At 71.2% G+C, this 112870-nt stretch carries 110 protein-coding genes and 2 pseudogenes (1 of these 112 cut by a window edge); 75 read left to right on the forward strand and 37 right to left on the reverse strand.

The window, feature by feature from the left end; all coding sequences use genetic code 11:
- Positions 1 to 160: 160 nt before the first annotated feature.
- The gene (locus FHR82_RS41400; RefSeq protein ID WP_184816169.1) at positions 161 to 1126 is read right to left on the reverse strand and encodes a helix-turn-helix transcriptional regulator; all 966 of its coding nucleotides are present in this window, start codon (positions 1124 to 1126) and stop codon (positions 161 to 163) included.
- Positions 1127 to 1189: 63 nt separating this feature from the next.
- On the opposite strand from FHR82_RS41400, the pseudogene FHR82_RS47845 reads away from it, so the two are divergent.
- Positions 1190 to 1870 (forward strand): annotated as a pseudogene (locus FHR82_RS47845) (epoxide hydrolase family protein); the annotation flags it as partial.
- Between the two features lie 504 nt (positions 1871 to 2374).
- On the opposite strand, the gene FHR82_RS41410 reads toward FHR82_RS47845, so the two are convergent.
- Complete coding sequence (locus FHR82_RS41410; RefSeq protein ID WP_184816170.1) at positions 2375 to 2998, reverse strand: alpha-ketoglutarate-dependent dioxygenase AlkB; 624 nt, start codon at positions 2996 to 2998, stop codon at positions 2375 to 2377.
- A 109-nt stretch (positions 2999 to 3107) separates the two neighbouring features.
- On the opposite strand from FHR82_RS41410, the gene FHR82_RS41415 reads away from it, so the two are divergent.
- Together FHR82_RS41415 and FHR82_RS41420 are read left to right on the forward strand one after the other, a co-directional pair.
- Positions 3108 to 3656 (forward strand): type 1 glutamine amidotransferase domain-containing protein, encoded by a 549-nt coding sequence (locus FHR82_RS41415; RefSeq protein WP_184816171.1) that lies wholly within the window; start codon positions 3108 to 3110, stop codon positions 3654 to 3656.
- Positions 3656 to 4627, forward strand: coding sequence for a TIGR03557 family F420-dependent LLM class oxidoreductase (locus FHR82_RS41420; RefSeq protein WP_184816172.1), 972 nt, complete (start codon positions 3656 to 3658; stop codon positions 4625 to 4627). The genes FHR82_RS41415 and FHR82_RS41420 overlap by 1 nt, the downstream gene beginning before the upstream one ends.
- Here the strand turns inward: FHR82_RS41420 and FHR82_RS41425 are convergent.
- The gene (locus FHR82_RS41425) at positions 4624 to 5805 is read right to left on the reverse strand and encodes an L-talarate/galactarate dehydratase (protein ID WP_184816173.1); all 1182 of its coding nucleotides are present in this window, start codon (positions 5803 to 5805) and stop codon (positions 4624 to 4626) included. The two genes, FHR82_RS41420 and FHR82_RS41425, sit on opposite strands and share 4 nt — an antisense overlap.
- Positions 5806 to 5823: 18 nt before the next feature.
- On the opposite strand from FHR82_RS41425, the gene FHR82_RS41430 reads away from it, so the two are divergent.
- Together FHR82_RS41430 and FHR82_RS41435 are read left to right on the forward strand one after the other, a co-directional pair.
- Positions 5824 to 6147 (forward strand): DMT family transporter, encoded by a 324-nt coding sequence (locus FHR82_RS41430; protein WP_184816174.1) that lies wholly within the window; start codon positions 5824 to 5826, stop codon positions 6145 to 6147.
- Between the two features lie 38 nt (positions 6148 to 6185).
- Entirely contained in the window at positions 6186 to 6683 is a 498-nt protein-coding gene (locus FHR82_RS41435; RefSeq protein WP_184816175.1) for a TetR/AcrR family transcriptional regulator, read from the forward strand.
- On the opposite strand, the gene FHR82_RS41440 is transcribed toward FHR82_RS41435, so the two are convergent.
- From FHR82_RS41440 to FHR82_RS41460, 6 genes are all read right to left on the reverse strand, one after another.
- A complete protein-coding gene (locus tag FHR82_RS41440; RefSeq protein WP_311771535.1) occupies positions 6673 to 7683 on the reverse strand; it encodes a methyltransferase in 1011 nt (336 codons plus the stop codon). The two genes, FHR82_RS41435 and FHR82_RS41440, sit on opposite strands and share 11 nt — an antisense overlap.
- 175 nt (positions 7684 to 7858) lie before the next feature.
- Complete coding sequence (locus FHR82_RS48305) at positions 7859 to 7978, reverse strand: MFS transporter small subunit (protein WP_446471863.1); 120 nt, start codon at positions 7976 to 7978, stop codon at positions 7859 to 7861.
- Between the two features lie 4 nt (positions 7979 to 7982).
- Positions 7983 to 9392 (reverse strand): OFA family MFS transporter, encoded by a 1410-nt coding sequence (locus FHR82_RS41445; RefSeq protein ID WP_184816176.1) that lies wholly within the window; start codon positions 9390 to 9392, stop codon positions 7983 to 7985.
- Positions 9393 to 9491: 99 nt separating this feature from the next.
- Positions 9492 to 10415 carry a LysR family transcriptional regulator gene (locus tag FHR82_RS41450; RefSeq protein ID WP_184816177.1) on the reverse strand — a complete coding sequence of 308 codons (924 nt, stop codon included), beginning with the start codon at positions 10413 to 10415 and terminating at the stop codon, positions 9492 to 9494.
- A 47-nt stretch (positions 10416 to 10462) separates the two neighbouring features.
- The gene (locus FHR82_RS41455; protein WP_184816178.1) at positions 10463 to 10627 is read right to left on the reverse strand and encodes a hypothetical protein; all 165 of its coding nucleotides are present in this window, start codon (positions 10625 to 10627) and stop codon (positions 10463 to 10465) included.
- Between the two features lie 49 nt (positions 10628 to 10676).
- Positions 10677 to 11435, reverse strand: coding sequence for an N-acetyltransferase (locus FHR82_RS41460; protein ID WP_184816179.1), 759 nt, complete (start codon positions 11433 to 11435; stop codon positions 10677 to 10679).
- A gap of 142 nt (positions 11436 to 11577) precedes the next feature.
- Here FHR82_RS41460 and FHR82_RS41465 point away from each other — a divergent pair, with 142 nt between their 5' ends.
- The gene (locus FHR82_RS41465) at positions 11578 to 12372 is read left to right on the forward strand and encodes a three-helix bundle dimerization domain-containing protein (RefSeq protein ID WP_311771536.1); all 795 of its coding nucleotides are present in this window, start codon (positions 11578 to 11580) and stop codon (positions 12370 to 12372) included.
- Here the strand turns inward: FHR82_RS41465 and FHR82_RS41470 are convergent.
- Positions 12355 to 12708, reverse strand: a complete 354-nt coding sequence (locus FHR82_RS41470; RefSeq protein ID WP_184816180.1) for a hypothetical protein — start codon at positions 12706 to 12708, stop codon at positions 12355 to 12357. The two genes, FHR82_RS41465 and FHR82_RS41470, sit on opposite strands and share 18 nt — an antisense overlap.
- 8 nt (positions 12709 to 12716) lie before the next feature.
- Entirely contained in the window at positions 12717 to 13220 is a 504-nt protein-coding gene (locus FHR82_RS41475) for a hypothetical protein (protein ID WP_184816181.1), read from the reverse strand.
- Positions 13221 to 13286: 66 nt separating this feature from the next.
- On the opposite strand from FHR82_RS41475, the gene FHR82_RS41480 reads away from it, so the two are divergent.
- Positions 13287 to 13736, forward strand: a complete 450-nt coding sequence (locus FHR82_RS41480; RefSeq protein ID WP_311771537.1) for a MarR family winged helix-turn-helix transcriptional regulator — start codon at positions 13287 to 13289, stop codon at positions 13734 to 13736.
- 19 nt (positions 13737 to 13755) lie between these two features.
- Here the strand turns inward: FHR82_RS41480 and FHR82_RS41485 are convergent, their stop codons facing one another.
- From FHR82_RS41485 to FHR82_RS41495, 3 genes are all read right to left on the reverse strand, one after another.
- Complete coding sequence (locus FHR82_RS41485; protein ID WP_184816183.1) at positions 13756 to 14973, reverse strand: M50 family metallopeptidase; 1218 nt, start codon at positions 14971 to 14973, stop codon at positions 13756 to 13758.
- A 117-nt stretch (positions 14974 to 15090) separates the two neighbouring features.
- Complete coding sequence (recQ, locus tag FHR82_RS41490; protein ID WP_184816184.1) at positions 15091 to 16908, reverse strand: DNA helicase RecQ; 1818 nt, start codon at positions 16906 to 16908, stop codon at positions 15091 to 15093.
- 215 nt (positions 16909 to 17123) lie between these two features.
- Entirely contained in the window at positions 17124 to 18242 is a 1119-nt protein-coding gene (locus FHR82_RS41495) for a winged helix DNA-binding domain-containing protein (protein WP_184816185.1), read from the reverse strand.
- A 52-nt stretch (positions 18243 to 18294) separates the two neighbouring features.
- Here FHR82_RS41495 and FHR82_RS41500 point away from each other — a divergent pair, with 52 nt between their 5' ends.
- The 7 genes from FHR82_RS41500 to FHR82_RS41530 all read left to right on the forward strand — a co-directional run bounded on the left by FHR82_RS41500 (position 18295) and on the right by FHR82_RS41530 (position 25930).
- Positions 18295 to 19239 (forward strand): helix-turn-helix transcriptional regulator, encoded by a 945-nt coding sequence (locus tag FHR82_RS41500; RefSeq protein ID WP_184816186.1) that lies wholly within the window; start codon positions 18295 to 18297, stop codon positions 19237 to 19239.
- 108 nt (positions 19240 to 19347) lie between these two features.
- Positions 19348 to 19776, forward strand: coding sequence for a YciI family protein (locus FHR82_RS41505; protein ID WP_184816187.1), 429 nt, complete (start codon positions 19348 to 19350; stop codon positions 19774 to 19776).
- A gap of 10 nt (positions 19777 to 19786) precedes the next feature.
- Entirely contained in the window at positions 19787 to 20173 is a 387-nt protein-coding gene (locus FHR82_RS41510) for a YciI family protein (protein WP_184816188.1), read from the forward strand.
- Between the two features lie 16 nt (positions 20174 to 20189).
- Positions 20190 to 21443 (forward strand): RNA polymerase sigma factor, encoded by a 1254-nt coding sequence (locus FHR82_RS41515; RefSeq protein WP_184816189.1) that lies wholly within the window; start codon positions 20190 to 20192, stop codon positions 21441 to 21443.
- Positions 21440 to 22465 carry a LacI family DNA-binding transcriptional regulator gene (locus tag FHR82_RS41520; RefSeq protein ID WP_225943865.1) on the forward strand — a complete coding sequence of 342 codons (1026 nt, stop codon included), beginning with the start codon at positions 21440 to 21442 and terminating at the stop codon, positions 22463 to 22465. Before FHR82_RS41515 ends, FHR82_RS41520 begins: the two co-directional genes overlap by 4 nt.
- A gap of 67 nt (positions 22466 to 22532) precedes the next feature.
- Positions 22533 to 24554 (forward strand): bifunctional aldolase/short-chain dehydrogenase, encoded by a 2022-nt coding sequence (locus FHR82_RS41525; protein ID WP_184816190.1) that lies wholly within the window; start codon positions 22533 to 22535, stop codon positions 24552 to 24554.
- 5 nt (positions 24555 to 24559) lie between these two features.
- The gene (locus FHR82_RS41530) at positions 24560 to 25930 is read left to right on the forward strand and encodes a rhamnulokinase (protein WP_184816191.1); all 1371 of its coding nucleotides are present in this window, start codon (positions 24560 to 24562) and stop codon (positions 25928 to 25930) included.
- Between the two features lie 97 nt (positions 25931 to 26027).
- Here FHR82_RS41530 and FHR82_RS41535 read toward each other — a convergent pair whose 3' ends face one another.
- From FHR82_RS41535 to FHR82_RS41545, 3 genes are all read right to left on the reverse strand, one after another.
- A complete protein-coding gene (locus FHR82_RS41535; RefSeq protein WP_184816192.1) occupies positions 26028 to 26837 on the reverse strand; it encodes a glycoside hydrolase family 16 protein in 810 nt (269 codons plus the stop codon).
- Between the two features lie 86 nt (positions 26838 to 26923).
- Positions 26924 to 29902 (reverse strand): AfsR/SARP family transcriptional regulator, encoded by a 2979-nt coding sequence (locus tag FHR82_RS41540; RefSeq protein ID WP_184816193.1) that lies wholly within the window; start codon positions 29900 to 29902, stop codon positions 26924 to 26926.
- A gap of 56 nt (positions 29903 to 29958) precedes the next feature.
- Positions 29959 to 30825, reverse strand: a complete 867-nt coding sequence (locus tag FHR82_RS41545) for an aldo/keto reductase (protein ID WP_184816194.1) — start codon at positions 30823 to 30825, stop codon at positions 29959 to 29961.
- Between the two features lie 107 nt (positions 30826 to 30932).
- On the opposite strand from FHR82_RS41545, the gene FHR82_RS41550 reads away from it, so the two are divergent.
- Together FHR82_RS41550 and FHR82_RS41555 are read left to right on the forward strand one after the other, a co-directional pair.
- Positions 30933 to 31805, forward strand: a complete 873-nt coding sequence (locus FHR82_RS41550; protein WP_184816195.1) for a LysR family transcriptional regulator — start codon at positions 30933 to 30935, stop codon at positions 31803 to 31805.
- Positions 31806 to 31857: 52 nt separating this feature from the next.
- Entirely contained in the window at positions 31858 to 32658 is an 801-nt protein-coding gene (locus FHR82_RS41555) for an SDR family oxidoreductase (protein ID WP_184816196.1), read from the forward strand.
- On the opposite strand, the gene FHR82_RS41560 is transcribed toward FHR82_RS41555, so the two are convergent.
- Entirely contained in the window at positions 32645 to 33514 is an 870-nt protein-coding gene (locus FHR82_RS41560; protein WP_184816197.1) for an NAD(P)-dependent oxidoreductase, read from the reverse strand. The genes FHR82_RS41555 and FHR82_RS41560 overlap by 14 nt on opposite strands.
- A 9-nt stretch (positions 33515 to 33523) precedes the next feature.
- On the reverse strand, positions 33524 to 33844 hold the full coding sequence (locus FHR82_RS41565; protein ID WP_221464960.1) for a putative quinol monooxygenase: 321 nt from the start codon (positions 33842 to 33844) through the stop codon (positions 33524 to 33526).
- Between the two features lie 127 nt (positions 33845 to 33971).
- On the opposite strand from FHR82_RS41565, the gene FHR82_RS41570 reads away from it, so the two are divergent.
- The 3 genes from FHR82_RS41570 to FHR82_RS41580 all read left to right on the forward strand — a co-directional run bounded on the left by FHR82_RS41570 (position 33972) and on the right by FHR82_RS41580 (position 36209).
- Positions 33972 to 34436 (forward strand): RNA polymerase sigma factor, encoded by a 465-nt coding sequence (locus tag FHR82_RS41570; RefSeq protein ID WP_311771538.1) that lies wholly within the window; start codon positions 33972 to 33974, stop codon positions 34434 to 34436.
- Entirely contained in the window at positions 34433 to 35020 is a 588-nt protein-coding gene (locus FHR82_RS41575) for a methylated-DNA--[protein]-cysteine S-methyltransferase (protein WP_184816200.1), read from the forward strand. The genes FHR82_RS41570 and FHR82_RS41575 overlap by 4 nt, the downstream gene beginning before the upstream one ends.
- Before the next feature lie 115 nt (positions 35021 to 35135).
- Positions 35136 to 36209: a zinc-binding dehydrogenase gene (locus FHR82_RS41580; protein ID WP_184816201.1), complete on the forward strand. Its 1074-nt coding sequence runs from the start codon at positions 35136 to 35138 to the stop codon at positions 36207 to 36209.
- Here the strand turns inward: FHR82_RS41580 and FHR82_RS41585 are convergent.
- On the reverse strand, positions 36199 to 36645 hold the full coding sequence (locus FHR82_RS41585; RefSeq protein WP_184816202.1) for a hypothetical protein: 447 nt from the start codon (positions 36643 to 36645) through the stop codon (positions 36199 to 36201). The genes FHR82_RS41580 and FHR82_RS41585 overlap by 11 nt on opposite strands.
- A 260-nt stretch (positions 36646 to 36905) precedes the next feature.
- Positions 36906 to 38099, reverse strand: a complete 1194-nt coding sequence (locus FHR82_RS41590) for a cytochrome P450 (RefSeq protein WP_184816203.1) — start codon at positions 38097 to 38099, stop codon at positions 36906 to 36908.
- Positions 38100 to 38198: 99 nt separating this feature from the next.
- Between FHR82_RS41590 and FHR82_RS41595 the strand changes: the two genes are divergently transcribed.
- The 21 genes from FHR82_RS41595 to FHR82_RS41690 all read left to right on the forward strand — a co-directional run bounded on the left by FHR82_RS41595 (position 38199) and on the right by FHR82_RS41690 (position 59076).
- Entirely contained in the window at positions 38199 to 38831 is a 633-nt protein-coding gene (locus tag FHR82_RS41595) for a TetR/AcrR family transcriptional regulator (protein ID WP_184816319.1), read from the forward strand.
- Between the two features lie 113 nt (positions 38832 to 38944).
- Positions 38945 to 39781, forward strand: coding sequence for a cytochrome c oxidase assembly protein (locus FHR82_RS41600; protein ID WP_184816204.1), 837 nt, complete (start codon positions 38945 to 38947; stop codon positions 39779 to 39781).
- Between the two features lie 537 nt (positions 39782 to 40318).
- Positions 40319 to 41695 carry a class I adenylate-forming enzyme family protein gene (locus tag FHR82_RS41605; protein ID WP_311771539.1) on the forward strand — a complete coding sequence of 459 codons (1377 nt, stop codon included), beginning with the start codon at positions 40319 to 40321 and terminating at the stop codon, positions 41693 to 41695.
- Positions 41696 to 41753: 58 nt separating this feature from the next.
- Positions 41754 to 42020: an acyl carrier protein gene (locus FHR82_RS41610; protein WP_184816206.1), complete on the forward strand. Its 267-nt coding sequence runs from the start codon at positions 41754 to 41756 to the stop codon at positions 42018 to 42020.
- Positions 42021 to 42077: 57 nt separating this feature from the next.
- Entirely contained in the window at positions 42078 to 42320 is a 243-nt protein-coding gene (locus FHR82_RS41615) for a hypothetical protein (protein ID WP_311771540.1), read from the forward strand.
- A complete protein-coding gene (locus FHR82_RS41620; protein WP_184816207.1) occupies positions 42317 to 43402 on the forward strand; it encodes a beta-ketoacyl-[acyl-carrier-protein] synthase family protein in 1086 nt (361 codons plus the stop codon). The genes FHR82_RS41615 and FHR82_RS41620 overlap by 4 nt, the downstream gene beginning before the upstream one ends.
- Positions 43399 to 43896, forward strand: coding sequence for a beta-ketoacyl synthase N-terminal-like domain-containing protein (locus FHR82_RS41625; protein WP_184816208.1), 498 nt, complete (start codon positions 43399 to 43401; stop codon positions 43894 to 43896). Before FHR82_RS41620 ends, FHR82_RS41625 begins: the two co-directional genes overlap by 4 nt.
- A gap of 2 nt (positions 43897 to 43898) precedes the next feature.
- A complete protein-coding gene (locus tag FHR82_RS41630; RefSeq protein WP_184816209.1) occupies positions 43899 to 45506 on the forward strand; it encodes a class I adenylate-forming enzyme family protein in 1608 nt (535 codons plus the stop codon).
- A complete protein-coding gene (locus FHR82_RS41635) occupies positions 45503 to 46765 on the forward strand; it encodes a beta-ketoacyl-[acyl-carrier-protein] synthase family protein (RefSeq protein WP_184816210.1) in 1263 nt (420 codons plus the stop codon). Before FHR82_RS41630 ends, FHR82_RS41635 begins: the two co-directional genes overlap by 4 nt.
- Positions 46766 to 46797: 32 nt before the next feature.
- Positions 46798 to 47862 (forward strand): 4-hydroxyphenylpyruvate dioxygenase, encoded by a 1065-nt coding sequence (gene hppD / locus FHR82_RS41640; protein ID WP_184816211.1) that lies wholly within the window; start codon positions 46798 to 46800, stop codon positions 47860 to 47862.
- A 10-nt stretch (positions 47863 to 47872) separates the two neighbouring features.
- The gene (locus tag FHR82_RS41645; RefSeq protein WP_184816212.1) at positions 47873 to 48796 is read left to right on the forward strand and encodes a phytanoyl-CoA dioxygenase family protein; all 924 of its coding nucleotides are present in this window, start codon (positions 47873 to 47875) and stop codon (positions 48794 to 48796) included.
- 12 nt (positions 48797 to 48808) lie between these two features.
- Positions 48809 to 49606: a DUF3050 domain-containing protein gene (locus FHR82_RS41650; protein ID WP_184816213.1), complete on the forward strand. Its 798-nt coding sequence runs from the start codon at positions 48809 to 48811 to the stop codon at positions 49604 to 49606.
- 8 nt (positions 49607 to 49614) lie between these two features.
- On the forward strand, positions 49615 to 50640 hold the full coding sequence (locus FHR82_RS41655; RefSeq protein ID WP_184816214.1) for a methyltransferase: 1026 nt from the start codon (positions 49615 to 49617) through the stop codon (positions 50638 to 50640).
- Positions 50641 to 50674: 34 nt separating this feature from the next.
- Positions 50675 to 51982: a cytochrome P450 gene (locus FHR82_RS41660; protein WP_184816215.1), complete on the forward strand. Its 1308-nt coding sequence runs from the start codon at positions 50675 to 50677 to the stop codon at positions 51980 to 51982.
- Positions 51979 to 53247: a 3-oxoacyl-[acyl-carrier-protein] synthase III C-terminal domain-containing protein gene (locus FHR82_RS41665; RefSeq protein WP_184816216.1), complete on the forward strand. Its 1269-nt coding sequence runs from the start codon at positions 51979 to 51981 to the stop codon at positions 53245 to 53247. The genes FHR82_RS41660 and FHR82_RS41665 overlap by 4 nt, the downstream gene beginning before the upstream one ends.
- 3 nt (positions 53248 to 53250) lie before the next feature.
- Positions 53251 to 54165 (forward strand): 2-hydroxy-acid oxidase, encoded by a 915-nt coding sequence (locus FHR82_RS41670; protein ID WP_184816217.1) that lies wholly within the window; start codon positions 53251 to 53253, stop codon positions 54163 to 54165.
- A gap of 133 nt (positions 54166 to 54298) precedes the next feature.
- Positions 54299 to 55543 carry an MFS transporter gene (locus FHR82_RS41675; RefSeq protein WP_184816218.1) on the forward strand — a complete coding sequence of 415 codons (1245 nt, stop codon included), beginning with the start codon at positions 54299 to 54301 and terminating at the stop codon, positions 55541 to 55543.
- The gene (locus tag FHR82_RS41680; protein ID WP_184816219.1) at positions 55533 to 56942 is read left to right on the forward strand and encodes a condensation domain-containing protein; all 1410 of its coding nucleotides are present in this window, start codon (positions 55533 to 55535) and stop codon (positions 56940 to 56942) included. Before FHR82_RS41675 ends, FHR82_RS41680 begins: the two co-directional genes overlap by 11 nt.
- A gap of 45 nt (positions 56943 to 56987) precedes the next feature.
- Positions 56988 to 57122, forward strand: a complete 135-nt coding sequence (locus FHR82_RS46980; protein WP_260418196.1) for a hypothetical protein — start codon at positions 56988 to 56990, stop codon at positions 57120 to 57122.
- Positions 57119 to 58102: a thiamine pyrophosphate-dependent dehydrogenase E1 component subunit alpha gene (locus FHR82_RS41685; protein ID WP_184816220.1), complete on the forward strand. Its 984-nt coding sequence runs from the start codon at positions 57119 to 57121 to the stop codon at positions 58100 to 58102. The genes FHR82_RS46980 and FHR82_RS41685 overlap by 4 nt, the downstream gene beginning before the upstream one ends.
- Positions 58102 to 59076, forward strand: a complete 975-nt coding sequence (locus FHR82_RS41690) for an alpha-ketoacid dehydrogenase subunit beta (RefSeq protein WP_184816221.1) — start codon at positions 58102 to 58104, stop codon at positions 59074 to 59076. The genes FHR82_RS41685 and FHR82_RS41690 overlap by 1 nt, the downstream gene beginning before the upstream one ends.
- Before the next feature lie 11 nt (positions 59077 to 59087).
- On the opposite strand, the gene FHR82_RS41695 is transcribed toward FHR82_RS41690, so the two are convergent.
- Positions 59088 to 59801, reverse strand: coding sequence for an SGNH/GDSL hydrolase family protein (locus FHR82_RS41695; protein WP_184816222.1), 714 nt, complete (start codon positions 59799 to 59801; stop codon positions 59088 to 59090).
- On the opposite strand from FHR82_RS41695, the gene FHR82_RS41700 reads away from it, so the two are divergent.
- The 5 genes from FHR82_RS41700 (at position 59802) to FHR82_RS41720 (ending at position 65814) form a co-directional block, all read left to right on the forward strand.
- Positions 59802 to 60404: a TIGR03086 family metal-binding protein gene (locus tag FHR82_RS41700; protein WP_184816223.1), complete on the forward strand. Its 603-nt coding sequence runs from the start codon at positions 59802 to 59804 to the stop codon at positions 60402 to 60404.
- A gap of 431 nt (positions 60405 to 60835) precedes the next feature.
- A complete protein-coding gene (locus FHR82_RS41705; protein WP_184816224.1) occupies positions 60836 to 62161 on the forward strand; it encodes an SGNH/GDSL hydrolase family protein in 1326 nt (441 codons plus the stop codon).
- Positions 62162 to 62343: 182 nt separating this feature from the next.
- Complete coding sequence (gene lipP1 / locus FHR82_RS41710) at positions 62344 to 63300, forward strand: LipP1 family hormone-sensitive lipase (RefSeq protein ID WP_184816225.1); 957 nt, start codon at positions 62344 to 62346, stop codon at positions 63298 to 63300.
- On the forward strand, positions 63290 to 64393 hold the full coding sequence (locus FHR82_RS41715; RefSeq protein WP_184816226.1) for an alpha-hydroxy acid oxidase: 1104 nt from the start codon (positions 63290 to 63292) through the stop codon (positions 64391 to 64393). Before lipP1 ends, FHR82_RS41715 begins: the two co-directional genes overlap by 11 nt.
- Positions 64393 to 65814, forward strand: coding sequence for an aminotransferase-like domain-containing protein (locus FHR82_RS41720; protein WP_184816227.1), 1422 nt, complete (start codon positions 64393 to 64395; stop codon positions 65812 to 65814). Before FHR82_RS41715 ends, FHR82_RS41720 begins: the two co-directional genes overlap by 1 nt.
- Before the next feature lie 165 nt (positions 65815 to 65979).
- Here the strand turns inward: FHR82_RS41720 and FHR82_RS41725 are convergent, their stop codons facing one another.
- Positions 65980 to 66135 carry a hypothetical protein gene (locus tag FHR82_RS41725; protein WP_184816228.1) on the reverse strand — a complete coding sequence of 52 codons (156 nt, stop codon included), beginning with the start codon at positions 66133 to 66135 and terminating at the stop codon, positions 65980 to 65982.
- A gap of 173 nt (positions 66136 to 66308) precedes the next feature.
- Positions 66309 to 67244 (reverse strand): 3-oxoacyl-[acyl-carrier-protein] synthase III C-terminal domain-containing protein, encoded by a 936-nt coding sequence (locus FHR82_RS41730; protein WP_184816229.1) that lies wholly within the window; start codon positions 67242 to 67244, stop codon positions 66309 to 66311.
- 29 nt (positions 67245 to 67273) lie between these two features.
- Here FHR82_RS41730 and FHR82_RS41735 point away from each other — a divergent pair, with 29 nt between their 5' ends.
- A complete protein-coding gene (locus FHR82_RS41735) occupies positions 67274 to 67705 on the forward strand; it encodes a PaaI family thioesterase (protein ID WP_184816230.1) in 432 nt (143 codons plus the stop codon).
- 23 nt (positions 67706 to 67728) lie between these two features.
- Here FHR82_RS41735 and FHR82_RS41740 read toward each other — a convergent pair whose 3' ends face one another.
- The gene (locus tag FHR82_RS41740; protein ID WP_184816231.1) at positions 67729 to 69021 is read right to left on the reverse strand and encodes an MFS transporter; all 1293 of its coding nucleotides are present in this window, start codon (positions 69019 to 69021) and stop codon (positions 67729 to 67731) included.
- Positions 69018 to 70571 (reverse strand): class I adenylate-forming enzyme family protein, encoded by a 1554-nt coding sequence (locus FHR82_RS41745; protein ID WP_184816232.1) that lies wholly within the window; start codon positions 70569 to 70571, stop codon positions 69018 to 69020. The genes FHR82_RS41740 and FHR82_RS41745 overlap by 4 nt, the downstream gene beginning before the upstream one ends.
- A gap of 231 nt (positions 70572 to 70802) precedes the next feature.
- Between FHR82_RS41745 and FHR82_RS41750 the strand changes: the two genes are divergently transcribed.
- Positions 70803 to 71633, forward strand: coding sequence for a hypothetical protein (locus FHR82_RS41750; RefSeq protein WP_184816233.1), 831 nt, complete (start codon positions 70803 to 70805; stop codon positions 71631 to 71633).
- On the opposite strand, the gene FHR82_RS41755 is transcribed toward FHR82_RS41750, so the two are convergent.
- A complete protein-coding gene (locus FHR82_RS41755; RefSeq protein WP_184816234.1) occupies positions 71634 to 72446 on the reverse strand; it encodes an SDR family NAD(P)-dependent oxidoreductase in 813 nt (270 codons plus the stop codon). It abuts the gene before it with no gap.
- A 111-nt stretch (positions 72447 to 72557) separates the two neighbouring features.
- Between FHR82_RS41755 and FHR82_RS41760 the strand changes: the two genes are divergently transcribed.
- Both FHR82_RS41760 and FHR82_RS41765 read left to right on the forward strand, forming a co-directional pair.
- Positions 72558 to 73211 carry a winged helix-turn-helix transcriptional regulator gene (locus tag FHR82_RS41760; RefSeq protein WP_184816235.1) on the forward strand — a complete coding sequence of 218 codons (654 nt, stop codon included), beginning with the start codon at positions 72558 to 72560 and terminating at the stop codon, positions 73209 to 73211.
- 47 nt (positions 73212 to 73258) lie between these two features.
- Entirely contained in the window at positions 73259 to 73420 is a 162-nt protein-coding gene (locus FHR82_RS41765; protein ID WP_184816236.1) for a hypothetical protein, read from the forward strand.
- Here the strand turns inward: FHR82_RS41765 and FHR82_RS41770 are convergent.
- The 3 genes from FHR82_RS41770 to FHR82_RS41780 form a co-directional block, all read right to left on the reverse strand.
- Entirely contained in the window at positions 73413 to 75569 is a 2157-nt protein-coding gene (locus FHR82_RS41770; protein WP_184816237.1) for a glycoside hydrolase family 3 N-terminal domain-containing protein, read from the reverse strand. The genes FHR82_RS41765 and FHR82_RS41770 overlap by 8 nt on opposite strands.
- A 74-nt stretch (positions 75570 to 75643) precedes the next feature.
- Positions 75644 to 76447, reverse strand: a complete 804-nt coding sequence (locus FHR82_RS41775; protein WP_184816238.1) for a glycoside hydrolase family 16 protein — start codon at positions 76445 to 76447, stop codon at positions 75644 to 75646.
- A gap of 35 nt (positions 76448 to 76482) precedes the next feature.
- A complete protein-coding gene (locus FHR82_RS41780) occupies positions 76483 to 78099 on the reverse strand; it encodes an extracellular solute-binding protein (protein ID WP_184816239.1) in 1617 nt (538 codons plus the stop codon).
- Between the two features lie 222 nt (positions 78100 to 78321).
- On the opposite strand from FHR82_RS41780, the gene FHR82_RS41785 reads away from it, so the two are divergent.
- The 19 genes from FHR82_RS41785 to FHR82_RS41875 all read left to right on the forward strand — a co-directional run bounded on the left by FHR82_RS41785 (position 78322) and on the right by FHR82_RS41875 (position 96339).
- Entirely contained in the window at positions 78322 to 79395 is a 1074-nt protein-coding gene (locus tag FHR82_RS41785) for a LacI family DNA-binding transcriptional regulator (protein WP_184816240.1), read from the forward strand.
- Positions 79395 to 80996: an FAD-dependent oxidoreductase gene (locus tag FHR82_RS41790; RefSeq protein ID WP_184816241.1), complete on the forward strand. Its 1602-nt coding sequence runs from the start codon at positions 79395 to 79397 to the stop codon at positions 80994 to 80996. Before FHR82_RS41785 ends, FHR82_RS41790 begins: the two co-directional genes overlap by 1 nt.
- A 13-nt stretch (positions 80997 to 81009) precedes the next feature.
- Positions 81010 to 81984, forward strand: coding sequence for an ABC transporter permease (locus FHR82_RS41795; protein ID WP_184816242.1), 975 nt, complete (start codon positions 81010 to 81012; stop codon positions 81982 to 81984).
- Positions 81981 to 82850 carry a carbohydrate ABC transporter permease gene (locus tag FHR82_RS41800; RefSeq protein WP_184816243.1) on the forward strand — a complete coding sequence of 290 codons (870 nt, stop codon included), beginning with the start codon at positions 81981 to 81983 and terminating at the stop codon, positions 82848 to 82850. Before FHR82_RS41795 ends, FHR82_RS41800 begins: the two co-directional genes overlap by 4 nt.
- Before the next feature lie 199 nt (positions 82851 to 83049).
- Positions 83050 to 83412, forward strand: coding sequence for a Zn-ribbon domain-containing OB-fold protein (locus tag FHR82_RS41805; protein WP_184816244.1), 363 nt, complete (start codon positions 83050 to 83052; stop codon positions 83410 to 83412).
- A complete protein-coding gene (locus tag FHR82_RS41810) occupies positions 83409 to 84539 on the forward strand; it encodes a thiolase family protein (RefSeq protein WP_184816245.1) in 1131 nt (376 codons plus the stop codon). The genes FHR82_RS41805 and FHR82_RS41810 overlap by 4 nt, the downstream gene beginning before the upstream one ends.
- Positions 84536 to 86011 carry an AMP-binding protein gene (locus FHR82_RS41815; RefSeq protein ID WP_184816246.1) on the forward strand — a complete coding sequence of 492 codons (1476 nt, stop codon included), beginning with the start codon at positions 84536 to 84538 and terminating at the stop codon, positions 86009 to 86011. Before FHR82_RS41810 ends, FHR82_RS41815 begins: the two co-directional genes overlap by 4 nt.
- Entirely contained in the window at positions 85995 to 87575 is a 1581-nt protein-coding gene (locus FHR82_RS41820; RefSeq protein WP_184816247.1) for an AMP-binding protein, read from the forward strand. The genes FHR82_RS41815 and FHR82_RS41820 overlap by 17 nt, the downstream gene beginning before the upstream one ends.
- Before the next feature lie 8 nt (positions 87576 to 87583).
- The gene (locus FHR82_RS41825) at positions 87584 to 88405 is read left to right on the forward strand and encodes an enoyl-CoA hydratase/isomerase family protein (protein WP_184816248.1); all 822 of its coding nucleotides are present in this window, start codon (positions 87584 to 87586) and stop codon (positions 88403 to 88405) included.
- Positions 88395 to 88853, forward strand: coding sequence for a MaoC family dehydratase (locus FHR82_RS41830; RefSeq protein WP_184816249.1), 459 nt, complete (start codon positions 88395 to 88397; stop codon positions 88851 to 88853). The genes FHR82_RS41825 and FHR82_RS41830 overlap by 11 nt, the downstream gene beginning before the upstream one ends.
- Positions 88850 to 89692 carry an HpcH/HpaI aldolase/citrate lyase family protein gene (locus tag FHR82_RS41835; protein WP_184816250.1) on the forward strand — a complete coding sequence of 281 codons (843 nt, stop codon included), beginning with the start codon at positions 88850 to 88852 and terminating at the stop codon, positions 89690 to 89692. The genes FHR82_RS41830 and FHR82_RS41835 overlap by 4 nt, the downstream gene beginning before the upstream one ends.
- Positions 89689 to 91083: an MmgE/PrpD family protein gene (locus tag FHR82_RS41840; protein WP_184816251.1), complete on the forward strand. Its 1395-nt coding sequence runs from the start codon at positions 89689 to 89691 to the stop codon at positions 91081 to 91083. The genes FHR82_RS41835 and FHR82_RS41840 overlap by 4 nt, the downstream gene beginning before the upstream one ends.
- Before the next feature lie 41 nt (positions 91084 to 91124).
- Positions 91125 to 91790, forward strand: a complete 666-nt coding sequence (locus FHR82_RS41845) for a GntR family transcriptional regulator (RefSeq protein ID WP_184816252.1) — start codon at positions 91125 to 91127, stop codon at positions 91788 to 91790.
- A gap of 10 nt (positions 91791 to 91800) precedes the next feature.
- Positions 91801 to 92238, forward strand: coding sequence for a GlcG/HbpS family heme-binding protein (locus FHR82_RS41850; protein ID WP_184816253.1), 438 nt, complete (start codon positions 91801 to 91803; stop codon positions 92236 to 92238).
- 131 nt (positions 92239 to 92369) lie between these two features.
- On the forward strand, positions 92370 to 93230 hold the full coding sequence (locus FHR82_RS41855; RefSeq protein ID WP_184816254.1) for an ABC transporter ATP-binding protein: 861 nt from the start codon (positions 92370 to 92372) through the stop codon (positions 93228 to 93230).
- A 13-nt stretch (positions 93231 to 93243) separates the two neighbouring features.
- Positions 93244 to 94275: an ABC transporter substrate-binding protein gene (locus FHR82_RS41860; RefSeq protein ID WP_184816255.1), complete on the forward strand. Its 1032-nt coding sequence runs from the start codon at positions 93244 to 93246 to the stop codon at positions 94273 to 94275.
- A gap of 6 nt (positions 94276 to 94281) precedes the next feature.
- On the forward strand, positions 94282 to 95088 hold the full coding sequence (locus FHR82_RS41865; protein WP_192772855.1) for an ABC transporter permease: 807 nt from the start codon (positions 94282 to 94284) through the stop codon (positions 95086 to 95088).
- Complete coding sequence (locus tag FHR82_RS41870) at positions 95073 to 95927, forward strand: ABC transporter permease (RefSeq protein WP_184816257.1); 855 nt, start codon at positions 95073 to 95075, stop codon at positions 95925 to 95927. Before FHR82_RS41865 ends, FHR82_RS41870 begins: the two co-directional genes overlap by 16 nt.
- A 13-nt stretch (positions 95928 to 95940) precedes the next feature.
- The gene (locus FHR82_RS41875) at positions 95941 to 96339 is read left to right on the forward strand and encodes a VOC family protein (protein ID WP_184816258.1); all 399 of its coding nucleotides are present in this window, start codon (positions 95941 to 95943) and stop codon (positions 96337 to 96339) included.
- Between the two features lie 30 nt (positions 96340 to 96369).
- On the opposite strand, the gene FHR82_RS41880 is transcribed toward FHR82_RS41875, so the two are convergent.
- Together FHR82_RS41880 and FHR82_RS41885 are read right to left on the reverse strand one after the other, a co-directional pair.
- Entirely contained in the window at positions 96370 to 97098 is a 729-nt protein-coding gene (locus FHR82_RS41880; RefSeq protein WP_184816259.1) for a YwqJ-related putative deaminase, read from the reverse strand.
- Positions 97099 to 97114: 16 nt separating this feature from the next.
- Entirely contained in the window at positions 97115 to 97810 is a 696-nt protein-coding gene (locus FHR82_RS41885; RefSeq protein ID WP_184816260.1) for a hypothetical protein, read from the reverse strand.
- A 352-nt stretch (positions 97811 to 98162) separates the two neighbouring features.
- Here FHR82_RS41885 and FHR82_RS41890 point away from each other — a divergent pair, with 352 nt between their 5' ends.
- The 3 genes from FHR82_RS41890 (at position 98163) to FHR82_RS41900 (ending at position 104031) form a co-directional block, all read left to right on the forward strand.
- A complete protein-coding gene (locus FHR82_RS41890) occupies positions 98163 to 99356 on the forward strand; it encodes a BBE domain-containing protein (RefSeq protein WP_184816261.1) in 1194 nt (397 codons plus the stop codon).
- A gap of 143 nt (positions 99357 to 99499) precedes the next feature.
- Complete coding sequence (locus tag FHR82_RS41895) at positions 99500 to 102319, forward strand: PQQ-dependent sugar dehydrogenase (protein WP_184816262.1); 2820 nt, start codon at positions 99500 to 99502, stop codon at positions 102317 to 102319.
- 65 nt (positions 102320 to 102384) lie between these two features.
- Entirely contained in the window at positions 102385 to 104031 is a 1647-nt protein-coding gene (locus FHR82_RS41900; protein ID WP_225944456.1) for a ThuA domain-containing protein, read from the forward strand.
- Between the two features lie 275 nt (positions 104032 to 104306).
- Here the strand turns inward: FHR82_RS41900 and FHR82_RS48185 are convergent, their stop codons facing one another.
- From FHR82_RS48185 to FHR82_RS41910, 3 genes and pseudogenes are all read right to left on the reverse strand, one after another.
- Positions 104307 to 105632 (reverse strand): helix-turn-helix transcriptional regulator, encoded by a 1326-nt coding sequence (locus FHR82_RS48185; protein ID WP_376706492.1) that lies wholly within the window; start codon positions 105630 to 105632, stop codon positions 104307 to 104309.
- 1026 nt (positions 105633 to 106658) lie between these two features.
- Positions 106659 to 107114, reverse strand: a pseudogene (locus tag FHR82_RS48195) (ATP-binding protein); the annotation flags it as partial.
- Complete coding sequence (locus FHR82_RS41910; protein WP_184816265.1) at positions 107111 to 107740, reverse strand: MBL fold metallo-hydrolase; 630 nt, start codon at positions 107738 to 107740, stop codon at positions 107111 to 107113. The pseudogene FHR82_RS48195 and the gene FHR82_RS41910, both read right to left, overlap by 4 nt.
- Before the next feature lie 196 nt (positions 107741 to 107936).
- Between FHR82_RS41910 and FHR82_RS41915 the strand changes: the two genes are divergently transcribed.
- From FHR82_RS41915 to FHR82_RS41930, 4 genes are all read left to right on the forward strand, one after another.
- Positions 107937 to 109079, forward strand: a complete 1143-nt coding sequence (locus FHR82_RS41915) for a serine hydrolase domain-containing protein (protein ID WP_184816266.1) — start codon at positions 107937 to 107939, stop codon at positions 109077 to 109079.
- Positions 109080 to 109317: 238 nt separating this feature from the next.
- Positions 109318 to 109719: a hypothetical protein gene (locus FHR82_RS41920; RefSeq protein ID WP_184816267.1), complete on the forward strand. Its 402-nt coding sequence runs from the start codon at positions 109318 to 109320 to the stop codon at positions 109717 to 109719.
- 66 nt (positions 109720 to 109785) lie between these two features.
- Positions 109786 to 110421 (forward strand): GntR family transcriptional regulator, encoded by a 636-nt coding sequence (locus FHR82_RS41925; protein WP_311771541.1) that lies wholly within the window; start codon positions 109786 to 109788, stop codon positions 110419 to 110421.
- Positions 110418 to 111410 carry a 1-aminocyclopropane-1-carboxylate deaminase gene (locus FHR82_RS41930; RefSeq protein ID WP_184816269.1) on the forward strand — a complete coding sequence of 331 codons (993 nt, stop codon included), beginning with the start codon at positions 110418 to 110420 and terminating at the stop codon, positions 111408 to 111410. Before FHR82_RS41925 ends, FHR82_RS41930 begins: the two co-directional genes overlap by 4 nt.
- A 39-nt stretch (positions 111411 to 111449) precedes the next feature.
- Here FHR82_RS41930 and FHR82_RS41935 read toward each other — a convergent pair whose 3' ends face one another.
- Together FHR82_RS41935 and FHR82_RS41940 are read right to left on the reverse strand one after the other, a co-directional pair.
- Entirely contained in the window at positions 111450 to 112814 is a 1365-nt protein-coding gene (locus FHR82_RS41935; RefSeq protein ID WP_221464974.1) for a UDP-N-acetylmuramoyl-tripeptide--D-alanyl-D-alanine ligase, read from the reverse strand.
- A 5-nt stretch (positions 112815 to 112819) separates the two neighbouring features.
- Positions 112820 to 112870, reverse strand: the final stretch of a protein-coding gene (locus FHR82_RS41940; protein ID WP_184816321.1) for a D-alanine--D-alanine ligase family protein. 918 nt of this gene lie beyond the right edge of the window; the window shows 51 of its 969 coding nt (coding positions 919-969); its start codon lies beyond the right edge, outside the window; the stop codon is at positions 112820 to 112822.

The raw sequence follows: 112870 nt of genomic DNA on the forward strand, positions 1-112870 counted from the left end.
CGATCTACCGGAGACCTCATCTATTTGATCAACGACACGCCGGAACAGGCCACACCCAGGCCATCAGCCGGTCACGACTTCGATACAGGCCCTAGCTGCGGGGCAGGGGCCGACCGCATCGCGGGCGACACGGCGGCCGTGGGCTTCGAGCCCGGGTTTGTCAGAGTGTCGTGGCTCGTTGGTAGCGTTCTGCCAGTTCCTTCAGGTGGGTTCTGAGTTCCGGTGGGTTCCTGACCTCGAAGTCGTAGCCCAGTAGTCCGATGTGGACTGCCAGGCTCGCCATGGTGTCGGAGCCCGTGTCCAGCAGGCACGTGTGGTCGTCGATCGCGGTCACCACGCCCACTGCCGGGTTGGTCCTTGCGACGACTTCTGTTGCCGGGGCGTGGACTTTCACTTGTGCTCGGTGGCGCCACGCTGCCGCCGAGACCCTGCCCGCCACGTAGGCCGCCAGGTCTTCTTGTGGTAGTGGCCTTGGGCGGAACTTCGGGCCCGCCGGTTGTCTGGGCGGGCCCATGCGGTCTGCTCGGAAGGTGCGCCAGTCGTCCTTGTCCAGGTCGTAGGCGACCAGGTACCAGCGGCGGCCCCAGTTCGCCAGGCGGTAGGGCTCCACCCGCCTTCTCGATGACTCCTCGCGGTGGGTTTCGTAGTCGAAGCGGATGGTCTCGTGGTCTCGGCAGGTCAGGGCCAGTGCCGCCAGCAACTCCGGGTCCGCGGTCGGGGTGTTGCCGTAGCGGGGGACCGCGACCGTCTGGCTGTGCAGTGCGTTGACCTGCCTGCGCAGGCGGTGAGGCAGTACCTGCTCCAGCTTCGCCAGTGCTCGCTGGGACGTTTCCTCCACGCCTTCGATGGCGCCGCTTGTCGCGGTGCGAAGACTCAGGGCCACCGCCACCGCTTCCTCGTCGTCCAGGAGCAGGGGCGGTAGTTCCGCGCCCGCGCCGAGGCGGTAGCCGCCCACGTTGCCCCGCGTGGCCAGGACCGGGTAACCCAGGGTTCGAAGTCGTTCCACGTCGTTGCGGATGGTGCGGGGGCTGACGTCCAGGCGGTCCGCCAGTTCCGTGCCTGTCCAGTCGCGTGGGGTCTGCAGCAGGGACAGCAGGCGGAGGAGTCGTGCCGAGGTTTCCAGCATGGATCTCAGTCTGCCACCGTATTAGGCACGGAGTTTGCCTAATGGGGTTCTAGCGTTCTGGTCATGACGAACAGCACCGAGATCCATCCCTTCCGCATCGACGTTCCGCGGGCCGACCTCGACGACCTTCGCGACCGCCTGGCTCGTACGCGCTGGACCGAGGAACTGCCCGACGCCGGGTCGGACTACGGGGTCGGGGCCGACTACGTGCGCAGGCTCGCGTCGCACTGGTTGAACAGCTACGACTGGCGTGCCTGGGAGGCCAAGCTGAACGCCCACCCGCAGTTCACGACCGAGATCGACGGGCAGAACATCCACTTCCTGCACGTCCGGTCGGCCGAGCCCGGGGCCTTCCCGCTGATCCTCACCCACGGGTGGCCCGGATCGATCGTCGAGTACCTCGACGTCATCGGGCCGCTCACCGACCCGCGTGCACACGGGCTCGACCCCGCGCTCACGTTCGACGTCGTGGTTCCCTCCGTGCCCGGGTTCGGGTTCTCCGGGCCGACCACGGAACGCGGCTGGAACCTCCAGCGCGTGGCCCGTGCGTGGGCCGAGTTGATGCGTCGGCTCGGGTACTCCCGCTACGGGGCCGTCGGGAACGACGGGGGCTCGATGGTCTCGCCCGAGGTCGGGCGGGTCGACGCCGTGCACGTGGCCGGGGTGCACGTGACCCAGATCTTCTCCTTCCCCAGCGGGGATCCCGCCGAGTTCGAGGGCATGACCGACGACGAGCAGGCCGCCATGGCCCACCTCCAGTGGTTCCACGAGAACCTCGGGGCGTTCGGCCAGCTGCAGGGCCAGCAGCCCCAGACCGTCGCGCACGCGCTCGCCGACTCGCCCGCCGGGCTGATCGGGTGGAACGGTCAGCTCTTCGGCGACGGGGTCGACATCGAGTTCGCGCTCACGAACATGGCGATCTACTGGTTCACCGGCACGTCCGCCTCATCGGCGCGGTTCTACTACGAGAACGCGCACGCGGACACACCGACCGAACCGACCACCGTGCCGCTCGGGCTCGCGTCGTTCGCGGGGACTTCAAGTCCATCCGGCGGTTCGTCGACCGTGACCACAAGAACGTGGTGTCGTGGCACGAGTACACCGTCGGTGGGCACTACGCGGCGCACCAGGCGCCGGACGTGCTCGTCGACGACCTCCGCGGGTTCTACGGCGGGCTGCTCGCCGAGGACACGGAACCCACCGGGTGAACCGCCAGGCACGTCCGGTTCCGGCCTGCGTGGCATGTCCTCAACGGACACCGCGTGGCCGGAACTGGATGCTGATCCTCGGGCCCACCGGTTTGGTCGTCTTCGGCACCGCGTGTTCCCACGTGCGCTGGCACGAGCCGCCCATGACGATCAGGTCGCCGAGGCCGAGTGCGTGGCGGAGGGTCGGGCCGCCTCCGCGCGGCCGGAGTAACAGTGCCCTCGGCGCGCCGACGGAGACGATCGCGACCATCGTGTCCTCGGAGTTGCCGCGGCCGATGCGATCTCCGTGCCAGGCAACGGAATCACGGCCGTCGCGGTAGTAGCACAGGCCCGCGGTGCGGAACGGTTCGCCGAGTTCGGCCGCGTAGTGGTGGCTCAGCGCGTCACGGGCCCTCGTCAGCACCGGGTCCGGCAGCGTGGCTTCCTCGTCGTAGAAGCAGAGCAGCCGCGGCACGTCGACGTGCCGGTCGTACATCCGGCGGCGCTCCGCCCGCCACGGCACACCGGCGGCCAACCGGTCGAACAAGGTGCCCGCTCCGGTCAGCCAGCCCGGGCGCACGTCCACCCACGCGCCGTTCGACAGGTCGGTGCGGCGGATGGGGGACAGGGACCGGAGACCGACCTCGTCGAGGTCGTCGAGCAGTGAACCTTGGAGCGCGGACATGGCGACCACCCTACACCCCTTTCGAACAGGTGAGCGAGATGGTTAGTCCCGTGGGTCCCGGGGTAGCCGCCAGACCGAGGCTGACACGGAGACGAAAGGGTGAGCGAGCATGCCTGCTATCGAAGGCAAGAGGGTCGCCTTCCTGGCCACCGACGGCGTCGAACAGGTCGAGCTGGACCGGCCGTGGAGGGCCGTCGCCGAGGCAGGCGGGCACCCCGAGCTGGTGTCCCTCGAAGCCGGTGACATCCAGGCCTTCAACCACCTGGACAAGGGCGACACCAAGCACGTCGACAAGGCGATCGACGACGCCAGTCCCGACGCCTACGACGCGCTCGTGCTGCCCGGTGGCGTGGCCAACGGCGACTTCGTCCGCGCGGACGAGCGGGCCGTGCGGTTCGTCCGGCAGTTCGCCGAGACGGGCAGGCCGATCGCGGTGATCTGCCACGGCGGCTGGGTCCTCGCCGAGGCGGACGTGGTGCGCGGCAGGACGATGACCTCGTGGCCGAGCCTGAAGACCGACCTGCGCAACGCGGGCGCCACCTGGGTGGACCAGGAGGTCGTCACCGACAACGGCCTGGTCTCCAGCCGCAATCCCGGCGACCTCGACGCGTTCTGCGCGAAGGCCGTCGAGGAGATCGCGGAAGGCGTGCACGTCTGATGCACCGCTTCGGCTACACGCTCATGACCGAGCAGGCCGGGCCTCGTGCGCTGGTGCGCCACGCGCACGAGGCCGAGCGGGCCGGGTTCGACTTCGAGGTCATGAGCGACCACTACTTTCCGTGGCTCACCGAGCAGGGACATGCCTCGAACGCGTGGGCGACCCTCGGCGCGGTGACCCAGTCGACGGAACGCGTCGAGCTGATGACCTACGTGACGTGCCCGATCATGCGGTACCACCCCGCCGTGGTCGCCCAGCAGGCGGCCACCGTGCAGTTGTTGTCCGGCAACAGGTTCACGCTCGGGCTCGGTGCCGGCGAGAACCTCAACGAGCACGTCGTCGGCCGCGGCTGGCCGCCGGTGAACGTCCGGCACGAGATGCTCGTCGAGGCCGTCGAGATCATCTCCGCGCTGTTCGACGGCGGCCACGTCAACTTCGCGGGTGACCACTTCCGGGTGGACTCGGCGAAACTGTGGGACCTGCCGGACATCCGGGTGCCGATCGCGGTCGCGGTCTCCGGTGACCAGTCCGTGCACCGGTTCGCGCCGCTCGCCGACGCGATGATCGCCGTGGAGCCGGAGGCCGGGCTGTGCGAGGAGTGGGACCGCACCGGCAAGCAGGGCACGCGGAAGATCGCGCAGCTGCCGGTCTGCTGGGACGCCGACCGGGACGCGGCGATCACCCGCGCGCACGAGCAGTTCCGCTGGTTCGCGGGCGGCTGGAAGGTCAACGCCGAACTGCCGGGGCCGGCCGGTTTCGCCGCCGCGACCCAGTTCGTCACGAAGGACGACGTCGCCGACAACATCCCGTGCGGCGACGACCCGGACGCCGTCGCGGCGGCCGTGAAACCGTTCCTGGACGCGGGTTTCACCGATGTCGCGCTGGTCGGCATCGGCGGTGACCACCAGGACGGGTTCCTCGCCGCCGCGAAGGAGCGGATCCTGCCCGCGCTGCGTGCCCTCTCGGGTTAGACCGACTCGGCGAACTCGATCCGGTCGGTCGTCCACACCCGTGAGCGCTCGCTCAGCGTGAGGCCGATGCCGGGCCGGTCGGGGACGGCCACCGCGCCGTTCTCGACGACGAGCTTCTCGTTGAACAGCGGCGCGAGCCGGTCGACGTGCGCCACCTGCGCGGTGCCCGGGTAGGCGGCCGCGAGGTGGACGTGCAGCTCCGTCGCGAACTGCGGGGCGAGCGTCAGGTGGTGCTGGTCCGCCAGCGCGGCCACCCGCAGGAACGGGGTGATGCCGCCGATCGTGGCCGCGTCCGGCTGCAGGACGCCTGCCGCCTCGCCGGTCATCAGCAGCCAGTGCTCGCCGACGCTGGTGGCCGCGGAACCCGCCGCGACCGGGGTGGCCAGCGCACCCGTGAGCGCCGCGTGGCCCTTCGTGTCGTGCTCGTCGAGCGGATCCGCCAGCCACAGCAAGGAGAACTCGTCGAGGCGGCGGCCGGTCCTGCCGGCCTGTCCACGGTCCCACCGGTGGTCCGCGCTCGCGATGAGCGGCACGTCGTCGCCCAGTGCCTCCCGGACCGCGCGCACCCGCTCGAGGTCGTGCGCCACGTCCCGCGCGCCGACCGCGACGGCGACGCCGCCGACGCCCTGCTCCAGCGCGCGCCTGGCGTTCTCGATGACGTGGTTGACCGGCACCGAAAGAGATCCACCGGACGTGGTGTGACACGACACCGCGTCACGGTGACTGCCCAGCAGCTTCGCCAGCGGCAGGTTCGCGCGCTTGGCCTTCAGGTCCCACAGGCCCACGTCGACGGCGCCGATCGCCTGCGCGGCGAGCCCGGTCCGGCCCGCGGACGCGCCCGCGGCGACCAGCTTCTCCCGTACCCGGCCGATGTCGTTGGGGTCCTCGCCGAGCAGCAGCGGCGCGATTTCCTTGGCGTGCGCGTAAAGCGCGGGCCCACCGGCCCGGGTGGCGTAGCTGAAGCCGAGGCCGGCATGGCCGTCGGTGGTGCCGAGCTCGGCGAAGAGGAACGCCACCTCGGTTACTGGCTGCCGCCGGCCGCCCACCGCCTTCTCGTCGCCGATCGGCGAGCTGAGCGGCAGATACACCAGCGACAACCGGACTCGGTCTATTCGGTCTCCTGTGCGCACCCGGCTAAGCCTATCGTGGTGTACATTCGTACTAGTACAGATGTACATCTACCGGGAGTAGTGCACATGCCGTATGTGTTCCTGCTGGTCGCGATCGCTTTCGAGGTGGTCGCGACCAGTCTGCTCAAGGCCACGGAGGGGTTCACGAGGCTGTGGCCGACGGTCGCCGTCCTGACCGGGTACGTCGCCGCGTTCGCCGCGCTGGCCTGGGCGGTCAAGCAGAACCTGCCGGTCGGCGTCGCGTACGCGATGTGGTCGGGCCTCGGCACGGCGGCCATCGTCGCGATCGGCGTGGTGTTCCTCGGCGAGCCCATCAGCGTGCAGAAAGTGGCGGGCGTGCTGCTGGTCATCGGTGGCGTCGCGGTGCTGAACCTGGGCGGTGCGCATTGACCGCCCGCCGCGACCCGGAGGGCAGGTGCCGCAAGATCGTGACCGCCACCGTGCGTGCGATCGCGGACGTCGGCATCGGCAACGTCACCCACCGCAAGATCGCCGCGCTGGCCGGTGTTCCGCTCGGCTCGACCACCTACTACTTCCCGACACTCGACGACCTGGTCGCCGCCGCGCTGCGCGAGGCCATCGAGTGCGCGCGCGCCGAGCTGGAGGCGTGGGCCGAGGAGCTGATGGCCAGCGACGACGTGGTCGGCACCTTCGTCGACGTGACCCGCCGCCACCTCGACGACCGGGAACCGGTGCTGCTCGAGTACGAGCTGTACCTCGCCGCCGCGCGCTCACCCGAGCTGCGGCCCGTCGCCCAGCTGTGGATCGACGGCCTGCGCGGCATCTGCGCCCGGTTCGCCGGCAAGGACCGGGGATTCGCGCTGGCCGCGCTCATCGACGGGCACATGATGCAGGCCTTGGTCACCGATGAACCGCTCGACGCCGACGCGTTCCGCGCAGGCGTCGAGCGGCTGGTCAACGGCTGAGCCGCCACAGGGACACGGTCTCGCCGCGGTTGTTCCGGTGCCGAGGCACCGTGTCCAGGCGGCCGGCGACCCGCAGTCCCGCCCGGTCGAACCGCTCGAGCAGGTCCGCGCGGGTGCGCAGCCCGTACCGCTCGGCGAGGTCGGAGAGGACCAGCCACCCCTCGCCGCCGGGTGCCAGGTGCGTGCCGAGTCCGTCGAGGAACCCGGCGAGCACACGCCCGCCGGGGTCGTACACGGCACCGTCGAGCGGCGACGCGGGTTGGGCAGGCAGCCACGGCGGGTTGCACACCACGAGCCCCGCCCGCTCCGGCGGGAACAGGTCGGCCTCGCGGATCTCGGCGGGCAGCCCGGCGAGGTTCTCCCGCGCGCACGCCACCGCCCGCGCCGAGACGTCGGTGGCGACGATCCGGCGCACACCGCGCCGCGCGAGCACCGCGGCGAGCACGCCGGTGCCCGTGCCGATGTCGAGCGCGAGGTCCGCACCGGGCAGGGGCGCGGCGGCCACGAGGTCGACGTACTCCTGCCGGGTCGGCACGAACACGCCCCAGTGCGGGTGGATGTACCGGTTCAGCGCGCGCACCCACACCCCGCGCCGCCGCCACTCGTGCGCGCTGGCCATGCCGAGCAGCTCACGCAGTGCCAGCAGGCGGTCGGTGACGGGGCCGCCCGCCGCGGCCGCCACCGCGTCCCGGACGTCAGGCGCGCCGGGCAGCGCCACCCGGCCGGTGGCGTCGAGCGGCACGACGACCATGCCGAGCACGCGGGTGCGGGTGCGCCGCTGTTGCCGGTAGCGGAAGAACGACACCTCCGGGTCGGCAGGCTGCCGGTCGAGGCGGCGCCGCATCCCGTCGAGCAACCGGCGCGCGGCGGGGAACGAGCCCTGCCAGAGGATGCCGACGCCCTGCGAGGCGTGGCGGAGTGCCTGGTCCACGGTCAGCGACCGGACCGGTTCGAGGTGCCGAGGGCAGGCGAGACCCAGAGCGGTGTACCACGGTTTCACGAAGACTCCTGGAACAGGAGCCGTCCTCGCACGGAGGCGAACCCGACAACCCGGAGAACCGGATCACCAGGACAACTCGGTCAACCGTCCGAGGACGGCCGGAGGAAGGGGCGGCCGTCACACGGACGGCGGCCACCAGTCCAGTCGCGCTGCTTCGTGAAACACGGTGGGAAGCCTAGCCGCCGAAGAGGGGCAGGATCGACTTGATGGTCTGGTACAGCGCGTAGACGATCGGGATGCCCACGACCAGCCAGGAGATCACCAGGCGCGGGGTCTGGTTCTGCGTCTCGGTCATCGCGTCATCCCTTCGCCTGCTGTTCGGCTTCCGCGAACGCGTCGGTGTGCCCGGACTCGTGGAACTTCGCCGCGACCGGGCGGACCAGCAGGTTCGCGACGAAGCCGACCGCGAGCACGCCGATCATGGTGAACAGGGCCGGACGGTAGTCGCTGTAGACGAGCTGGCCCGGTTTGCCTTGTGCGTCGAGGAAACCGTTGATGATGAGCGGGCCCGCGATGCCCGCGGCGGACCACGCGGTGAGCAGCCTGCCGTGGATGGCGCCGACCTGGTAGGTGCCGAACAGGTCCCGCAGGTACGCCGGGACGGTGGCGAAACCGCCGCCGTAGAAGGAGATGATGACACCGGCCAGCAGCACGAACACGGCGGTGGCGCTGTGCCCGGCGACGGCGAGCAGGAAGTACAGGACCATGCCGACGCCGAGGTACATGACGTACGTCGGCTTGCGGCCCAGGAAGTCCGAAGTGGACGACCACGCGAAGCGGCCAGCCATGTTGAAGATCGACAGCAGGCCGACGAACGCGGTCGCCGCGGTCGTGGCGACCGTCGACGTGCCGCTCTCGCGGAAGAAGTCCTGGATCATCGGGCTCGCCTGCTCGAGGATGCCGATGCCCGCGGTCACGTTGCAGAACAGCACCGTCCACAACAGCCAGAACTGCGGTGTCCTGATCGCGTTGGCCGCCGAGACGTGCGCGGAGGTGACGAGCGGCTTGGCCTTGAGCTTCGCCGGGTCGAAGCCCTCCGGCCGCCAGCCCGGTGCCGGGACGCGCACGTTGAAGACGCCGAACATCATCACGATGAAGTAGACGATGCCGAGCGTGAGGAACAGCAGCGCGACCGAGCTGCCCGACGCCACCGACTGCGAGTTCGACGGGTCGTAGTCGCTGTCGTACAACGACATCAGCTGCCGGGACAGGGGCGACGCGACGAGCGCCCCGCCGCCGAAGCCCATGATCGCCATGCCGGTCGCGAGGCCCGGCCGGTCCGGGAACCACTTGATCAGCGTGGACACCGGCGAGATGTAGCCGATGCCGAGGCCGATGCCGCCGATGAAGCCGTAGCCGAGGTACACGAGCCACAGCTGAGTGGTGGTGATGCCGAGCGAGCCGACGAGGAAGCCGGACGCCCAGAAGCACGCGGACGTGAACATCGCCGCTCGCGGGCCCACCCGCTCGACCCACGTGCCCATGACCGCCGCCGAGACGCCGAGCATCACGATGGCGATCGAGAAGATGATGCCGATGGCGGTCAGGCTCGTGTCGAAGTGCTGGACGAGCGCGTTCTTGTAGACGCTGGTCGCGTAGGCCTGGCCGATGCAGAGGTGGATCGCCAGCGCGGCGGGCGGGATCAGCCAGCGGCTGTAGCCCGGTTTCGCCACGGTGTGTTCGCGGTCGAGGAACGACAGGGCGGCCACGACCCACCTCCATGTGCTGCCTTGTTGATCGTGGCGCACCGTACTGACGAAAGTCGTTGAGAGTCAAAACAATTTGATTGATGGGGCGATAAACACCGTTTATCGGACGTACGTTGTGAGAAGTTGGTCCAGTTTCTCCTGGATGTCGACGCGGCTCGTGGCGTCCAGCAGGGCGCGGGCGAGCATCGGCTCGGGGTCGCGGTCGGCGAGGACGAGGCCGACCTGGTTCGTGGCGTGGGGCCGGTCCAGCGGCACCACCGTCAGACCGTCGGGCACCCCGAACAGGTACAGCCACGCGTGGGCGATGACGCTGGACCACCGCCCGGTGGCGACGTGCGCGTAGATCGCCGAGACCGTGTCGGTCTCCACGGACGGGCTGACCGTCACCCCCGCCTCGGCGAAGTTGCGGTCGAGGATCCGCCGGTTCTGCATGACCGACGACAGCAGGCACAGCGGCGTGTCGACCAGCTCGCCCCACCCGACCGAGTCCCGGCCGGCGAACGCGCCGTCGGACGGCGTGAGCAACAGGTAGCGCTCGCGGTAGAGCGGCCTGACCCGGACCGTGCCGAGCGGCTCACCGTCCACATAGGTCAGCCCGATGTCGAGGTCGAACTCGGCGAGCCGGTGCACGATCTCCCGCGAGGACAGCGACTCGATCGAGATCCGCACCCGGGGGTGGTCGGAGAACATGGGCGCGGTCAGCAGCGACGCCATCGTCTGCGCGGTGGGGATGGCGCCGATGCGCAGCACGCCGGACAGACCGCCGCGCATGCTGGCCAGTTCGTGGCGCAGCGCGTCCTGCTCGGCCAGGATGCGGTGCGCCCACAACAGCACCTGCTTGCCCTCGGGGGTGAACCCCTCGAACCGCTGGCCCCGCTGCACGATCTGGACGTCCAGCTCCGCCTCGAGCTTGCGGATGGCGGCCGACAGCGCGGGCTGCGACACGTGACAGGCCTCGGCCGCCCGCCCGAAGTGCCCTTCACGGGCGAGCGCGCTCAGGTACTCGAGCTGGCGCAGCAACATGGGCAGAGCCTAGCCGTGCACACCGGTCCCTCCCGGTCCCGGAGGACCTACCCGCTCGCACTGGCGGGCCATGGACGATGGCTGCCGGGGCCGGACGACCGCGTGGTGAAGCCGCCCGCCACCGCCAGCACCACGATGCCGGTCGTCGCGAGCTCGGCATTGCCGTGGAACGCGATCAGGACGCACAATGCCGTCCACACAAGGGTTCTCATACCACTGACGTTAGGTTCCCTGCCTCGGGAACCCTCCCGGGCGCGCGCGTCAGGTCAGGCGGTGGCGTACCCAGACGCCGGGTTCCACGTACACGGCGTGGTCGTGTTCCACGCTGCAGTGCACGGGGACGAGGGCACCGGGCACGAGCACGTCGCCGGTCCGGTCGAACGGCAGCCCGGTCCACTCGCGCCACTCGGCGAGTGTGCCGGGGATGACCATGGCCCGCCCGCACACGCCGACGATCTCGCCGCCTGCCCGCACGTGCACGCGCAGCCAGGGATCGGCGGGCAGGCCGTCGTCGCGGGCGCGGAAGGCGTAGGTGCTCATCGGGGTGTGCGGTTCGCCCGCCTTGCCGGTCGGCCGCACCGGGGCGACCAGCTCGTCGAACCCCAGCCTGCCGGCGTTGTTCCGCAGCGCGTCGAGCAGCACCGGTGCGAGGCCGTGACCGCGGCGGTCCCGGCGAATCGTGATCTCCAGCGCGGACACCAGGTTCGGCGCCCGCCCGGCCGCCAGGTCGAGCGCGCCCCAGCGGATCACGCCGTCCCAGCCGTCGGCCGGGAGTTCCTCGCGGCCCGGCGACCCGAACGCGAACGGCACCGAGAACGCCCTGGCCACGGCGACGTCCGGGGCCGAGGCCTCGTACGCGACCAGCGCGTGCCCGGGGTGGTCCCGCGGCGCGTGCGTGAAGTAGAAGTTCGCGACCGGATCGGCGCGCATGAAGGCGGGCCACTCGTCGTCGAGTTGCCAGAGCAGCTCGGTCAGGTCCGGTCGCTCGTCGATCGGCACGACGATGAGCTCGTTCGCCACGGCGCAACTGTAGACACCGGCGCGGGAGGGGCCGGCCGTCTCCGGCGTGCCGTGACGGACGTCATCCGGTGGGGGCGACAACGCGGGGTACCCCGGCGCTGAGGCATGCTGATCCGGTCGGGTCAGCCAGGAGGAGGTCGCGGTGCCGACTGCGGACACGCTGTGTGAACCGGAACCACCACTGGTGAGCCGGATCGAGGAGCGGCTGGGTCGCGCCGACGTGCCGAGAAGCGTGCTCGCCGAGTGTGTGCGGGACGCGTGGTCGGCCTTCGAGCACGCCAGGGTGCAGCTGTTCGTGCCGGTCCTGGTCGAACGCGCGGTGCGGGCCCGCATCGGGTGGCTCGCCGACGCCGGTGACGTGCCGCTCGCCGACGTGTCGCTGCGGACCTGGGCGTGGCTGACCGCCCGCCACCTGCTGGCCGGGGAGCTGCCCCGGCGCTGGGCGCACACGTGCGGTGTGGCGCGGCGGGCCCAGCAGATCGCGCCCGCGTTCCCGGCAGGCGAGGGGGACGTGCTCGTCGCGTCGGCCTGGCTGCACGACATCGGGTACGCCGCCGCGGTCGAGGTCACGGGGATGCACCAGGTGGACGGTGCCCGCTACCTCGTGGGGCGCGGCGTGCCGTTCCGGGTGGCCGCGCTGGTGGCCCACCACGCGGGTGCGGCGGCCGTGGCGGACCTGACCGGTCTGGCCGACGCGCTGGCCGTGTACGACGACGAGCCCACCGCGGTGCGGGACGCGCTGTGGTACTGCGACATGACGACCGGCCCCGACGGCAGGCCGATGACCTTCTCCGAACGCATGACCGAACTGCGCATCCGCCGGTCCGCGGACGATCCCGTGGTGCGTGCGCTGGCGGTCAACGAACGTGAGCGTGCCGCGGCGGTGCGCCGGACCGAGAACCTGCTCCGCCACGCCGGGCTAGTGCTCGCGAGCTGACCTCCGCCGGTCCACGACCGCGTCCACGAGGATGGCCACGCCGATGGCCGCCGCGACGAGCGCGAGCGGACTGGCCAGCGGTGCGGACAGCACGAGCGCCACGCCCGGGACGATCCGGTGCGACCGGGGCGCGATGACGCAGGCGAGAAGCGTGCCGACGGCCAGCAGCAGGACCGGGATCAGCACCAGCGAGAAGATCGCGACGTAGCCGTGCGGGTCGTCGTCCGCCACCACGTCATCGTTGCCGCTCAGCAGCAGCGTTGCCCGGATCACCGCCCACCCCGCGACGGCGAGCCCGGCGAGGAGCAGGCCGCGCCGGACCGCGTTCGTGCTCATCGTCCAGGTTAAACACGGACGGGGGTCGCCTGTTCGGTGTTCCGCAACATCTGGCGGGCGAGTCCCACCCACCAGACGAACGTCAACGCGATCATGGTCGGGTTCTTCACGAACAGCAACACGGCCAGGTAGGTCGGCCGCGCGTCGTCGGAGAGCAGCCCACCGACGACGCTCTCCGCGAACACGTCGAAGATCAGGAACGCCACCGAGACCAGCACGCCCTGGATCACGAGGCTCCGCCAGTGGTGGTGCGCGAAGGTCGACAGGCTGGCCCAGCGCCACGGGGTGTCGCGCATGGCCAGGCGCCAGATCACCGCGAGCAGCAGCAGTCGGGTGGCCATCACGACGACCTCCGAGACCAGGGCGAGCGGGCCGGGGATGCCCCAGTTCACGGCCACGAGCCGCTGCACGGACGCGACGAGCGAGAGTCCGGCGATCAGGGGGAGATGGCGCAGGTAGAACCGCCACGTCCAGCGGGGTACGTCGAGCGCCAGCGTCAGTTCGGTCCTCATCGGGGTCCCTCCTCGGACGAATTTATTTCAGCATACCGAAATATTCAGGATGCTAAAGTGATCTCCGTGACGCAAGGAGACTCGCTGGGGCGGGAGCTGAGCACCGCGGTCGTGGCGTTCCACGAGGCGGTGGGGGCCTACCTCGGGGTGAGTGCGGTGGACCAGCGGGCGCTGGGGGTCATCGGCGCGCGAGGGCCGCTGTCGGCGGGGGCGCTGGCGAAGGAGATCGGCCTGACCCCGGGCGCGGTGACGGGCATGGTGGACCGGTTGGAGCGGGCCGGTCTGGTGGAGCGCGCACCCGATCCCGCCGACCGCAGGCGCGTGGTCATCACCGTGGCGGCCAAGGGGCGGGGGGCCTTCGGCGAGGTGTTCGGCGGTCTGTCGACGGCGATGAACGCCATGGTGGGGCGGTACTCGGTGGCGGAGCAGCAGGTGATCGCGGACTGGGTCACCCGGACGATCGACATCCTGCGCGAGCAGACCCGGGAACTGAGCCGCCGTACGTCGAAGCGCTGAGGGGCGGCCTCCGCCCGGCCTACTGGGTGATTCTGATCGGGTTCACGATGTCGGCGGTGACCGTCAGCAGCAGGACGGCACCGCCGATCATCACCAGCACCATCGTGATGCCGGAGAGTCTGGTGTAGTCGACCGGCGCGGCCGCGGTCTTGCCGCGCCGGTCGCGCAGCCAGTTGCGGACGTGTTCGTACCACGTGACCGCGATGTGCCCGCCGTCCAGTGGCAGCAGTGGCAGCAGGTTGAACACGCCCATGAAGAAGTTCAGGCCCGCCAGCAGGAGCAGGAACACCTGCCACAGCCCGGCTTCCACCGCCTCACCGCCGATGCGGCTCGCGCCGACGACGCTGACCGGGGTCTCCGGGTCACGTTCGCCGCCGAAGATCGCTTCCACGACCGCCGGGATGCGTTGCGGGAACTCGACGAGCTTCTCGAAGGTCTGCGCGAACATGTCACCGGCGAACGTCGCGGTGCCGCCGAGTGCGGACCAGGCCGAGTAGTCGAACGACCGGGTCGCCGTGACGCCCGCGACGCCGACCTGTGCCACGGCCGCCTCGCCGTCGGACGTGGTGACCGGGCGGTCCACCCGGGGGACGTCGACGGTCAGCCGCAGTGTCTCGTCGCCGCGTCGCACCACGAACGGGGTCGGGCCGTCGGCGCGCTGGATCTCGTCGACCATCGCGCTCCACGTCGGCGTCGTGACCCCGCCGACCGACAGCACCTCGTCGCCCGGCCGCAGGCCCGCGGCCTGTGCGGGACCGCTCTCACCGGGGCCGCACGCCGGGTTCGCGAGCTGCTCGTTGGACGTCGCGTCGTGCACGCACGCGGAGACCTGGGAGACGACCGGTTTCTCGGCGAGGTTCGGCAGGCCGAACGTCACGGCCATCGTGTAGAGCACGATGAACCCGAGCAGGAAGTGGGTGAACGGCCCGGTCGCCATCACGACGGTCCGCTTCCAAGTCTTCTGCCGCCACATCGCGCGCGGCTCGTCCTGGGGGTCGACCTCGTCGAGCGCGGTCATGCCCGCGATCTCGCAGAACCCGCCGACGGGGATCGCCTTGAGCCCGTACTCGGTCTCACCGCGCCGGAACGACCAGAGCCGCGGCCCGAACCCGACGAAGTACCTGCGCACCTTCATGCCGAACGCCTTCGCGGTCAGCAGGTGGCCCGCCTCGTGCAGTGCGAGCGACACACCCACGCACAACGCGAAAAGCACCACGCCGATGATGTACGCGAGCACATCCGCCCCTCTCGCCTGCCGTTCCGGCGAGCCTACGCAGCACAGGTAAAGCGGCTGTTCAGGCCGCTGGCCGCGGCGTGACCGGGTGCGTCGCTCCTCGCTTTCGCCCTGCCCCGGTCACTCAGCCAGCGTGTCCAGCACCTGCTGTCCGAACTTGGCGAGTTTGTTCTCGCCGACGCCGTTGATCGTGCCCAGTTCGGCCAACGTCGTGGGGCCTTCCGACGCGATCTGGCGCAGCGTCGCGTCGTGGAAGATGACATAGGCCGGGACGCCCTGCTCCTTCGCTGTCGCGGCGCGCCAGGATCGGAGCTTGTCGAAGACCGGCTGCGTCTCCGGGGACAGTTCCTGTTGTGGCGCCTTGGGCCGGGACGTCTTGGCCGCGCGTTTCGGTTCCTGGCGCAGCCGTACTTCGCGTTTGCGGGCCAGTACCTCGCTGCTCGCGTCCGTGAGGACCAGCGTGCCGTGGTCGCCTTCCACCGTCAGCAGGCCCTGCGCCAGGAGCTGGCGGATCACGCCGCGCCACACCGGTTCCGCGTGTTCCGTGCCCACGCCGAACACGGTGAGGGAGTCGTGGCCGAACTGCTGGATCTTGGCCGTCTGACGGCCAAGCAGGATGTCGACGATGTGGCCGACACCGAACTTCTGGCGGCGTTCCCGGTCGAGGCGGAACACCGCGGACAGAACCTTCTGCGCCGCGATCGTGCCGTCCCACGCCTCCGGGGGGCTCAGGCACGTGTCGCAGTTGCCGCACGGGGAGGCTTCCTGGCCGAAGTAGTTCAGCAGCTGCACTCGCCGGCATTCGACGGTCTCGCACAGCGCGAGCATCGCGTCCAGGTGGGTGCCGAGCCGCCTGCGGTGGGCGTCGTCGCCCTCCGAGGTGGCGATCATCTTGCGTTGCTGCACCACGTCCTGCAGCCCGTACGCGAGCCACGCCGTCGACGGTTGGCCGTCGCGGCCCGCCCTGCCGGTCTCCTGGTAGTAGCCCTCCACCGACTTCGGCAGGTCCAGGTGGGCGACGAACCGGACGTCGGGCTTGTCGATGCCCATGCCGAACGCGATGGTCGCCACGACCACGAGGCCGTCCTCGCGCAGGAACCGGGCCTGGTTGCGCGCTCGCGTGCGCGCGTCGAGGCCCGCGTGGTACGGCAGCGCCTCGATCCCGTTGTCCGAGAGGAACTGCGCGGTGCGTTCCGTCGACGCCCGCGACAGGCAGTAGACGATGCCCGCGTCGCCCTTGTGCTCGGTGGTGAGCAGCTCGAGCAGCTGCTGTTCCGGGCGGTTCTTCGCCACGATCCGGTACTGGATGTTGGGGCGGTCGAAGCTCGACACGAAGTGCCGCGCGTCGTCCAGGTTCAGCCGGTGCGCGATCTCCTTGCGGGTCGCGCCCGTCGCGGTCGCCGTCAGCGCGATCCTCGGCACCGCCGGCCACCGCTCGTGCAGCCGCGACAGCTCGAGGTAGTCCGGGCGGAAGTCGTGACCCCACTGCGCGACGCAGTGGGCCTCGTCGATGGCGAACAGCGAGATCTTCCCGCGGTCCAGCAGCCGCAGCGTGGACTCGACCTTCAGCCGTTCTGGCGCCAGGTACAGCAGGTCCAGCTCGCCTGCCAGGAACGCCTCCTCGACCGCGTGCCGCTGCCCGAAGTCCTGCGTGGAGTTGAGGAAGCCCGCCCGCACGCCGAGCGCGGTGAGCGCGTCGACCTGGTCCTGCATCAACGCGATCAGCGGCGACACCACCACGCCGGTGCCGGGCCGGACCAGCGCCGGGATCTGGTAGCACAGCGACTTGCCGCCACCGGTCGGCATCAGCACGAGCGCGTCGCCACCGCTGACCACCTGCTCGATGATGTCCCGTTGGTTCCCCCGGAACGCGTCGTAGCCGAACACGCGGCGCAGCGTGTCCAGCGCGGGCTGGGTCGCGGTCTCGGGGAGAGTCACGCGGCGATTCTAGGGCCGCGCACCGACAAGGCCGGAGAGTTGTCCACAGGTCAGTGTCCTGAGTCGAAAGTTCGGCGCGCTTCTCGGCGGCCCAGCTTCCCGCTGGCGGCGTTGCCGGAAGGCCCAAGCACAACTACGGTACGAGAGACCTTCCGGCGCCTTGCCAGCGGAAACCTGGATCCCCCGATAAGCACACCAACTTCCGACTCAGGACACTAGGCGTGTCCACCCACGGTGACCTCGCCGATCGTCAGCACCGGCGTGGCGCCGAGGATCGTGCCGATGCGGTCGGCCTGCGTCTCCAGTTCGCGCCGACGGGCCGCCGTCAGCCGGATGAACGGCTCGACCGTCAGCGCGACCCGTTTCCCCGACCGCTTCTGGTGCCACCGCCCGCCTACCACCCCGTCGGCCAGCAGCACCTGGAAGTTGCCCTTGGCGCGGGTCGCGGCGAGGCCCGGGTTGAGGCGAACGCGGTCGTTGCCGACGGCGTAGGCGTAGGTGTCGAAATACGGCAGCAGCCGCAGCCCGCGCGGCGGTTCCTCGGGCACCGCCGTGTCATCCGCCGACACCCACGCGGTCTCGCCCGCCACCGCCACGGGCGACAAGTCAGCCGACCTGAAAACCTCGCGCGCCCACGCGTCGGGCGCGTTCAGCCAGTTCGCGAACCGTGCGGGCGTGGACGGACCGAAGGCGTGCAGGTACCGGCGGAGCAGCCACGCGACCGGATCGGCAGGCGGCTCGCCACCGGAAGCGGGCGGCGCGGTGTAGGTGGTCATGCGGCCGCGGTTCGGGCCGAAGCACACGAGGCCGCGGTTCCCGGCGAGCGGCAGCGCCTGGCGCCACCTCGGCCACTTGCCGCCGAACGCCTCCATCACCGGGTCCCCGGCCCAGGAGCCGGTCGCCGCGACCACCGCGTCCGACAGTTCGTCGATGGTCAGGGTGGTGTCGCGGACCGCGTCCTCGACGGCGGCGAGCACCTGTTCCGTCTGGTCGCGAGTCATGCGTATTGGTTCCGGCATGGCCGGGGTCGACGACGGCACCGAGGACAGCGCCGCGATCCACGCGGGCAACTCGGCGGCGGGCAGCAGGTGCACGGTGCCGCGCGGCCCGAACGTCTTCACGAGCGTCCGGTCCCGCCACAGCGCGGCCTGGACCGTCTCGCGCGTCGCGTCCGGCAGCCGCAGCGCGATCGACAGTTCCGCGGCGGACAGCACCTGGGAGTGCGTGCCCGCCACCGCCGACACGACCTCGGCTGGACCACCGGGGAGCGGCGCGGCGAGGCCGTGCCGGTCGAGCCGTCGTGCACACACCTGCGACCAGGTCATCGACATCATGGCCACACGCTAACGGCGAACTAGGTCAGGATCGGTCCCATATGCTCCGGTCATGAGCGCCGGTCGTCTCCTCGCCCTGCTGTCCCTCCTCCAGACACCGAGGGAGTGGCCGGGCAGCGAGCTCGCCCGCAGGCTGGCGGTCAGCCCGAGGACCGTGCGGCGCGACATCGAGCGGCTGCGCGACCTCGGGTACCCGGTCGAGGCGACGATGGGCGCCGAGGGCGGGTACCGCCTCGTGGCCGGCTCCGCGGTGCCGCCGCTCCTGCTCGACGACGAGGAGGCGGTGGCGATGGCGGTCGGCCTGCGCGCCGCCGCCGGGCAGGCGGTGCAGGGCATCGAGGAGGCGTCGGTCCGCGCGCTCACCAAGCTCGAGCGGGTGCTGCCGTCGCGGCTGCGGTACCGGGTCGGCGCGCTCACCTCCGCGACCGTCCCGCTCATCACCGGCGAACAGCAGCCCGTTGATCCAGGTCAACTGACCGGGATCGCGAGCGCGGCCACCAACCACGAGCGGCTGCGCTTCACCTACTCCGATCACGACGGCACGGAGACCAAGCGGCACGTCGAGCCGTACCGGCTGATCGCGGCGGGCCGGCGCTGGTACCTCGCCGCGTTCGACCTCGAGCGCGACGACTGGCGACTGTTCCGGGTCGACCGTATTGCGAACGCGCTGCCGACCCGCGCCCGCTACGAGCCGCGCGAGCTGCCGGAAGGCGACCCCGCGTCGTTCGCCACCAGTAAGCTCTACTCCCTCGCGCCCACCTACGAGGCGGTGGTCGTCGTCGACCTGCCAGCGGACCGCGTGCCCGCCCACCTCGGCACGGCGCAGCCGGTCGACGATCGCCGCAGCCGGGTGCGCGCGGGCGCGGACACCCTCGAGTGGCTGGCATATCGGTTCGCCACGGCGGGCTGCGAGTTCACCGTCGAGGAACCCCGCGAGCTGGTCGACTACCTGCGCGAACTGGGGAGTCGCGTGGCTCGGGCGACAAATCGAGAATGAGGTGTCGAAACCCGGTCCGGTCGTTCGACGTGAGGTCAGCGGCCAGGTTTCGGCGCGAGTTCGCCCCCCGCGCGAGACAGGAAAGGCGAGACAGGAAGGACTGAACGCATGCGCTTCATGGTCATCCGCAAGGCAGACGAGGAAACCGAGGCCGGTGTGGCGCCGAGCCAGGAGCTGCTCGACGCCATGGGCCGCTACAACGAAGAAATGATCAAGGCCGGCGTCATGTTGTCCGGCGACGGGCTCATGGCCTCCAGCAAGGGGGCCAAGGTGCGGTTCTCCACCACCGGGAAGACGACGGTGATCGACGGTCCTTTCGCCGAGGCGAAGGAGCTGGTCGCCGGATATTCGATCCTCGAGGTCGACTCGCTGGCGGAAGTCATCGAATGGGTGAAGAAGTGGCCGGTCGAGGACGGCCACGGCAACGCCGAGATCGAGATCCGCCAGATCGCCGAGATCGACGACTTCGGTGACTCGATGACCGACGAGAACGTCGAGCACACCCGGCGCCTCCGCGACCTGACCGACGGCAAGTAGAGGAGGACCTATGCGATTCCTTGTGATGGTGAAGGCGGACGAGGGTTTCGAGAAAGGTGCGGTCCCGTCCGCGGACGAGCTGGCGGCGATGGGGCGGTACAACGACGAGCTGATCAAGGCGGGTGTGCTGCTCGCCGGTGAGGGGCTGCTCGAGTCGGCGCGCGGTGCGCGGGTCAAGTTCACGAACGGCATCCCGACGGTGATCGACGGCCCGTTCGCCGAGGCGAAGGAGCTGGTGGCCGGGTTCTGGCTGCTCGACGTCAAGTCCAAGGAGGAGGCGATCGAGTGGGTGAAGCGGGTCCCGTGCGTCGGCGGCGCCGAGTCCGCCATCGAGATCCGCCAGGTCTACGAAGCCGAGGACCTCATCGCCGCGGTGAACACGAACCACGGGGAGTAGCTGCTTTGATAGGCGCATGCCGACGCTGGAGACCCAACGTGCGATAGACGCCGTGTGGCGCATCGAGTCGGCCCGGCTCATCGCCGGGCTCACCCGGATGGTGCACGACGTCGGCCTGGCCGAGGAGCTCGCGCAGGACGCGCTGGTCGCGGCGCTGGAGCAGTGGCCGGAGTCGGGTGTCCCGGACAACCCGGGCGCCTGGCTCATGGCCATCGCCAAACGGCGCGCCATCGACATGTTCCGCCGCCGCGAGACGCTGACACGCAAGGTCACCGAGATCGGCCGCGATCTGGAGACCGCCGAGCTGCCCACCGCGGAGCCGGACTTCGACGCGATCCACTCCAACATCTCCGACGACCTGCTGCGCCTGGTGTTCATCTCCTGCCACCCGGTCCTGTCCACCGAGGCCAGGGTGGCGCTCACGCTGCGCCTCCTGGGCGGCCTGACCACCGACGAGATCGCCCGCGCCTTCCTCACGCCGGAGGCGACGATCGCGCAGCGGATCGTGCGGGCCAAGAAGACCCTCGCCCAGAAGAAGATCCCGTTCGAGGTGCCTGCCGCGAGCGAGCTGGAGGAGCGGCTCGCGTCCGTGCTGGAGGTCGTCTACCTGGTCTTCAACGAGGGCTACGCGGCCACCGGCGGTGACGACTGGATGCGGCCCGGGCTGTGCGAGGACGCGATGCGGCTCGGCCGGATCCTCGCCGAGCTGGTGCCCAAGGAGCCGGAGGCGCACGGCCTGATCGCGTTGATGGAGATCCAGGCCTCCCGGGCCCGGGCGAGGACGACGTCGGACGGTACACCCGTACTGCTCAACGACCAGGACCGGTCGCGGTGGGACCAGCTCCTGATCCGGCGCGGCCTCACGGCACTGGAACGCGCGGCCGAGCTCGGGCAGCCCATGGGGCCGTACGTGCTGCAGGCGGAGATCGCCGCGTGCCATGCCAGGGCACGCACCCCGGAGGAGACCGACTGGGTGCGGATCGCCGCCCTGTACGCGCGCCTGGTGCAGCTCGTGCCCTCGCCGGTCGTCGAGCTGAACCGCGGCGTCGCGCTGTCGATGGCGTTCGGCCCGGAGGCCGGGCTCAAGGTCGTCGACGAGCTCGTCGACGAACCGTCGCTGAGGAACTACCACCTGCTGCCCAGCGTGCGCGGTGACCTGCTGGCCAAGCTCGGCCGGGCCGAGGAGGCACGCGCGGAGTTCGAGCGGGCCGCCGGGCTCACCCGCAACGAGCGGGAGCGGGCACTGCTGCTGAAGCGGGCGGCGGAATGACCGACAACACCCCTGGCATGAAGGACGTCGCCGCGGTCGCGGGCGTGTCCATCGGCACCGTGTCGAACGTGCTGAACCGCCCGCAACTGGTCAGCGAGGCGACGCGGCTGCGCGTGCAGGCCGCGATCGTCGAGCTGGGCTTCGTCCGCAACGAGACCGCGCGCCAGCTGCGGGCGGGGCACAGCAGGACCATCGCGTACGTGGTGATGGACGCGGCGAACCCGTTCTTCAACGACGTGGCGCGCGGTGTCGAGGAGGAGGCCCGCGCCGAGGGCATGGTCGTCTACCTGTGCAACTCCAACCAGGACGGCAGCCGCGAACGCGAGTACCTCGAGCGGCTGCGCGAGCAGCGGGTGCAGGGCGTGCTGATCACGCCGATCGACCCGGTCGGCGAGCGGCTCGCGGAGATGCCCGGCCGCGGCATGCCGGTCGTGCTGGTCGACTGCCAGTCCGCCGACGAGTCGCAGTGCTCGGTCGCGGTCGACGACGTGCTCGGCGGCGAGCTGGCCATGACCCACCTGCTCGAGACCGGGCACGAGCGGATCGCGTTCGTCGGCGGCCCCATGACCGTGCAGCAGGTCCGCGACCGCCACGAAGGCGCGCGACAGGCCACCCTGGCCGTGGACCGGCCGGTCGAGCTGGTGCGGATGGAGACCGAGGCGTTGACCGTCGCGGAGGGCAGGCGTGCGGGGGAGCGGCTCGTCGGGCTGCCTGCCGAGCGGCGGCCGACCGCCGCGTTCTGCGCCAACGACCTGCTCGCGCTCGGCCTGCTGCAGGTCATGACCCGGCAGGGGCTGTCGGTGCCGAAGGATCTCGCGGTCGTCGGCTACGACGACATCGAGTTCGCGGAGGCGGCCGCCGTGCCGCTCACCTCGGTGCGCCAGCCGAGGGAGCTGCTCGGCAGGACCGCGGCGCGGTTGCTCCTGGAGGAGGCGTCCGGCGAGGCGTCGCACAAGCACCAACAGGTCCGGTTCCGGCCGGAGCTGGTCGTGCGGGCGTCGACCCGGATCCACCGGCCTTGACACCCCCGGCACGGCTCCACCATGCTGATGGCCGCATTGAAACGTTTAACTCGAAGCCGAGGGCGGCATGACTGACCAGGTCGAGGCGTTGTTGCGACGGAGCAACCGGCTCGGATCCGATCCCCGCAACACCAACTACGCCGGCGGCAACACGTCCGCCAAGACCACCGCCGCTGATCCGGTCACCGGCACCTCCGTTGAGCTGTTGTACGTCAAGGGATCCGGCGGCGACCTCGGCACGCTGACCGCGGACGGCCTCGCGGTGCTGCGGCTCGACCGCCTCCGCGCGCTGACCGGTGTCTACCCGGGTGTCGAGCGCGAGGACGAGATGGTCGCCGCGTTCGACTTCTGCCTGCACGGCAAGGGCGGCGCGGCACCGTCGATCGACACCGCCATGCACGGCCTGGTCGAGCAGGCACACGTCGACCACCTGCACCCCGACGCCGGCATCGCGTTCGCGACCGCCGCCGACGGGCCCGAGCTGACCCGCCGGTGCTTCGGCGACCGCGTGGTCTGGGTGCCGTGGCGGCGGCCGGGATTCCAGCTGGGGCTGGACATCGCGGCCGTGCAGCGGGACAACCCGCGGGCCATCGGAGTGATCCTCGGCGGCCACGGCATCACCGCCTGGGGTACCACCACCGACGAGTGCGAGGCCAGCTCGCTGGAGATCATCGCCACGGCCCAGCGCTACCTCGACGAGCACGGCAGGCCCGACCCGTTCGGCGCCGTCGTGGTCGAGACGCTCGCCCCCGCCGACCGCGCGCTGCTGGCCGCACGCATCGCCCCGGCCGTCCGCGGTCTCGTGTCCACCGACCACCCGCAGGTCGGGCACTTCACCGACTCGGCGGGGGTGCTGGACTTCCTCGCCCGCGAACGCCTGGGTGAGCTCGCCGCGAAGGGCACCAGCTGCCCCGACCACTTCCTGCGCACCAAGGTCCGCCCGCTCGTACTCGACGTGCCGCCGACCACCCCGCTGGAGGCGCTCCTCGCGCGCCTGCGGGAACTGCACGAGGCCTACCGCGCCGACTACCGCGCCTACTACGAGCGCTACGCCGACGCGGACAGCCCGCCCATGCGCGGCGCCGACCCGGCCATCGTGCTGGTGCCCGGCGTCGGCATGTTCAGCTTCGGCGCGGACAAGCAGACCGCGCGCGTCGCGGGCGAGTTCTACGTCAACGCCATCAACGTGATGCGGGGCGCCGAGTCGGTCTCGGCCTACGAGCCGATCGAGGAACGCGAGAAGTTCCGCATCGAGTACTGGGCGCTGGAGGAGGCGAAGCTGCGCCGTCGTCCCAAGCCGAAGCCCCTCGCCACCCGCGTCGCGTTCGTCACCGGCGGCGGCTCGGGCATCGGCCGCGCCACCGCGCTGCGGCTCGCGGCCGAGGGCGCGTGCGTGGTCGTCGCCGACCGCGACCCGGACTCGGCGAAGCAGGTCGCCGAGGAGATCGGCGAGACCGGGCTCGCCGTGACCGTCGACGTGACCGACGAGAACGCGATCGCCGCCGCGTTCCGTACGGCTGTACTGGCGTTCGGCGGCGTCGACCTCGTGGTCAACAACGCGGGTCTGTCGGTGTCGAAACCGTTGCTGGAGACCACGGAGGAGGACTGGGACCGCCAGCACGACGTGATGGCGAAGGGCTCGTTCCTCGTCTCGCGTGAGGCCGCGCGGATCATGGTCGAGCAGGGCATCGGCGGCGACATCGTCTACATCTCCAGCAAGAACGCCGTGTTCGCCGGCCCCAACAACGTCGCGTACGGGGCGGCGAAGGCCGATCAGGCGCACCAGGTCCGGCTGCTCGCCGCCGAACTGGGCGAGTACGGGATCCGCGTCAACGGCATCAACCCGGACGGCGTGGTCCGCGGCTCCGGGATCTTCGCGGGCGGCTGGGGCGCGCAGCGCGCCGCCGTGTACGGGGTGCCGGAGGAGGAGCTGGGTGCGTTCTACGCCAAGCGAACGCTGCTGAAGCGGGAGGTGCTGCCGGAGCACGTGGCGGCGGCGGTCGTCGCGCTGTGCGCCGGTGACCTGTCGCTGACGACCGGGTCGCACGTCCCGGTGGACGCCGGGGTGGCCGCGGCCTTCCTGCGGTGACGGCGATGCGGAACGTCCGGGTCGCCGCGGCCGACCTCGGTGCGGCCAGCGGCCGGGTGATCGTCGGCGAGGCCGGCGCGGACTCGCTGGCGCTGCGGGAGGTGCACCGGTTCCCGAACCGTCCGGTGCGGGCGGGGCGCACCCTGCACTGGGACATCCTCGCGCTGTACCAGGGAGTTCTCGACGGGTTACGCGCGGCCGGGCCGGTCGACGGGATCGGCATCGACTCGTGGGCCGTCGACTACGGGCTCCTCGACGCGGACGGCGCCTTGCTCGGCAACCCGGTGCACTACCGCGACGAGCGGACCGCGGGCGCGAAGGGCAACCTGGAACGCCTCGGCGCGCGGGAGCTGTACGCGACGACGGGGCTGCAGTTCCTGCCGTTCAACACGATCCACCAGCTGGCCGCCGAGCCGCGGCTCGGGATCGCGCACCGGCTGCTGCTGATCCCGGATCTGCTCGCGTACTGGCTGACCGGGGAGCAGGGCGCGGAGGTCACCAACGCGTCGACGACGCAGCTCCTCGACGTGAAGACCCGCAGGTGGGCGACGGGCCTGATGGCGAACGCGGGCGTCGATCCCGCGCTGTTCCCCGAGTTGCGGGAGCCCGGGACGGTGATCGGGGACGCGGACGGCACGCCCGTGATCGCCGTCGGCTCCCACGACACGGCGTCCGCGGTGGTCGGCGTGCCCGCGGAACACGAGCGGTTCGCCTACATCTCGTGCGGCACGTGGTCGCTGGTCGGGGTGGAACTGGACACGCCGGTGCTCACGGAAGCCAGCAGGGAAGCCAACTTCACCAACGAGCTGGGCGTCGACGGCACCGTCCGCTACCTGCGCAACGTGATGGGGTTGTGGCTGCTGCAGGAATGCGTGCGCGAGTGGGGTGCGGACACCGGGGAGTTGTTGCGGGAGGCGGAGAAGCGGCCGAGGGCGGCCGTGATCGACCCCGACGACCCCGTGTTCCTGCCGCCCGGCGCCATGGCCGCGCGGATCGCCGACGCGTGCGAGCGGGCGGACCAGCCGGTGCCCGAGGACCGGCCCGCCATCGTGCGGTGCGTTGTGGACAGTCTGGCCGACGCGCACCGGCGGGCCGTCGAGGACGCGCAGGCGTTGTCCGGCAAGGCGGTCGACGTCGTGCACATGGTCGGCGGCGGCGCCAGGAACACGTTGCTGTGCCAGTTGACCGCGGACGCGTGCGGCCTGCCGGTGGTCGCGGGTCCGGTCGAGGCGACCGCCATCGGGAACGTGCTCGTGCAGGCGAGGGCGCTCGGCGCGCTGGCCGGTGACCTGACCCGGCTGCGCGCCCTGATCAGGGCCACGCAGCCGGTCACCCGCTATCAGCCAGTGCCACGCCCTCGCTCCGCTCGCGGGTGAGGCGGCCTGATCCGGTGTCTTCCCTCCTGCGCTGCTCGGGCGGCTCGCTTCGCTCGCGGCCCTCCGCTGCTCGTCAGTCCAGACACCGGCGGCCGCCTCACAGCGCGTAGACCCGCGCCCAGTCCACCTCGTAGACCGCGGGCTGCAGGTCGTCGCCGTAGAAGTTGTCCAGCTGGATGGTCTGGTGCATCGACGGCGCGCACTGGATGCAGTCACGCACGTCGTTGGCACCGCCCGAGAAGCTGAACCACTCCTCGCCGTCCACGAAGCCCTTCACGTGGTCCGGCGTCCACTCGACGGCGATGTTGTGCCACTGCGACAGGTCCACGCCGCACAGCTGCGCGTGTTCCTGCTGCACCGGCGCGTCCGCGTCGTGCGGGTAGTGGATGAACGCCTCCGCGCAGTCCTCGCCCGGGGCGCCGTTCTCCAGGTAGTCGTACTCGCCGTCCTCCGGCCACCGGTCCGAGTCCGGCCACAGGATCAGGAGCGGGTGGTACTGGCGGCCGTTGTTCTCTCCCACGGCCTGCGATCGGACGCGGGCCTCCCAGCGCCCGTACTGCTGCCCGAAGTGGGACGCGAGCCAGCCGGAGTCGCCTTTCGCCTCACCGGTCTGCCGCAGCACACCGCCGACGACGCGGGTGTTCCTGTCGCACCGCTGCCCGTTGCCGGCGTGGCCCGGCCAGCACTGGTCCACGCCACCGCCAGCGAGTGACCACTTCTCCTGGTCCGGCACCGCGGGCTCGGTCTCGGAGCCGTAGTCGAACTCGTCCGAGCCCGCCGCGATGGGCTCGCCCCAGCCGTACCGCCCGGCCGCCGAGTCCGGCTCGGCCGCGGAAGCGGGCAGTGCCACCAGCACTCCGGACAGCACCACGGCGGCCCCGAGCGCGAGGAGCAGGCGTTTCTGCATCGATTGGTCCTTTCCCCGACGTACACGTGCGGTGACCAGCGTCGTCGCCGCCGGCTGCGGGGATACGGGCGTGGCAGGTTCCTGCCTCACCCGCGCGGCAGGCGCAGGCAGTCCACCGGCAGGCCGAGGTCGGCGAGGATCCCGTCGCACTCCGCCCTCGCGGTCCGTGCCGCCTCGGGATCGCCTGCCGCTTCGTGGGCGCGAGCCAGTCTGGCCAGTAGCCGTGCGGCTTCCAGCGGTGCTCGCAGCTGCCGCCAGGTTCGCAGCGCCGCCCGCAGTGGTTCGACGGCTGCTTCCGGGTCGCCGCTCGCCATGGCCAGTTCGCCCAGTGTCCGGTACGCCTCGGCGGTGCCGTCGGCGTTGCCCAGTGTCGTGAACACCGGCAGCGCCCGGTCCAGTCGCTTGCGGGCCGCGGCGAAGCGGCCGAGGCGGACGTCGACGTCGGCGAGGGTCTGTTCGACGTAGGCCGCGTGCAGCTCGTCGTCGATCTCCTCGGTCAGCTGACCCGCCTCGGTGAGTGCCTGCTCGGCGTCGTCGAGGCGGTGCACGTCGATCAGGGTGTACGCGTAGATGATCAGGTTCATCGCCTGCAGGCGGTGGTTGCCCTGCGCGCGGCGGATGGCGAGGGCGTCCTCCACGAGCGGCAGCGCGCGGGCCGGCTCGCCGAGGTCGCGGTGCACCTCCGCGCGGTTGATCAGCAGTGACGGCAGCGCGGAGCCCGGCACGTCCGGGTCGCACTCGCGGATGGCCTCGTCGAGCATCTCCGCCGCCTCGCGCAGTCTGCCCAGCCTGCGGGCGGCGAGGCCGGCGTGCAGCAGTGCGCGCATGGTCCGGTTGTGGTCGCCGAGCTTCGTGGCGAGTGCCAGCGCCTCCGCCGCGAGCGCGGGCATCTCACCGCACCGCGCCCGCTGCGCGTACACCGCGAACAACGCCTGCAGGATCTTCAACAACAGGTCGTCGGGACCGGTCGTCCGCAGTGCGGACGCGGCGACCTCGAGGGCGTGCTCGCGTTCGTCGTCGTAGGCGCGCAGCGCGAGGAACCCCGACATGCGCAGCGCGAACAGTCCAGCCAGCTCCGCGTGGCCCTGCGCGCTGGCCTGTTCCAGCGCGCTCGTCAGGCTCGTGCGCTCCACCTCCAGCCACGCCCTCGGCTGGTCGCGGGTCGCGCGTACCGCGACCTGCGGGGCGGCGACGGCCTCCAGCCCGCTGGCGTAGATCGTGTGGTGGTCGGCGCGCTGGTCCGCCTCGGTGGCGAGCGCGAGCCACGACGACAGGACCTTCGACACCGCCTCCGCGCGTTCGTCCTCCGGGTCCTCGTCCTCCGCCCGCTCGGCGGCGAACGCGCGGATGAGGTCGTGCAGCTGGTAGCGGGACTGGCCGACCGCGTCGCGGCCGAGCGGTTCGAGGAGGTGCATCTCGACCAGCCGGTCCAGCATCCGTTCCACGCGTGCGGTCGACGGTTCACCGGTCAGCTCCTGCGCCACCCACGTCGGCCAGTCCGGCGTCAGCAGCAGTCCGAGCCTGCGCAGCAGCACCCGCAGCGGCTCGTCGAGCGCCTGGTAGCTCAGCTCGATGCTGGCCCGCACGTCGAGGTCGCCCACCGACAGCTCGTCGAGGCGGCCGACCTGGTCGGCGAGCCTGCTGCGGAACTCCTCGAGTGTCCACTCGGGATGGACGGCGAGGCGGGCCGCGGCAACGCACACCGCCAGCGGCAGCCGCCCGCACAGCTCGACGACGGCCTCCGCGGCCTCCGGCGCGCCGCCGACCCGCTGCTCACCGATCACCGCGGCCAGCAGCGCGACCGCGTCGTCCGGTGAGAGCACCGGCACCGACCACCGCGTCGCGCCCAGCAGAGCGCCGAGCCTGCGGCGGGAGGTCACCAGCACCTGGCAGCCCGGTGTGCCGGGCAGCAGCGGCCGGACCTGCTCCTCACCGGCGGCGTCGTCGAGCACGATCAGGACGTGGCGGCCCGCCAGGTGGCTGCGGTACAGCGCGACCCGTTCGTCCCGGTCGTCGGGCACCTCCGCGCCGCCGACGCCGAGCGTGCGCAGGAACCGGCCGACGACCGCGTGCGGGTCGGCGGGCGCGTGGTGCCCGCCGCGCAGGTCGGCGAACAGCTGTCCGTCGGGGAAGGCGTGGTCGGCGCGGCGCGCGGCGGCCAGCGCCAGCGACGTCTTGCCGACGCCGCCCGGCCCGACGAGCACCCGGACCTGGCCGGCCTGGTCCGTGCGGGCCAGGTCCGCGGCGATCTCGTCGATCAGGTCGTCGCGGCCGGTGAGGAGTGGCGAGCTGGCAGGCAGCTGGCGCGGCACGGTCACCGGCGCGGGCTGGGCGACCGGTGCGGGCGCCTCGCCGCGCAGGATCCGCTGTTCGAGGTCCCGCAGCGCGGGCCCCGGTTCGACACCGAGGTCGTCGGAGAACAGGCGGTAGAGCGCGCGGTACGCGGCGAGCGCGTCGGCGCGGCGGCCGGACGCGGCGAGCGCGGCCATGCGGATCTCGTGCAGCCGTTCCCGGTAGGGGTGGTCGGTGAGCACCGGCTCCAGCTCGCGGAGCACGTCGTCATAGCGGCCGAGCGCGACCTGCGCCTCCAGCCTGGCCTCGGCCGCGCTCACCCGTTCCTCGCCGAGCAGCGCCCGGGTGGTGGCGGCGAGTTCGTCGGCCACGTCGGCGAGCGCGGGCCCGCGCCACAGCGCGAGCGCGTCCGCGAACAGTCCCGCCGCGCGCTCGTGGTCGCCGCCGGAACCGGCGTTCCTGCCCTGCACGACCAGCTCGCGGAACCGGACGAGATCCAGCCCGTGCTCGCCGAGGTGCAGCTCGTAGCCGGTGGGGCGGGTGACGATCAGGCCGTCGCCCGCCGCGCGCAGCCTGCGGCGGACGTTGCTGATCAGGTTGTGGAGCTGGGGTCGCGCGGTGGTCGGCGGGTCGTCCCACAGCGCGTCGACGAGCCGGTCCGTACTGGTGAGGCGACCCGCGTTGAGCAGCAGCGTGGCCAGCACGAACCGCTGCCTGCCGCTGCCGATGGGAATGTGTTCCGGGTCGTCCCAGACCGCGACAGGTCCCAGCACGCCGAACTCCACCATGGAATTCTGGCAGAGTTCGGCGGGCGGGTACGACGGGTGGGTCAGTGCGTGGCGTCCAACCGGACGAACTCGTCGGTCGTCAGGTCGACGTGGACGGCCGCGGCCGAGTCGCGGATGGTCGCCGGTCGGGACGAACCGGGGATCGGGATCACCACGGGCGACTTCGCGAGCAGCCACGCGAGGCACACCTGCTGCGGGCTGATGCCCTTGTCCTTGGCCACTTCCGCGAACGGCGCGAAGATCGAACCGAGGTCACCTGCCTTCGCGATGCCGCCGAGCGGGCTCCACGGCAGGAACGCGATGCCCAGCGAGTCGCACAGGTCCAGCTCCGGTTCGCTGGAGCGGAACCGGGGCGAGAACTCGTTCTGCACGCTCACGAGGCGGCCGCCGAGGATCTCGTTCGCGAGCCGGATCTGGTCCGGGTTCGCGTTCGAGATGCCCGCGTACCGGATATTGCCCGCGTCGAGCAGGTCGCGGATGGCGCCGACCGACTCGGCGTAGTCGACCCTCGGGTCCGGCCGGTGGAACTGGTACAGGCCGATGGCGTCGACGCCGAGCCGCTTCAGCGACGCCTCGCACGCCTGCTTGAGGTACTCGGGTGAGCCGTCGAGGCCCCAGCCGCCGCCCTCGGTGCGGGTGTGGCCGCCCTTGGTCGCGATCAGCACGTCGGACGTGTCACCGCCCCAGCTCGCGACCGCGCGGGCGATGAGCGACTCGTTGTGCCCGATGTCCGTGTTGTCCAGTGAGTAGGCGTCCGCGGTGTCGAACAGCGTGACGCCCGCCTCGAGCGCGGCGTGGATCGTGTCGACGGACTGCTGCTCGTCCTCCGGCCTGCCCTCGATGGACATCGGCATGCCACCGAGTCCGATGGCGCTGACCTGCGTGTCGCCGATGCGACGGGACTGCATCTCGGATGCCTCCTTCGTAGCTCTTCTGCCTCTTCCAGCTTCCCGCTCGGTCATTAAGCTGTCCAACAGAAGTCTTCGATCGGGTTAATCAGTCTGGGTGATGAATCGTGGAGCTGCGGCAACTCTCCTATTTCGTCGCGGTCGCCGAGGAGTGCCACTTCACGCGTGCCGCGAAACGGCTCCACGTCGCGCAGTCCGGGCTGTCGGCGTCGGTCCGCTCGCTGGAGCGGGAGCTGGGCGCGGACCTGTTCGTGCGGAACACGAGACAGGTGCGTCTCACGCCGGCCGGTGCCGCGCTGCTGGCCGAGGCGCGGCGGACACTCGCCGCGTCGGACGCCTGCGTGGCCGCCGTCGCCGCCGTGCAGGGGCTCCTGCGGGGCACCCTCGCGATCGGTTCGCTGCAGTGCCTGCACGTGGTGCACCTGCCCGCCGTGCTCGCCGGCTTCGTGTCCGACCACCCTGGGCTGGACGTCGAGCTGCGGCAGGGCGGGTCGGGGGAGCTGACCGCCCTGGTGGCACAGGGAAAGCTCGACGTGGCGTTCGTGTCGCGACCCGCCGCGCACCCGGAGGAGGTGGTGGTGGGCTCGCTCGCGACCGAGCCACTCGTGCTGGCGTGCGCGCATGACCACCCGCTCGCACGTGCCGACCGCGTGTCACCCGCGACGCTGACCGGTGAGCGGTTCGTGGACTTCGCGCCCGACTGGGGGACGCGGGACCTGGTGGACTCGGTGGTCGGGCCGCGGCACGTCGCGCTCGAGGTGACCGACGTGCACTCGCTGCTGGACCTCGTCGCCTGCGGCCTCGGGGTCGCGCTCGTGCCGCAGTCGTTCTCGGTGAAGACGGACCGGGTGCGGTTCGTCGGCCTCACCCTGCCCGCGCCGCACTGGGAGACCGTGTCGGTCACGGCGAACCCGCCGAGCGCGGCCGCGGTCGCACTGGTCGCGGACGTGCGCCGGTCGGCGGGCTTGACCTCCAGTTAGGTCGACGTTGTTGACTCACTCGGGTCGGAGTGTCGAGTGAGAGGGCCCCACCGTGATCCTCGTCGTCGGTGCCACCGGGAACATCGGGCGCGAGCTGGTGTCCCGGCTGGTGGCGCGCGGGCAGGACGTCCGCGCGGTGAGCCGGGATCCCGGTGGGGCCCGTGCGGTCCTGCCGTCCGATGTGGACGTCCGGGACATCGCCGCGCTGCCGTCCGCGATGGACGGGGTGCGTGCGCTGTTCTTGTTGCAGGGCCTGGTCGACCCGGCGCCCGTGCTGGCCGGCGCCGCTCGTCGAGGGGTCGAGCGGGTCGTGTACGTGTCGTCGATGGTGGCCGCGTCCTACCCGGGATCGGGGATCGGGCGGCAGATCGTGGCCGGGGAACAGGCCGTGCGGGGCAGCGGGCTCGACTGGACGCTGGTGCGGCCGTGGGAGTTCCAGTCGAACACGCTCGCCTGGGCGGGGTCGGTCCGGGCCGGCGGCGCGGTGCGGGTGCCGTCGCTCGGCAAGCCGTCGCCGGCGGTGGCGCCCGCCGACATCGCGGCCGTGTCGGTGCGGGCGCTCGTCGACGACGGGCACGCGGGGAAGGTGTACCCGCTGACCGGCCCAGCCGAGCTGACCGTCGAGGAGAAGGTGCGGGTGCTGGCCGACGTGCTCGGGCGGCCGGTGTCACTCGTGGTCGCCGGGCCGGTGCCCGCGCACGAGGACCCGGTCGTGCGGGCCGCGCTCGTGCCCGGGGTGTGCGACATGGACACCCCGGGCGTGCTGCCGACCGTCGCGGAGGTGACCGGTCGCCCGGCGCACGCGTACGCGCGGTGGGTGTCGGCGAACGCGACCGCGTTCAGTCCTGGTTGAGCCCCGCCAGCTGTTCGATCACCAGCACCAGCGCCGAGTGGTCGAGATCGCCGTGGCCCTGCGCCCGGGCGGCCGCCATCAGCTGAGCGACCGTCGCACTGAGGGGGAGTGGTACACCGGCGTCCCTGGCCGAGCCGAGCACGATGCCGAGGTCCTTGTGGTGCAGGTCGACGCGGAAGCTCGGCGTGAAGTCGTGGTTGCGCATCGCAGGCGCCTTGCGGTTGAGCACGGTGCTGCCCGCGAGCCCGCCGGACAGCACCTCGACGGCGGGCTCGAGGTCGACACCCTGTGCCCGCAGGAGCGTGAGCGCCTCGGCGACGAGCCCGATGGTGCCCGCGACGATCAGCTGGTTCGCCGTCTTCACGGTCTGCCCGCCACCGGCCGGTCCGACGTGGACGATCGTGGTGCCGAGCACGTCGAGGACCGGGCGTGCGGCCTCGACGTCCGCCGCCGCGCCACCGACCATGATCGACAGCGTGCCGTCGATCGCGCCCTGCTCACCGCCGCTGACCGGTGCGTCGACCACCCGCACGCCGGCCGCCCGCCCCCGCTCGGCGACGGCACGGGCCGTGGTGGGCGCGATGGTGCTCATGTCGATCCACAGTGCACCGTCCGCCGTCAGCACGTCGTCGGCGATGGCCTCGACGTCCGGCGAGTCCGGCAGCATCGTGATCACGACCTCGGCCCCGCGCACCGCGTCCCGCGCACTGTCCGCGGCGGTCCCGCCCTGCTCGGCGAACGCGGCCGTCTTGCCGGGGCTGCGGTTGAAGCCGGCGACGTCATGCCCGGCGCGGACGAGGTTGACGGCCATGGGCAGACCCATGGTCCCGAGCCCGATGAACGCGATGCTGGCCATGCTCCGACCCTAGTGGTCGCCCGGCACCCCCAGCCCGCCGACGATCTCCACCTCCTGCCCGGTGAACTCGCCCGTGAGCAACGGCATGGTCTTCGCGATCGCGGCCTTGACCTCCGGTAATCCCAGCGACGCGTCGTGCGCCTCCTTGCTGACCCAGATCTCGGTGACCCACACGAGGTCCTTGTCACCGGTGTCGTCGTCGGACACACCGACCGCGTACAGGTCGCAGCCCGCCGCCCGCAGGCCGTCCTGACCGCTGACGAGCGTGGCCACCACCTCGTCCCGGTGTCCCGGCTTGACGCGCATGGTGCCGAAGTAGCCGTACCGCACTGTTCCTCCCTGGTCGATCGCTGTCGGCGGCGATACTCGCACGGCCCACCGACAGTCCGATTGGACGAACGCGACAGCCGCGGACATGGCAATCTCACGTTCCGTGGGTCCTGGGCGTCTTCGTGGTGTGAGACCTTTCGAGCGGATCGTGGACCGGTACGGGGCAATGGTGCTGCGGGTGTGCCGCGCGGTGCTCGGGCCGACCGACGCCGAGGACGCGTGGTCGGAGACCTTCCTCGCCGCGCTCAAGGCGTACCCCGGGCTGCCCGAGGACGCGAACGTCGAGGCCTGGCTGGTGACCATCGCGCACCGCAAGGCGCTCGACGTGTGGCGGGCGGACCGGCGGCGGCCGGTGGCCGTGGCCGAGGTGCCCGACCGGGGACGTGCCGACGAGTGGCACGGCGACCTCTGGGCGGCGCTGGCCCGGCTGCCGCACAAGCAGCGGCTCGCCGTCGCCTACCACCACCTCGCCGGGCTGCCCTACGCCGAGATCGCCGCGATCACCGGTGGTACCACCGACGCCGCCCGTCGCGCCGCGGCCGACGGCATGAAACGTCTCCGCACGCTCTACACCGAGGAGGAGACCGCATGAACTTCGACGCCCTGCCACTGGAGGACCCGGCCGCCCAGGCGCGGCTGCACGCCCGGCTCGTCGCCGACGCCGAGCGGGAGGGGCTGCTCGACCTCGCCTACCGCACCGTCGACACCCCCGTCGGATCGCTGCTGCTCGCCGCGACGCCCGTCGGGCTGGTGCGGGTCGTGTACGAGAACGTCGGCCACGACGCCGAGCTGACGCGGCTCACCGAGACCGTCAGCCCCCGGGTGCTGCACGCACCCGCCCGTCTCGACACCGTCGCGTGGCAGCTCGACGAGTACTTCGCGGGCCGCCGCACCGCGTTCGACGTGCCGCTGGACCTGCGGCTCGCGCGGGGGTTCCGGCTGGCCGTGGTCGAGCACCTGCCCGCGATCCAATACGGTCGTACCGAAACATATGCCCAGGTGGCGGCCGCCGCCGGGAGTCCGAAGGCGGTCCGGGCCGTCGGCACCGCGTGTGCGACCAACCCGGTGCCCGTGGTCGTGCCGTGCCACCGTGTCGTCCGCTCCGACGGGTCGTTCGGCGGCTACGCGGGCGGGCGGGACGCCAAGCGGACGCTGCTCACCCTGGAAGCGGCGTGACGGGCCGCGCCGACGCCGACCGGACCACGGTCGCCACGGGTGCGGGCCGGGGTGACGGGACACTTTGGGCTTGGTGTTTCACGACGCCACGTGATCGGTGTGATTAAGTCGCACCATGGTGCGAGCAGCGGTGCTTTCCAAGCAGGGCGGGCAACTCGAGGTCCGGGACATCACCCTCGGCGAACCCGGGCCGGGACAGGTGAAGGTGCGGGTCGCGGCGGCGGGTGTCTGCCACTCCGACCTCTCCCTCGCCAACGGGACGCTCACCCAGGAGGTACCCGCGGTGCTCGGGCACGAGGGCGCCGGCGTGGTCATCGCGGTCGGCGACGGCGTGGACCGGGTCGCCGTGGGTGACCACGTGGTCCTGAACTGGGCGCCGGCCTGCCGCGACTGCTGGTTCTGCCTGCGGGGCGAGCCGTGGCTGTGCGTGCACGCCGAGGAGACGGCCCGCGCGCCCTACGCGTTCCTCGACGACGGCACCCCCCTCTACCCGGGCCTCGGCACGGCGGCGTTCGCGGAGGAGACGATCGTGCCGGCCGCCGGGGTCGTGCGGGTGCCCGACAGCGTGCCGATGGATCAGGCCGCGGTGCTGGGCTGTGCCGTGCAGACCGGTGCGGGCGCGGTGCTCAACACCGCACGCGTGCGGGCCGGGGAGTCCGTCGTGGTCGTCGGGCTCGGTGGTGTCGGCCTGTCGGCGTTGCAGGCGGCACGGGCGGTCGGTGCGGGCCCGATCATCGGCGTCGACGTCAGCGAGGCCAAGGCCGACCTGGCCGCGCAGCACGGCGCCACCGACTTCCTCGTCTCCGGCGACACGACCACCAAGGCCATCCGCAAGCTCACCGGCGGGCGCGGCGCCGACCACGCCTTCGACTGCGTCGGCCTGCCCGCGACCATCCGCACCGCGTGGTCGTCGAGCCGCCGCGGCGGGTCGGTCACGGTGGTCGGCGTCGGCAGCAAGGCCAACATCGTCGAGTTCACCGCGCTGGAGCTGTACTGGTTCGGCCGCACCCTGCACGGCTGCGTGTTCGGGTCGAGCGATCCGGACGTCGAGATCCCGCGCCTGCTCGGCCTCGTCGAGGAGGGCAAGCTCGACCTCGCCGCCCTCGCCACGGCCACGACCGACCTCGCGGGGATCAACGACGCGTTCGAGCACCTCGGCCAGGGCGCGCGGACCATCGTCACGTTCTGAGCACCCGGACCCAGCCGATCCCGTCGGTCTCCTTCACGGCCACGTGCACGGGCCGGTACGTGCCCGGTTCGTACTCGGGCCGGTGCCGGACCACCTCGGCGTAGAACCACGCCGACACGATCATCGCGAGGGGCGCGCGGGAACCCGCGCACGCCTTCTTGAACGCCGCGGCGTCGAGGAGGCGGTGCGCGTGGACGATCGCGGAGCCGGTCATCCCGAGGTCGTCCCGGGTGAGCTCACCGGCGTGCAGCGCCATCCGCAGCTTGATCCGCTGCGCGGGCGGGTGGGTGTCGTTGTGCGTGCGCAGCTCGGTGGTGAGCGCGGCGGGCAACCGGCCGGCCAGCACCCCTTTCGGCAGCCCGGCGGGAATCAGCACCAGCACGCTGTCACCCACGACCTCGACGTGGCAGAAATCCCACGGAATACCGGTTTTCACACCACCCAGCGCTGGCGACTCGACGCGACCGACGCTTCCCCGAGCACGACCACGGCGCCGCTGCCGGACGCGGCCGAGTACCCGGGCGGCGGCAAGGACCTGGGCTGCGCAGGACTCGGCCCCGCCCTCGATCCCGCGACGCAACCGCGACACCGACCGGGACGGCGTCGCCGACGTCCGGTTCCGGGTCTGCATCACCTACACGCCCGAGCTGGCGCCCAGGACGCCCGTCGTGAACTGCGAGGGCCGCTACTGAGGGCTCACCAGCTGACCGGGAGGCTGTGCAGGCCGTAGATCGTCGCGTCGTCCTTGAACGGCAGGTCGGACACCGGCACGTCGACCCGCAGCGTCGGCACGCGCGCGAACAGGCTGTCGAACACGATCCGCAGTTCCACGCGGGCGAGGTTCTGCCCGAGGCACTGGTGCGCGCCGTACCCGAACGCGATGTGGTTGCGGGCGCCGCGGGTGACATCCAGGCGGTCCGGCTCCGCGAACACGGCCGGGTCGTGGTTGGCGGCGTTGCCGAGCGTCAGCACGCCCTCGCCCGCCTTGACGGTCACGCCGCCGACCTCGGTGTCCGCGACCGCCACGCGGGAGGTCACGAACTCGGCGATCGTGAACTGCCGCAGCAGTTCCTCGACCGCGGCTGGCGTCCGCGACGGGTCCGCCTTCAGCAGCGCGAGCTGTTCGGGTTCCTGGAGCAGGGCGAGCGTGCCCAGCGAGATCATGTTGGCGGTCGTCTCGTGGCCCGCGACCAGCAGCAGCACCGCGAGGCTCACCAGCGCGTCGCGGTCGTAGGTGCCTTCCGCGCGGTGTTTGGCGATCTGCCTGCCGATCAGGTCGTCGGTGGGCGTGGGCTCCTTCTCGCCGACGAGCTTGTCCATGTACGCGCGCAGCTCGTCGGCCGCGGCGCGCACGTCCCCGGCCGCGGCCTTGCGGGACAGCAGCGTCCGCGAGCGGGACTGGAAGAACTCGTGGTCGTCGTAGGGCACCCCGAGCTGCTCGCAGATCACCAGCGACGGCACGGGCTGCGCGAGCGCCTCCACCAGGTCGGCCGTGCGGGACTCGTGCGCGAGCATCGCATCGAGGTGCGCGTCGACGATCTCCTGGACCCGCGGGCGCAACGCGGCGAGGCGCTTGACGGTGAACTCGCCCAGCACCGCGCGCCGGGCCGGGCCGTGCTCGGGCGGGTCGAGGGTGATCAGCGACGGCTTCAGCCCGCGGTCCTGCTGGAAGCGCCTGCCGGTCGGGTTCGGGAAGTCCGGGTTGGCGCGGTTCGCGGAGAACGCGGGGTCGGTGAGCACCGTGCGCACGTCGGCGTGCCGGGACGCGGCCCACACCTCCTGCCCGCTGCGCAGGGTCACCTTCGTCATCGGGCCCGGTTCGGTGATCGACGCGTCGCCGTGGAACGGGCAGGCACGTGGCGGGAAGGACTCCGGCACGGTCGATGTCATTTCCGAACCCCCAAGATCTGGAAGAAACTCGTCCACTTGTCATCGACCGTAGTCAGACGGAAGCGTTCCGTCCACCTTCGGGACGAATGTGATAATCCGCTGGTGACGAAACCCGAGGTGCCGCTGCGTGCGGATGCGCGCCGCAACCGGGACCAGATCCTGGTGGCGGCGCGGGAGATCTTCGCCGAGCGGGGCGCCGAGGTGCCCATGGAGGAGATCGCCCGCCGGGCGTCGGTCGGTGTCGGCACGCTCTACCGGCGGTTCGTCGACCGGGAGGCGCTGATCCGCGCGGTCTTCCGGGACACCTTCCAGGCCGTCGCCGACGAGACCAGGGCCGCGCTCGCGCAGGAGCGGACCGCGTGGGACGCGCTGATGCGGATCATGCGGCAGTCGGCGTGGCTGCACGTGAGCGTGCAGGCCAAGTCGTCCCGCGTCACGGCCGTGGTGCGGGACGACGAGGAGACCTCGCGGATGCGCGACGAGGTGCTCGACATGCTCGACGAGGTGGTGCGCCGTGCGCAGGACGAGGGCAGCCTGCGCGGCGACGTGGGGGTCGGCGACCTCGCGATGCTGTTCGTGTCGGTCGTCCACCAGGTCCAGTCGGTCACCGAGGACGCGGCCGGCCTGGTGCCGGCCCGCGTCCTGGCCATCATGATGGACGGGCTGCGCGCGCCGGCTCCCGGCGAGCTGCCCGGCCGCCCACTGACCCGCGGCGACCTCGAGTTCCCCTGATCGGCACCGCGAGCCCCCGGCCGGAACCCGGGAGCAGCGCGCACGCCCGGTAACGGTCGTCCGGCTCTCGCCGCCTACCCTGGCTCGCACGGTGCGATCGGGAGGTATCGGACATGTCTCGGGGAGCTGTGGTCGCGGCGCTGTGCGTGCTCGTCGGCGTGGCGGCGGTGGCGGTGTCGCCAGTCGTCTCGGTGCCGGACACCGTGTGGGGCACGGCGGCGGTCGTGCTCGCCGTGCTCTACCTCCTCGGGGTCCGGCGGGTGCCGGGCTGGCCGCGTTGGCGCACGGTGATGTGGCTGCTGGGCTGCGTGGTGGTGCTGGTCGCCACGTCGTGGGGCGTCCCTGACACGGTCAGCGCGCTGGTCGCGAACCACGTGCTGCTGGCCGTCGTGGCACCGGTGCTGCTCGTGCTCGGCGGTCCGGTGACCCTCGCGCTGCGCGGCCTGCCGAAGTCCTGGCGTGCGCGGCTGGTGGCCATGGTGCGGTCGCGCGCCTACCGGGGGCTGACCCAGCCCGCGGTGGTGTTCGTGTCGCTGCTCGGCCCGTTCTACCTGCTTTACGTGTTCGGCACGGTCGGCGTCGTGCTGGGCAGCCACTGGCCGCACCTGGCGGTGGAAGCCGTCGCGCTGGTCGCCGGTTACGCCTTCTTCTGGACGGTGATCGGGGTCGACCCCGGGGTGCGCCGACTGCCGCACGCGGGCCGGGTCGGGCTGATGACCGCGTTGCTGCTGGGCGTCGGGTACCTCGCCGTCGTCGTCGGCAACGCCGACTCCCTCGCCGGGAGCACCGTGTGGGCGCTCGGCGAGCTGCCGGTACTGGTGCTGGTCATGGTGACCGTGGCCCAGTGGGCACGCGCGGACGAACGCGCCGCCGCCCGTGCGGACACCGAGCCCGACCTGTCCGCCTACAACGAGATGTTCGCCAAGCTGGCCGACCCGCCCCGCCGTTAGCGGCTCGGGGCGCCTGGCGCTCAGGCCGGGAACTCGCGGCAAAATCGGTTTACTTGTCCTTTGTGGACGCGATCTTGGAGTGCCGCCACGGTCGGTGAGAGTTTCTGCCCCCGCATTGCGGACAGTTACCGGAATTGTTTCCGCGATGTCGAATATGAGGCGGTCAGACCAGTGTTGTTGCTCCGTTCTGCCTCATTCGGTGGGATGCTGAGCCTATTCGAGAATTGTGCTTCTGGGCGCCCGCTCAGCGGGTGGCCATGGGGTGTATGACACCGTTGCCGAGGGTGAAGTGCCTCGAAAAGTGCCTGTTCAAGCGCCCTGCGCCTCATGTATGCAGTGCGGCTCGACGCGTTTGGCGTGATCGCGCCATTACGTAGAGCATCGTTCATGTTTTGTCTTTTCAGCGCCTGAAATCTGACGTACGCTCCACTTCGCCGCCAGGTCGGGGCTGGTGGTAACTCGATGAAGGGCCCCTTCGGGGTGTATTTGTGCTGCTCATTTTTTCCTTGGGAGGTGTCCGCAATTACGGCCAGCGAAGTGCTGCGGACTGGCTCGTCGGAATGGGTCGACGAGGTATTGCTGAACGGCCCAGACAATGGAGTCTGTCTACACCTGGACGGTGCGCCGATTGCGCGTGCCGCGCTACGCCGGCTGGTCGTCGGGAAGCAGGACGCGCTGGTCGCGGCCGGGCTGCGGGAAGGCGGTTGCGCCGCGCTGAACCTGCCGCCGTCACTCGCCTACGTGGCCAACCTGCTCGCCGTCTGGCGGATCGGCGCCCAGGCCGTACTGCTGGACCACCGGCTGACGCGGTACGAAGTCGACTCGGCCGCCGACCGGCTCGGTGTGCAGGTGCTGGTCGGCATCGGCGGCTCGAAAGGCAGTCCGCTGGCCGTGTTCCACGACGTGGCCGAGACGATCACCACCCGGGAGGGCAGGCCGGCGGCGACGCCGCACGCCGTCCTCCAGCTCAGTTCCGGTTCGACCGGACCGTCCAAGGGGATCGGCCGGACAGCGGCCGACCTCGTCGCGGAAGTCGAGCGGTACACCCGGATCGACGGCGTGCCACTGCCCGGCGAACGGATCATCCTGCTGCCCTCGATGGTGCACGTCCTCGGGCTCGTCGGCGGACTCCTGTACGGGCTGCACGCGGGCGTCGAGCTCGTGCCGCCACGCAGGCTCACCGGCGACAGCATCCTCGACGCGGTCGGTTCTGGCGCCACCCCGGCGACCGTGCTCGGGGTGCCGTTCCACATCGGACTCCTGAACTCGGTCGCCGATCCGCGCAGGCTGCCACAGCTCAAGCGGATGACCACCGGTGGTGAGCTGGTGCCCGCCACCGTCTCGGCGGCGTTCGACGAGAAGTACGGCGTGCCGCTCGGGAACATGTGGGGCATGACCGAGCTGGGGGTCATCGCGACCGACCTGTTCGGTGAGCACCGGCCCGCGGTGCGGCCCGCCCCGGGGATCGAGGTCCGGGAGAGCGGCGGCGAGCTGCTGATCCGCAGGCCGGAGTCGCCCTACGTCGGGCTGTCCGATCCGGCCAGGTGGGCCGACGGCTGGTTGCACACCAAGGACGCCGGTGTCCTCGACCCGTCGACCGGTCTCGTGACCGTGCTCGGCAGGCTCGACTCGCAGGTGTCGGTCGGCGGGCTCAAGGTCGACCTGACCGAGGTCGAGCACACCCTCACCGAGCTGCCCGGCGTCGAGGCCGCGGTCGTCCTGTACGACAAGGAGATCACCGCCTTCGTCCAGCTGACCGGCGACCACGCGGAGCAGTCGGTGGCGGTGGCGCTCGCCGAACGGCTCGCGGGCTACAAGCGGCCGAGGACCACGCACTTCATGCGGGCGCTGCCGCGCACGACGACCGGCAAGCTCGTCCGGGACCGCGCCGTGCTCCGTGCGGCGGTCTCCTGACAACCCCTGACCGGCAACGGTTTCGACCGAGACGTGACAACACACTGGAAGGTGAGCGATGACGGCTGCAGAGGTTCGCGAGTTCGTGCTGGAGTCCCTCCAGGAGATGAACTACGACATCGAGGGCATCGACGACGACAGCACGCTGGGGCCCGCGGGCGTGGACCTCGAGTCACTCGCGATGGCGGAGCTGGCCGTGCGCGTCGAGGACCGGTTCGGCGTCCAGTTCGCGGAGGAGGAGTCCGAGGGGCTGGCGCTGATGACCGTCGGCGAGTTCACCAGGACGGTGGCCGACCGGGCCGCGAGCGTCGCGAGCGCCGGCTGACCGAATGGACCGAACCCGGCGTCGCGCAGCGGCGCCACCCGACCCTGCGAGGACTGCGTGAACGACAAGACCGCCGTGGAGCGTGCCGACGTCGTGGCCATGATCGCGAGCCTGGGTGACCGCACGGTCGCCGAGATCGGCGACCAGATCGACTCGATGCAACTCGCGTGGGTCGTGAACCAGGCAGAGCAGCGCTACGGCGTGGAGATCGACCTGACCGACGGGCAGTACGCCCGGATGGGCACAGTGGACGGTGCGGTCGAGGTGCTGCGTGAGGCGATCGCGGCGGTCCCCAGATGACCGCACCTCGCGTCGCGATCACCGGCCTGGCCGCCGTCAGCGCACTCGGCAGGGGAGTGCAGGCACAACTCGCGGGTGCCCTGGCGGGTACCGCGGCGTTCGGGCCGGTGCGCCGGTTCGACGCCGGCGGGCGCCGGGTCACCGACGCGGCGACGCTCACGGACGCGGGCACCCTGGCGGACGAACTCGCCGGGGCCGTCGCGGCGGCCTGCCACGGCCTGAGTGCGGCCGAACGCGCGACGACCCCGTTGCTGCTGGGAATCCACGGCCACCCCGACGGCGGCCGCGACACCACGGCCACCACCGCGGGATTCGCGCGGGCGCTGGCCACCCGGGCCGGGCTCGCCGGGGTGGCGAGGATCTACACGTGTGCGTGCGTGTCCGGCAGCACCGCCGTCGCGGACGCGGCAGCGGAGATCCACAAAGGACGGTCGGGCCGGGTCGTGGTGGCCGCGGGCTACCTCGTGGAGCCCGACCAGTTCGCCCTCTTCGACGCGGGGCGGGCGCTCGCGCGCGACGGTGCCGCGCGGCCGTTCAGCTCCGGCCGGAACGGACTGTTGCTGGGTGACGCCGTCTCCGCGGTGGTGCTCGAACCCGCCGGTGCGCGGGAGGTGCTGGCCGAGGTGACCGGCTGGGGCCGGGCCGGGGACGCGCACCACGTCGTCCGCCCCGACCCGGCGGGTGCCGGCATGGCACGGGCGATCGAGGCGGCCCTGCGCCGCGGCGGGCTCGGACCGGACGAGGTCGGGTACGTCAACGCGAACGCGAGCGGCGCGGACGGGGACAGCGCGGAAGCCGCCGCCCTGCGCCGGGCCTTCGGCGCGGCACGACCACCGGTCAGCTCGACGAAATCCGTGCACGGCCACGGACTCGAGGGGTCCGGGCTGCTCGAGCTGGTGATCACCGTGCTCGCCGCGCAGGCGGGCAAACTGCCGGTGAACGCGGGTCACCTCGCGCCAGACCCGGCGTGCGACCTGGACCTGGTCCTCGACGGACCGAGGAAGGCAGCGAGCCCCCACGCGTTGACGGTCAACGCCGCCTTCGGCGGTGCCAACACGGCGTTGCTGGTGAGGGCGGCATGACCCCGACCGAGCTGGCCACCGCGACGCTGCCGGAAGGGACGGTCCCGCCGCCGCTGCCGGGGTTCGTGGTGTCCTCGTTCAGCCCGCTCGCCGCCGCCGCCGCGGACCGGTGTCTCACCGCCCGCCACGGGAACCCGCCTGCCGCCGGCGAGGTGGGGCGGCGAACCGCGGTCGTCCTCCTCAGCGGGAGCGGCGACGCGCCGATGGCCGCACACGTCGCCGACGCCGTCGACACCGGCACCCGGATCGGCCCGCTGCTGTTCTTCCAGGCCGTCCCCAACAGCGTCGCGGGGCACGTCGCCGCGCGCTGGGGCCTGCGCGGGCCCGTGGTCTGCCTGTGCCCGGTGGCCGGCGCGGCGACCGAAGGGCAGGCGTACGCACGACTGCTGATCGAGGACGGCGACGCGGACGAGGTCCTCGTCGTCACGGTGGCACGAACGGCCGCACACGCCGTGCTGATCGGCCACAGACAAGCGCTGGGTGAAGGAGAGTGACGATGAACGCGAAGGGCCTGCGTGCCGTCCTGGCCGCCGATCCGGAGATCGGTGCGGGCAACGTGCTGCGCACCGTCCTCGCCCACGGCGCGGACCCGGACGGGCCAGGGCTGATCTTCGACACCGAGGTCGACGGCCGTCCCGCAGAACACGAGTTCACACTCGGCGAGCTGGACACCATGGTCGACGCGCGCGCCGCGTGGCTCCACGCCCGCGGGATCCGCGGGTGCGACCCCGTCGCGGTGTGGGCGACCGCCGCGGCCGACACCGTCCTGAGCTTCCTCGCGCTCACCCGCATCGGCGCGATCCCCGCGCTGATGAACGGGAAGATGACCCCCGACATCGCCGCCGAGTTCATCCGCAGGCTGCGCGCCAGGGGAGTGCTCGCCGACGCGGCGCACACGGAACTGCTGGCCGGCCACGACCTCGGCACCGAGCTGCTCGGGCGGCCCGACGAACTGGGTGAAGGCGACCCCTCCGCCGCACCGCGGCACTACCGCCACCACCAGGACGACCCGGTCGTCATCACGCACACGTCCGGTACCACCGGCGTGCCCAAGGCCGTGTTGCACCTGCACCGCACGCTGTTCGCCTCCCAGCGGCACCTGCTGTCGATGCCGCAGGCACAGGGCACCGGCCGGGTGCTCAACGCGCTGCCGATCCCGCACACCGCGACCGTGCTGATGGTCACCCAGATCCTGTGCAACCGGGGGAAGATGCTCTGCCTGTCCCACCAGGACGGTCCGACCGTGCTGGCGGCCATCGAGCGGTGGCACCCCGAGTCGGTGTACGGCTTCGCGGTGACGTGGGCGGACCTCGCGCGCCACGATCTGTCCACACGGGACGTCGGCTCGGTGCGGATGTGGTTCAACACCGGCGACTGCGCGCACGAGACCCACATCCGGCGACTGGTCGCGGTCGGCTCGCGGGAGGTCGTCACCCGCGAGGGCCGCCGCCGGATCACCGGGTCGCACTTCATCGACGGCCTCGGCTCGTCGGAGATGGGGCACAACGGGTTCCACGTCACGCACACGCCCGGCAGCGACCACTACGGCCGCCGGATCGGCAGGCCCTACAAGTTCGCCGAGGTCGCCGTGCTCGACGCCGACGGGAACGAACTGCCCCCCGGCCGGGTCGGCAGGCTCGGGTTCCGGTCGCCCACCCTCTCGCCCGGCTACTGGAACGACTCGGTCACCACGTTCCGGTCGCGGCTGGCCGGCTGGTACCTCACCGGTGACCTCGTCCACCGGGACGCCGATGGCAACTACTACCACGTGGACCGCGACCCGGACGCGCTCGTCGGCGACGGCTTCTACACGGCGTTGTCCGAGGAGCGGATCCTCGCCGCCTGCCAGGACGTGCTCGACTGCACCGTCGTGATCGTGCCCGAGAACGGGCAGGTCGTCACCGACGTGCTGCTGGAGCTCGCGCCCGGCGCCGAGGCGGGCACCGACCGCACCGAGATCATCCGCGCCGCGCTCGGCGAGCCGGTCGGCGCGACGCTCCACCGCGTCGTCGTCGTGCGGCAGGAGGACATCCCGCTGACCGTGACCGGCAAGGTGCGCAAGTTCCTGCTGCGCGAGCGGCACCTCGCCAAGGACCCGGCATGACCACGCCGACGACGTCGGCCGCGATCACCGGCATCGGCCTGCTGACCCCGGTCGGCCGGGGCGTGGAGGAGGTCTTCCACGCGCTGTGCGTCGGCAAGTCCGGGCTGTCCGCGCCGCCGGCCGGTCACCCGGCCGCGGACTCGGTGGACGTCGGCGGTTTCGTGCCGGACGTCGACCCGCGCACCGTGGTGTCCGGTCCCGCGGCCTCGGTCGTGGACAAGGTCGTGGTGCTGGCATTGATCACCGCCGCGGACGCGCTCGCCGACGCGGGCATCGAGGTCGGCCGCGACGTCGACCCGGACCGGATCGGGGTGGTGGTCGGCGGGGTCGGCGGCATGGCCACCCTCGAGCGGCAGGTGCTGGCGCGCGGCGACCGGGGTCGCACCGCGGTGAGCCCGTACCTGCTCACCGGGATCCTGCCGAACATGCCCGCCGCCCGGATCGCGATCACCCACGGGATCCGGGGCTACAGTTCGAGCATCGGCACCGCGTGCGCGTCCGGCGCGCAGGCGATCGCCGACGGGCTGCGGCTGATCCGCTCCGGCGACGCCGACGTGGTGGTGTGCGGGGCGAGCGAGGCGCCGCTGTTCGCGACCTTCGCCGACACGTTCGGCAACGCGCGGGCACTCGCCAGGCACTGGCCGGACCCGACCGCCGCGAGCCGCCCGTTCGACACCAGGCGCAACGGGTTCGTGCTCGCCGAGGGCGCCGGGATGCTCGTGCTGGAGCGCGTCGGACACGCCAACGCCCGAGGCGCCGCCGCGTACGCGGACGTGCGGGGCTGGGGTGCCACCACGGACGCGCACCACCCGACCACGCCCCGGCCCGACGGGGCGGGCGCGGCCGAGTGCATGCGCAGAGCCCTTGCCGGCGCGGGCCTCGCGCCCGCCGACATCGGTTACGTCAACGCGCACGGCACCGCGACCAAGCTCGGGGACGTCGCGGAAACCGCCGCACTCGCAGCGGTTTTCGGCGAGGACGGCCCGCCGGTCAGCTCCACCAAGGCGCTGACCGGTCACATGCTCGGCACCTCCGGGGTGGTCGAGGCGGCGGCCGGCGCGCTCGCCGTCGCCCGCGGGGTGCTGCCACCCACCTTCAACCTCGACGAGGTGGATCCGGCGTGCCCGGGTGCCCACATCCGGGCCACGCCCATGGAGACGGAGATCGACCACGCGCTGACGAACTCGTTCGGGTTCGGCGGCCAGAACGTGAGTCTCGTGTTGAGCTGCGCGAGCACAGACAAGAAGCGAAACGGTTAGGGCACACGAGTGAAGCCTGCGGAGCGAGAATCATGAACCTTTCAGGTATTGACCACATCGAGTTGTACGTCGGGGACGCGCGGCAGGCGGCCTTCTACTACTGCACCGCGTTCGGCTTCCAGGTCGTGGGCCAGGGCGGCCCGGAGACCGGCCTGAAGGGCCATCGGTCGCTGCTGCTGACCCAGGGCGACATCCGCATGGTCCTCACTTCGCCGCTCGACGCCGACCACCCGGCGGCGGAGTTCGTCCGCAGCCACGGCGACGGGGTCGCGGTGATCGCGCTGGAGGCCGACGACGCGGAAGCGACGTACGGGGAGCTGGTGGGCCGGGGTGCCGCCGCGGTGTCCGCGCCTGCCCGCTACGCCGACGGCGACGTGGCCGTGACGACCGCGGAGGTGACCGGGTTCGGCGACGTGATCCACCGGCTGGTGCAGCGCACCGGCCCGAGGACGGAGTTCCTGCCCGGCGTGTTCCGGATGTCCGAGACAGACCCGGCCGCACCCGGTCCGCTGAAAATGATCGACCACTTCGCGGTGTGCGTGCCCGCCGGAGGGCTCGACACGACCGTGCGGCACTACGAGACGGTGTTCGGGTTCTCGACGATCTTCGAGGAGTACATCGAGGTCGGCGCGCAGGGCATGTCGTCGAAGGTGGTGCAGAGCCCGTCGAAGCTGATCACGCTCACGCTCATCGAACCGGACACGAGCCGCGAGCGCGGGCAGATCGACGACTTCCTGCAGTGGCACGGCGGCCCCGGCGTCCAGCACATCGCGTTCACCACCGACGGCATCAGTGACACGGTCGGGGTGCTCGCCGCACGCGGCGTCCGCTTCGCCAGCGCACCACCCGCCTACTACGACGTGCTCGCCGAGCGGGTGACCGACCTCGCCGTGCCGGTGGACGAGCTGCGGCGGGCGAACGTCCTCGTCGACCGCGACCACTGGGGGCAGCTGCTGCAGATCTTCACCGAGTCGATGCACGTCCGCAGGACCCTGTTCCTGGAGATCATCGAGCGCCGGGGCGCGCTGACGTTCGGCAGCGGCAACATCAAGGCGCTGTACGAAGCGAAGAACCGCGAGCTGTCCGGCGTAGCGTGAGGAGGCACAAGTGACCACACTGGAACGGTTCGCACTGTCCGAAGAGGACAAGGCGCTGCTGCCGTCGGACGCCGACGTCGCGTTCTACGCCGAACACGGCTGGTACCTGAGCAAGAAGCTGTTCACCGACGACGAGGCCGACGAGCTGACCGCCGCGAGCGAGCGGTACTACGCGGGCGAGCGGTCGCGGCTGCTCCCGGCGCGGCCCCCGAGGCTGGCGTACTGGACGCCGGAGAAGGGCGACGTGCAGCGGCACAACGACTACGTGCACTACGAGCACGACGCGCTGTCGGCGCTGCTGCGCAAGCCGCTCATCGGCGCGGTGGCCGCGCGGCTGGCCATGGCGGCGGAGATCCGGATCTTCCAGTCGACGCTGATCTTCAAGCCACCGATCGCCGGTGAGCAGTCCAACATCGTCCCGTGGCATTTCGACAAGCACTACTGGGCGTCGTCCTCTTCCGAGAACATGCTGACCGCGTTCATCCCATTTCACCATTGTGATGAGGAAATGGGCACCATTACGATGGTGGACGGCAGTCACCGGTGGACCGAGATCGGCACCGACGACAGCACCACGCGCCATTTCGCGGAACGGGACCGGTCCCAACTGGAGCAGATGCTGGCGGAGAACGCGGCGCACAACGGCGCCGAGGTGCGCAAGGTGCCGATGGTGATTCCCAAGGGGCACATGAGTTTCCACCACTGCAAGACCTACCACGGCAGCGGGCCCAACGTCAGTGCCCGACCGCGGCGCGCGGTTTCCCTGCACCTGCAGGACGGCGCCAACGAATTCCGTGAACTCACGTTGTCGGACGGCAGTTCCGCGTTCTACAATCACGACAGTCTGGTCCGGAGGACGGCGGACGGCCGCCCGGACTACGCCGACCCGGATTACTGCCCCATTCTGTGGCGCGACCAGAACACCCTTCCCTGAAGGAGCACGATCTTGTCCAGATATGACTGGGGACAGACCCACCCGGGAATCGAACGGCTCGAAAAGGCCGTCACCGAGGCCCGCGACCGGGTCGTGCGGCACCCGCTGTACGCCGGCCTCGACACCCACGACGCCGTCGTCACGTTCATGGAACACCACGTCTTCGCGGTGTGGGACTTCATGTCGCTGCTGAAGTCGTTGCAGCGCGAGCTCACGTGCGTCACCGTGCCGTGGATCCCGACGGGCCCGACCGGCAGCCGCAGGCTCATCAACGACATCGTGATGGTCGAGGAGTCCGACGAGCTCGGCGAGGGCTTCATCAGCCACTTCGAGCTGTACGTCAACGGCATGCGCGAGGCGGGTGCCGACACGACCGCCATCGACACGCTGATCGACCTGCTCCGCGGTGGCGCCAAGGTGCAGGACGCGCTCGTCGAGGCCGGGGTGCCGGGAGCGTCGGTCGACTTCGCGGCCACCACCTGGAACATCATCGAGAACATGCCGGTGCACTGCCAGGCCGCGGCGTTCGCGTTCGGCCGGGAGGATCTGATCCCGGACATGTTCACCCAGGTCGTCGCCATCAACGAGCGCAGCGGGAAGCTGGGCACGTTCGTCGACTACCTCGAGCGGCACATCGAGGTCGACGGCGAGTTCCACACCCCGATGGCCATGCAGATGGTCACCGACCTGTGTGGCGACGACGAGCAGAAGTGGCAGGACGCCGCCGACACCGTGAACACCGCGCTCGCCGCGCGGGCGAAGCTGTGGGACGAGATCCTGACCGCCATCAAGAACCGCGCCGACGGGTGAGGCCGGTCGTGGCGGAGACACCGGTGGCGGGCGGGTTCGCGCGGCGCAAGCTGCTCGGCATCCTGTCGGGCAGCTGGGTGGCCCAGTGCTGCTACGCCGTGGCGAAGCTCGGGATACCGGACCTGCTGGCCGACGGGCCGCGTTCGGTGGACGAGCTCGCCGCGGCGTGCGGGGCCGACCCGGGTGCGCTGGCGCGGTTGCTGCGCGGCATGGCTTCGATCGGCCTGTTCCGCAGGACCGCACCGGGCACCTACGTGCTGACCTCGGTCACCGAGTGCCTCCGCTCCGACGTGCCGAACTCGTTGCGGCAGAACGCGATCCTCGACGGCGAGGAGGTGTTCCGGTCCTTCGTGGACATCATGCACACGCTGCGGACCGGGACACCCGCCTTCGACGTGGTCCACGGCGAGCCGTTCTACGAGTACCTGGGCAGCCACCCCGGGACGGCCGCGTCGTTCACCTCGGCGATGAACGCGAACCGGGTGCCTGCCACGCTCGCGTCCTGCGATCTGTCCGATGTGGACATGCTCGTGGACGTCGGCGGCGGCAGCGGCGGCCTGCTCGTCGAGGCGCTGGCGGCGCACCCGGCGATGCGTGGCGTGCTCCTCGAACTGCCGGAAGCCGTTCGCCATGCGGAGAAGTCGCTCGCCGAGGCGGGCATCGCCGACCGGGTGCGGCTCGTCGAGGGTAGCTTCTTCGACGCGGTGCCCCCGGATGGCGACGCTTACGTGCTGGCCAGGGTGCTGCACAACTGGGCAGACGACAAGGCCCTGCTGATCCTGCGGCGGGTGCGGGCGGCGATGACGCCGGGCGCGCGGCTGGTGGTGCTCGAGCAGTTCATGGCCGACGAGGACAGTGCGCCGGACGGCGCGTCCGGGATGGTCGACCTGCTGATGCTCGTGCTGCTCGAAGGGCACGACCGGACCGAGGCGCAGTACCGGGTGCTGCTCGCCGAGGCCGGGTTCGTGGTCGACGAGGTGCACCACGGCGCCAACCCCACCGCGGACAGCGCGCTCGTCGCGCGTGCCGCATGAGATCCCTGCCAGTCCTGCGGAAGGAGGTGCGGCGATGACCGGACCGGCGGTCCACAGTGGATCGATCAGCTCGCTCGGCCCGCTGCTCTCCCGGGAGGGGCGCCGGGATCCCAACCCGTTCTACGCACAGCTGCACCGGCAGGGGCCGGTGTGCGTGCTGACCGACCCGGCGACCCGGTTCGACGTGGTCGTCCACGGCTACGACGCGGTGCACGCCGCACTGCGCGACCCGGCACTGCACGTGATCACCGGCGAGTACCGCGACCAGGGCGGCACCCGCTGGCGCGAGCACCTCTCGCTGCGTGTGCTGGCCGACTCGATGTTCCTCACCGAGGGCGAACGGCACACCACCGCGCGGCGGCGGTTCGCCCACGCGTTCAGCGCCCGGCGGGTGGCGGCGCTCGAGCCGGCCGTCGACCGGATCGTCGCGCGGCGGCTCGACCGGCTCGCCGCAGCGGCGGAGCTTGCGGAGCGCTCGTCAGGCACAGCGGCGGAGCTTGCGGAGCGCTCATCAGGCACAGCCGGGGCGGGCGGTGCGCCGGTGGACCTGCTCGCGGAGTTCGCGCTGCCGATCCCCAGCGACGTGGTCGGCGAACTGCTCGGCGTGCCGGAGGCCGACCGGGACTGGTTCCCGCCTCGGGTGCGGGCGTTCGGCGCGATCCTCGACCTCGGCGCCGGGGTGTGGCGCCACCAGAAGGCGGCCGACACGGCCGCGGCAGAGCTGACCGCCTACTTCGCCGACCTGCTCGCCGCCCGCCGCGCGGACCCCAGGGACGATCTGGTCAGCGCGCTCGTCACCGCCGAGGACGACCCGGCGGACGATGCCGAGTTGATCGCGAACCTGCTCACGACGTACAACGGCGGCTTCGTCACCACGACCCACCTCGTCGGCAACGGCGCGCGGCTGCTGCTGGACGACCCGGCCGAGAAGGCGCGGGTGCTGGCCGATCCGGCGCGGCTGGACGACTTCCTGCAGGAGGTCCTGCGGTACGAGCCACCGGTGCACTTCGGCACCCGCTTCGCGGCGGCCGACACCGAGATCGCGGGCACCCCGGTGCCCGAGGGCAGCCGGGTGCTCGTGCTGCTCGGCGCCGCCAACCGCGACCCGAGCCGGTTCACCGACCCGGACACCTTCGACCCGGGCCGCGCGGAAGGACCACCCCTGTCGTTCGGCGCGGGCGTCCACTACTGCCTGGGCGCCGTGCTGTCCAAGATGGAGGGACGGATCGCGCTGCCCGCACTGCTGCGCCGCTTCCCGGACCTCGCGCTCGCGGGCGACCCCGGCGAGCGCACCACGCTGATGCTGCGCGGCTACGAATCTCTCCCGGTGAGAGTCTCATGACGACTCTCGCGGACGTGGCCGCGTTCCTGCCCGAGCGCGTGGTGCCGGTCGAGGAGATGGGGCCAGAGCTGGGTCTCACCCCGACACAGGTCCGGGTGCTGCGCCGGTTCAACGGGCTCGGCGAGGTGCGCAGGCAGCGGCCCGGTGAGACACTGGTCGACCTTCTCGAGGCGGCGGCGCGGGCACTCCCGTCGCTGCGGGGCCGCGAACACCTGGTGCGCTACGTGATCCACGCGCGCGGTGTGCCGGTCGTGGCGCCCTACCCGGTCAACCCGGTGCACGAGCTGCGGCAGCGGCTCGGCCTCACGAGCGCGACCGCGTTCACGGTGACGCACCACGCGTGCGTGTCCGGTCTGCTCGCCATCGACATCGCCGGGCGCCTGTCCGCCAGGCACCCCGACCCGGGTGCGCTCGTGCTGGTGGTGGCGGGGGAGCAGGTGTTCACCATGGACGCGCGGCTCACGCCGGACCACCGCGTCTTCGGTGAGGGGGCAGGCGCCTGCCTGGTCTCGGCGGGCGGCCCCGGCGACGCGGTGCTGTCCTTCGCGTGCGGTCAGCGCAGCGACCTCGACCACTACTCCGAGGAAGGTGCTGCTGGCGCTGCCGGCGCCGCCGGCATGGACCGGTTCGCGCAGGAGTACACCGAACTGCTCGCCGAGGTGATCCTCGCGGCGGTCAAGCAGGCGGACCTGTCGCTCGACGACCTCGCACTCGTGTTGCCGCACAACGTGAACGTCGTGTCGTGGCGGCGGGTGTGCAGGCGGATCGGCCTGCCGGTGGACCGCGTGCTGCTCGACAACGTGCCGCTGGTGGGGCACACGCCGTCGGCGGACACCTTCATCAACCACGCGTCGGCGGTCGCGCTCGGGCGCCTCACCCCCGGCGACCGGTACCTCACCGCGGGGGCGGGCTTCGGCGCGGTCTTCTCGGCGATGGTCCTCGAACACCGGGCGGCCGGTCACCCGGCCGCCACACAGCACGGGAGCGGGAACATGGCGGCAATCGAGGTCACGGACCTGCGCGGCCGGGTGGTCGACACCCTCGGTGTCCTGCTGGGCAGGTTGCTCGGCGCGGACCTGGTGGTGTCCGAGGAGACCAGGCTGTTCGACGAGCTGGGACTCAGCTCGTCGAAGACCCTCGAGCTGTTGCTGGCGTTGGAGGACGAGCTGGACCTCCAGGTCGACATCGAGGACATCGACCGCCGCGACCTCGTGTCGGTGGGCTCGCTGAGTGACTTCGTCGTCGCCAACGTGGACGGTGCGTGAGCCATGTTCGTGACCGGTCCACCGACGGCGGGTACGGGGCTGGCGCTGCGGCGCGTGGCCCACCGCGGCCACACCGGCCCGCCCATCGCCGACTCGTCGCTGGCCACGCACCCGACGCTGCGGCCCTACCTCACCGACCTCGCGGCCACCCGAGGGCTGGCGCTGCGTGCGGAGGTGCTCGGCACCGGCCAGGCGTACGCGGAGCTGGCGGCACCCGTGGTCGAGGCGGTCACGTCACCGGACGAGCCCGTCGACCTGCTGGTGCTGGCCTTCGGCGTGCCCGACGTGCAACCCGGCCGCAACGCCGCGCTGCGGCTCGCGGCGCACTGCCCCGGCCGCCCGCTCGCGTTCGCGGTCTGCGACCAGGGACCGGCCGCCGCGTTCACCGCGCTGGGGCTGGCCGCCGACTACGCCGCCACCGGCGTGTGTGCCCGCGCGGTGCTGGTGGTGGCCGAGCAGGCGGCGGTGCCCTACCCGCTCACCGCGCAGGCGCCCGTGCCGGAGCGGCACGCCGCGGTCGCGGTGCTGCTGGAGAGCGGGCCCGCGCCCGCGCACGTCCGAACGCACGCGGACCTGCCACCGGAGGCGGTCGCCGCGGTGCTCGCCGCCGAGGTCGCCGAGCTGACCGGTGAGCGCGACGACGTGACCCTCGTGCTGGGGCCCGGCGTGGGCACGGCACCGGACGTGCCGGGGGCCGAGATGCTTCGCGGGACACCGGAACTGCCCTACACCGGGGCGTGGGCACGCCTCGCCGACGGCGAACCAGGCCGGTTCCTGGTGATCGCCGACTACGACTCCGCGCTCGGCTACCTGTGCGTGGCCGGGCTCGAACCGAGTTCACGGCCTGCCGCCGACCTGGCGGTGGCCGGTTCACCGGGAACGGGAGGAGGTGTGGCGAACATGGCGGTCAAGGACTGAGCTCGTCGCTGCTAGGCAGCATCTCGTGTCGACTGGTCCGACCCGGTTGGTGGCCGGACCCGCGTGCGGGGACGGATGTCGCCGTCCCCGCACGGTCTTACCCGATTCTACGCCGAGAGGAGTGCCGGACCCGATGCGTATCCCGTGGCTCGGGCTGCCCGCGCGGAGTGGGCGGCTGGTCCTGGTCGGTCTCATCGACTCCACCGGGACGGGACTGTTCATCGCCGGGGCCGCGGTGTTCTACACGCAGGGCGCCGGGCTCTCCATCGCCCAGGTCGGCATCGGCCTCACCGTCGCGGGTCTGTGCGGACTGCTGGCGCTCACCCCGCTCGGCATGCTCGCCGACCGCATCGGCCCCCGTCCGGCCGCGGTGCTGCTGCACTTCTGGCGCGCCGCCGGGTTCGTCGCCTTCGCGTTCGTGCACGACTTCGTCACGTTCCTGGTCGTCGCCTGCGTCGTCGGCATACCGGCGCGCGCGGTCGACCCGGTCAACCAGATGTTCGTCGACCGCCACATCGGCAAGGAGCAGCGGACCAGGGTGATGGCCGCGTTCCGGGTGGTCGCCAACGTCGGCTTCACCCTCGGCGCGCTGCTCGCCACCGTGATCATCGCCATCGGCACCCGCCCGGCGTTCGTCGCGATCGTGCTCGGCGACGCGCTGACGTTCGTGCTCGCCGGCATCCTGCTGACGAGGGTGCCGCTGCTGGCGGACCACACGCCGGCACGGCCCACAGTGCGCGGATGGCCGACGTCGCTGCGGCAGGGCCGCTTCCTCGCGGTGGCGGCACTGCACGCGGTGTTCGTGCTGCACATCCCGTTGCTGTCGATCGGCATCCCGCTGTGGGCCACACAGCACACCACCGCGCCCGCGTTGATCGTCGGGCCGCTCATCGTGCTCAACACGATCCTCGTGATCCTGTTCCAGGTCCGGTGCAGCCGCGGCACGGAGACCCGCGCGGGCGGCATCCGTGCCCTGCGCCTCGCGTCGGTGTCGCTCGCCGGGTGCGCCGCGGTGGTCGCGTTCGCCGGGGAGACCGGCACCGTGCTCACCGTCGTGCTGCTGGCCGCCGGGATGGTGCTGCTGACCTTCGGCGAGCTGTTCCAGGTCGCAGGCGGGGTGAGCGTGTCCTACGACCTCGCGCCCCGGGACCGGCAGGGCGAGTACCTGGCGGTGTTCTCGCTGGGCACGGCCGCGATGTACATGGTCGGGCCCGTGCTCGTGACGATCGGGATCGTCGAGCGCGGCCCGGTCGGGTGGCTGGCCCTGGCCGCGGTCTTCCTGGCCGCCGGTTTCTTCGTCCGGCCCGCGGTCGAGGCGGCGGCCGCCCAGATCGAGCAGACACACCCGAGAGTCGAGGAACCCGAACATGTCGGATGAGCAAGAGTTGCCGCCGGGCGAGGTCGTGGACCGGATCACGGTCCCGTTCGCCGGGAGCGGGGCGGGCGAGGCGGACCTGACCTGGGGTCAGATCGGCCTCTGGCAGTCCATCGAGGCGTCCGGGAAGTCCAAGGCCGTGTTCCACATCGCCGAGGTCGAGCAGGAGACGACCGTCGACGACGTGGCCGGGATGCTGCGGTTCATGGTGTCGCGGCACCAGTCGCTGCGCACCAGGCTCGTGCTCCGCGAGGGCAGGCCGCCACGCCAGCGCTGCTCGGCGTCCGGTGCGGTGACGCTGACGGTCGTGGACGCGGGCGCGGACGACCCGGCCGCGGTCGCCGAGGCGGTGTCGCGGCGGTGGCAGCACGAGCAGTTCGACTTCGAGAACGAGTGGCCGATCCGGCTCGCGGCGATCCGCGCGAACGGCGTGCTCACCCACGTGGTCACCGTCATCCTGCACACCTCCGTCGACGCCTACGGCCTGAGCGCGCTCGCCGCCGACGTCGCGGCCCGCGACGCGGGGACCGGCGAGCCCGCCGGCCCGGTCACCGCCCTCCAGCCGCTGGAACAGGCGGCGCGGCAGGCGAGCCCGGCGGGGCAGCGGCAGAACGCGGCCTCCCTGAAGTACCTGGAACGGGTGCTGCGCGCCATCGACGCCGGCCGGTTCGGCGAGCCGAGGTACGGCGGCGAACGGTGGATCGACATGGTCCAGTACCGGTCGCCCGCCACCCTGCTGGCGGTGCGGGCGGTCGCCGCGCGCGAGCGGATCGACGACTCGCCGGTGCTGCTCGCGAGCTTCGCCGTCGGTCTCGCCCGCTTCACCGGGGTGAACCCGGTGCTGGCGATGCTCATGGTGGGCAACAGGTTCCGGCCCGGTCTCGCCGACTCGGTCAGCGCGCTGATCCAGCTGAGCCCGTACCTGATCGACGTCGCGGACACCACGGTGGGCCACACGGTGTCGCGCGCCGCCACGAGCGCGATCAACGCGTACAAGAACGCCTACTACGACCCGTACGAACAGGACGAGGTGATCGAGCGGGTCGAGCGGGAGCGCGGCGAGGAACTCGACCTGTCGTGCTTCTACAACGACCGGCGCCAGCAGGAGCGGAGCCACGTCGGCGAGACGGTCCCGAGGGAGGCGGAGATCCGGGCGGCGCTCGAGCACAGCCGCCTGTCCTGGGAGCCGGAGATCAGCATGCCGCGCCGCAAGATCTACTTCAACGTCGACGACCCGCCGGGTGCCATCGAGTTCGTGATGTCGGTGGACCGGCGCTACTTCGACCGGTCGGACATGGCGACGATCATGCGGAACATCGAACAGGCCGCCGTCGAGGCCGCGCTGGCACCGGAGGCGCCGACCCGTGTCACCCGTCGCGTGGCCGCGGGCGCGGGTCACTGAGTGTCCTGGTCGGACAGCACGTGCAAGGGAAGGAGGTGGGTGCGCATGCGTGTCGAGGACAAGCCGTTCGCGGGCACGGCAGCGCTCGCGCCTGCGATCGAGGAGGTGGCCGTGCGGGCCGCGATCGAAGCCGGCGCCTCCACCGCCGTCGGCGGCGCCCCGATGGCGGCCCTCCGATGACGGCATCCACAGTGGACATCGCGGTCTCGTTGTACCGGACCGTGCGGCTGATCCGCCGGTTCGAGGAGCGGGCGCTCGAGCTGGTGCGGTCCGGCGACATCGTCGGCGGCATCCACCCCTGCATCGGGCAGGAGGCGGTGCCCGCCGGGGTGTGCGCCGCGCTCGGCCAGGACGACCTCGTCACCGGCACCCACCGCGGGCACGGGCACGTGCTCGCGAAGGGTGCGGACCCGGCCCGCATGATGGCCGAGCTGACCGGCCGCGTCACCGGGCTCAACAAGGGCCGCGGCGGCTCCATGCACGCGGCGGACTTCGGCGTCGGGGTCCTCGGCGCCAACGCGATCGTGGGTGCCGCCGGTGCCATCGCGACCGGGGCCGCGTGGGCGCGGCAGCGGCTCGGGACCCCCGTGGTCGCGGCGACCTTCTTCGGTGACGGCGCGGTCAACGAGGGCATGCTCCTCGAAACGTTCAACCTGGCGGCGCTGTGGCGGGTGCCGGTGGTGTTCGTCTGCGAGAACAACGGCTGGGCGACCACCATGCGCGTCGACGACGCGGTCGCGGGCAGCATCACCGGGCGGGCCGAGGCGTTCGGCATCCCAGCGTCCACAGTGGACGGTCAGGACGCGGCGGCGGTGCTCGCGGCCACCCGGGAGGCCGTGGCGCGGGCCCGCGCGGGTGGCGGGCCGTCGTTCCTCGAGTGCCGAACCCAGCGGTTCGAGGCCCACCACACGTTCGAGCACGCGGTGCGGCTGCGCTACCGCACCGACGAGGAACTCGCGCTGATCCGTGCCCGCGACCCGCTCGACATCCAGGGTGCGCGCCTCGACGCCGCCGTGCGGGCGGACGTGGACTCCGAGATCGAGGACGTGCTCGGCCACGCCGTCGAGTTCGCGCTGGCGAGTGAGTTCCCCGACCCCCTCACCGCACTGGACCACCTGTACGCGAGCGGGCTGCGCCCGCGACCCGGGAGCGGTGTCTGATGCCGAAGCTGTCCTACCAGAAGGCGCTCAACCGGGCGCTCGCCGACGCGATGACGGCTGACGAGACGGTGTTCGTGCTCGGCGAGGACGTCCGGGTCGCCGCGTCGAACGTGACCGCGGGCCTGCACAAGCGGTTCGGGGACGACCGCGTCCTCGACACCCCGCTGTCCGAACAGGGCTTCACGAGCTTCGCCACCGGCGCGGCGATCGCGGGCATGCGCCCGGTCATCGAGTTCCAGATCCCCGCGCTGCTGTTCCTGTCGTTCGAGCAGATCACCAACCACGCCCACAAGTTCTCGCTCATGACCGGCGGGCAGTGCACCGTGCCCGTCACCTACGTGGTGCCGGGTTCCGGCTCGCGCACCGGTTGGGCGGGCCAGCACTCCGACCACCCCTACAGCCTGTTCGCGCACGTCGGCGTCAAGACCGTCGTGCCGGCCACCCCCGCCGACGCCTACGGGTTGTTGCGGTCGGCGATCGCCGACCCCGACCCGGTGGTGGTGTTCGCGCCGTCGGCCGCGCTCGGCGTCCGCGAGGACCTCGACTTCGGGACGCTCGCGCCGGTGTCGCTCGGGTCGGGCCGGATCCACCGCCACGGCACGGATGTCACCGTGGTGGCGGTTGGGCACCACGTGCACGACGCCGTCGCGGTGGCCGACGACCTCGCGGACAGCGTGTCGGTCGAGGTGTTCGACCCCAGGACGCTCTACCCCTTCGACTGGGACGGGCTCACCGAGTCGGTGTCGCGGACCGGGCGGCTCGTGGTGATCGACGACTCGAACCGGATGTGCGGGCTCGCGGGCGAGGTGATCGCGACGATCTCCGAGCGGGTGCGGCTCGCGGCCCCGCCCGCCCGGGTCACCCGCCCGGACGGTGCGGTGCTGCCGTTCTCACTCGAGCTGGACCGGTCGGTGCAGCCGAGCAGGGCGCAGCTCGCGGACGCCGTCGCCATCGCGGTCAAGGAACGGCCATGACGGGAACGCGGTCACTGCCGCCCTGCGGACGCCGTGCGGTCCGGGTTCTCGGCCAGGTGGGTGCCCAGCACCCGCACGGTCTCCGCGAGCGCGATCGCGTCGCCGCGCCCGTTGACGTGCCTGCCGTCGGCCGCGAACAGGCCGGGATCGGTCGCGGCCGGGTGTCCGGTGAGGTTCACGTGCAGCGTGCCGAGCTCCTCTGCGATCGCCGACGTGCGCGCGGACAGTTCCCGCATCCGCTTCCGCAGACCCGGGCGCAGCCAGTCGGGGATCCTGGGGGAGGGGGAGTAGGAGACGTTGAACAGCCCCAGCGTGAGCACGTCCGCGCCCGCCGCCCGCAGCGCGGTGATCATGGTCCGCAGCTCGGCGTCCACCGCGTCGGGCTTGTACGTCGCCGGGAACGCGTCGTTGGCGCCGCACACCAGGAGCGCGAGGTCAGGTTCGAAGTCCAGCGCGGGACCGAGCTGACCGGCGCGGACCTCCCGCGCACGCAGCCCCCGGTGCCCGAGGTTGAGGTAGTCGAGGCCCGGTGCGGTGGCGGCCAGCTCGCGCGCGACGCGGTCGGCGAACTGCACCTCGCTGTAGCCGGGCAGGGGCTCGGCGAGCCCCTCCGCGACGCTGTCGCCGAGGACGGCGAACCGCCGCCACGGGTGCCCGGCGAGCAGGCGGGCGCTGTCCCCCGCGCGCAGGCAGTGGGGATCTTCCGACTCGGTCAAGGAGTGCATGTGTCAATCGCCCTGGATCTGCGGGACCTGCGGGAGGCGAACCGCCGCGTGCTCGCGACGACCACGGAGATCGTCGCACAGGTGCGGGCCGACCAGCTCGACCTGCCGACGCCGTGCGACGGCTGGTCGGTGCGCGACCTGTTGCGGCACATGGTGGGCAACAACAACGGCTTCGCGGGCGCGGCACTGGGCCGGCCGCCGGACGCCGCCGTCTGGGACGGGGTGGACGTCACCGACCCGGCCGGTGAGTTCCCGGCGTCCGCGGAGCGGGTGGTCGCGGCGTTCGCCTCCGTCGAACCGCTGACCGGCACGTTCGCGGTGCTGGGCTACGGGGACGTGCCCGCTGCCCAGGCCGTCGGCATGTACTTCATCGACTACCTGGCCCACGGCTGGGACGTCGCCGTGTCGATCGGGGTGGACCCCGGCCTCGACCAGGACGCCTGCGCGGCCGTGCTGCGGATCGGTGCCGCGTGGCCGAGGGACTCGCCCGCGATCTGGGGGCCGGGTGCCCCGTTCGGCCGCCGGGTCGACGTGCCGGGGGACGCGTCGGTGGCCGACCGGATGCTCGGCTTCCTCGGCCGGTTCCCGGTGTGGCCGGGATGACCCCGCGCAATTCGCGGGACGAAAGGCGGCGAACAGTTTCCGCATTCGGATCCCGTGCGGCGGAGCGTGGCCGGTCACGATATCCATGCCCGCGGTCCGCCCCTTCGGTGAAATCACCGGCCGTGTCACTCCTTTTCGGACGGAGACTACCGGCCGCGCGCGTGCCGGGCCAGCGGCGGACGCCGTTTGTGCCGGAGGAAATGCCTGTTCCGGCAACGCATCGGTGCGGCAGGGGAGGTAGCAGTGTGCCATCGGAGAAACGCACTCCGTTGACCCGTAGTGCGGATGGGCAGGAATGACTGGTCTGGTCGTACGAATAGGGCGGTGCCGTTCGCGAACGGCATTGACCTGGAATCGGCGCGGGGCTACTTTCCGGACCCACTGCCCCCTGCTGCCACCGGCATGCCACATTTAGTTGGAGGATCCACCGAATGAACATTTCGAGGAAATGGCGGTCGCGGTCGCTGATCGCCTCCGGGCTGGCGGCGGCGGTCACGGCGACCGTGCTCGTCGCGGGCGCCGGCACGGGTGCGGCGGCAGGTGGGGGGCGGCACGACGCGCAGCGGGACTGGGTCGGCAGCTGGGCGGCGGGCGTCACCCGGGGCAACCTCACCGGCACGTCGTCGGTGGGGTTCAACAACCAGAGCGTCCGGATGATCGTGCACGGCTCGGTCGGTGGCTCGAAGGTCCGCGTCCGGCTCTCCAATGTCTACGGGGAGAAGTCGGTCGAGGTCGGGCACGCCACCGTCGCGAAGCCGGACACCGCCACCCCCGCGCTGACCGACGTCGACCCGGCCTCGGTCACGCGGCTGACCTTCGGCGGTTCGCCGTCGTTCGTCATGCCGAAGGGCGCCGAACTGCTCAGCGACCCGGTCGACCTGCGGGTGGGCGACGACCAGGACCTGGTGGTGAGCGTCTACTTCCCCACGCCGACCGGGCTGACCACGTTCCACTCGACGTCCCGGCAGAACAGCTGGTCCGGCAACGGTGACCTCGCGGACGACGCCGCGGGCACCGGCTACACCGTCACGCGCACCTGCTGCTGGTTCTTCCTGGCCGGCGTCGACGTGCTCCGCGACAAGGCGGCCGGCTCGGTGATCGTGTTCGGCGACTCGCTCGGCGACGGCAACGGCATCGCGGTCAACAGCAACCTGCGCTGGCCCGACCAGCTCTTCGACCGGATGCAGAGCAAGGTGCGCCACAAGGCGCTGCCCGGCGTGCTGAACGTCAGCCGTGCGGGCGCACGGCTGAGCCACGAGGGTCTCGAACCCGGCGACGGCGGCTTCGCGGGCTTCCCCGAGCTCGGCGACAACGCGTACTCCCGGCTCGACGAGGACGTGTTCTCCGAGACCGCCGCGCACGCGGTCATCCTGGACCTCGGCATCAACGACATCTGGATGAACAACGACTCGGCCGCGTCGATCATCGCGGCGATCCGCCAGCTCAACCAGCAGATCAAGCAGCGCGGGTACACGGTGCTCGTCGGCACCCTCGGACCGTTCGAGGGCCTGATGGGCGTCAACGGCACGACCGTGTGGTCGCCGGAGAAGGAGGCGACCCGCCAGGCGGTCAACGACTACCTGCGCACACACCGCGACGAGTTCGACGCGGTCGTGGACTTCGACAAGGTGCTCCGCGACCCGGGTGCCCCGAGCAAGCTGGCGCCCGCGTTCGACTCCGGCGACCACATCCACCCGAACGGCGCGGGCAACAAGGCGATGGCCGAGGCCGTCCCGCTGCACAAGATCGTTCGCTGACGGGGTGGTCCCGGTGGCCGACCGCGCCACCGGGACCACCGCCGTGTTCTCGGATGACCCCCTGGCAGCCGCACCTCAGGGGAACGTGACGCAAGCCAGCCACAAGTACGTGACCGAACAGAACTCGCCGTCCCCAGCGCGACCAGAACGTTGAGTTCCGGGGAGGCGGAACAGGGGCCCCGATGCCGCTTGACCCGCAGTTCGCCGCCATGCGTGCGGAACGCATGGCGCGTGGGGCGACACCGTTGTACGAGATGACGCTCGCGCAGGCGCGTGCCGCCGACCTCGCGGACATCCGCGCGGCGGGCGGGGACGCCGAGCCCGTGTTCGAGGTGACCGACGGGACGTTCCCCGGCAGGCGGGGCGTGCTGCCGGTACGCGTCTACCGCCCGTCCGCCGACCGTCCACTCGGGACATTGGTGTACTTCTTCGGCGGTGGCTGGACACTGGGCGGCATCGACACGTCCGACGGCGTCTGCCGGGCACTCGCGAACGCCGCCGGGTGCCTGGTCGTCACCCCGGGCTACCGGCTGGCGCCCGAGCACCCGTTCCCCGCTGCCGTGGACGACTGCCTCGCCGCGGTCGAGTGGGTGGCCAGGAACGCGGAGGCGCTGGGCGCCGACCCCGACCGGATCGCGGTCGGTGGCGACAGCGCGGGCGGGAACCTGGCGGCCGTGGTGGCCCAGGAGGGCAAGGATGTCGGCCCCCGACTCGCCGCGCAGGTGCTCGTGTACCCGAACACCTGCTACCGCTCCGGCACCGACTCGTTGCGCGACAACGACGACAGGTGGCTGTTCAACCACCACTCCGTCGACTGGTACTGGCGCAACTACCTCCCCGACCCCGGCGCGGGCCGCGACCCCCGGGTGTCACCGCTGCTCGCCCCGGACCTGTCGAGGCTGCCACCCGCGCTCGTGATCACCGCCGAGTACGACCCGCTGCGCGACGAGGGCGAGCGCTACGCCGAGCGGATGCGGGCGGCCGGGGTGCCGGTGGAACTGACCCGTTACGACGGGATGGCGCACGGGTTCTTCACCATGTCCGGGGTGCTGCCCGACGCCCGCCGTGCCGTCGCCCAAGCCGCGGAGTACCTGCGGAAGATGCCGGCCCTCCAGGGGACGCGGGCCGATGACGCGTGACGACCCGCTGACCGTCGCCGACGTCGCCCGGCTCGCGCAGGCGCGGCTGCCGAAGGAGCTGTGGGACTACGTCGCGGGCGGCAGCGGCGCGGAGACGACCCTCGCGGCCAACCGGGCCGCGCTCGACGAGGTGGCGGTGCTGCCCAGGGTGCTGGCGGGCGTGGCCGCGCCGGACCCCGGGACCCGGCTGCTCGGCTCCGCGTCCTCGCTGCCGCTCGCCGTGGCGCCGATGGCCTACCAGCGACTCCTGCACCCCGACGGCGAGCTCGCCACCGCCGAGGCCGCCGAGGCGGCCGGCGTGCCGTTCGTGGTGAGCACCCTGGCCAGCGTGACGGTGGAGGAGGTCGTGAAGACCGGCGCCACCACCTGGTTCCAGCTCTACTGGCTGCGCGCGCCAGGTGTCGTCGAGGACCTCGTGGCGCGGGCCGAGGACGCGGGTTGCGAGGCGCTGGTCGTGACCGTCGACGTACCGGTCATGGGGCGGCGGCTGCGCGACGTGCGCAACTCGTTCGTGCTGCCGGACGACGTGGTCGCCGCACACCTCACCGGCGGCGGCGACGGCACTGCGAGCCGCGCGCACGCCCGGGAAGCCGGGACATCGGCGATCGCCGCGCACACCGCGGCCGCGTTCGCCCCCGGACTCGGGTGGTCGGACCTCGAGTGGTTGCGCGACCGGACGTCACTCCCGCTGGTGCTGAAGGGGATCCTCGACCCCCGGGACGCCGTGCGCGCCGCCGGGTGCGGGGTGGACGCGGTCGTGGTGTCCAACCACGGCGGCCGCCAGCTCGACGGGGCGGCCCCGAGCATCGCCGCCGTGCCCTCGGTCGTGGCGGCGCTGGCCGGGCAGGCCGCCGTGTACCTCGACAGCGGGATCCGCACCGGCACCGACATCCTCCGCGCGCTGGCGTCCGGCGCGGACGGCGTGCTCGTCGGCAGGCCCGTGCTGTACGGGCTGGCGGCCGACGGCGCGCCGGGCGCCGGCCGTGTGCTTTCCCTGCTGGCCGAGGAGTTCCGCGACGCGATGACGTTGGCCGGGTGCGCCGACGTCGCCGCGGTGCGGGAGTTGTCCACCGTTCGAACTGTGAGGGCCTGATGACCGTCGTCGACCTGACCGGAGCGCTGTCCGAGGACCGGTCGCCCGCCGTGGTGCTGGCACCCGTCGCGGAGCTGCCGCCACGCCGCACACCCGTGCGCACGGACCTGTCCACCGAGGAGCTGCACCCCTCGCTGGAGGACCCGGCGCTGACGTCGATGAACCTCCTCAACGAGATCGCGAACCACTACCCGGACGCGGTGTCGTTCGCGGCGGGCCGCCCCTACGAGGAGTTCTGGGACGTCGACGACCTCCCGAGGTACCTCGCCCGGTTCACCGAGCACCTGCGCACGGATCTGGGCTACAGCGAGGAAAGGGTGCGCAGGACGCTGTTCCAGTACGGGCGCACCAAGGGGATCGTGCACGAGCTGGTGGCCGCCAACCTGGAGCTGGACGAGGACATCCGCGTCGACCCGGAGTCCATTGTGGTCACGGTCGGCTGCCAGGAGGCGATGGTCCTGGTGCTGCGCGCGCTCCGGTCCGGCCCGAAGGACGTACTGCTCGCCGTGTCGCCCACCTACGTCGGCCTCACCGGCGCGGCGCGGCTGGTCGACATGCCGGTGCTGCCGGTCGCGAGCGGCGCGGCGGGCATCGACTTCGACGACCTGCTCGACCAGGTCCAGGGCGCCCGCGCCGCCGGGCTGCGGCCACGCGCCCTGTACGTCATGCCGGACTTCGCGAACCCCTCCGGTGTCAGCATGACGGAGAAGACGCGCAGGACACTGCTGCAGCTGGCGCGCGAGGAGGACTTCCTGCTGCTGGAGGACAACCCGTACGGCCTGTTCCACAGCGGCGAGCGGGTGCCGACGTGCAAGGCGCTCGACGAGCAGCGCCGCGTCGTGTACCTGGGTTCGTTCGCGAAGACGGTCCTGCCTGGCGCGCGGGTCGGCTACGTGGTGGCAGACCAGACGGTGACGGGCCCGGACGGCTCGGCCGGCCTGTTGGCGGACGAGTTGTCGAAGATCAAGAGCATGCTGACCGTGAACACGCCCGCGTTGGCACAGGCGATCGTCGGCGGCAAGCTCCTCGAGCACGGATGCAGCCTGGTGCAGGCCAACGAGGGGGTGCGGGAGGTCTACGCGGCGAACCGTGCCCGGCTGGCCGACGGGCTCGCCGCCCGCTTCGGTACCGGCTCTCCGGTCACGTGGAACGCCCCCGCCGGTGGCTTCTTCGTGGTGGTCACCGTCCCCTTCCCGGCCGACGACGCGCTGCTGACCCGCTCGGCCCGCGACTACGGCGTCCTCTGGACACCCATGCACCACTTCTACGACGTGGACGGCCACGGCAGGAACGGCACGCGTTCCCTGCGGTTGTCCTGCAGCGTGCTGACGCCGGAACAGATCGACACCGGTCTGGACCGCCTGGCTCTCTTCATCACCGACGAACTGGCGAGAACGCGCCGTGGTGCGGAAGTGAGGTAAATCTTCGCGCCCGGCGGAATGTGGTTTCCGCCGGGCGCGACAATTCCTGACGGGCAGGACGGAAATCGACGTCCTGTCTTTTGTCGTGTCTCGTCGTTGTTTTGCCGCCGGCACGACAGTGGGCCCGTGTCGCGGAATTCCGCGACACGGGCCCACCGGTTTCAACTAGCTGAGTCCGGCCCCGGCCTCGAGCTCGCTGCCGCCGAACGCGCGCTCGGCCTCGCCACCACCGAAGTTGACTTCGCTGCCGCCGAAAGCCTGCTCGGCCTCGCCGCCACCGAACTGCGCCTGCTCGAACTCACTGCCACCAAACGTGCCCATGTGGGGGTCTCCTTTGTCGAGGGTATTACAGAAAAAGTATCCAGAGTATTCCTCCCTGCCGCAAGCTGCATTCGCTCCGGAATACTGCGCCGAACGGCTGCTGTCGTTGGTGCCGAATGGTGTTCCAGGTGGATTACTCACGGTCCGTCATGGGTGTTCGTGAAATGCGCCGCTCAGTGCTCGACAACCATCGCGGAGAAGATGGCGCCGTACGCGGCAGAAGCCATGAGATAGCGGTCTCCCGCCCTCAGCATCCCGCTGTCCACGGCGGTGCGGTAGTTCAGGAAGGGGTCTGCCGCGAACGTGTGGCCGATCAGGGGCACGTTGTCCAACAGCACGGCCGTCGGCGGCAGCCCGAGCTGCCTGCACACCTTCCGCCATGACCGCACGTTCACGTTGTGCGGCAGGATCAGCCGGAGTTCGTCGACGCGCAGCCCGGCCCGCTCGGCGGCGGTGCTGATCACCTCGGCCACCAGCACGGTGTACTCCTTGGCGAAGCGCTCCGCGTGGTCCGGGCGGTCGGTGGCCCAGTGGTCGAGGTCGCCGCGCTGCAGCGTCGCGTAGCTCAGCACCCGATCGCGCCCGCCTGCCGAGGACACGAGGCAGGCGGCGGACGCCTCCCCGAAGATCCGCGCCTCCGGCCGCAGTGTCTCGTCGAGGGTGAAGACCTGCTCGGCGGCGACGATCAACGCGAGCGCGTCCGGGTCACCGTCCAGCGCGAGCAGCCGCCCGGCCATGTCCACCGCCAGCAGCCCCGCGGCACACCCGTGGTGGGTGACCGCGAAGGCGGTCGCGCCACCCACGCCGAGCTGTTCGCACACGTCCGGCAGCGGGTTCAGCGGGTGGGGCTGCGAGACCGGCACGGTGCGCGCGTACAGCACGTAGCGGATCTGGTTCCGGAGCGCGGCCAGTGACGGCAGGTTGTGCGCGGCCCGCACCAGGAGGTCGGTCAGCGTCTCGCCCGGCTGCTGGCGGCGTACCTCCGAGTAGCCGTAGGACCGCCGCAGGGTGTCGACAGTGGAGGCGGGCAGCTGCCAGTCGGCGAGCAGCTCCTCGAGCGGTACCAGGCGATCCGGCAGGTGACCCGCGATCTCGCGGAGAGCGGTCATGAGCGATTCCTTCGTACTACTGTCGACCCATGACGGGAGAACGCACCGGCCACTTCTGGGATGCCGTCGAGGGCCGGGCGCCGATGCCCGCGGCGACGATCACGCTGGGCTGGTCGCTGATCCACGCCGACACCGAGCGGGGCGAGATCGAGGTCTCCTTCGAGGCGTCCGAGGAGTTCCTCAACCCCGCGGGCAGCGTCCAGGGTGGTTTCCTGACCGCGATGCTCGACGACACCATGGGCCCCGCGCTCGCGGCCACGCTGGGGCCGGGCCTGTACGGGACGACCATCGATCTCAAGGTGAGCTTCCTGCGGCCGGCCAAACCCGGGCGGCTGGTGGGCCGCGGGCGGGTCGTGCACCGCGGCAGCACCATCGCCTTCCTGGCGGGCGAACTGCTGGACGACGCCGGGCGGGTGGTGGCCGTGGGGTCGGCGACCACCCGGATCGTGCGGACCGGCTGAGCCGCCGGGCTCACCGATGGTGTTCACCCGGTGGTGTCGGCGGTGAGCCGGGCGTCCACACCGGACCGGTAGCGCAGCAAGGGGATCATGGTCACCACCAGGCACAGGGTTCCGGACAGGATGATCGCGGGCTGCAGCCCGAAGCCGGCGACCGCGAGCCCGGCGATGGTCGCGCCGAACGCGAGGCTGCTGCCGGAGACCGCGGTCACCATGCCGAACACGCGGTTCTGCAGTTCGACCGGGACGCGGGCGTAGAGCATCGCGCCGAGAATCGGCCGGAACGCCGCCTGGCTCACCCCGCAGAGCGCAGAGACGACGAGTATCACGACGAGGCTGTCGGTCAGCCCGAGCGTCAGCTGCCGTGGAGCGACGCACAACGCCACGCTGACGCAGAAAGTCAGGTACCGCGGCAACTTCGGCCCGAAGACGGTGAACGCGATGTTGCCCCCGATCGCACCGAACGCGAACGCGCTGAGGATGAGCCCGACCGCGGTCGCCTCACCGAAGTGCTCGTCCACCCACAGCGGCACGAACACCGCGTAGTTGGCGACGGTGAACAGGTTCACCACCGAGGTCATGGCGAGCATCCCGACCAGCAGCCGGTCCTGCCACAGGTGACCGGCGCCGCGCCGCAGTGCGGTGAAGTACCCCTCCTTCACCGCCGAGTCGCGGTCCGGCAGGGTGCCGGCCGGCGGGTGCACCAGCAGTCCGATGAGGAGTGCGGACAGGGCGAAGCTCGCCGCGTCGAACCAGATCGCGCCCTGCGGTCCCAGCCAGACGATCAACAGGGCGCCGAGCGGCGCGGCCGTCACCATCGCCACGTTGCCGGCCCCGTCGTAGATGGCGGTGGTCCGGATGATCTTCATGCCCGCCGCGTCGCTGACGGGACGGAGCAGGACGTGCTGGGCCCGGCCGCCGACACCGGTGAGCGCGCCCTTGACCGCGACCAAAGCGGCCAGCGGGAGGAACCCGATGTCCGGCGTCACCGCGACGACGGCCATGGCGAGCGCGGCGGCGCACTCCGCGACGATCAGCGTGCGCCGGATCCCGAACCGGTCGGTCAGCGGGGTGGCGAACACCCCGGCCAGCAGGGCGGGCACGACCGAGGCCATGGAGATCAGGCCCATCTTCGCAGCGCTACCGGTGCTGGTCAGCACCAGCCACGGCACGGCCACCGTCGTCACCACGCTGCCGAGCATGGACACGACGTGGCCCGTCAACAGCGCGGCGAGCCCGATCCTGCTGGCGGTCCGGCTCCTGCCCGGTGTCTCGCCACCAGGTGCCTCGCTGCCCGCCGCCTCGTTGACCGCGCTCAATCCGCCGTGCTTTCGACCAGCACGTGCTCGGCCGCGTACTTCTCGCGCAGCTGCCGGGTGTTCGTCTTGCCACTGCCGGTCCTGGGCAGGTCGTCGACGAACTCGAACGACCGCGGCGTCCACACCCAGCTGAGCTTCTCCTTGACCAGAGCGGAAAGCTCCTCCTCGGTCACCGTGGCGTCCTCGGTGAGCACGAGGTAGGCGTGGGCGGCCTCCCCGAGTTCCTGGTGCGGCACACCGATCACGGCGGCCGCGCGGACCTGCGGGTGGGTCGTCAGCACGTCCTCGATCGCGCGCGGGAAGATGTGGTGGCTGCCGTAGGTGGTGATGATCATGTCGCTGGCGCGGCCGGTGAGGTGGATGTAGCCGTCGTCGTCGACGTGGCCGAGGTCGCCGGTGCGCACCCAGCCGTCGACGAGCGTCGCCGCGGTCTGCTCCGGATTCCCTACGTACCCGGCGAAGTTGAGCAGGCTGGCCACCCACAGCTCGCCGGTCTCCCCGACGGGCAGCACGGTGGTGCCGTCCTCGCCGCGGATCTGCAGCCGGACGTCGCCGTACGCGGGTCCACACGAGCCGATCCGGTCCGGGTCGGTGCCGACACCGGGATACGCGGAGATGAAGGGCGATTCCGACAGCCCGTAGGTGATGCGGACGACCGGGCCGAAGCGGTCGACGGCCTCCCGCAGCCGCACCGGGTTGGTGGCCGCGGTGCCCACGCTCAGCACGGCCATCGCGGACAGGTCGCGCTTGTCGATGTCGGGGTGGTCCAGGATCTCGTAGAGCATCAGCGGGGTGATGAACGTGGAGTTGACCTGTTCGCGCTCCAGCAGTTCGAGGAACTCCGTGGCGCGGAAGAACCGTGAGACCAGCAGTGTGCCGCCGGTGAACAGGTACAGGAACGCCGAGGTCTGCCCGGCGACGAACCACATCGGCGTGATGGAGAGGTGGCGGTAGCGCGGTTCGTCCGCCGCGAGGATGTGCTCGGCGAGCGTGATCAGCTGCTCGTAGAGGTTCGCCGTGTGGAGCAGCGGCTTGGGAATCCCGGTGGTGCCGCTGGTCTGGAAGACCGACTCCGGCGTCCCGGTCGCATCGTCCACATCGAAGGGTTCCGCGCCTTCGGGCCGCGGCGCGAGGATGTCCGGACCGGCCCCGCCCGGCCCGACGCAGTACGCCGGGATCCCGAGCCGGTCGACGAGCTCCTGGCCGATGCGCTCGTGCACCGCGACCTCGTAGAGCAGTGCCTCCGGCCGCACCTGCTCGAGATAGGCGGTCAGTTCCACGGGGGTGCTGGCGTTCGACACCCACGCGGTGCGGCAGCCGATCAGGTGCAGTGCGAGCTGGATCGCGTGGGCGTGCGGCGGATAGCCCAGGAGCATCCCCACCGTGGTACCCGGTCGCAGCCCCGAATCCACGAGGTTCGCCGCGATGTCGAGCGTCGCGGCGTGGAGATCGGCGTAGGTCAACCGGGTCTCGCCGTTGACCAGAGCCTCGCGGTCCCCGTACTCCGCGAAGAGTTCCAGTGCGCGCACCACGTAGTCCGGGGAACTCATCACACACTCCAGATGTACGTGAGCGGCGAGCGTCCGCCGCCCGAGGGATGCGAGCGGCCGAAGCCTACCTGGGAAATCGCGGAAACCGACCGGCACAAAATTGTTCCTGTCCCGGGGTGCGGAGCACACGGCTGAACGGGTCAGAGAAGTGCTCCCGTCTGCCGAACGCCCTTGGTACGAACAACACCGAGCCTTCCCGGACGGCGGGGAGCACCGCGTACTGTCGCCCGCATGCGTGGAATGTTCGTCACCGGCGCGCCGTCCGAGGACGACCGCGCCCGCACTCCGCTGCGGGTGCACAGCGCGGCGGGCCGGACCTTCGACGAGCTGACCGGCCAGACGCTGAACCCGACGATGCGCGGCTATGTGAACGACCTGGCTGCCCCGTACGGGCTGGCGGTGCGCGAGGACCTGATCGACCAGGGTGCCGGCCGTTCCTACGGCGAGATGTGCGTACCCCTGCTGGACGAACTGGTACCCGAGGACCGGCCTGCCGATCTGCTGGTACTGGCCACGGCGATCCCCGACGTCCGCTACGGCCGTTCCACCGCCACCTACCTGAGCTGGCACTGCGCTGGTGCCCCCCTGGGGTTCACGGTCTGCGATCAGGGACTCCTGGCCGCGTTCACCGCACTGCACCTGGTGGAGGCCTACGCACACACCGGCGCGTGCGGGCGAGCCGTGCTCCTGGTGGCAGAACAGCCGACCGTCTACCACGAACTCCCCGTACCCACCCCGCTACCGGACCGCGCGGCGGCGGTAGGCGTGGTCCTCGAACCGAACGGCACCCGCTCGGTCCGACGCCACATGAAGATCGCGGAACACGACGTGGGTGCGGTGCTGTCCCGGTTCTCCGGGACCGTACTGGCCGGCGCGGGCCTGGCGGGGTCGGCACCGGCGAGTTCCTTGGTGTGCCAGGAGAACCAGCCGTTGACCGGTATCTGGCTGGAGTTGGCGCGACGGCTGCCCGAGTGGAGGGGAAGCGGGGAACAGGTGGTGCTGGCGGAGTACGACCCGGCACTGGGCCACCTGTTCACCGCGACCCTCCGCTTCGACGCCTGATCAGTCGACGAGCGCGCCCGCGGACAGGTTGGCGATCGTCCCGGTCATGGTCCCCACCCGGTCCGAAGCCAGGAACGCGGCCGTCTCCGCTATGTCCGACAGCGTGGGCAGTCTCTTCAGAAGCGTCCCCTGCGCCATCGCCCCGCCGTCGAGCAACTCCTCGACCGACTGCCCGGCCGCCGCCGCGGCGTTGGTGAAGAGTTCCTTGGTGTAGGACCCCGCTGCCGGCCCGTCGACGACGGCATGGGGACGGATCCCGATGACCCGGATGTTCGCGGGCGCCAGTTCCGCGGCCAGGATCCGGGAGAAGGCTTCCTTGCCCGCCGCGCTGACGCCGTGCCCCAGGATGCCGCCGACGGCCAGTTTGGCGCCCGGCTCGGACAACGTCAGGATCACGCCGGGGCGCCCGCGCCCCATGTGCCGGGCCACGGCCTTGCTCGTGACGAACAGCGTCCGCAGAAATCCGTCGATCGGCCGCATGAACTCCTCGAGTGAGAGGTCGGCCAGCAAGGTCCCCTGATCGTGCATGACGCTCACGGCGTTGAGGGCGATGTCGATTCCGCCTGCCGCGGCCGCGACGGCGTCCGCGTGCTCCTCGACCGCGTGCTGATCGGCCACGTCGACCTGCGCGATCTCGACCTTCCCTCCTGCGTCGGCGATGTCACGCGCCACGACGTCGAGCGCGGCCCGCGTCCGCCCTGCGATGAACACCCGCGCGCCTTCCCGGGCGAACACCCGCGCGACCGCCCCGCCGATCGCGCCTCCACCGCCGTAGATCACCGCGTTCTTGCCCTCGAGCAGCAGTCCGCTCATGTGTGTCCTCCAAGAGAAGCCCGACCATGTGAGCGAAAGAGTAACCACGTTTGATTGTTAAAAACAACTAGCCGCTGTGGTAGTTTAGGACCGAACGAGAGAGGAGTGGTCGTGCCCACCAACCGCAGCTACCGCGACTCGTGCGGGATCGCCAGGGCCCTCGACGTCGTCGGTGAGCGATGGGCGCTGCTGGTCGTGCGCGAGCTGCTGTTGGCGCCGCAACGTTTCTCCGAGCTGCGGCACGCCCTGCCCCACGTGAGCTCGAACCTGCTGGCGGACCGGCTCCGGGAACTGGAACACCGCGGAGTGGTCCACCGCGGCGAGGCCTACGAACTGACCGACTGGGGCCGGAAACTGGAACCGATCGTCCGAGCCCTCGGCGACTGGGGGATCGACGCCCCGCAACCCCCGGAGCCGACCGCGCTGAGCGCCACGTCGGTGCTGATCTTCCTCGAAGGAGCCGCCCGCCCCGACCCCGCGGCACCACCCACGACCTACCGCCTCGAGCTGGACGGCCGGGTGTGGACGGTCCACCTGGCCTCCGGCCGCGCCGAGGTACGCCCGGGCGAGCCCCCAACGGCGGACGTCTCGCTCCGCACAGACCCCAAGACCCTCAGCGCCCTGCTGTCCGACCCGGCCACCCTCGACACCGCTCGCACCGACGGCAGCGTCGCGGTGGTGGGAGACGTGTCGGCCATCAGCCATCTGCTGCACGCGGTCACCGACCCGTGGCCCGCCGGCGACCAGTTGAATATGTCGCAATAAACGGTCACCCGAACGAGCGCCTTGCCTCCTGGATCCGGATCGCGTACGTGGATGCGCTGACCGAGGCGCGTTTCGACGATGTCCTCAGGAACCGGCTCGAGGCGCTGTACGCGACGTTGCCGCAGGGACCGGTCCACACGCGACTCACCGACGTGGTCGAGCAGGCCCACCACGAGTACCGCAAGCGTGGCCGGCCTGGTGTCACGTGATCGTCAGCGTACGGCTGGTGGTGTCCGCCGAGCTGGTGCCGGTGTGGATGTCGATCTCACCCGGCTCCACCACGAAGCGGCCGTTCGGGTCGCCGGTCCAGAAGCCGAGGTCGTCGGCGCCGAGGGAGAAACGCACGACCGTGGCCTCGCCCGCCGCCAGGTGGACGCGGCGGAAGCCGCGGAGCCTGCGCACCGGTTGCACGATGCTCGCCGCGCGGTCGTGCACGTACAGCTGGACGACCTCGTCGCCTGCGCGGTCGCCCGTGTTGCGCAGGGCCACCGTGACCTCGACCGTGCCGCCGTCGCGCAGGGCGGCCGCCTCGACCCGTTCCTGGCTCAGTTCCGGGGCCACCACGGCGAAACCGGTGTAGCTCAGGCCGTGGCCGAACGGGAACCGGGGCCCGTCGGCGAGGTCGAGGTACGCCGACACGAACGGGTTGTCCGGCCGCGCGGGGTCGTAGGGGCGGCCGGTGTTCTCCCGGTTGTGGTAGATCGGCACCTGCCCGACCGTGCGCGGGAACGTGACCGGGAGCTTGCCGCCGGGGTTGACGGCTCCGGTCAGGACGTCGGCGATCGCGTTGCCAGCTTCGATGCCCGGGTGCCAGGCCATGAGCAGCGACGGCACGGTGTCCATCCACGCACCCGTCAGCGGCCTGCCGCCCACCAGGACCACGGCGTACGGCTTGCCGGTCGCGGCGATGGCGGCGATCAGCTCCTCCTGCGCGCCGGGCAGGTCCAGGTCGGAACGGGTGGCCGCCTCACCGCTGAGCGCCGACGGTTCACCGGCGACGACGATCGTCACGTCGGCGGCCATGGCGGCGTCGACCGCAGCCGGGACGTCCTCAGCGCAGGTGATCCGCGCGTTCGGCAGCGCCGTCTCGAGCGCCTGGCGGACGGTGCCCGCCGGGAAGCGGCGCTGGGTCTCGCCGAGCACCCACGTGCCCAGCAGGTCGGTCGAGTCGGCGAACGGGCCGACCACGGCAACGGCCGAGATCGCCGGGTCGAGGGGGAGCACCGCCGGTGAGTTCTTCAGCAGCACCGTGCACCTGGCCGCCACGTCCCGTGCCGCTGCCCGCGCGTCGGGTGTGGGCTCCGTGACCACCGCGTCGAGGTCCACGTACGGCCGGTCGAACAACCCCAGCCGGAACTTCAGCCGCAACACGCGGGTGACCGCGTCGTCCAGCCGTTCCTCGCTGATCGCACCGCGCGCCAGCAACTCGGCGCCGTGCGCGACGAGGCTGGTGCTCGCCATCTCCACGTCCACCCCGGCGGTCAAGGCCAGCCTGGCCGCGTCGGCGCGGTCGGCGGCGAAGCCGTGGACGACCAGCTCGTCGATCGCGGCCCAGTCACTGACCACGACACCGTCGAAGCCCCACTGCGTCTTGAGGATGTCGGTCAGCGTGTGGGTGTTGCCGTGCGCGGGCACGCCACTGACGGTGTTGAAGGCGGCCATGACGGTCGCCGCGCCCGCGTCGACGGCGGCCAGGAACGGCGGCAGGTAGAGGTTGCGCAGCCGCTGCTCCGACACGTCCACGGTGTTGTAGTCGCGCCCGCCTTCCGCGCCGCCGTACGCGGCGAAGTGCTTGGCGCAGGCCGCGACGCGGTCGGGAGCGGAGAGTGAGGACAGCGACGCGCCCTGGTAGCCGCGGACCTTGGCGGCCGCGTAGCGCGCGGTCAGGTACGGGTCTTCGCCGTGGCTCTCCGCGATGCGGCCCCAGCGCGGCTCGTGGGTGACGTCCATCATCGGCGAGAACGCCCAGTGGATCCCGTCGGACCGGGCCTCGCGGGCGGACACGGCGCCGTCGGTCTCGGTGACGGCCGGGTCGAACGCGGCGGCCTGGGCCAGCGGGATGGGGAAGGTCGTCCAGTAGCCGTGGATGACGTCGAGCCCGTAGAGCAGCGGGATGCCGAGCCGGGACTCCTCGACGGCGATGCGCTGCAGCGCGTTGGCGTTCTCCGCGCCCATCAGGTTGAGCACGGACCCGACCCGGCCCGCGCGGGCGGCGGACTCGACGTCCTCGGTGCCGGGCCCGCCGGGTCCGGTGTTGAAACCCCAGGCCAGATGCTGGAGCTGCCCGAGTTTCTCCATCGGCGTCATGCGGCCGAGCAGCTCCTTGATCGCGGCGTCGTGGTGGTCGGCGCTGCTCATGCCGGTGGGTTCCTCTCCGAGCGGTCTTCTGGCTGGCCGGTGGCACGCCGCCGGGGCGTGCCACCGGCGGGTGGTCAGCCGAGGGCGGCGTCCTGGTACACCCTCACATAATCGATCTTGAACTGTTGCGGGAACTGCACACTCGCGTCGGGGTGCCCGATCCACGAGGCACCCACCGCGGTGTTCATGATGATGTGCATCGGCCTGTCGAAGTAGGCGCCGGTCGGCGCGAACTGGCAGGTCTGCTGCCCGTCGACGTAGTAGGTCAGCTTCGGCCCTGGCTCCCAGATGAGGCTGTAGGTGTGGTAGTCCGCCGACAGGTTCACCGGGCTCGCGTACTGGCAGCCCTGGTTGGCGCCGAGGTCCGTGCCGTTCGGGGTGTCGGCGTAGTGCAGCGCGTGGTGCACCTTCGTCGGGTCGTTCCACAGCTCGGCGAAGTCGATCTCGTTGCCGCCCGGACCCGGCCAGTTGCCGGTGACGTCACCCTGGAGCCACAGCGCGGGCCAGATGCCCTTGCCCATCACCGGCATCTTCGCCCGCACCTCGATCTTGCCGTAGGTGAACGAGTACCGGCCCTTCGTCCACACCATGCCCGACGTGTACGGCTTGCTGCCGTACTGCCGCTTCTCCGTGGTCAGCACGAGGTTGCTGCTCGCGGTGGTGACGGCGAACGACGTGTACGCCTGGTCGGAACCGGGGGACAGCAGACCCTCGATCACACCCCACTTCTGGTGGTCGAGCGTGTCGAACGTGTCGCCCCAGACGAACTGCCAGTCGTAGGCGGTCTGGTCCGCGGCCGCACTTCCCGCGGTCACCGGCAACGTGGCCGCGGTCAGCACGCAGGCGGCCGCGAGCAGTCGCCGTAATCGTTTGTGCATCACTCTCTCCTTCGCTGGACGGGTGAAGCCGAGCGCTACTGCTGTGCGTGTGCCTTCTCGAACTCGCCACGGACCTGGTCGCCGCCGTTCTGCTTCCACTGGCGCACGACGTCCGCCCAGCCCGACACCGGCTGGTTGCCGCGGACGATCTCGCTGCGGGCGTTGTTCAGCGCCTTCGACAGCACCGAACCCTTGCTCGCGTTGACCGGTGAGTACAGGCCGACGGTCGGGTCCGGTACCAACAGCGGCGCCACCTCCTTGTGGAACGCGTACTGCTTGTCCACCACGGTCCGGTCGCCGGGCCCGAGGATCGCCGGCTGGTCGACGAGGTACTGCATGGGGATCTTGACGTTCGTCTCGCCGGTACCGGTGAGGGCGGGAAGTCCGGCACTCATCGTGTGGTCGACACCGTCGACGCCGAACTTGCGGAACAGGTGCTCGGTGGTGCCGAACGGCGCCGCCATCCAGTTCGCGATCGCGAGCAGCTGCCGGACGCGCTTCTCGTCGCCCTTCTTGATGCCGGTGACCGCGAAGCTGCCCTTGCCGGTGAAGTGCCTGCCGTCCCCGCCGCCGTCCTGGGCGGGGGCGAGCAGGCCGCCGACGTCGATGCCCGGGTAGGTGCCGAGCAGGATGTCCCACGCCGCGTAGCCGTCGACCTTCATGGCGATCTTGCCGGTGCCGAACCAGTCGCGGCCCTGCTGGAAGGTCGCGCTGAACGTGTCCGGGTGGAACAGTCCCTTCTCGACCATCGCGACGAGCGCGGCGAGCGCCTCGGTGTACTCCTCGGTCTCGACGGCGTTGGTGAACTTCCCGTTCTTCTCGGCCCAGCCGTTGGGCACCCCGAACGACTCGAGCAGGAACAGCAGCGCGCCGCCGCCACCGAGACCGGTGTCGCCGAGCGCCCACCGCCCGGCCTTCGCGTCGGTCAGTCCCTGGCACAGCTCGACGAACTCGGCGTGGTTCGCGGGCTTGGGGTTCAACGACCGGGCCGCGACCAGGTCGTCGCGGACGAACATGATCTCGCCGATGCTCGCGCGTGGCGTCGGCAGGCCGTGGATGCCACCGTTGGCGATCATCGGCCGCCAGCAGAACTCCGGGATGTTGGCCAGGAACGGGTACTCCTTGACCGCGTCACCCGACAGGTACGGCGTCAGGTCGGCGAACTTGGCGCGCAGCACGCCGGGCAGGTCGGGCGTCCAGGACGGCAGCATCACCATGTCGGGCAGGTCCCCGCCGGCGATGGTCGCGGTGACCTTGGTGCTGTAGTCGCTGTCCGGGACCATGTTGAACGCGAGGTCCGCGCCGATCCGGTCGTTGAGCGCCTGCCAGTACGCGTTGCCGGACAGCGGCGGCGGTACCGGGGTGAAGGTGTCGACCAGGATCGACACCTTGCCCGCGCCGGCACCGGGCTTGTCCTTGATCGCGGTGACGAGGTTCTCCGGGTACCGGTAGAAGCCCGGCAGCAGGTGCTCGCCGGCGGGCAGGTCCGGGGTCACCCCGGCGTAGGGGACGTGGGTCGGCAGCTTGACGCGGGCGTTGGCCGCCGCGGTGTTGGCGGCGCCGCCACCACCGCCGCAGGCCGAGAGGAACGACGTCGATGCGGCCGCGAGGGTCATCGCGCCCATGCCGCGCAACAGGGCGCGGCGGCTCACAACTCTGTGCTGGGTCACGGCGAGGACTTCCGTTCTCGGAAAGGCTTGGGGGCTTGTGATGATGCGCATCATCACGATGGTGTCGGACTGTAGATCGGGGTGAATCCCGTGTCAATACCAAGCAAAAGCACTGTGTACGAGGATGTGGTTGACCTGGAGAACATCGTCTGGCTACTCTCCGGACGTCAACAGATAATGCGCAATATCAAGGTGGGAGCAACGGTGAAGGCGTCCGAACGGCCGAAGAAGCGGCCGACGCAGGCCGACGTCGCGCGGCTGGCGAGCGTGTCGCCCGCGGTCGTGTCCGCGGTCGTGAACGGCCGCGACGGCTCGAACGGGGTCCGGGTCGGCGACCGGACCGCCGCGCGGGTCGAGGAGGCCATCCGCCAGCTCGGGTACGTGCCGAACGTGGCCGCCAGGAGCCTGGCCCGCGGCCGCAACGGGATCATCGGCGTGTTCACGTACGAGGCCCTGTTCCCGATGCAGGCCATGAGCTACTACCACCCGTTCCTGGTCGGCGTGGAGGAGGCGGTCGAGGAGCTCGACTGCCACTTGCTGCTGTTCACCGGGTCGCACACCGACGACCGCCGCCGCTCGATCTACAAGAACGGCACCAACTCGCTGCAGGTCGCCGACGGCTCCGTCCTCATCGGACAGTCGGAGGACCGCGACGAGCTGGCCGCGCTGGTCCGCGACGGGTATCCGGCGGTGTTCATCGGTCGCCGGGAGCTGCCGGGCGCGGAGGTGTCCTACGCGGCGGCCGACTACGGCACGGCCACCCGCCAGCTCGTCGAGCGGATCAGCGGGCTGGGACACCGCGGGATCGCCCGGCTGCGCGGCGGGTCGAACCACGAGTCGATCCTCGACCGCGACGCCGGTTTCGCGGCCGCGCGGGAACTGCTCGGCGACCGGGTCGACACCACGGAGGTGTTCGTTCCGCCGCGTGCCGAGTCCATCGCGGCGGTCGTGCCCGGCCTGGTCGAACAGGGCTACACCTGCATCGTCACCGACGACCGGGAGCGGGCGGGCGACGTGTGCGCCGCCGCGACGGCACTGGGGCTGTCGGTGCCTGCCGACCTCTCGGTCGCCGCGCTCAGTGAGTACTCCTACGTCGACAACGCCGTCGAACGCTGGGACATCACCACCATCACGACGCCGGGCCGGGAGATGGGCGCCGCGGCGGTGCGGCTGCTGGCCGACCTGCTGGACAACCCCGCCGACCGCTCGCCGCGCCGGGTCGTCATCGACTGCGGCTTCCACGCCGGCGCCACCCTGACCGCACCACAAGGAGCCTGATGTACGAAGAGACCTGCGACATCCTCGTCGTCGGCGGTGGCCTCGGCGGTGTCGCCGCCGCGCTGGCCGCGCTGCGGCTGGGCCGCACCGTCGTCCTCACCGAGGAGACCGACTGGCTCGGCGGTCAGCTGACCTCGCAGGCGGTGCCACCCGACGAGCACCCGTGGATCGAGCAGTTCGGGTGCACCGCGACCTACCGGCGGCTGCGCGACCTCATCCGCGACTACTACCGCCGCGCGTACCCGCTGACCGAACAGGCGGCGGCGACGGTCAACCTCAACCCCGGCAAGGGTCACGTCAGCCGGATCTGCCACGAGCCGAGGGTCGCGGTCGCGGCGATCGAGGAGATGCTCGCGCCCTACCGGTCGAGCAGGCAGCTGCGGATCCTGCCGCGGCACCGGCCCGTCGCCGCCGAGGTCGACGGCGACCGCGTCACCGCGGTGCGGCTGCTCGACACCGGCAGTGGCAACGAGCTGACCGTGTCCGCGTCGTACATCCTCGACGCCACCGAGATGGGGGAGCTGCTGGAGCTGGCGGGCGTCGAGCACGTCGTCGGTTCGGAGAGCCGCGACGACACCGGCGAGCCGCACGCCGTCGAGGGCCCGGCCCAGCCGATGGACCAGCAGTCGTTCACGTTCTGCTTCGCGCTCGACCACCGGCCCGGCGAGGACCACACCATCGACCGGCCGGCGACCTACGACTTCTGGCGCTCCTACGCGCCGGACTTCTGGCCCGCGCCGCTGCTCAGCTGGCGGCAGGTCGCCCCGGAGACGCTCCAGCCGTACACGAAGCGGGTCTTCGAACCGGACGAGGACTTCGACCTGTGGCGGTTCCGCCGGATCCTGCACAAGCCGCACCTCGACGACTCCTACGACGGCGGCGACATCACGCTGGTCAACTGGCAGCAGGTCGACTACTGGCTCGGGCCGCTCATCGGCGTGGCCGACGCGGAACGCGACCGGCACCTCGAGGGCGCCAAGCAGCTCAGCCTGTCCTTTCTGTACTGGATGCAGACCGAGGCGCCCAACCACCTCGGTGGCACCGGCCACCCGGGGCTGCGGCTGCGCCACGACGTCACCGACACCGCAGACGGGCTCGCCAAGTACCCCTACATCCGCGAGTCCCGCCGCATCCGGGCCGAGTTCACCGTGTCCGAACTGCACGTCGGCGTGGCGGCTCGCGGTTCACTGCTGGGTGCCGAGGAGTTCCGCGACAGCGTCGGCATCGGCAGCTACCGCATCGACCTGCACCCGTCGACCGGCGGGCCTGCCGGGCCGCGCCAGTACGTGGACGTGGCGAGCTGGCCGTTCCAGATCCCGCTCGGCGCACTGCTGCCGGTCCGGGTCGAGAACCTGTTGCCCGCCAACAAGAACATCGGCACCACCCACATCTCCAACGGCTGCTACCGGCTGCACCCGGTCGAGTGGAACATCGGCGAGGCCGCCGGCGCACTCGCCGCGCACTGCCTCGACACGGGCGCGGTGCCGCGCCAGGTGCGGGCCGACGCGGCCCGGCTCGAGTCCTACCAGGACACACTGACCGACCTCGGTGTCGAGCTGGCCTGGCCCGCCGAGGTCCGCACCCAGAAGAAGTACAACTGACCGGGAGCCGATGATGGCTGTGCTGAGCAGACCGCGCGGGGTGGTCGAGACGCTGCCCACCCGGCCCGCGCCGCGCCGGGTGGGCCGAGGGCGGCGGCTGCGCCGGGACTGGCTGCTGCTCGTGTGCGCGGTGCCAGGGCTGGTGTGGCTGCTGGTGTTCCACTACGCGCCGCTGCTGGGCAACGTCATCGCGTTCAAGGACTACCAGCCCTACGTGGGGATCGCGGACGCGCCGTGGGTGGGGTTCGACAACTTCTCGATCATCGTCAACGGGGACCCCGCCTTCCTCAACGCCCTGGTCAACACGCTGGTCATCTCACTCCTGCAGCTGCTGTTCGTGTTCCCCATCCCGATCGCGCTGGCGCTGCTGCTCAACTCGCTGGTGTCGGAGCGGATGAAGCGGACGGTGCAGTCCATCCTGTACCTGCCGCACTTCCTGTCCTGGGTGATCATCGTCGCGATCTTCCAGCACATGCTGGGCAACACCGGTCTGCTCAACGGTTTCCTGACCGAGCACGACCTCGGCAGCGTGAGCATCATCGGCAACCCGGAGCTGTTCAAGGAGCTCGTCGTCGCCCAGGTGGTCTGGAAGGACACCGGCTGGGGCATGATCCTGTTCCTCGCCGCGATGTCGCGGATCGACCCGGAGCTGTACGAGGCGGCCGCGGTCGACGGTGCGTCCCGGCTGCGCCAGGTGTGGCACGTGACGCTGCCGGGCATCAAGTCGGTCGTCGCGCTCCTGCTGATCCTGCGACTCGGCGACGTGCTCTCCGTCGGTTTCGAGCAGATCCTGTTGCAGCAGAACGCGGTCGGCCCGACGGCGTCGGAGGTGCTCGACACCTACGTGTTCAACAACGCGGTCGGCGCCGGCTCGTGGGGCGCGTCCGCCGCCGCCGGACTGGTCAAGGGAGTCGTCGGCGTGGCGCTCGTGCTGGGTGCGAACAAGGTGGCGCACCTGTTCGGTGAGCGGGGGGTGTACCAGCGATGAGTGTTGCCCTGACCCCGGCCCGCCCGGCGACCCGGGCGGCCAAGGGCCTGGTCCTGACGGTGTGCTGTCTGGTGGTGATCCTGCCGTTCCTCGCGGTGGTCTCCACCAGCCTCGCCGACGAGAGCCAGGTCGCGGCGGCAGGCGGGTACGTCCTGTGGCCGGAACGGCCGAGCTTCTACGCCTACGAGGCCATCTTCGACGGCGGCGTGGTGACGCGGGCGCTGCTGGTGTCCGTGGGCGTCACCGTCGTCGGCGCGTCGCTCTCGTTGGCGTGCACCGCGCTGCTGGCGTACGGGCTGTCCCGGCCGGGCAGCTTCGGCAGCAGGCCGATCCTGATGGTCGTGCTGTTCAGCGTCCTGTTCTCGCCGGGCATCATCCCGATGTACCTGACGGTCAAGGAGCTGGGCCTGCTGGACAGCTACTGGGCGCTGATCCTGTCGGCGCTGATCAACGGGTTCAACGTGATCGTGATGCGCGCGTTCTTCCTCGAGCTGCCCCAGGAACTCCTCGACGCGGCGAAGATCGACGGTGCCAGCGAGCTGACCATCCTCGTCCGGATCGTCCTGCCGCTGTCGAAGGCGGTCGTGGCGGTGATCGGCCTGTTCTACGCCGTGGCGTACTGGAACAACTTCTTCTCCGCCCTGCTCTACATCACGGACAACTCCAAGTACCCGCTGTCGCTGATCCTCCGCACCTACGTGGTCGACAACGCCACCATCGGCACCGGCGACGCGACCCAGGTGCCGCCACAGCAGTCCCTCCAGATGGCGATGCTCGTGGTCAGCATCCTGCCGATCCTGCTGGTGTACCCGTTCCTGCAGAAGCACTTCGCGAAGGGCATCATGATCGGCGCGGTCAAGGGCTGACCCGCGGCTGCGAGTTCGTATATCAGACAGTGAGCACGCTGTAGCGGATGCCGACAGGCATCGATCGCCTAGGTGACGCATTGTGCCTGGTCAGTGTCCATGACCATGCGGTACAGGTCCCGTTCGGACAGTGAGATTGACGCGAGGCCTTGTGTTCTCTCGAGCCTCCCTAATATATTTCACGCCAACGGAGGTGCTCATGGACGTGCAGCCAGTCGTTGCCGAACCGGACCCGCGGGTTCGGGTGGCGGGTGAGGGTGACGGCCTCCTGCTGCTCGGTGTGCGGTGTGCCGGGTGTGGGCTCGCCGCGGTCGAACCAGTCCTGCGGTGCGGTGCCTGCGGTGGCGACACCGAGCCGACCTCCCTGCGCCCCAACGGAAACGTGTGGTCCTGGACGGTTGTGGGGGTCGGGCCGGACCGGGGCACCGCCTTCGCGTACGTCGATCTCGATGACGGGCCTCGGGTGCTCGTCCGGCTCGGCGAAGGCACGCCGCGGGTGGTCGGGACGCGGGTGCGCGTACGGGGCACGACGCCCGACGGAGATCTGGAGGCCGGTGCGTGAACCCGCGGATATACGGAGTCGGCAGCAGCCTGTTCGGCCGGCAGCCGGGCACCGAGGTCGCTGAGCTCGCCGCCCGCGCCGGGCTCGACGCCCTTCGTGACGCCGGGACCGACCAGGTCGACGCCGTGTACGTCGGCACCGTGTTCGGGGAGATGGGCGCCGCGCAGCGGGCCACGCACCGGCTCGGGTTGCACGGGGTGCCGGTCATCCGGGTCGAGAACGCCTGCGCCAGCGCCACGACCGCGCTGCACGAGGCCACCGCCGCCGTCGCGGCCGGGCGGTACCGGACCGTGCTCGCGCTGGGTGTCGAGCACATGTCGCGCCTGCCCAGGGGCCCGTTGCCGACCGAGCCGCGGGACCCGCACGGCCGCGCCGGGTTGTTGCTGCCCGCCATGTACGCGATGGCGGCCACCCGCTACCTGGAAACCACGCCGTTGACCCGCGAGGACCTCGCCGCCGTCGCCGTCAAGAACCACGGCAACGCGCTCGCCAACCCGCTCGCCGAGTTCGGGGCCCGACTCACCGAGGACGAGGTGCTCGCCTCGAAGTCCATCGCCGAGCCGTTGACGCTGCACCAGTGTTCACCGATCTCCGACGGGGCCGCCGCCGCGGTCGTCGGGGCCGGCAGGGGACATGAGCGGGACGTCGAGATCGCGGCGTCCGAGCTGCGGTCGGGTGGGTTGTGGGACAGCCGGTCTCCGCACGTGTGGGGCTTCGACATCGTCCGTGACACCGCACGCGCCGCCTACCTCGCCGCGGGCATCGCGGCGCACGACGTGGACCTCGTCGAGTGCCACGACGCCTTCACCATCGGTGAGGTCACGACGACCGAGTCGCTCGGGCTCGCCGAGCCGGGGGAGGGTTACCGGCTCGTCCGCGACGGGGTGACCGCCGTGGACGGCAAGACCCCGGTCAACCCGTCCGGCGGGCTGCTCGGGCGTGGCCACCCGCTGGGCGCTACGGGCCTCGCCCAGGTGTACGAGGTCGTCACCCAGCTGCGGCACGAAGCGGGGGAGCGGCAGGTCGCGCACGCCCGCACCGGTGTCGTCGAGACCATGGGCGGCGGCGTCACCGGCATCGACGGCAACGCGTGCGTCGTACTCGTGCTGCGGGGGAGGGACCGGTGAACCTCGCGACCCTGTCGCACCGCAACGCCCGCCGCACGCCGGACCGCCTGGCGATCGCCCAGGGCGGCCTGCGGGTCACCTACTCCGAGCTGTCCGACCGCGTCGCCCGCCTCGCCGGGCTCCTGCACGCGCGGGGTGTGCGGCCCGGTGACCGCGTCGGCATCCTGCAGCACAACGGGATCGCGCTGCTGGAGTCGCTGCTCGCCTGCTTCCACGGCGGGTTCGCTGCGGTCCCGGTGAACGCCCGCAGCACCCCGCACGAGGTCGGCGTGATCGCCGAGGACTCCGCCGCGGCCGCGTGGCTCATCACCGCCGAGTACGCCGGGCACGTCGACGGCGCCGTCCTCGATGGACAGCCACCGGACGTGGAACCGTTGCCACAGCACGACTCCCGGGCCGACGACCCGGCGTGGATCTTCTACACCTCCGGCACCACCGGCCGCCCCAAGGGGGCGGTGCTCAGCCACCGGAACCTGGCCGCGATGGTCCTGGCGTACCTCGCCGACGTGCGTGACCTCGACGGCAGTGCGACAGTCCTGCACGCCGCCCCGCTCACCCACGGGTCCGGGCTGTACGCGCTGCCCGCCATTGCCAAGGGCGCGACCCAGCTGATCACCGCGTCCCGCAGCTACGACCCCGCCGAGGTGCTCGGGATCGTCGAGACCGAACGGGTCACCGACATCGCGTTCCTCGCGCCGACCATGGTCAACCGGCTCGTGCGTGCGCAGCAGGAGTACCCGCGCGACACCACCTCCCTGGTGAACGTCGTCTACGGCGGCGCTCCCATGTACCCCACCGACATCGCCCGCGCGCTGGAGGTGTTCGGACCGGTGTTCTCCCAGATCTACGGGCAGGCCGAGGCACCCGTCACGATCACGACGCTGCACCGCACCGAGCACAGCGCGGAGCGGTACGGCACCGTCGGTCACGCCTACACGTCCGTCGAGGTGGGCGTCCGCGACGGTGACACCGTCACCGACTACGGCGACGGCGAGATCGTGGTCCGCGGGGACGTCGTGATGACCGGCTACTGGCGGAACCCGGACGCCACGGCGAAGTCCATCGTGGACGGTTGGCTGCGGACCGGGGATATCGGCCGGATCTCCGCTGACGGCACGGTCCGGCTGCTCGACCGGGACAAGGACGTGGTCATCAGCGGCGGCGCCAACATCTACCCGCGTGAGGTCGAGGAGGTCATCCTGACCCACCCGGACGTCCGCGAGGTCGCGGTGGTCGGCGCACCGGACGCCGAGTGGGGCGAGCGGCTCGTCGCGGCGATCGTCGCCGAGGACGGCGCCGACCGGGCCGCGCTGTCCGAGCAGGTCGAGAAGCTCTGCCGGGAACGCCTGTCCGGCTACAAGGTCCCGCGCGACATCGAGTGGATGTCGCAGCTGCCCAAGAGCCCCTACGGCAAGGTTCTCAAGCGCGAGCTTCGGAACCGGTACTGGAGTGGTCGTGACAGTGTCATCTGAGCGGGTCGGCTGGCCGGCCGACGTCGACGCGCGCGTGCCAGCGGGCTACGCGATCGCGCACGCCGCGTGCGACCGCTGGGCGGCGGACCCCACCCGCCGCGCGCTGCTCGACCTGAGCGCCGGTGCCCCGAGGTGGTGGACCTTCGCCGACGTGCGCGACGCCTCCGGCAGGCTCGCCAACGCTCTGGCCGCACACGGGGTCCGGTTCGGTGACCGGGTCGCGATCGCACTGCCGCAGAGCGCGGACGCCGCGCTCGCGCACCTCGCCGTCTACCGGCTCGGCGCGGTCGCGGTGCCGATTAGCCTCATGCACCGCGAGGAGGCCATCGCGCAGCGGCTGTCGGACAGCGGGGCGACGGTCGCGATCACCACCGCCGAGCACTGGGCGGCGTTCGTGGCGGGCAGCGCGGTCGCCGACGGAGTCACGTGGCTGCGCACCGGCACCCCCGAGTTCACCGCGATGACGACCACCGGGTCGGTCACGACCCCGGCCGCGCCGATCGCCGAGGAGACCCCGGCCGTCATCGTCTACACCTCCGGCACCACCGGCACCCCCAAGGGTGTCGTGCACGCGCACCGCGTCGTCGCCGCGCACGCCGCACCGATCTCCCTCGCCCACGACGGGTTCCCGCACGCGGGTGATCTGCTGTGGAGCCCCGCCGACTGGGCGTGGGCCGGTGGCCTGATCGACTGCCTGCTCTCGGCGTGGCACGCGGGCGTGCCGATCGTCGCGCACCGCGCACGCAGGTTCGACCCCGACGAGGTCCTGGATCTCATCGCGCGCCACGGGATCCGCAACGCCTTCCTGCCCGCCACCGCGCTGCGGCTGCTGCGCCGGTCGGACAAGAAGGCGACGTTGCGCACCATCATGACCGGGGGCGAACCGGTCGACGAGGACATCGTCGCCTGGGCCACCGCCGAACTGGGCGCCACCCCGAACGTCGTGTTCGGGCAGACCGAGGCGTCGTGCGTCGTCGGCAACTCGCACTCCGTGCTGCCACAACGTCCCGGCGCGCTCGGTGTCGCGTACCCCGGTGCCGAGGTCGCGGTCCTCGACCCCGACGGCACCGCCGAGTGCGCGCCGGACGAGCTCGGCGAGATCGCCGTCCGCGCCGACAGCCCGGCCGTCATGCTCGGCTACTGGCGGCGGGAGGCCGACACCGCGGCCAAGATCGTCGACGGCTGGCTGCGCACCGGTGACCTCGGCCGCCGCGACGCCGACGGCTACTTCTGGTTCACCGCCAGGGCCGACGACCTGATCATCTCCAGTGGCTACCGCATCGGCCCGGTCGAGATCGAGAGCTGCCTGCAGCAGGACCCGAGGGTCGCCGAGGTCGCCGTGGTCGGGCGGGACGACGCCGAACGCGGGCAGGTCGTGTGTGCGCTGGTGGTGCCGAAGGACGGCGTCGAACGCTCCGGCGCGCTGGCGGACGAGCTGCGTGACCGGGTGCGCGGACGGCTCGCCACCTACGAGGTGCCGAGGGTCGTCGAGTTCCTCGACGCGCTGCCGCGCACCACCACCGGCAAGGTCCAGCGCTCCGCCATCCGGCGGGCAGGGGAGTGAGGGCAGACATGGGGATTCCCCGGGAGTGGGAGACGATCGACGTCGACATCGCCGACTCGATCGCGACCGTGACGCTCAACCGGCCGGACCGGATGAACGTCATGAACCTGACCATGCGCGACGAGCTGGTCGCGTGCTTCGACCACTTGCGCACCGCCGTCGACAAGGTCCGCGTCGTCGTCATCACCGGTGCGGGCGACGCGTTCTGCGCAGGCGGGGACGTCAACGACTTCGACGGCACCCCGGCCGAGGACCTGCACGACCTCATGCGGCTCCGCAGCCACCGCTGGTTCCAGGGCCTGTGGTCGTTGCCGCAGCCCACGATCGCGGCGGTCAACGGCACCGCGGCGGGCGGTGGGGCGAACCTGGTGCTCGCCACCGACCTCGCGATCGCGTCGGACCGCGCGCGGTTCGGCGAGACGTTCATCCGCGTCGGCCTGATGCCCGACCTCGGCGGCCTGTACCTGCTGCCGCGGCTCGTGGGGCTGCGCAAGGCGAAGGAGCTGTGCTTCTCCGGAGAGCTGATCCCGGCGGAGCAGCTCGCCGAGCTGGGCCTGGTGTCCCGCGTCGTGCCACACGACGACCTGTACGCCGAGACCATGAAGCTCGCGCAGGACCTCGCCGGCAAACCGCGCCACACCCTGGCACTCACCAAGATGGTGCTCAACCGGGCCACCGAGCAGTCCATGGAAGAGGTGCTGCTCAACGAGCTCCTCGGCCAGTCCTACCTGTTCGGCACCCGCGACCAGCGGGACGCGCTCGGCGCGTTTCTCCACCCGTCCCCGAAGGCGTCCACACTGGACGGGAAGGCGGCCGACGGTGACCGGTAGGCACCTGGAGGAGTTCGCGGTCGGCGACGTGTACGTGCACGTGCCGTCCAGGACCGTCACCGAGACGGACAACGTGCTGTTCTCCACGATGACGATGAACCCGCAGCCGCTGCACCTGGACGCGGAGTTCGCCCGCACCACCGAGCACGGCAAGCCGGTCGTGAACGGCATGTTCACGCTCGCACTGATGATGGGGCTGACCGTGCACGACACGACGCTCGGCACCACGCTGGGCAACCTCGGCTTCTCCCGGATCGACTTCCACCGCCCGGTGTTCGCCGGTGACACCCTCACCGCCGAGACCGAGGTGGTGAGCGTGCGGCCGTCGAGGTCCAAGCCGGACCGCGGGATCGTCGAGTTCGAGCACCGCGCCCGCAACCAGCACGGCGAGCTGCTGATCACGTGCCGCCGCGCGGGCATGATCCTGCGGAAGGAGGTGGCGGCGTGACCCCCGCCCGCTCCTGGCTGTACGTCCCGGCGCACGACGAACGCAAGATCGCGAAGGCCCGCACCGCCGGTGCCGACGCGGTGATCCTCGACCTCGAGGACGGGACTCCGGCCGACAGCAAGGAGATCGCGCGTGACCTCGTCGCGCGGGAGCTGGCCGACCGGCCGGGACCGGCGCGGTACTGGGTGCGGATCAACGCCGTCGAACCCGGCACGGGCTGGCAGGACGACCTCGCCACCGCTCGCACCGCGCACGGGGTCGTGATCCCCAAGGTGTCGCGGCCCGACCAGGTGCACGCGGTGCATGATCGCTCCGGTGACCTCGAGCTGGCGCCGATCGTCACCGAGAACGCCGCCGGGGTGCTCGCGATGGAACGGACGCTCACCGCCGCGCCGACCGTGCGCACCGCCTTCTGGGGCGCCGAAGACCTCCGGGCCGACCTCGGTGCCCGCGCCAACCGCGACGACCGGGGCGAGCTGCTGGACGTGTTCCGCGTGGTGCGGTCGCTGTTCCTGGTGCAGTGCGCGGCCGCCGGGGTCGCCGCCGTGGACACGCCGTGCCTGGACATCCGCGACCTGGCGGCGGTCGCCACCGACAGCCGCGCCGCGTACCTGCTGGGTTTCGCCGGCAAGCAGGTGATCCACCCGGCGCACGTGCGCGGGGTGAACGCGGGCTTCCTGCCCACACCGGAGGAGGTCGCCGCCGCGCAGGAGGTGGTCGCCGCGTTCGGCGACCGCGACGGCGGCGCCTACCGGGTGGCCGGCGCGATGGTCGACCAACCCCACCTGCGCAGCGCGAAGCTCGTGCTGGCCAGGGCAACCGAGGCGGGAGAACGATGACGGACAACACGGCGGTCGAGATCGCCGGGCACCTCGCGTCCGTGCGGGACGCCGACCTGCCCGAGAGCGCCGTCAGTGCCGCGCACACGTGCATGGTCGACACGTTCTCCGTGCTGACCGCGGGCGCCGACACCGACGTGATCCGCCGGGTGCTGCCGGTGATCCGGGCCTGGGGCGGCGCCGAGCAGTCGACCGTGTGGGGGACGGGGGAGCGGGTCCCGGACCACTCCGCGGTGTTCGCGAACGCGGCGATGGTGCACCAGTACGACTTCGACGACACCCACGACACCGCCGTCTGCCACCCGACCGGTGCGTCGCTCACCGCCGCGCTCGCGGTCGCCGAGGCCGAGGGCGGGGTCAGTGGCGAGCTGCTCACCCGTGCCGTGGTCGCGGGCAACGACCTGACCTGCCGGATCGCGGGTGCCATCGACGGTGGCCTGTGGGACTTCCCATGGGTGCGCGCGCCCGTCGCCGGGATCTTCGGCGCCACCGCCGCGGCCGGGGTCGTGCTGGGCCTGTCCGCCGAACAGATGCACGCCGCGCTCGGGCTCGCCTTGCCGCAGGCGGCCGGCACGCTCGAGTCGGTGACCGGCCACAAGTCCATGGTGCGGTCGATCCGCGACGGCCTGGCGTACAAGGACGCGATCGTCGCGGCCCGCCTCGCCCAGGCCGGGGTGCGTGGCGACGACCGGGTGTTCGACGGTCCGTACGGCCTGTACGGCGCGTACTTCGACGGGAAGTACTCGCCGGAACGGCTCACCGACGGGCTGGGCACCCGGTACGAGGGCGACGGCGTGTCGCTCAAGCCGTGGCCGAGCTGCCGCCACACCCACGCCACGCTCACCGCCTATCTCGACGCGCTGGCCTCGCCCGGCTTCGCGACCGCGCGGGTCGAGTCCGTGACGGCGTTCGTCGGCACCGGGAACCTGCGGCTCTGCGAGGGGAAACCCTGGCCCGCCAACCACATCGACGCGCTGTGCCACCTGCCGTTCGTGCTCGCCGTCGCCACGGTGCACCGCGAGGTGCCGTTGCGCGCGTTCGAGCAGGAGGGGCGCGAGGACCCGGCGGTGCGGGACGCGGCCGCCCGGGTGCGGTGGGAACACGACCCCGCGCACGACCGGCTCGGCACGATCGAGCCTGGCCGGGTGCGTGTCGTGTTCACCGACGGCCGCGTCGCGGAGACCGTCGCGGAACGCGGTCTCGGCCACCCCGAGAACCCGTTGTCCGCTGAGCAGCAACGCCGCAAGTGGCAGGACTGCGCAACGCACGGCGCGCCGAAACTCGGGGGCGCGAGGGCGGACGCGCTGTACGACGCCATCCGGCGGGTGCCGGAGATGGCCGACGTCCGCGAACTCGGAGAGGAGGTCCGTCGTGCCGTAGCAGACCAGTAACATCCTGAATTTCAGCGCTGTCGAGACAGGGAGTGGTCCACGTGCCGGAGCGGAACGCGTTCGCGGCGACACTGCGAGACCGGATCGCGCAGCAGCTGCGCGACCAGATCCTCAGTGGTGTGCTGCCCAACAACTCCAAGATCGGCATCGACGAGCTGGCCACCCAGTTCGGCAGCAGTCGCACGCCGGTCCGCGAGGCGCTGATCGAGCTGTCGCACCAGGGACTCGTCGAGATCGTGCCGCGCAGGGGCGCGACGGTCACCGGCATGTCCGTCGACACCGTCCGGGACAACTTCAACGTCTTCGGCGGCCTGTCCGGGCTGGCGGCCGAGTGGACGACCATGCGGGCGAACACCGAGGTGACCGCGCGGCTGCGCGCGATCATCGACGAGGCAGGGCCGGACATGACGGCCGAGCAGCTGATCGAGAACAACTGGCGACTGCACCGGGAGATCAACCGCAACTGCGGTTCCGACCGGCTCATCGCGATGATCGGCCAGCTGTCCTCGACCATGCCGGCCAGCTACTTCAACCTGATCCCCGAACAGGTCCAGATCAGCCTGCGTGAGCACGCGGACCTGGTCAACGCCATCGCTCGCGGCGACGCGGCCGGTGCGCGCTTCCTCGCCGAACACCACCTTCGGCAGGCAGGAGAACAGATGGTGCAGCGCATCGAGAACACCGCGCGGGACACGGCGGCGTCATGACGGCGGAGACATGACCGGGCAGGCGGCCCGCCGGGCCGAGCCGGCACTGGACGACGACGCCGCGGCACTGCTCGCGGCGAAGGCGGTCGAGTTGGCCAAGGCGTCCGGGTTGCGGGTGGCGGCGGTCGTGGTCGACGCCGCGGGACAGGTCGTCGCCGTGCGGCGGCAGGCCGACTCGTACCCGACCACGTACCACATCGCGCTCGCGAAGGCCTTCACGTCGGCCAACTTCGGCCGGGAGTCCGGCGAGATGGGCAGGCTCCTGGCCGGTGTCGAACGCGGGATCCACATCACGCAGGCCGACGACCGCCTGCTGTTCATCGACGGCGGTTGCGCGCTGGTACGCGATGGCGTGCTCGTGGGCGGGATCGGCGTCAGCGGCGCGTCCGCGGACGAGGACCTCGCGTGCGCGCGCGGTGCCGTCGAACACTGGGTGACCAGCCGCTGACCTGCGGCTGAGCACGTCAGGTCAACGGAGTCACGTAGCGGTATCGATCTTCCGGCGCTCTTGTCGGGAGCGGTGGCCGCGGGATAGGCATAAAAAATATCAGCAACGCTTCAGTGGGAGGCGGTCAGCTCATGTCCCGAGCGCACGCGACGACAACCGCACCGACGACGCCCGGCCAGGTCAGCCTGACCGGGTTCGGGCAGTGGTTCCGCAGCGGTTCCGGTGCCCGCTGGGCGACCCGCGACGTCAGCCTGGACATCCCGGCCGGGCAGTTCGTCTCGGTCGTCGGCCCCTCCGGGTGCGGCAAGAGCACGCTGCTCAACGCGATCGCCGGGCTGCGCAAGCCGTCCGCGGGCCAGGTCTCGATCGACGGCCACCCGGTGTCCGGTGTGGACCGCGGGGTCGGCTACCTGTTCCAGCGGGACGCGTTGCTGCCGTGGCGGTCCGTGCTGTCCAACGTGATGCTGCCGCTCACCTACCGCGGTGTGTCCAAAAAGGAGGCGGCGCGCCGCGCCCACGCCTGGATCACCCGGGTCGGGCTGTCGGGTTACGAGGACCACTACCCCCACCAGCTCTCCGGTGGCATGCGCAAGCGGGTCGCGCTCGCGGCCGTGTTCGTCTACGAACCCCGGGTACTGCTGATGGACGAGCCGTTCAGCGCACTGGACGTGCAGACCCGCAACCTCATGGAGAACGAGCTCCTCGACATCTGGCACGAGACGCGCCCGACCGTCCTGTTCGTCACCCACGACCTGGAGGAGGCCCTCGGCCTGTCCGACCGGGTGGTGGTGTTCACCGCCGGCCCCGGCCGGATCAAGTCCGACTACCCGGTGTCGCTGCCGCGGCCTCGGCTGTTGACCGAGATCCGCTTCGACCCCGCCTTCCAGGAGCAGTACGAGACCTTGTGGAACGACCTTCGCAGCGAGGTCATGACCGCCTACGAGGCGGAAGCGGGCTCCGCAGGGGGAGCCACCACCCAGTCATCTCAATGAGGAGAACCTGACCATGAACACGAGATTCCGGGCCGGGCGCGTGGTCGCCGCGGTCTGTGCGGTCGCCCTCGCGGCCACCGCCTGCGGGAGCGCCGACGGCGACGCCGACGGCGAGGTGCCGCCCACGGTCACGATCGGCATCGGCGGCGCGGGCGTCATCGCCTACGCGGCCACGTACGTCGCGCAGCACGAGGGCTTCCTCGACGAGGAGCTGGAGAAGATCGGCAGCAAGCCGGAGTACGTCGACCTGGAGGGGTCCGTGCAGGCGGTGCAGGCACTCGCGACCGAGGAGGTCGACTTCGTCACCAGCGTGTCGTCGGCCGGGCTCGCGGCGGTGGCCGAGGGTGCCGAGGTCACCGAGGTGTCGCAGTTCCTCACCACCGACATGGTGTTCCTGACCGCGACACCCGGACTGCCCACTTCGGACAGTGACCCGTCGGCGATCGTCGAGGGCCGCAAGTGGGGCATCCCCGGGTTCGGCTCGACCGCGCACCTCACCGCGTTGTCCGCGCTGGTGAAGTGGGGCTACAAGCCGGGCGACGTCGAGTTCGTGCCGATCGGGCACGTCGCGTCGTCCGCCGCCGCGGTCGAGCAGAAGCTCGCCGACTACTACTGGCTCGGCACGGTCGCCGAGGGCCTGGTCGCCGACGGCACGGTCGACCTGGTGCTCGACTTCTTCGACCCGGCGGTGACCGAGAAGTACTACGGCGGCGGGTACGCCACGGCGGGCCTGTTCGCGCTGCCGACGTACCTGTCGGACCAACCCGAGGTCGGCAAGGCGGTCGTCACCGCGCACACCCGCGCGATGGCGGCGATCAGTGCGAAGAAGGACGACCCTGCCGCGGTGATGGCGATGCTGCCGGAGGACCTGCGCGGCGACTCCACCGTCGCGCTGCTGGCGCGGGTGCTGCCCGGCTACTCCGCGGACGGCACGGTCGACGAGGCCGCGATCGAGCGCGTGGTCGAGGCGAGCAAGGCCGGTGAGCTGATGTCGGCCGACGCCGAGGTCGACGCCGCCTCCTTCGCCAACAACGACTACCGGTAGGCGATCATGGTGACGCGAACCGACGAACCGCCCACCCCTACCGCCGAGCCGGAGGTGAAGCGGGCACCTCGGAACTGGCCGTGGCAGCTGCTGGTGTTCGCCGCCTTCGTGGGGGTGTGGCACCTGGGAGTCCACGCCGGACTGCTTTCCCGCCGGTCGTTCGCGGAACCCGCCCAGGTGTTCACGTGGATGTGGGACTGGCACAGCTCGGGTGCCAGCCTCCCGCACCTCGGCTTCACGCTGTCCGCGGCAGGCATGGGTTACCTCGCCGGCATCGTGCTCGGCGCCTCGGTGGCGGCGCTCTTCGTGTTCGTGCCGTTCCTCGGCCGGGTGTTCAACCCGTTCATGGCGCTCGTGAACGGCATTCCCAAGATCGTGCTCGCACCGCTGCTCGTGCTGGTGTTCGGACTCGGCTTGGAGTCCAAAGTGGCCACCGCGGCGCTGCTCGTGTTCTTCGCGTCGTTCTTCAACTTCTCCGGCGGGCTGCGCAGCGTCAACCGGGTGCTGATCGACAACACGAAGTCGATGGGTGCGTCCCGGTCGCAGATGGCGACGTCGCTGTACCTGCCCGCGATGGTGGCGTGGACGATCTCGACGCTGCGGGTCGGCATCGCCTTCGCGCTGCTCGGCGTGGTGGTCGGCGAGTTCGTCGGCGCCAGTGAGGGCATCGGCTGGAACATCAAGCTCGCGGGTGAGCTGAACCAGCCGGAGCGGCTGCTCGGCGCGCTCATCACCCTCGGCCTGGTCGCGGCCGTGGTCGACCGTGTCCTCGTGGTCGTCGAACGGAGGTTCTCGCAATGGAAGCTCGCGTGATCACGACGTCCCGGCCGGTGCCGCCCGCCGACCCGGCCGTGCCCGCCACGGAGCTGGCGGGGCTGCGCAGGCGGGAGCGGATCGTCACATCGTTGGTGTGGCTGTGCCGCGCGCTGGTGGTCGTCGTGCCGCTGGCGCTGTGGCAGTACCTGTCGGACGAACGCATCATCCCGCGGTTCCTGTTCTCCTCGCCGGAGGCGGTGTGGGAACGGCTGGTGGAGTGGACCCTCGACGGGACGATCCTGTCGAACGCGTCGTTCACGCTGATGAACGCGTTCCTGGGGTACTTCCTGGGCCTGTTCATCGGCGTGGCGCTGGCCGTGCTGTTCACCGTTTCTCCGCGCCTCGGCGGCATCTTCATCCCGTTCCTCACGATGATCAACGCGATCCCGCGCATCGCGTTCGCGCCGCTGCTGGTGGCGTGGTTCGGCTTCGGCCTGGCGTCGAACATCGCGCTGGTCGTGCTGGTGATCGTGTTCGTGAACTTCTTCGCCGCCTACGGTGGACTGTCCGCTGTGGACGAGGGAAACCTGTTGTGGGCCAAGGCGCTGGGTGCCTCCCAGTGGCAGGTGTGGACGACGGTCCGCCTGCCCGCGATCGGCGTGTGGGTGCTCAGCTCGCTGCGCATGTGCATCGGCCTCGCCCTGTCCGCCGCGATCGTGTCGGAGTTCGTCGGCGGTGCCCGCGGGATCGGTTACCTGGCGTCGTCGTCGACCAACACGTTCAAGAGCGCGGGTGTGTACGCCGCCATCACCGTGACGATCGTGGTGGCGGGCCTGCTCGACGTGTTCCTGAGAATGGCCGAGCGGCGGATGTCCCAGTGGTCCGCCCACGTGTGATTGGAGCCCTGACATGACCTGGCGCATGCACCACATGAACATCCCGGCGCACGACATCGACGCGTCCGCGGAGTTCTACGAGAACGTGCTCGGCATGACCCCGAGCCGCCCCCCGTTCCGCGCGGACTACGACCCGGGCCGCAAGATCGGCTGGTTCGAGACGGAGGGCTCGGCACAGCTGCACCTGGCGAAGCCCGACCCGAACTTCGCGCAGCGCAACGGAATGCACGTGAACCCGACGGTGAACGGCCACGTCGCGATCGAGGTGGACGACCTGGACGCGGTGAAGGAACGGCTCCGCGAGCGAGGGCTGTACTTCGCCGACCCGGGCAACTGGGCCCTGCGCGACTACCGCCAGATCTACTTCCTGGACCCGTCGATGAACTGCGTGGAGGTCAACCAGCACCTGTGAGCGGGTTGGTGGTGCGGCGATGCACGGCTCTCAGTACTCCGATCTCAGGGACGCGATGGCGAGCTTCTGCGTGACGTAGGCGCAGGTGTCACACGCGGGGCGCAGGTGGAACCTGCCACGGTTGTCGGCGTGGGTCTGGTGTGCCGCGGTGGCGCCGCCGACGTACTCGAAGTGGGCCCTGGCCTCGGTGATGGTCATGGCGGTGTTCGGGTCGACGTTCCAGAGGTAGTCGGAGATGGTGCCGATCTCGGCGCACCGGCCGTGGCCGCGGCCCATGTCGATGTCCTCGCCCGCGTCGACGCGGCCCTCGAGCTCGTCGAGCAGCGCCTGGACCACGGGGTGGACCCTCGGCCGGGCCCCGCCTTTCATGCTGGTGTGCGCGGACATGCTGTCACCGGCCAGGAGGGTGCCCGCCATGGTGGGCTGGTCTCGGGCGCCTCGGAAGGTGTCGTCGGTGCGCGTGGCGAGGCGGTACGAGTTGTCCTCGAGCTCGTTCCGCTCACCGGCGGTCAGTGGGTGCTTCCCGGTGTGCGGGACCTGGTCCAGGCGGGTGTTCCGTGCGCCGGTCAGCGTCTGGCGGGCGTCCGGGTCGAACGCGTGGGGCGCGCGGGGAGTCGGCGTCGTCTTGTCGACGTGGCCTTCCGGCAGGGTGAACCGGACCCTCTTGGCGACCCGCTCCTTGAACCGGTCCTCGAGTGCCCGCTTGCCACCCTCCTTGCCACCGTCGCTCTGGTTGTTGTCGTCACCGAAGGGTTCCATGTCGTCTCCGTCCCGGTCAGTGGTTCTGCTCGGCGAGCACTTCGGCGATCAGGGCCATGCGCCGTTCCTCGGACAGCTCCGCGAACTCCGGGTCCTCCGCGAGCAGCTCGGCCATGTTCGCGTCGGCGAACTCCGTCGGCGTCGGCACCTCGACCTGCCCGATCTCCTGGGCCTGCCCGGGTTCCGCCGGTGCCTGCTCGGGGATCACCACGCCGTACTCGGCGAGCACCGCGCGCACCGCGTCCGCGCCCTGCCCGCGCACCGGGGCGAGCAGGGCCTCGGTCGCCTCCCCGAAGCCGTGGTCGGTGGCCGCGCTCAACAGCCACGGCTCGAACTCGGCCCAGTGTTCGTCGGTGCCGTTCCACAGCGTGGCGTTCTCCGCGAGGAACGCCCACCACGCCTGCTGGTCGAACCCGGCTTCTTCCGGCGTTTCCTGCGCGGCTTCGGCGTACTGGTCGAGGTGGTCGTCGGCGACCCTGGTCAGCTCGTCGGGGTTGTCGAGCAGCGCGTCGCGCTGGTCCTCCGGCAGCTCGTCGAGGTGGCGCAGCAACGCGTCGACGGCCGGGTAGGGTGCCGGATCGGTGATGGAGAGCTTTTCCAGGAAGTAAACCCGGCGCTCCTGCCACTCCGCCTCCGGCTGCTCGAGCCGGTGCCGGGACAGCTCCTGGAGCGGTTCCCCGAGCCACTGCCACAGTTCGTCCTTTGTGGACATATGAACTCCTGTCGTGGATCCTCCTCATTCACGATAGGAGCCGGGGATGGCGGGGCAAGGCCCGATCGGAATGCCTCAAAGGGCGCGAATTTCTGCACCTCGGTACGGGTAGTCACGGATTTACGGGACGGCATCCGGCGAGCGGGCCGCCTGCCGCGCCGCCGCTGACCAACACGCGGCCGGGTGGCCGCGTGTCACCCGGCCCGTTCCGTTTCGGCCAACCGGCGCAACACGCACCGGCACCGTGACCACGAAAACCGGGAATCTCCTGAGGAATCTGTCGGGGCATTCGGTTTTCCACCACCATCGGACAGTCGTGACCGACGTGCCAGGGGCGGTCCGGAGGTGATGGATGGCGGTGCTCGTGCTGGGTTGCCCCGTCGTCACCCGCGACCAGGCGTACCTGCGACCGTCGCGGCGGTCCGCGCGTGTCCTGCTCGGGGTGTTCGGGCTGCGGCCGAACCGGCGGCTGGCCGCCGACTGGCTCGTCGGCGCGCTGTGGCCGGACCGCCCACCACCGTCGGCGGCCGCGAACCTCCGCTCCCACATCGCCGAACTGCGCAGGCTGCTGGGCACCGGACCCCGCATCGAACGCGCGGGCGACGGCTACCTGCTCGCCGCCACGCCGGGCGACGTGGACACCGCGCAGTTCCTGGACCTGGTGCACGAGGCCAGGAACAGCCGCGACCAGGGCGACAACGCACGCGCGGCGGTCCTCCTGGCCGAAGCGCTCGCGCTCTGGCGCGGGCTCGTGCTGGAGGGCATCCCGGTGCCGTCGGCCGTGCAGCCCCAGGCCACCGTCCTCGACGAGGAACGCCTGTCCGCCACCGAGGAACTCGAGTGGGCGCCCTCCGCACCCGACGACGTGCCGTTGGAACTGGTGCTGGTGTGCACCGACCAACTGGACGAGGAACCCGAGGTGATGCTCATCGGCGCGGTCCCGTCCACGGCGTCGCTCGAGGACCTGCTCGACCGGACCGATGCGCCACGGCTCGCCGAGGTCGAACAGCTGGGCGCCGCTGACGCCGCCCTCCTGCACGCGACCCCCGCGTCGGCCGTCGCCCACGACCCGGCCGCGATCCCGCTCACCCAGCACCGGCCCGGCATGATGAGCGCCAGGACCGAGTTCTTCTCCCGTCCGCTGCCCGCCGACGCCATCACGGCCCTCGTCACCCACGTCGCCGAGAACCGCGTCTTCGGTGAGTTCCGCCAGGTCGCGTTCACCCCGTGGCGCGGCGCATACGGCCGCGTGCCACCGGACGCGACCGCGTTCGTCCACCGCGCTCCCGCCTACCTGGTCAAGCACACGGTATTGCTGGGCCCGAACGGCGCGGCCCGCCGCGGCGGCGACGCGCTCGACTGGCTCACCGCGGGCTGGGCGGCGCTCCACCCGTGGGGCACCGGCGGCGCCTACCAGAACTTCCCCGACCCCGCGCTGACCGACTGGATGACCGCCTACTACGGCGCCAACGCCACCCGACTCCGTGCGGTGAAAGCACAGTACGACCCCGAGAACGTCTTCCGTTTCGCTCAGTCGATCCACTGACCGGGTTCGAGCCCGCGGACGGGCTATCGCCGAAACTGAGCAACTTTTGCTGCAAATCGACAATCTTTCGCCGAAAGTAGTCATATGATCTGGCTCACGTCACCCTTCCCCCTGCGATCTCGACCAACGGAACGGGACCCACCATGCGAAGAAACCCGAGGTGGCGCGCTGCCGCCTGCGCCGGACTGCTGGTGATCACCAGCGCCGCAACCGTCCTCGCCACGACCGCCGCCCAGGCCCATCCGGTGAATGCCGCCGACTACCAGCAAGTGGAGCTAGCCAAGGGCGTCGGCGAGATGGGCGAGCCGATGTCACTCGCCGTGCTGCCGGACCGGTCGGTCCTGCACACCTCCCGCAACGGCCAGCTGCGCCGCACCGACGCCGCGGGCACCACCTCGGTGATCGGCACGCTGGCCGTGTACTCCCACGACGAGGAGGGTCTGCAGGGCGTCGGCGTCGATCCCGGTTTCGCCACGAACCGGTTCATCTACCTGTACTACGCGCCGCCGCTGTCGACCCCCGGTGGCGACGCACCGGCCTCCGGCACCGACTTCTCCGCCTGGAACGGCGTGAACCGGTTGTCCCGCTTCACCCTCAACGCCGACTACACGCTCAACACGGGCAGCCAGGTCACTGTCCTGGACGTGCCGGCGAGCCGTGGCATCTGCTGCCACGTCGGCGGGGACATCGACTTCGACGCCTCGGGCAACCTCTACCTGACGACCGGTGACGACACCAACCCGTTCGACTCCGGTGGCTACGCGCCGATCGACGAGCGCTCCGGCCGCAACCCGGCCTACGACGCGCAGCGCAGCTCAGCCAACACGAACGACCTGCGCGGCAAGGTGTTGCGCATCAAGGTGAACGCGAACGGCTCGTACTCGATCCCGGTGGGCAACCTGTTCGCGCCCGGCACCGCGAGGACCCGTCCGGAGATCTACGCGATGGGCTTCCGCAACCCGTTCCGGATGAGCGTGGACAAGGCGACCGGCGTGGTCTACCTCGGCGACTACGGCCCGGACGCGGGGTCGGCCAGCGCGACGCGCGGTCCCGGCGGGCAGGTCGAGTTCAACCGCATCACCTCCGCGGGCAACTACGGCTGGCCCTACTGCACCGGCTCGAACACGACGAACGAGACCTACGTCGAGTTCACGTTCCCGTCCGGGCCGTCCGGTGCGCGGTACAACTGCGCCGCGCCGGTCAACAACTCCCCGAACAACACCGGGCTGACGAACCTCCCGGCCGCACGCGCGGCGTGGATCAAGTACGACGGCTGCTCGGTCGCCGCGTTCGGCTGCGGCTCGGAGTCGCCGATGGGCGGCCCGGTCTACCGTTACGACCCGAACCTGAACTCGTCGGTCAAGTTCCCGCAGGTCCTCGACGGGCACGTGTTCCTCGGCGAGTACGGCCGCCGGTGGCTGCGCACCGCGCACGTCAACAGCGACGGCTCCGCGGGCCAGATCGACACGTTCCCGTGGACCGGCACCCAGGTCATGGACATGGCGTTCGGCCCGGACGGCGCGCTCTACGTGCTGGACTACGGCACCGGCAACTTCGGCGGCGACGCCAACTCCGCCCTGTACCGCATCGAGTACAACCCGGCGGGCAACCAGGCACCCACCGCGAAGGTCACCGCGAACCGGACGTCGGGCCTCGCGCCGCTGACGGTGAACTTCAGCTCGGCGGGGTCGTCCGACCCGGAAGGCGGGGCGCTGTCCTACCTGTGGAACTTCGGCGACGGCACCACGTCGACCGCGGCCAACCCGACCAAGTCCTACGCCACCAACGGCCAGCGCACGGCGACGCTGACGGTCACCGACTCCGGTGGCCGGACCGGCAACGCGTCGGTCGTGGTGACCGTCGGCAACACCGCGCCGGCCGTCACCCTGAGCACGCCGGTCAACGGCTCGACGTTCAACTTCGGTGACACCGTGCCGTACACGATCACGGTGTCCGACCCGGAGGACGGCGCGATCGACTGCACGAAGGTCAAGCTGACCTACGTGCTCGGCCACGACAGCCACGGCCACCCGATCACGTCGAAGAACGGTTGCTCCGGCACGATCACCATCCCGGTCGACGGTGAGCACGACACCGCGGCGAACCTGTACGCGGTGTTCGACGCCGAGTACACCGACAAGGGCGCGAACGGCCAGCCCGCGCTGACCACCCACGCGCAGAACAGGTTGCAGCCCGCCCACCGGCAGGCCGAGCACCACAGCAGCCAGTCGGGCACCAGCCAGATCACCAAGACGGGCGCGGAGGGCGGCAAGACCGTCGGCGACATCAACAACGGTGACTGGATCGCGTTCCAGCCCTACGCGCTCGGCGGCGTCACCCGGGTCTCCGCGCGGGTGTCCTCCGGCGGAGTGGGCGGGACGCTCAGCGTGCGCACCGGTTCGGCGACCGGCACCGTGCTCGGCTCGATGACGATCCCCAACACCGGCGGCTGGGAGACGTTCACGGACGTGGCGGCCAACCTCACCGGCGCGCCGGCGGGTGCCACGACGCTCTACCTGACCTTCTCCGGCGGCGCGGGCGCGTTGTTCGACGTGGACGCGTTCACCTTCTCGAAGACCGCGGCAGGCGGGCAGGGACCGATCCGGGGCAGCGGCAAGTGCGTCGACATCTCCGGCGCGGGCACCGCGGACGGCACGAAGGTCCAGCTGTACACCTGCAACGGCACCGCGGCACAGTCGTGGACGGTCACCGGCGCCACCCTGCGCGCGCTCGGCAAGTGCCTCGACGTCTCGGGCGGCGGCACCACCGATGGGACGCTCGTGCAGCTGTGGACCTGCAACGGTTCCGGCGCGCAGAACTGGGCCGCGAACGCCGACGGCACGCTGCGCAACCCGCAGTCGGCCAAGTGCCTCACCCCGTCGGGCAACGCCACCGCCGACGGCACGCAACTGGTGATCTCCACGTGCACCACCGCCACGACACAGCGCTTCACCCTCCCATGAGAGGACACGACATGAGACACACCGTTCGGTCGGTCCTCGCGGTGGTCGCGACCACCGCGACGATCATGGCCTGTACCAGCGGTCCGGCCGCCAGCGCCGCGGACGCCCCGTACGACGTGCTGGTGTTCTCCAAGACCGCGGGCTTCCGCCACGACGCGATCCCGACCGGGATCGCGACCATCCGGGAACTGGGTGCGGCCAACAACTTCACGGTGACCGCCACCGAGGACGCGGGAGCCTTCACCACCGCCAACCTCGCCCAGTACGAGACCGTCGTGTTCCTCAACACCACGGGGGACGTGCTCAACGCCACCCAGCAGACCGCGTTCGAGTCCTACGTCCGGTCCGGCAAGGGGTTCGTCGGTGTGCACGCCGCGGCGGACACCGAGTACGACTGGCCGTTCTACGGCGAGCTGGTCGGCGCGTACTTCTCGTCGCACCCGGCGATCCAGCAGGTGACCGAACGGGTGGAGAACCGCGCGCACGCGGCGACCGCACACCTCGGTCAGAACTGGGTCCGCACCGACGAGCTGTACAACTACCGCACCAACCCGCGCGGCACCGCACGGGTGCTCGCCACGCTGGACGAGTCGACGTACTCCGGTGGCACCATGGGCGCCGACCACCCGCACACCTGGTGCAAGACCTACCAGGGCGGCCGGTCGTTCTACACCGGCAACGGCCACACCCAGGCGAGCTACAGCGAACCGGCGTTCCGGTCGATGCTGCTCGGCGGGCTCCGGTACACGGCGGGCCGGACCAAGGCCGACTGCCGCCCGGAGACCGGGTACACCACGCTGTACAACGGTTCCACCTCCGGCTGGTCGCAGGCCGGGCCGGGCAGCTTCAGCAACTCCGACGCGACGCTCACGTCGGTCGGCGGCATGGGACTGTTCTGGTACAGCACCAAGGAGTTCCGGTCCTACTCGCTCAAGATGGACTGGCGGCTGGCCGGTGACGACAACTCCGGTGTGTTCCTCGGGTTCCCGCCGAGCACCGACCCGAACTCGGCGGTGAACAACGGGTACGAGGTGCAGATCGACGCGACCGACGCGGCCGATCGCACGACCGGTTCGGTGTACGGCTTCAAGTCCGCCGACCTGGCCGCGCGGGACGCGGCGCTGAACCCGCCAGGGGAGTGGAACACCTACGAACTGCTCGTCGAAGGCGAACGCCTGCAGGTGTTCCTGAACGGGGTGAGGATCAACGACTTCACCAACACCGTGCCCGCCCGCTCCCTCACCTCGGGCCACATCGGCATCCAGAACCACGGCTCCGGTGACGACGTGTCGTTCCGCCACGTCCGGATCAAGGAGCTCGGCACCACCCCAACCCCGGGCGTCGGCCCGATCCGGGGCAGCGGCAAGTGCGTCGACGTGTCGGCGTCCGGCACCGCGGACGGCACCAAGATCCAGCTGTACACGTGCAACGGCACGGGCGCCCAGACGTGGTCGGCGTCCGGCTCGACGCTGCGCGCACTGGGCAAGTGCATGGACGTCGCGGGCGGCGGCACCGCCGACAACACCCGCGTACAACTGTGGACCTGCAACGGAACCGGCGCCCAGAACTGGGCTCCCCAGGCCGACGGCACACTGCGCAACCCGCAGTCCGCCAAGTGCCTGACCCCACAGGGCGGCGGGACGGCCGACGGCACACAGCTGGTCATCGCACCGTGCACTGGTGCCACGACCCAGAAGTGGACGATGCCCTGACAAGTGGCCGGGTGCCGCGGGTTTCCTGACCCCGCGGCACCCGGCGCAGTGGAGTCCGCGGCGCGATCGGCGCGGTGGCCTCGCGCGATGGTGCGCTCCCAGGGCCTCCGGGGCCGGCCCGCCGTGCGCGGCGATCGCGACTTCCTCTTCGCGGTGCGGCGCGCCGCCCTGAAGACATACGTCGAACAGACGTCGCGTCGGGATGTTGCCGAACAGCGCGCGGTCGCTGACGAGGAGTGGAGTCCTGGCCATGCGTGAACCACGGTTGCCCGACGTCAGGACAGGGCACGGGCGAGTTCGCGGCGGCCGTTGATGCCGAGCTTGGTGTAGATCCGGCCGAGGTGGTTCTCCACCGTCTTCGGTGTCACGAACAGTTCATGTGCGATCTCACGGTTCGCGCGGCCGGTCAACGCGAGGTCCGCGACGCGGCGCTCGCTCGCGGTCAGCGCCTGGACCCCGGCGAACATCAGCTTCCGGGGGCGGTCGCCAAGCGACTCCAGCGCGGCGACCGCCCTCGTGCGCAACGCGATCGAGCCGCACTCGGTGGCCAGGTCGATGCCGCGGTGCAGCGGGTCGCGAGCCTCGCTGCGGCGCCCGGCCACGCGCAGCGCCTCGCCGAGGTCGACCAGCGCGCGGGCCAGGTGCAGCCGGGCACGGGAGGTTTCGAGGACCGCCACCGCTTCGGTGAGCAGGGCGAGCCTGCCGTCCGGCTCGGCGTGTGCGAGAACCCGCAGGGCGGGGCCGACGTCGGTCGGTGTGTTCCACTTCCGTGCCACGGCGACGAGTTCACCGGCCAGCGTGCGCGCCTCGCGCTGCTCGCCGAGCAGCAGCAGCGCCTGCACCGCGGGAGAGCGCCAGGACATCGTCGGCGGATCCACGCCGATCGCGTGCAGCTGGTCGCGTTGTTCGAACGCCTCGGCGCGGGCCAGTTCCGGGTTGCCGCGGGCGAGAGCCACGCTGGCTCGCGGCTCGTGCAGCCATATCGTCGGGAGCATCCTGGGCACGTCGGAATGCTCGGCGTCGAACCGCGCGAGCAGGGTCGCGGCCCCGTCGACGTCACCGCGTTCCAGCGCGCAGTAGGCACCGAAGTGGGTCGCGGTGGCGCGCAGGGCGATCACCTGCGCGACGGGATCCTCCTCGGACACCGCGGCGAGCACGCCTTCCGCCTCCGCCTCGACGAAGGCGAGGTTGCCCAGCTGCCAGTGCATGATGATCGCCGGGTTGCACACCATGGCGAACTCGACCGGCGAGCCGTGCAGGCGCACCCGCTGCTTGGCCCGGTCGATCTCGCGCCTGGCGTCGTCGAAGCCGTCTGCGGCGATCAGCGCCACCAGGGCCACCAGCCAGGCCACCATGGCATCGATGCTGCCGGTGGCGTCGTCGAAGTAGGCCCCGCCTGCCAGGGCCCGCCGGGCCGTGGCCGCCACCTCCTCGGCGGGCCACACCTCGTAGCGGCCCATCTGGGCCAGCAGCCCGAGCAGTGTGCGCTCGTCCGGGGTGATGCCGGGCAGGGTGGCATAGCCCCGCAGGTGCGCGGAGGCCACCTTCCGCTGCTCGGGCAGGAACGACCTGATCACCGCGAGCCGCGCCTCCAGGTGCATCCGGCCCGCCTCCCTGGCACCGGCCGGGCGCGCGGCGATCGCCTGCGTCAACTCCTCGATCGCGACCTGCGGACCGTCGACGATCGCGGTGGCCGACGCGGCGGCCGCGACCAGTTCGGCATCCGGCAGTCCGGCAGCGGCGGCCCGCAGCTGGTTCCGCGCCTCGCGCGCGTTGCCGGTGCGCAGCAGCGCACGCCCCCACTCCGCGCGCAGCCCCGCGTCGTCCGGGCATTCGCTGACCGCGCGCTCGAGGTGGGTCGCCGCGGTGGCGCCGTCCCCGGCGGCCAGCAGCGCCGCCGCCGCGTGGCGCAGCACGTCGACGGCATCGGGCAGCGTGCCGCGGGGTGCGTGCATCAGGTGCGCGGCGATCCGGTCCGCCGGTGCCCTGCCCGCGCTGAGCTCGGTGGCGGCGCGGGCGTGCAGCGCGGCGCGTGACATCGGCCCGAGATCGGCCAGGACCGCCTCGCGCACCACCGGGTGCAGGAACCTGAGGTGCTCGGCGTCGTCGGCGAGCACGTGCGCGGCGACGAGTGCCTCGACCGCCGGGGGCAGGTCCGCGACACCCACGTCGGCGACCGCCCCGGTCAGCCACGGGTCGCCGCCGGGGCCCAGCACGGCGGCGGCCCCGGCCAGCCGCACCGCGTCGGCGGGCAGCCGCCCCAGCGCGGCCCGGAACACCGTGCTCGGCCCGAGCCCGCCGATCCGCACGGCGGTCGCGGCGTGGTCGAGCGGCAGTTCGAGCGTCTCCAGCTCGTCGAGCAGAACCGTGGCCAGGAACGGGTTTCCGCCACTGGCGTCGTACAACGCGGTGACCACGTCGGCGGCAGGCCGCACGCCGCGGGACGCCGCCAGCTCGCTCAGCGCCTCGCGGGTGAGCGGACGCGGCAGCATCCGCTCCGCATGCCGCGAGTCACTCAGCTGCGCCAGCGGGCCGGAGTTCTCCGCCGGGGGCCGGGTCGCCACGACCAGTGCGATCGGCAGGTCCGAGATCCGCCGGGACAGGTAGACCAGGAACTGCAGCGATGGCAGATCGGACCAGTGTGTGTCGTCGACCGTGATCAGCAACGGCCGGGTGGCGGACAGGTCGACGGCCACCCACCACAACGCGTGGAGCGTGCGCGCCAGCTCGGCTTCGCTCGGGTCGGCGGCGGCACCGTCGAGCGCGGCCAGTGCGGCACCGGACGGCCCGGCGAGGATCGCTTCGCGCACCTCGCCCTGGTAGCGGGTCACCGAGCGTTCCACCATCTGCCGGACGACACCCCAGGGCATCGCGCTCTCCAGCGCGTCGCCGATGGCCTGCAGACGACCGAAACCCCGCTGTTTGGCCATGGCCCGGCACGTCCCCACCAACCGGGTCTTGCCGATGCCCGCCGTGCCCTCGATGACGACGATCCGGCCCTCGCCCCGGGTGGCACTGTCCAGTGCGACGGCGATCCGCTCGAGCTCCCGGTCCCGCTCGAGCGTGTGGTCCTCCCGGCTCATCCGACCAGGCGTCTCAGCCGGTCGGGATCGCGCAGGGGCCTGCCGTGCCCGAACAGGACGAGGCTGGGCCGCAGGTCGGCCAGCCTGCGCATGGACTCACGGTTGCGTTCCCGGTCCCAGGTGAGGAAGTCCGGCGGTCCGGAGACGCGCGGCATCCGGAAGAACACGTCCCCGCAGATCAGCACGCCGTCGTGGTCGCGCCACAGTGCGATGTGACCGGGGGAGTGGCCGGGCACGTCCAGCACGGTGAACCCGGCGACCTCGTCGCCTTCCCGCAGCCCCCGCCCGACCGGGTGCGGCTCCGGCATCTTCATGCGCGACAGCAGCTTCGGCAACCGGCCGGGTGCCGCGACCGGGGTCGCGGTCTCGATCGCCTCGATGTCGCGTTGCCCGGCCCACAGCGGCAGGTCGTACTCGTCGCAGATGGCGTGGCTCGAACCGAAGTGGTCCGGGTGCGCGTGCGTGACGACGTGGGCGCTGATCCGCTGTCCGCGCAGCTGGCGCGAGATCCGGCGGCGAGCCGCGGGCGTTCCCGCGTCGACGAGCACGTCCTCCACCAGATAGGCGTTGATCATGTGAGGTGGGCGGCCAAGGAGCTGATGGACACCGGGTGCCAGCGGTCGCATTGGAAGATCGTAACCGGCCGGACATCCCCCAGGAATCAAGAACGTGGGGGTGGGCGTGGGGGTTTCTCCCGCTCCCCCCAGGCTTTCCGCCGCGGGAAGTGAGGGGGTCGTCCCTCATGCCCGGAGGGTGGGTGCGGCGCGAAGGTTGTACCAGCGCCGACGGAACGGGCCGGAGGCGACGAGGGGAGAGAGAACGATGAAGAAAGCATCCATGATCGCGGTCGCGGTGGCGGCACTCACCATCGCGGGAGCGGGTTCGGCGGGAGCCGACCTCGGCACCCCGACCGTCGACGTCGACACCACGAAGGTGGCGCAGGCGATCGACACGGCGCTGGGTGGCCGGACCACGGTCGCCTACGCCTACGCCGTCACCGAGAACGGCAAGCTGGTGGAGACGGGGGCGGAGGGCAAGGCGCGGATCGACAAGGGCATCGACTTCACCCCGAACACCCGCATCGAGATCGCCAGCGCCACCAAGAACGTCACCGCGGCCGCACTGCTCAAGCTCACCGAGGCGGCGGAGCTGACGCCGGAAACCAAGATCTGGTCCCTCCTGCCGCCGGACATGCGCACCGGCGCGGACCCGTCGTGGCAGAACGTGAAGATCAAGCACATCCTGGGCCACACCTCGGGGCTCGCCCAGCTGGTGGGCGGGCAGAGCGACACCGAGCTGGACAAGATGTCCACCCTCTACGCGGGCCTCAAGTACACGATGACCAAGCCGGTCGTGGCCGGCTCGGGGTACGCCTACGAGAACCGGAACTACGCCTTCGCGCGGGTGGTCATCTCGAGGCTGTGGCGCGTGACCGAGCCCGGCCGGGGGCTGCCGGACTGGATCGGGCCGAACGCGGTCCCGTGGACGATGTACTACGTCAACGAGAAGCTGTTCGCCCCCGCCGGCATCTCCTGGGTGAGCTGCCTCGCGTCGAACCCGGACACCGCGGCGCACGCCTACGACCGGACCGACACCGCCAAGGGCGGATTGCTGTTCCAGATGTCGGGTACGAGCTTTGAGGCGTGCGCGAGCTACCGGGGGCTGCACATGTCGGCGGTCGACATGGTCCGCTGGCAGACCTACCTGCGGCACGGCAACATCGTCTCGTCGACCGTTCGCCAGTGGATGGACACGCTGGGCCTGGGCTGGCGCCCCTACTCGGTCCTGCCCGCCGGCGGGTACGCCCACGGCGGCAGCTACACCATCAACGGCCGCGCGGTGAACACGTGCCACGGGAAGTTCGCGGGCAACGTGGAGGTGGCCGTGGTCGTCAACAGCAAGATCGGTATCTCCGGCACCCACCCGTGCACCGTCGTGGCCAACGCGGTCAAGAACGCAGGCTGACCGAGGTTCCACCGAGAAAGGGCGTGCGGCCCACGGTCGACGACCGTGGGCCGCACGCCCTTTCTCGGTGCTTGCCGGGAGTGGCTGTATCACGGCGCCGCCCGGACGATCTGAAGGTGATGCTTCTCGATCGGCGGCGGGCCGGGCAGCGGCCGCCGATAGCCGATCGATAGCGGACTGGAGGCGTCGAGGCGTCCTCTGGTAGCAGGCAGATTCATCGGGGTGCTGGAGGCGAGCCATGACTGCCACCACGACGTATCCGAAGTCCACGCAGTGGCGGACGAGTGCCGGCCCGGCCGGGGTCGCGCAGCACGGCACGGCACCGGCGCTCATCGCAGGCGATGACGTCGACGCGATCAGCATGCCTGCCGCCTTCGGTGCGCTCGTGCTGGCCGAGCTGGAGATCATGATGCTGGCCGGTCCGATCGTCGCCGACGACGGTTCGTGGATCTTCTTGACCCAGCGTGCCGACACCCGGCAGCCGGTCGTGCCCGGCGACCTGCTCCCGCTCGGTGTCAGGGCGGTCCCGGCAGGCACCCCGCTCGCGACCGCCGACCGGCGCGCCCAAGCACCGGCGATCTGGTGGACCGTCATCGGCGCAGCCCGCCGGGTCGCCTATCGAACCCGTCGGGTGGCCTGACGGTCGACGGGGCTCAAGGCCCTTGACCAGTGCTGCTAGGGTCGCAGTATGCAATATATTAGTCGGGTGGACCGGGTGCGTCTCAGTGATCAGGCGCTCGGGGCCATCCGGCGGGCGATCGTGGTGGGGGAGCTGGCGCCGGGTACGCCGGTGAAGGACGTGGAGCTGGCCGCCCGGATGGGCCTGTCCCGGACGCCGGTCCGGGAGGCGCTCGCCAGGCTCGCGGACGAGGGCCTGATCGAGTCCAAGCCGCACAGCTACACGCGGGTCACACCGATGGACGCCGACGCGGTCCGGGACGCGCACGCGGTCGTGCAGTCGATGCACGGGCTGGCCACGCGGCTCGCGGTGCCCCGGCTCACCGCGGCGCACCTGGACGCGATGCGTGCGGCCAACGCCCGGTTCGCGGCCGCGGTGGACACCGGTGCGCTGGAAGACGCCATCGCCTGCGACGACGACTTCCACGGCGTGCCGGTGCTGGCCTGTGCGAACACGGCCGTCGCGGCGACGATCCGCAGGTACACACCGTTGCTGCACCGCGCGATCTACCTCTACTTCCGGTCGCCGCTAGGCAGGGACTCGGCCCCGATGCACGAGCGGATCGTCGCCGCGTGCGAAGCCGGTGACGCCACCCTCGCGGCAGAACTCGCCGAGCGGAACTGGGCGAACCTGGCGGTCCTGATGGAGGAGAAGAACCCATGACCTTCGAGCGCTACCCGCTGCTGCTCGGCCCATCCCCGATCCACCCGCTGGAACGCCTCACCGCGCACCTGGGCGGCGCCGAGCTGTGGGCCAAACGCGAGGACCTCAACTCAGCGCTCGCCTTCGGGGGCAACAAGACCCGCAAGCTCGAGTACCTCGTCGCGGACGCGCTCGCGCAGGGCTGCGACACACTCGTGTCGATCGGCGGCGTGCAGTCCAACCACACCAGGCAGGTCGCGGCCGCCGCCGCGCGGGCGGGGCTGAAGTGCGTGCTGGTGCAGGAGAAGTGGGTCGAATGGGAGGACCGGGGTTACGACCGGGTCGGCAACATCCAGCTGAGCAGGCTGATGGGTGCCGACATCCGGCGTGACCCGTCCGGCTTCGGCATCGAGGTCAAGGAGTCCTGGCAGCGCGCGCTCGACGACGTGCTGGCCGCGGGCGGCACACCGTATTCCATCCCGGCCGGCGCGTCGGACCACCCGCTCGGCGGCCTCGGCTTCGCCGACTGGGCCGACGAGGTGCGACAGCAGGAGCGCGAGCAGGGCGTCTTCTTCGACACCGTCATCGTCTGCTCGGTCACCGGCAGCACCCAGGCGGGCATGGTGGCGGGCTTCGCCGGGCAGGACCGCAAGCGGCGGGTGATCGGCATCGACGCCTCGGCCAAACCCGCCGAGACCCTGGACGCGGTCCGCCGGATCGCCAAGCAGACCGCCGGACTGCGCGGCTCGTCCGTGTCGGACGACGACGTCGAACTGGACGAGCGCTACCACGCGGGCATCTACGGCGTCCCGGACGACCAGACGATCGCGGCCATGAAACTCGCCGCCAGAACCGAGGCGATGATCACCGACCCGGTCTACGAGGGCAAGTCGATGGCCGGTCTGATCGACCTGGTGACCACCGGCGAGATCAGCCGCGACTCCCGCGTGCTGTACGCACACCTCGGTGGCCAGCCCGCGCTGAACGCGTACTCGGGCCTGGAGTTCTGACACCCGGCGTGCGGACCAGACCCGCGCTTGCCAGTGCTCTCAGCGCGCGGACAGCGCACGCGCACAGGCACCCAGCCCGTACTCGCTGGACGCCTTGACGAACACCACGTCTCCTGGCGCGATCAGCGCGGTGGCCACCCTGGTGGCTCCGGCCACGTCCTCGGCCGTGTGCACCGCGACCCGCGAGCCGGACGCCGCCCGCGCCATGGCCAGTGGATCGCCGTCGCCGACCGCGATCAGCACGTCGATGCCGAGGTCGGCCACCAGCCTGCCCACCTGCTCGTGCCGGGCCAGCGACGCGTCGGCCTGCTGCCCCATCGCACCGAGCACCGCGATGGTGCGGCGGTCACCGGCCAGCGCGCTGAACGCGTGCAGCCCGGCTCGCATGGATTCCGGGTTGGCGTTGTAGGCGTCGTTGATGACGGTGACGCCGTCCGGCCGGTCGGTGATCTCGAAGCGGCCCGACGAGCGGCGCGTTGCCGCGTTCAGCCCGGCGGCGATCTCGTCGGCGGACAACCCCAGCGTGGTGGCGGCCGCGGCGGCGCCCAGCGCGTTGGCCACCTGGTGCTCGCCGATGAGGTCGAGTGCGACCCGGGCCCGGCCCGACGGCGTCACCAGGTCGAACGAGGGCCGGGCCCCGTCGCCGAGGCACACCTCCTCGGCCCGCACCCCGGCGCCCGGCGACCTGCCGTACAACAGGACCCGCGCTGTGGTGCGCGCCGCCATGGCCACGACATACGGGTCGTCCGCGTTGAGCAGCGCGTGCCCGTCCGGCGGCAGGGCCGCCACCAGCTCGCCCTTGGCCTCGGCCACGTCCGCCAGCCCGCCGCCCATGCGCGACACGTGCGCGGCGCCGACGTTGAGCACCAGGCTCACCTGCGGCGGCGCGATCCCGGTCAGGTACGTCAGGTCACCCTTCCTGCCCGCGCCCATCTCCAGCACCAGATACCGGGTCCCGGCATCGGCCCGCAGCACGGTGAGCGGCAGCCCGAGCTCGTTGTTGAACGAGCGGTCGGTCGAGACCGTCGGCGCGTACCGTTCGAGTACCTGGGCCAGGAGGTCCTTGGTCGTGGTCTTGCCCACGGAGCCGGTCAGGGCGATCACCGTGCAGTCGAGGCGTTCGAGTACGTGCCTGGCCAGCACGCCGAGTGCCGCCTGCACGTCCGCCACCACGATCGCGGGCACCCCGACCGGGCGGGCGGCCAGCACGGCCACGGCGCCGTCGGCGACCGCCTTGGCCGCGTAGTCGTGACCGTCGACGCGGGCGCCGACCGTCGCCGCGAACAGGCCGCCGGGCACCACCTCGCGCGAGTCGACCGCCGACGGCCCCGTCACCGGCGCGGCCGGGTCGGGCACGCCGTCCAGGCTCGCGTCCAGGACGCGGGCGATCTCGGCCAGCGTCATCGGGATCACGCGCCGCTCCTCGCGAGCCCCAGGTCGATGAGACGGCTCAGCAGGTC

The organism is Actinophytocola algeriensis (genome assembly GCF_014203735.1).
GTDB lineage: Bacteria > Actinomycetota > Actinomycetes > Mycobacteriales > Pseudonocardiaceae > Actinophytocola > Actinophytocola algeriensis.

Coding starts and splice junctions, on each gene's coding strand:
- FHR82_RS41400 (WP_184816169.1), bottom strand. CDS start 1,126: ATGCTGGAAACCTCGGCACGACTCCTCCGCCTGCTGTCCCTGCTGCAG.
- FHR82_RS41410 (WP_184816170.1), bottom strand. CDS start 2,998: ATGTCCGCGCTCCAAGGTTCACTGCTCGACGACCTCGACGAGGTCGGT.
- FHR82_RS41415 (WP_184816171.1), top strand. CDS start 3,108: ATGCCTGCTATCGAAGGCAAGAGGGTCGCCTTCCTGGCCACCGACGGC.
- FHR82_RS41420 (WP_184816172.1), top strand. CDS start 3,656: ATGCACCGCTTCGGCTACACGCTCATGACCGAGCAGGCCGGGCCTCGT.
- FHR82_RS41425 (WP_184816173.1), bottom strand. CDS start 5,805: ATGTACATCTGTACTAGTACGAATGTACACCACGATAGGCTTAGCCGG.
- FHR82_RS41430 (WP_184816174.1), top strand. CDS start 5,824: ATGCCGTATGTGTTCCTGCTGGTCGCGATCGCTTTCGAGGTGGTCGCG.
- FHR82_RS48305 (WP_446471863.1), bottom strand. CDS start 7,978: ATGACCGAGACGCAGAACCAGACCCCGCGCCTGGTGATCTCCTGGCTG.
- FHR82_RS41450 (WP_184816177.1), bottom strand. CDS start 10,415: ATGTTGCTGCGCCAGCTCGAGTACCTGAGCGCGCTCGCCCGTGAAGGG.
- FHR82_RS41455 (WP_184816178.1), bottom strand. CDS start 10,627: ATGAGAACCCTTGTGTGGACGGCATTGTGCGTCCTGATCGCGTTCCAC.
- FHR82_RS41470 (WP_184816180.1), bottom strand. CDS start 12,708: ATGAGCACGAACGCGGTCCGGCGCGGCCTGCTCCTCGCCGGGCTCGCC.
- FHR82_RS41475 (WP_184816181.1), bottom strand. CDS start 13,220: ATGAGGACCGAACTGACGCTGGCGCTCGACGTACCCCGCTGGACGTGG.
- FHR82_RS41495 (WP_184816185.1), bottom strand. CDS start 18,242: ATGATGTCGATGACCTGGTCGCAGGTGTGTGCACGACGGCTCGACCGG.
- FHR82_RS41500 (WP_184816186.1), top strand. CDS start 18,295: ATGAGCGCCGGTCGTCTCCTCGCCCTGCTGTCCCTCCTCCAGACACCG.
- FHR82_RS41505 (WP_184816187.1), top strand. CDS start 19,348: ATGCGCTTCATGGTCATCCGCAAGGCAGACGAGGAAACCGAGGCCGGT.
- FHR82_RS41510 (WP_184816188.1), top strand. CDS start 19,787: ATGCGATTCCTTGTGATGGTGAAGGCGGACGAGGGTTTCGAGAAAGGT.
- FHR82_RS41515 (WP_184816189.1), top strand. CDS start 20,190: ATGCCGACGCTGGAGACCCAACGTGCGATAGACGCCGTGTGGCGCATC.
- FHR82_RS41520 (WP_225943865.1), top strand. CDS start 21,440: ATGACCGACAACACCCCTGGCATGAAGGACGTCGCCGCGGTCGCGGGC.
- FHR82_RS41525 (WP_184816190.1), top strand. CDS start 22,533: ATGACTGACCAGGTCGAGGCGTTGTTGCGACGGAGCAACCGGCTCGGA.
- FHR82_RS41530 (WP_184816191.1), top strand. CDS start 24,560: ATGCGGAACGTCCGGGTCGCCGCGGCCGACCTCGGTGCGGCCAGCGGC.
- FHR82_RS41535 (WP_184816192.1), bottom strand. CDS start 26,837: ATGCAGAAACGCCTGCTCCTCGCGCTCGGGGCCGCCGTGGTGCTGTCC.
- FHR82_RS41545 (WP_184816194.1), bottom strand. CDS start 30,825: ATGCAGTCCCGTCGCATCGGCGACACGCAGGTCAGCGCCATCGGACTC.
- FHR82_RS41560 (WP_184816197.1), bottom strand. CDS start 33,514: ATGGCCAGCATCGCGTTCATCGGGCTCGGGACCATGGGTCTGCCCATG.
- FHR82_RS41575 (WP_184816200.1), top strand. CDS start 34,433: ATGAACTTCGACGCCCTGCCACTGGAGGACCCGGCCGCCCAGGCGCGG.
- FHR82_RS41580 (WP_184816201.1), top strand. CDS start 35,136: ATGGTGCGAGCAGCGGTGCTTTCCAAGCAGGGCGGGCAACTCGAGGTC.
- FHR82_RS41590 (WP_184816203.1), bottom strand. CDS start 38,099: ATGACATCGACCGTGCCGGAGTCCTTCCCGCCACGTGCCTGCCCGTTC.
- FHR82_RS41600 (WP_184816204.1), top strand. CDS start 38,945: ATGTCTCGGGGAGCTGTGGTCGCGGCGCTGTGCGTGCTCGTCGGCGTG.
- FHR82_RS41610 (WP_184816206.1), top strand. CDS start 41,754: ATGACGGCTGCAGAGGTTCGCGAGTTCGTGCTGGAGTCCCTCCAGGAG.
- FHR82_RS41620 (WP_184816207.1), top strand. CDS start 42,317: ATGACCGCACCTCGCGTCGCGATCACCGGCCTGGCCGCCGTCAGCGCA.
- FHR82_RS41625 (WP_184816208.1), top strand. CDS start 43,399: ATGACCCCGACCGAGCTGGCCACCGCGACGCTGCCGGAAGGGACGGTC.
- FHR82_RS41630 (WP_184816209.1), top strand. CDS start 43,899: ATGAACGCGAAGGGCCTGCGTGCCGTCCTGGCCGCCGATCCGGAGATC.
- FHR82_RS41635 (WP_184816210.1), top strand. CDS start 45,503: ATGACCACGCCGACGACGTCGGCCGCGATCACCGGCATCGGCCTGCTG.
- hppD (WP_184816211.1), top strand. CDS start 46,798: ATGAACCTTTCAGGTATTGACCACATCGAGTTGTACGTCGGGGACGCG.
- FHR82_RS41660 (WP_184816215.1), top strand. CDS start 50,675: ATGACCGGACCGGCGGTCCACAGTGGATCGATCAGCTCGCTCGGCCCG.
- FHR82_RS41665 (WP_184816216.1), top strand. CDS start 51,979: ATGACGACTCTCGCGGACGTGGCCGCGTTCCTGCCCGAGCGCGTGGTG.
- FHR82_RS41670 (WP_184816217.1), top strand. CDS start 53,251: ATGTTCGTGACCGGTCCACCGACGGCGGGTACGGGGCTGGCGCTGCGG.
- FHR82_RS41675 (WP_184816218.1), top strand. CDS start 54,299: ATGCGTATCCCGTGGCTCGGGCTGCCCGCGCGGAGTGGGCGGCTGGTC.
- FHR82_RS41680 (WP_184816219.1), top strand. CDS start 55,533: ATGTCGGATGAGCAAGAGTTGCCGCCGGGCGAGGTCGTGGACCGGATC.
- FHR82_RS46980 (WP_260418196.1), top strand. CDS start 56,988: ATGCGTGTCGAGGACAAGCCGTTCGCGGGCACGGCAGCGCTCGCGCCT.
- FHR82_RS41685 (WP_184816220.1), top strand. CDS start 57,119: ATGACGGCATCCACAGTGGACATCGCGGTCTCGTTGTACCGGACCGTG.
- FHR82_RS41690 (WP_184816221.1), top strand. CDS start 58,102: ATGCCGAAGCTGTCCTACCAGAAGGCGCTCAACCGGGCGCTCGCCGAC.
- FHR82_RS41695 (WP_184816222.1), bottom strand. CDS start 59,801: ATGCACTCCTTGACCGAGTCGGAAGATCCCCACTGCCTGCGCGCGGGG.
- FHR82_RS41705 (WP_184816224.1), top strand. CDS start 60,836: ATGAACATTTCGAGGAAATGGCGGTCGCGGTCGCTGATCGCCTCCGGG.
- lipP1 (WP_184816225.1), top strand. CDS start 62,344: ATGCCGCTTGACCCGCAGTTCGCCGCCATGCGTGCGGAACGCATGGCG.
- FHR82_RS41715 (WP_184816226.1), top strand. CDS start 63,290: ATGACGCGTGACGACCCGCTGACCGTCGCCGACGTCGCCCGGCTCGCG.
- FHR82_RS41720 (WP_184816227.1), top strand. CDS start 64,393: ATGACCGTCGTCGACCTGACCGGAGCGCTGTCCGAGGACCGGTCGCCC.
- FHR82_RS41725 (WP_184816228.1), bottom strand. CDS start 66,135: ATGGGCACGTTTGGTGGCAGTGAGTTCGAGCAGGCGCAGTTCGGTGGC.
- FHR82_RS41730 (WP_184816229.1), bottom strand. CDS start 67,244: ATGACCGCTCTCCGCGAGATCGCGGGTCACCTGCCGGATCGCCTGGTA.
- FHR82_RS41735 (WP_184816230.1), top strand. CDS start 67,274: ATGACGGGAGAACGCACCGGCCACTTCTGGGATGCCGTCGAGGGCCGG.
- FHR82_RS41745 (WP_184816232.1), bottom strand. CDS start 70,571: ATGAGTTCCCCGGACTACGTGGTGCGCGCACTGGAACTCTTCGCGGAG.
- FHR82_RS41750 (WP_184816233.1), top strand. CDS start 70,803: ATGCGTGGAATGTTCGTCACCGGCGCGCCGTCCGAGGACGACCGCGCC.
- FHR82_RS41755 (WP_184816234.1), bottom strand. CDS start 72,446: ATGAGCGGACTGCTGCTCGAGGGCAAGAACGCGGTGATCTACGGCGGT.
- FHR82_RS41770 (WP_184816237.1), bottom strand. CDS start 75,569: ATGAGCAGCGCCGACCACCACGACGCCGCGATCAAGGAGCTGCTCGGC.
- FHR82_RS41775 (WP_184816238.1), bottom strand. CDS start 76,447: ATGCACAAACGATTACGGCGACTGCTCGCGGCCGCCTGCGTGCTGACC.
- FHR82_RS41790 (WP_184816241.1), top strand. CDS start 79,395: ATGTACGAAGAGACCTGCGACATCCTCGTCGTCGGCGGTGGCCTCGGC.
- FHR82_RS41795 (WP_184816242.1), top strand. CDS start 81,010: ATGGCTGTGCTGAGCAGACCGCGCGGGGTGGTCGAGACGCTGCCCACC.
- FHR82_RS41800 (WP_184816243.1), top strand. CDS start 81,981: ATGAGTGTTGCCCTGACCCCGGCCCGCCCGGCGACCCGGGCGGCCAAG.
- FHR82_RS41805 (WP_184816244.1), top strand. CDS start 83,050: ATGGACGTGCAGCCAGTCGTTGCCGAACCGGACCCGCGGGTTCGGGTG.
- FHR82_RS41825 (WP_184816248.1), top strand. CDS start 87,584: ATGGGGATTCCCCGGGAGTGGGAGACGATCGACGTCGACATCGCCGAC.
- FHR82_RS41840 (WP_184816251.1), top strand. CDS start 89,689: ATGACGGACAACACGGCGGTCGAGATCGCCGGGCACCTCGCGTCCGTG.
- FHR82_RS41850 (WP_184816253.1), top strand. CDS start 91,801: ATGACCGGGCAGGCGGCCCGCCGGGCCGAGCCGGCACTGGACGACGAC.
- FHR82_RS41855 (WP_184816254.1), top strand. CDS start 92,370: ATGTCCCGAGCGCACGCGACGACAACCGCACCGACGACGCCCGGCCAG.
- FHR82_RS41860 (WP_184816255.1), top strand. CDS start 93,244: ATGAACACGAGATTCCGGGCCGGGCGCGTGGTCGCCGCGGTCTGTGCG.
- FHR82_RS41865 (WP_192772855.1), top strand. CDS start 94,282: ATGGTGACGCGAACCGACGAACCGCCCACCCCTACCGCCGAGCCGGAG.
- FHR82_RS41870 (WP_184816257.1), top strand. CDS start 95,073: ATGGAAGCTCGCGTGATCACGACGTCCCGGCCGGTGCCGCCCGCCGAC.
- FHR82_RS41875 (WP_184816258.1), top strand. CDS start 95,941: ATGACCTGGCGCATGCACCACATGAACATCCCGGCGCACGACATCGAC.
- FHR82_RS41880 (WP_184816259.1), bottom strand. CDS start 97,098: ATGGAACCCTTCGGTGACGACAACAACCAGAGCGACGGTGGCAAGGAG.
- FHR82_RS41885 (WP_184816260.1), bottom strand. CDS start 97,810: ATGTCCACAAAGGACGAACTGTGGCAGTGGCTCGGGGAACCGCTCCAG.
- FHR82_RS41890 (WP_184816261.1), top strand. CDS start 98,163: ATGGCGGTGCTCGTGCTGGGTTGCCCCGTCGTCACCCGCGACCAGGCG.
- FHR82_RS41895 (WP_184816262.1), top strand. CDS start 99,500: ATGCGAAGAAACCCGAGGTGGCGCGCTGCCGCCTGCGCCGGACTGCTG.
- FHR82_RS41900 (WP_225944456.1), top strand. CDS start 102,385: ATGGCCTGTACCAGCGGTCCGGCCGCCAGCGCCGCGGACGCCCCGTAC.
- FHR82_RS48185 (WP_376706492.1), bottom strand. CDS start 105,632: ATGCACCTGGAGGCGCGGCTCGCGGTGATCAGGTCGTTCCTGCCCGAG.
- FHR82_RS41910 (WP_184816265.1), bottom strand. CDS start 107,740: ATGCGACCGCTGGCACCCGGTGTCCATCAGCTCCTTGGCCGCCCACCT.
- FHR82_RS41915 (WP_184816266.1), top strand. CDS start 107,937: ATGAAGAAAGCATCCATGATCGCGGTCGCGGTGGCGGCACTCACCATC.
- FHR82_RS41920 (WP_184816267.1), top strand. CDS start 109,318: ATGACTGCCACCACGACGTATCCGAAGTCCACGCAGTGGCGGACGAGT.
- FHR82_RS41930 (WP_184816269.1), top strand. CDS start 110,418: ATGACCTTCGAGCGCTACCCGCTGCTGCTCGGCCCATCCCCGATCCAC.
- FHR82_RS41935 (WP_221464974.1), bottom strand. CDS start 112,814: ATGACGCTGGCCGAGATCGCCCGCGTCCTGGACGCGAGCCTGGACGGC.